Origin of the sequence: Serratia sp. J2 (assembly GCF_046269175.1) — a bacterium.
In the GTDB taxonomy this organism is placed as follows: Bacteria; Pseudomonadota; Gammaproteobacteria; order Enterobacterales; family Enterobacteriaceae; genus Chania; species Chania fonticola_C.
The window spans coordinates 1-115,343 of the sequence record NZ_JBKABN010000004.1; the positions used below are offsets into that span (position 1 = coordinate 1).

Consider the following 115,343-nt stretch of genomic DNA (forward strand, 5'->3'; position numbering starts at 1 on the left):
ACCCAACCCTCTCCCTCAAGGGAGAGGGAGCTGAAACGGAGCAGCTGTCAGATGCTGAGCGACTCTGGAATAAAAGGAGTGGGTACAGAGTAATAACCAGTTACAGAAGCTAATTAGTGGCGAGCGCAGGAGTTGGCTGGTGGCACGGTTCGATCCCCTCTCCCTGTGGGAGAGGGTTAGGGTGAGGGCTAGCAACAGCACCGGATCATCCGCATCCACAGGTATTTATAGCGTATTAACCGTTTTATTTTTAAGGAGTTACCATCATGACAGGTTATTTTTCTTACGATGCGGACTGGCTGGAGCAACATCATGCGCTGCATACCGCCCGTGAGATTTGGCAGCAGCCGGACCTTTGGGCTGCCTTGCACCAGCAGTTGGTCGCCCAACAGGAGCAATGTTCCGCTTTCCTGACGCCGCTGCTGCAAAACCCGCGCCTGCAGATTGTGCTGTGCGGTGCTGGCAGTTCAGCCTTTGCCGGTCGGGCCTTGGCCCCATGGCTAAGGGAAAAAACCGGCCGAGATGTTGCGGCCTATGGCACCACCGATATCGTCGCCAATCCGCAGCAGTTTCTCGATCCATCACGCCCGACGCTGCTGGTCTCTTTCGCCCGTTCCGGCAACAGCCCGGAAAGCGTCGCCTCGGTGGCGCTGGCAGATCAACTGCTTCCCCAGTGCTATCACCTGATGCTGGTGTGCAACCCGGACAGCCAGTTGGCCAACTACGCGCACGGCCGTAAGAACGTCTGTGCCCTGGTGATGCCACAGGGCTCAAACGACCAGAGCTTTGCCATGACCTCCAGCTTCAGCTGCATGATGCTCAGCACCGCGCTGCTGTTAGGCCCCTATTCCCTGGACGCCGCCAAGCAACCACTGGTGCAAATGATCGAGCGCTGTAGAGAACTGCGTGAAACGCTGCAATCCCAAGTAAAAACCCTGGCCAGCAGCGGCTTTAGCCGTTACATCGTGCTCGGCAGTAGCTGTTTCACCGGCCTGGCGGAGGAAGCCTCGCTGAAAATGCTGGAACTGACCGCCGGGCAGATCGTCACCCGCTACGACTCGCCACTGGGCCTGCGTCACGGCCCTAAATTTATGGTCGATCCACAGACGTTGGTGCTACTGATGCTCTCCAGCAACCGCTATACCGAGCGTTATGAGCAGGATCTGTGGGACGAACTCCAGCGCGACGGTTTGGCCAAGCAAATGGTTGGCCTTGGTAATTCACCAACAGAGAAAACGGACCAGTCCGATTTGCATCATGCCGACGACGATATCTGGCTGTTATTCCCCTACCTGCTGTTCGCCCAAATGCTGGCGTTTGAAACCTCGCTGGCGCGCGGCCTGACGCCGGATAACCCTTGTCCAACCGGAGAGGTCAACCGAGTGGTAAAAGGCGTGACCATTTATCCCTACTCTGCTACCGAGCTGTAAGGAGCCGTTATGTACCTGATATCCAACCGTGAAATGCTGTTGAAAGCACAAAGGCAGGGCTATGCCGTACCGGCGTTCAACGTCCACAATCTTGAAACGGTGCAGGTAGTGGCAGAAACCGCCGCCGAACTGCAATCCCCGGTGATCATGGCCGGGACACCAGGCACCTTCAGCTATGCGGGTACCGACTATCTGGTGGGAATTTGCCGTTCGGCAGCCCAGCGCCATGACCTGCCGCTGGCACTGCATCTGGACCATCACGAAGAGCTCGAGGATATCGCCACCAAGGTCAGAGCCGGGATCCGTTCGGTAATGATCGATGGCTCGCACCTGCCTTTTGAGCAGAACATCGCGTTGGTTGCGCAAGCCGTCGCGTTATGCCATCGCTACGGGGCTAGCGTAGAAGCGGAGCTGGGCCGCCTGGGTGGCCAGGAAGACGATCTGATTGTCGATGCAGCAGACGGCTTTTATACCGATCCAAAAGCCGCCCGCGAGTTTGTCGCGGCGACCGGGATCGACTCCCTCGCCGTCGCCATTGGTTCGGCTCATGGGCTGTACCACGGGGAGCCCAAGCTGGATTTTGACCGTCTGGCGCTGATCCGCGAACAGCTGGAGATCCCGTTGGTGCTGCACGGTGCCTCCGGTATCCCGGAAGCGATGGTCAAGCGAGCCATCTCGCTGGGGGTGTGTAAAGTGAACGTGGCGACCGAACTCAAAATCGCCTTTGCCGATGCGGTGAAGAGCTATTTCTCGCAGCATCCGGAGGCCAACGATCCGCGTAAATACATCGTCCCGGGTAAATTGGCGATGAAAGAAGTGGTAGCAGAAAAGATCCGTATCTGTGGCAGCGCAGGTATGCTGTAACTCTAAAGAGTAGGATTAAGGGCCGCAGAATAACCATGAATATGCGGCCTTAACATTAATATCGCCATTTAAAGTCACACCCGTTATTATAAGCAGTATCAAAAGTAATAATTCTCACATTAACCCCTAAATTCCCCCCACTATGATCTAAATCATGGTTTTACTGCCTGCCCATCTCTACTATTAAATTCAATTAACGAACGATTGCTGTTATTATTATTTACTCAATACATTATAGTAACGTTGGAAATTAAATCATCAGGCAATGGAAGTTTATTTTTTAGACAATAATCGACTTTTTTGTTAATGGATGGTTTTACTTTATGCTAATAGGAATAGCTTATGAAATCTATTATTACTGCTTTGGCCATACTGGCAGCTTTACCACTTTCTGCCCATTCAAAACAAGATGTTAGCCACAACGCCATCTCAGGGAGCATCCAGTTTTCCGGCAAAATCAGCGCCCCAACCTGCGAGATTTCGCGCAATAATGGTCAGTATATATCCAGTTGCTATCGTGAAACCGCCTTCAATACCAATGAATTTATCCAAATGCCATTGGATAATATGGGTTCGGAATTAATGGGGAAACCTATTCGTGAATCGGTGTTTAATGACCCTTCTCTACAACGAATTACGTTAATTTACAATTAATCCTAATCGACGTAATTATGTCATACAATTAGCCATCGAAAATGACTTTGTGATTTTATAAACATTTTGGCGTTTCATCTCAGGGGTATACCTATTTGGGTGTACCCTGTTTTTTCCTATAGCCCCGCCCCATCAGCATGTCCGAAATCCGCCATCACATCCGGCTCTTTCATGTAATAATCGCCCTATCAAACGCAAGGAGTGAACAACATGCTGACCTTTTTTATTGATCGTATGCCGACGCCGGTCGGTGAACTGGTGTTGATCGGAGATGAGCAAGGACGGATGCGCGCGCTGGACTGGACCGATCACGAGGCTCGCCTGATGAAGCTGCTCAACAGCCACTATCGAGCCTCACCCTTCGTGATACAGGAGCGAGTCAACCCGGGCGGCCTGACGGAAGTGATGCAGCGCTATTTTGCTGGCGAGTTGGCAGCCATCGACACTGTGCCAGTGATGACTGCGGGCACCGAGTTCCAGCGCACCGTCTGGCAGCAACTGCGGCAAATTCCCTGTGGGGAGATCATCACCTACGGTGAATTGGCCAAGCGCATTGGCAGGCCAACCGCATCACGCGCAGTTGGCATGGCAAACGGCACTAACCCAATCAGTATCGTGGTGCCCTGCCACCGAGTGATCGGTTCACAGGGAGCGCTGACCGGTTACGCCGGAGGGGTGCAGCGCAAGCAATGGCTGCTGAAACATGAAGGTTTCCTGCCCCAGGATCTGATTTAATCGGCCAGCAGCGCCAACGCGCTCTCCTCATCCGTCACCAGGCCGTTGATCCAGCGGCCCAGCAAGGCGGCACGAATGGCCTGATGCTTTTCCGCGCCACCGGCTAGCGCAATCACCGGCTTTTCCGGCCGCTGGCGCAGATTGACGCTGGTCAGCCGCCGATCGAGTTCGCTGGCCACCCGCTGGCCTTGCGGATCGATAAAATGACCCAGCATTTCTGCCACCGCGTTAGATTCGCACAGGCGATCGACATCTTCTGCGGTGATAAACCCATCCTTGTGCAGCGGGCAGTGATATTCGATGGTGCCAATACCGATAAAGGTCACATCGGCCTGGCTGGCCTTGTCGTTCACCGTGCGGTAAATGCGGTGGTTGCACCACAGGGCGCGATCCTGTTCGCTATCGGCAAACAGCGGTGCGGGCAGGATAAAGTAGCGTCCCTGGGTTTTCTCTGCCATCCATAGCGGTACGTCATAACGGGTACAGGAGCCATCAGCCGCGATCGCACCAATCAGCGAGACGCAGCTATGCTGTGGCCGCTCCAATTCCGGCAGCTCATCGATCGCCGCCTTCAGGCTGCGGCCTGAACCAACCCCAATGTTCAATGGCTGTTCACTGCGCAAAAACTGCGCCATCACTTCAGCCCCGGCCACCGCCACCGCACGGTTTATCCCGGCACTCTCCATTCCTTGGCTAGGCACCACCTGGCAAAGCGTTAAGCCATAGCGTGCGCTAAGACGGGCCGATAACTCCATGCAGCGCCCTACCGGGTGGGAAATATTGACGCTGATCAGACCGCTGTCGATCGCCAATGCCACCAGCCGCTGCGCAACCTGGCGCGATACGCCCAACGCCTCGGCAATTTCATTCTGAGTCTGTCCGGCCACGTAATACATCCAGGCGGCTCGTGCCGCCTGATCCAGCTTCTTATCGTGTTTGACCATGTTATTTCACCCGCTACCCCTGATGGCCCCATTTTACTGGCATTCCTGCTGCTCGCAGAGGTCGATTTGCACATTTGTGAGCTAAAGCCCATTTAAAGGGCAAAAGTTTATTTACTCTATCGCCATTAACGGAGCAAATGCCCTACTAAAGGGCTATTGCCCTACAATAACCTTTAGTGGAGAACCTTATGAGCAAACCCGTGAACTCTTCTCAGGCCATTTGGCTGCATATCGGCGCCGGATCTTTCCATCGAGCTCATCAGGCGTGGTATCTACACCGGCTGATTGCAGCGGGCGATAGCCGCTGGTCAATTGCGCTTGCCAACATTCGCGATGACGCCACGCCGTTACTGGATACGCTGGCTGAGCAACAAGGCCAATACGTGCTGGAGACCGTCACTCCACAGGGCGTACGCCAGTATGAAACCATTACCTCCATCAGTAAGGTCATTCCCTGGGATAACGAACTGGCCGCGTTGACCGAACAGGGGGCCAAACCAGAAACCCGCGTCATTTCCTTCACCGTCACCGAAGGTGGCTATTATCTGGATAACCAGTTCAACCTGGATCGTGCTAACGCTGATATTCAGGCCGATCTGCTGGGCGCCTGCCGCACCATTTACGGCACCATGGCACAGCTGTTGGCGCGCAGAAAGCAGCTCAATGGTGACACTGTCACGTTATTGAACTGCGATAACCTGCGCCATAACGGTGAACGCTTCCGTCACGGCCTGATGCAGTTCCTGCAACTGCGCAAAGAGCCAGAGCTGATCGCCTGGATCGATAGCCACACCCGCTGCCCCAATACCATGGTTGACCGCATCACGCCACGGCCAGCGCCGGAAGTTGCCGAGCGCGTTGCCGAAGCCACCGGCTTCCAGGATCGTGCGCCAGTGATGGGCGAAGCCTTTATCCAATGGGTGATCGAAGATGATTTCATCAACGGACGGCCAGCATTAGAGAACGTCGGCGTCGAAATGGTTGAATCAGTGCTGCCCTATGAAGAAGCCAAGATCCGCATCCTCAACGCCAGCCATAGCTGTATTGCCTGGGCTGGCACGCTGATTGGCCAAAGCTTTATTCATGAAAGCACCGGCACCCCGGCCATCCACCAGTTGGCTTATGACTATGTGACCCAGGACGTGATCCCGTCCCTGACGCCTAGCCCGCTCGACTTGGCCGCCTACCGTGACGTGGTTCTGGAACGCTTTAGCAACCCCTATATTCGCGATACCAACCAGCGCGTCGCCGCCGACGGTTTTTCCAAAATCCCCGGTTTCATTACCCCAACGCTGCAAGAGTGTTATCAGCGCGGTCAGGAGCCGAAAGCCACGGCCATGCTGCCTGCTCTGTTCTTTGTCTTTATGCAGCGCTGGCACCAAGACCAACTGCCTTATGAATATCAGGACGGCATTCTGGACGCCGCCGCAGTCCACCAGATGTTCGAAGCGGCCGATCCGGTGGCAGTATTTGCCTCAGATGAGAAATTGTTCAGCACCTTGGCTCACAGCAGTGCCTTTAGCCAACTGCTGCGCCAATCCATCGATCGGGTTAACCACTGTCTGGCGCAATAAAGGGAGCGAACCATGTATCTAGGACTCGATTTAGGCACCTCAGAAATCAAAGCCGTGGTGATTGATGACCACGGCACTCTGATCGCCAGCGCCGGTGAACCGCTGGAAGTACAACGCCCGCATCCTCACTGGGCAGAGCAGGATCCGGCCGATTGGTGGCGAGCAACGCAGGCAGTGGTGAGCCGTTTACGCGCCAAAATTCCACAACAATGGCCGCAGATCCGCTCGCTGGGGCTTTCCGGCCAGATGCACGGTGCGGTTCTGCTCAACCGTGATAATCAGGTTTTGCGCCCGGCGATTTTATGGAATGACACTCGCAGCGCCGAACAATGCAAACAGTTGACGCAGAACGCACCAGAGTTGCATGACGTTGCCGGTAACCTGGCGATGCCGGGTTTCACCGCACCCAAGCTGTTATGGGTTGCCAAGCATGAACCGGATATCTTCGCGCAAATCGCCACCGTGCTGCTGCCCAAGGACTTCCTGCGCTGGATGATGAGTGGCGACAAGGTTTCGGATATGTCGGACGCGGCAGGTACGCTGTGGCTCGACGTCGGCAAGCGGGACTGGTCAGATTCCTTGCTTGCCGCCTGTGGCCTCAACCGCGATCAAATGCCACGTCTGGTAGAAGGCAGCGAAATCTCCGGCCAGTTGAAAGGCGATATTGCCCGCTCCTGGGGCCTTGCTGACAATATTATTATCGCCGGTGGCGGTGGAGATAACGCAGCCAGCGCGGTGGGCATTGGCGCGGTTAATCCAGGCGACGCGTTTATCTCGCTGGGGACGTCCGGCGTGCTGTTCGCCGTTAACGATCGCTTCCGCCCCAATCCACAATCCGCCGTCCATGCGTTTTGCCATGCCCTGCCTGAACGTTGGCATCAGATGAGCGTGATGCTTACCGCCGCCAGTGCCCTGCGCTGGTTCTGTCAACTGGTGGGCAGCAATGAACCCACGCTGTTGGCCGAAATCGCCCAGATGAACCTGGCGGAACAGCGCCTGGCCCCGGTCTTTCTGCCCTACCTGTCCGGTGAACGGACGCCGCACAACGATCCGCTGGCGACCGGTGCGTTCCACGGCCTGACCCACAGCCATCAGCGTGCGGCAATGGGCTATGCGGTGCTGGAAGGCGTGGCATTCGGCATGGCGGACGGCCTGGACGTACTTTCGCAAGCCGGAACCCGGCTGGATCAATGCTCACTGATTGGCGGCGGCGCTCGTAGCGAGCATTGGGCGCAACTGATGGCTGACGTGCTCGATCTGCCGGTGGTCACCCATCTTGGCGGAGAAGCCGGTGGCGCTTTAGGCGCGGCGCGGTTGGGATGGCTGGCAGCGGGTGGAACGGTGGATCAGGTTTGCCACAAACCCGCCATCGATCGGCGCTACTTGCCCGACGGTGAACGCCAACCTCTGCTCGCGGAACGTCTTGCCACCTACCGTCAGCTCTATCAACAACAATTGAACCTGCGCCGGGCATGATCCCGGCGCGGTAAAAAAATAATAAGACTGTACCCTTACACCTATCCTGGAGTTTGTTATGCCACAAACACATAAACACTGGTTCGGCCTGCCGATGAACCTGTTCTGGGGCTACATCGCCATCGCCATTTTCATGAGCGGCGACGGCTTTGAGATGGCTTTTCTGTCTAAACACATCACCGATATGGGGTTCACTCCGGCACAGTCGGCGCTGGTGTTTACCGTGTATGGACTGGCAGCGGCGCTGGCGGCCTGGAGTTCCGGCGTGGTGGCCGAAATCATCACGCCACAAAAGGCAATGCGCATCGGTTTTATCCTGTGGCTGGTGATGCACGTGCTGTTTATGCTGTTTGGCCTGGGGATGCGTAACTACCCGCTGATGTTGCTGTTTTACGGCATTCGTGGCCTGGCCTATCCGCTGTTTATCTATTCGTTTGTGATGTTGGTGGTACAGAACGTCCCTAAGCAGCAACTCTCTTCCGCGATGGGCTGGTTCTGGGCAATGTATTCGATCGGCATCGGCTGTGTCGGCAGCTATCTGCCCAGCTTTACCATTCCGTTGATGGGCGAAACCGGCACCCTGTGGTTTGCCATTGCATGGGTGGCGGCCGGTGGCTTGATGGCGATGTTCCTGCTGCGCAACGTGGGTGAGGCCAGCCCCAAGGCCGATCTGTCACCGCAGGAGAAACTCAAAGAGCTTTCCCGCGCGGTGACGATCCTGTTCACCAACCGCAATATCTTCCTCTCCTGCCTGATCCGTATCATCAACACGCTGTCGCTGTTTGGCTTTGCGGTGATTATGCCGATGCTGTATGTAGGCCGGCTGGGCTTTAGCATGTCAGAGTGGCTGCAAATTTGGGCGGTGTTCTTCTTTGTCACCATCTTCACCAACATTATGTGGGGCATTCTGGGGGAGAAAATCGGTTGGCTGCGCCAGGTGCGCTGGTTTGGCTGCATCGGTTGCGCCATCTCCAGCCTGGCGTTTTACTACCTGCCGGTACATTTTGGCCATAACTTCTGGATCGCGCTGGTGCCAGCAGTCATGCTTGGGATCACCGTTGCGGCCTTCGTCCCCATGACCGCAGTATTCCCGGTGCTGGAACCCAACCATAAAGGCGCAGCCATCTCGATCTATAACCTTTCCGCTGGCCTGAGCAACTTCGCGGCCCCGGCCATCGCCTCTATAGTGCTACCCTTCTTTGATATCGAAGGCGTGGTGTGGGTATATACCGGTTTGTATCTGGTGGCGGCGGTGTTGACGCTGATCGTCAAAGTCGACCAGCCAGGACATAACAACGTCCCGCGCTATGTTCCGGCTAATGATGCTTTGGCTAAAAATAGTGCCTGACGTTTAAAGACGGGCGCTGCTGCGCCCGTTCGCCCTACGCAGAGTTTTACCTGGGAACATAATCAGGAGGCACGCTGCTGTCTGGTGCAGGAGAATAATCCGGCGGCGCCGAACGAAGGTCCGATTGCTGATAATCATAGCCCGCCGGTACTTGATCGCCTCGAGCATACATACACTGGGTATAGGCAATATCATATTGCTGTTGCAGATCGTCCGAACGGCGTTGTCCTGCACTACTTCCTACCGCGCTGCCCAGTAATAATCCGCTCCCCGCCCCGATCGCCGCTCCGGCTCCAGCATCACCCGTCGCGGCCCCAATCAGCGCCCCGGCCGCCGCACCCAGTACCGTTCCTGCCGCTGCCGACCCCACGGCGTTATTAGTGGCCGCTTGTGTCCCGCCGCTGATGCTGGTCTGCGCACTATTGCGGCACAAAGCATCATCACGGTTAAATTGCTGATAGCTCTTGCCACTGCCTGGCAATACTGTCACTTCCGGGCCCGTTGGCGGGGAAACGCATCCCACCAGCAAGACGCCGCCAGCGACCAGACTTACCGCCAGAGATAATTTCATTGCCATTTATCACCTGCTTTACCGTGGGGGAGCCGCATCGGGTACCACTTTCAGCCAGCCGGACGCGCAACGCGGAATCTGCGGATAGTACCCAGCCGGGCTACGGCAGTAATACGCATAATTCGGCGCTTTTTCGACATAGGTTTGACTTGGTGCCGGAGCTACGTAAACCGTTGGCGGGGCCTCGTAGTAGACCGGTGGCGGCCCCAGTGGCACATCCAGGATCACCGGTGGGCCGTAGTAATGCGGGCCATAATAACCATGTTCGTAATAACCATGGCCGTAATAGCCATAGGCAAAAGACGGGCTGCTGGCAGACATCAGCCCCCCGAGACACAGCAATAAAGCCATGACTTTTTTCATAATCAACTCCCTGCTAAGGCATTAATTGCTTCAATTGCTTCGTTACCCTAAGCATAGTGCGGTTCACAGAGGGATCGTGGGTTGAGATTAGGGGGAATGTGCTAAGCAATACGCCAAATTTGTGTTGAAATATTGATTTGTTAATAACCGTTACATTCGCGGACGAAAACTATCAAACCGTCGATGTCCATGTAAAAACCAAGACTAATCGCAAAAACCCGATGATACTGCGGGACTTATTCGTTTTTTATATGGCTTTAGTCAACTTCAGCTTGGCTTTTACGAAGTCGATAAATCACTACACATCAGTATGCTACAGAATGAGGAGTAACAGCTCAGTTTAAAAATCACACAAATTGTCGCTGCTCTTGTTCTTGCTGTACTTATCACCTGCCTCAAAAGATGTTAAAATTGACTCATATCAATTATTGCGTGAGCTTAATCTATGATCCCGGAAAAACGCGTGATTCGTCGTATCCAGTCTGGTGGTTGTGCGATCCATTGCCAAGACTGCAGCATCAGCCAGCTGTGTATTCCTTTTACGCTGAATACGCATGAGCTGGACCAACTCGACAACATCATCGAGAGGAAAAAGCCGATCCAGAAAGGCCAAACGCTGTTTAAAGCCGGTGACGAACTGAAATCACTGTATGCCATCCGCTCCGGGACCATCAAAAGCTACACCATCACCGAACAGGGTGACGAACAAATTACTGGCTTCCACCTGGCGGGCGATCTGGTAGGCTTTGACGCCATCGGTGGCCTGAAGCACCCAAGCTTCGCTCAGGCGCTGGAAACGTCCATGGTCTGTGAAATCCCGTTTGAAACGCTGGACGACCTTTCGGGCAAAATGCCTAATCTGCGCCAGCAAATCATGCGTTTGATGAGCGGTGAGATCAAAGGTGACCAGGATATGATCCTGCTGCTGTCGAAGAAGAACGCCGAAGAGCGCCTGGCCGCTTTCGTGTATAACCTGTCGCACCGCTTTGCCGAACGTGGCTTCTCACCGCGTGAGTTCCGTTTGACCATGACCCGAGGTGATATCGGCAACTATCTGGGCCTGACGGTGGAAACCATCAGCCGCCTGTTGGGGCGTTTCCAGAAAAGCGAAATCCTCAGCGTGAAAGGCAAATACATCACCATCGAAAACGCAGACGCCCTGTCACAACTGGCGGGTGCCGCACGCATCAACGTCTCCGTAAGCGCCTGACCCCTACTGGGCCAATAATTCGCTGAAATTGTTGGCCTAGCCCCCCTCTGCCGCTGTTCTGTTTTTCAATGTTGGGTTACTCTGTATGTGAACAGACTGTTGATCTACAGCTGTAAGGAGGCCCTATGGCGAAGTATCAGAATCTACTGGTGGCTATTGACCCCAATCAGGACGATCAACCGGCACTGCGCCGGGCAGTTTACCTGATCAAGCGGAACGGTGGGCGGATTAAGGCCTTCCTTCCTATCTATGATTTCTCTTACGAAATGACCACCCTGCTTTCCCCTGACGAAAGAACGGCAATGCGGCAAGGGGTGATCAGCCAACGGGCGGCGTGGATTAAAGAGCAATGCCGCTTCTATCTTGAAGACGGTGTCCCCATTGAAATCAAAGTGGTATGGCACAATCGGCCCTATGAGGCGATCATTCAGGAAGTGCTGAGCGGCAACCATGATTTACTGCTGAAAATGGCCCATCAGCACGACAGACTGGAATCGGTAATTTTCACCCCGACAGACTGGCATCTGCTGCGCAAATGTCCTTGCCCGGTGTGGATGGTCAAAGACCAACCTTGGCCAGAAGGAGGTAAAGCGTTGGTGGCGGTTAATCTATCCAGCGAAGAACCTTATCATGACCCACTCAATATCCGGCTGGTGAAGGAAACGCTCGAGCTGGCGCAAAACGTCAATCAAACCGAAGTGCACCTGGTGGGTGCCTACCCAGTCACCCCAATCAACATCGCCATCGAACTGCCCGATTTTGACCCCAGCATCTATAACGACGCGATCCGCGGGCAGCATCTGATCGCCATGAAGGCGTTAAGGCAGAAATTCCACATCAACGAAGAATTCACCCACGTGGAGAAAGGCCTGCCGGAGGAAGTGATCCCGGATTTGGCCGAGCATTTGCAAGCGGGCGTAGTGGTGTTAGGTAGCTTGGGGCGCACCGGTATTTCTGCCGCGTTTATCGGCAATACCGCGGAACAGGTGATCGACCATCTGAAATGTGACCTGCTGGTGCTCAAACCGGATGACTTCGACTGCCCGATCGTAATGGATGAAGACGACGAGCACGACGATGAGGATTGATTTCGGTACGTTATAAAAACAAACAGGGCCCAATCGGGCCCTGTTTTACATTCTAGGGGTAGAAATTAAAGCTCTACCACATCGAAACGCACGTCTGGATTAACGTCCGCGTCATAGTCCACTTCTTCCAGACCAAAACCGAACAGGCGCAGGAACTCCTGCTTGTAGCCGGTGTAGTCGGTCAGTTCACTCAGGTTTTCCGAAGTGATTGACGGCCACAGATCGCGGCAGGCCTGCTGCACATCATCACGCAGTTCCCAGTCATCCATACGGATACGGGCATGATCGTCCAGCGGCATCTCTTCGCCGTACAGACGGGTGTGCATCAAACGGGAAACCTGTTCCATGCAGCCTTCGTGGATGCCCTTCTCTTTCATGATCTTGAAAGCCATGGAGATATACAGCGGCATTACCGGAATGGCTGAAGAAGCCTGGGTGACCACGGATTTCAGCACGGCAACGTGTGCGGTGCCGCCCTTGGCAGCCAGGTCGCCACGGATAGCGGTTGCTGCACGATCCAAATCTTCTTTGGCGCGGCCCAAAGTACCGTGCCAGTAGATTGGCCAGGTCAGATCGGTACCGATATAAGAGTAGGCAACAGACTTGGCCCCTTCGGCCAGCACGCCCGCTTCTTCCAGCGCCGACATCCACAGTTCCCAATCCTGGCCGCCCATCACGGTGATGGTGTTCTGGATTTCTTCTTCACTGGCCGGTTCAACAGTGGCGGTGATGATTTGGTCTTTGTTGGTGTCGATAGCGGTGGTGGTGTAAACCTCACCGATTGGCTTCAGCGCGGAACGCACTACTTCGCCAGTATCTGGCATTTTACGCACCGGCGAAGCCAGCGAGTAAACCACCAAATCGATCTGGCCCAGGTCGGCTTTGATCAGCTCAATTACCTTGGCGCGGCATTCGTTGGAGAAAGCATCACCATTGACGCTTTTCGCGTACAGGCCAGCTTCTTTAGCGGCTTTGTCAAAAGCGGCCGAGTTGTACCAGCCAGCGGTGGCGGTTTTGCTTTCGCTGCCCGCTTTCTCGAAGAATACGCCGATGGTGGCGGCGTCGCTGCCAAAGGCGGTAGCAATACGGGAAGCCAGACCATAACCGGTAGATGCACCGATCACCAGCACACGTTTAGGGCCATTGGCAATCTTGCCCTGCGCCTTGGTGTAGGCAATCTGACGACGAACATTGGCTTCACAACCGACCGGATGAGTGGTGGTGCAGATAAAGCCGCGAACCTTAGGTTTGATAATCATATGGGTCTAGGATCCGTTAAAGGGATGAAATCGGGACATAAGATAACTCATTGTGTCCCTTTTTTGTGATCTGATGTGTTGGATTGCACAAATGTTGCGCAAATCTTGTTAAATTAAGCACAAATTCCGTCTGGGATCTGTCTTGTTAAGCATAATCACCCCTGCGTCACAAACCCCAACTCCTGAGAGATGCGCCGCGTTGTCTCCAGCAGCGGTTTCATCAACGACTGCACGCCAACCTGTTGCAGCTTGGCCGTAGGCAGCGAAACCGAAACGGAATAAGGCACCCGCTGCTGAATATCGAACACCGGGGCAGCAATACAGGACACGCCCAGCTCGTTTTCTTCGCGATCCATCGCCACGCCCTGCTTGCGGATATCCGCCAACTCCTCATACATCTTCGGCAATTCGGTAATGGTGTTACGCGTTAGCACCTGGATCTCCTGCTGGTGGGTTTGCCAATAGTGATCCGGGTAGTCGCTCTTGCCATAGGCCATGAAAATTTTACCCATCGCCGAACAATACAGCGGCATATGTTGGCCGATATAGGCGCGGGTACGCATCATGCCGGTGGTCGGTTCCAGCTTGTAGATCAAAATCACGTGATCGTCTTCCCGGCTGGAGAAGTTGACCGTTTCCCCCACTTCCAGGTTCAACTGCTCCAAATGCGGCGCAGCGACATGGATGATATTCAGTGAAGAAAGCGCCTTTTGACCAATAGAAATGAATTTGGTGGTCAGGCGGTAACTGCCTGGGGAAGGCGCCTGCGTAACATAACCGCTGGTATGCAGCCCTTGTAACAGGCGATGCACGGTGCTTTTGTTCATCTCTGCCAGCTCGGACAGGTGTGCCAGCGGGCAGCCATTAGGGAAATTGCTCAATATTTCAATCAGCTGCAAACCACGAAACAGGCTTTGGCTGCCAAGGGGTTTGTCTTTTTTGTCATCTTTTTCGTCAACAGCTTTCAGGCTCATAGCGAAGTCTCTCCATTGTTGAGCCGCCAGCCGTTGCCACGGCGTAAGAAGCGGACCTACTGAGGAGAATGTTACTCCATGGGTCGCATCAGGTGAAGTTGGAACGCCGTATCATTTTCAGTAACGGGGTTAAAACCCGCAACATTCCGGTAACCTTATAAGTGAGTTATGCGTCACAAATTGACAAAATTAAAAATAATCCATTGTTTATTAAAGAGAATTAAAACCGTCCCGGCTTTGCTTTAGCACGACGTTAGGCATATCATTTTTGAAATCTGATTTCGCATAATGAAATTTAGGGTTGTTTTAAACAGCAGCGGTTTACTTATTGGCATCGCGCTAATTGCGCGAACCGACACAGGGGCGCATCACAATGACTCAAGGCAATGCGGATCAACCCATTCTTACGCTCAGCCATATCGTCAAGCGTTTTGGCGGCAACATCGCAGTTAACGACGTCAGCCTGCAGGTGATGCCCGGCGAAGTGCTGGCGCTGCTAGGAGAAAACGGCGCAGGTAAATCTACGTTGATCAAAGTCCTGGCCGGAGTGTATCCGCGCGATGGCGGTGACATCCACTTTCAAGGTAACAGCATTGCCTCGGCCGCGGCGATTAAAAGTGATAGCCGCCAGCCGATTGCCTTTATCCATCAGGATCTGGGCCTGATTGAATGGATGACGGTAGCGGAGAACATGGCGCTGGTAATGGGATTTCCCCGCCGTTTCGGGCTGATCGACTGGCGTGCCATTCGCCGCCGTGCGCTGGAAGCCTTGCAGGACGTTGGGATTGCCCTGGACCCAGACGCACGCGTATTTGAGCTTTCCCGCACGGAGAAATCGTTGCTGGCCATTGCCAGAGCGGTGGCGGTGAATGCTGAACTGCTGGTGCTTGATGAGCCCACCGCTTCCCTACCCGCCAACGACGTACGCCACCTGTTTACGGTGATCAACCGTCTACGCGCCAAAAAGGTCGGCATGATTTACGTCACCCATCGCCTGGATGAAGTGATTGAAATTGCCGATCGGGTTTGCGTGATGCGTGATGGCCGCTACGTTGCCGGAGGCAACACCGCCGACTATTCCCTGCGCGATCTGGTACAGATGATCGTGGGTGAAGCGATGGCGGAAGATCAGCGCGAACCGCTGCCGCAGCACCAACCACCGGTTTTGCAACTGCATAACGTCAGCGTCGGGGATATCGGCCCGGTCAGCTTCGAATTGCAGCCGGGTGAAATGCTCGCTCTTGCCGGGCTGCGCGGTGCTGGTCAGGAAGAGATTGGCCGCCTGCTGTTCGGCCTGCGCCAGCGAGACAGCGGCGAAATCGAGTTCCGCGATAAACCTTACACCGCCAGCACCCCACAGCAGGCAATGGCATGTGGCGTGTCTCTGGTTGCAGGCGATCGCACCGGCGAAAGCCTGGTGATGTCGATGAGCGTACGGGAAAACCTGTTTATCAACCCCTGTGCCAGCGGCCATAAGCTGTTCTCGCGCTATAGCCGCCGCGCCGAAATCGGGGCCAGTTGGTGGAAGGTACAACTGTTCGACGTGCGGCCAAAGGACGTCAATATCGATATCAGCGCCCTGTCCGGCGGCAATCAGCAAAAAGTGGTGATGGCCCGCTGGATGCATCTTGCGGCACCGTTGCTGATCCTGGAAGACCCCACCGCCGGGGTCGACGTGGGCGCCCGCGCCGAAATCTATCATCTGTTAAATAAATCCCTGGCAGCCGGCGTGGCGGTATTGGTGATCTCCAACGATTTTGAAGAGATCGCGCATATCTGTAACCGCGCCCTGGTGTTTAACCGGGGGAAAGTGATGGGCGAGTTGAAGAACCAGCAGGTCTCGTTCGCCAATTTATTGGAGCTGGCCTCTGCCAGCGCCGGGGAAGCCGTTGTGGAGGAATACCATGTCGAATAAAACGTCCGTCAAATCAACGGCGCTGGAGCAGCGTGTCAGCCTGGGGCAGGACGGCCTTGGCCCATGGCTGATGCAAATCATCACCCGCTACGGCCTGCTGTTGCTGTGTATTGCGCTGGTGATCGTCTTCTCACTCACCACGCCGTCGTTCGCCTCGATGCTGACGGTACAGGCGATCCTCTCCAGCAAGGCCAAGATCGCCCTGCTGGCGCTGGCGGCTACCATTCCGATGATCGTCGGCAAGATCGACCTGAACGTCGGTTTCGGTATCGTGCTGTGGCACATCCTGGCGATCACCTTGCAGGTGGAATATGGCTTCTCCTGGCAGATGGCGGTGCTGACCGTGCTGGTCATTTCCGCGCTATACGGCCTGCTTAACGGCATCCTGGTGGCGCTGGCGGATATCGACAGCTTCGTGGCCACCCTGGGTTCAGGCACCGTGCTGTATGCGGTGGCGCTGTGGCACTCCGGCGGGCGGCAGATTGTCGGCGACTTGCCTGACGCCTTTATCGCCTTGCATCACACCGAAATTGCCGGGATCCCGATTGTGGCCTTTTACGTGCTGATCGTCGCCGTCATCCTGTGGCTGATCACCGAACACACCCCGCTGGGCCGCTGCATGTATGCGGTAGGCGGCAATCCGGCTGCGGCGCGGCTCAACGGGATTTCGGTCAATCGCTTTACCATTGGCGCCTTTATCGCCTCGAGCGTGCTCACCGGTTTTAGCGGCGTGCTGATCGCTGCCGAACAGGGCGTAGGCCAGGCCAGCGTCGGAATGGATTATCTGTTACCCGCCTTGGTGGGCGCATTCCTCGGTAGTACCACTATTCGCCCAGGGCGGGTGAACGTCTGGGGCACCGTGGTCGGCATTGCCATTCTGGCGATCGGCATCGCGGGGATCCAGCAGTTTGGTGGGGAGTTCTGGGTCGAACCGTTATTCAACGGCGCCACGCTGCTGCTGTCCATCACGCTGGCGGGCTATGCCCAACGCCGTCGGTTACTCAATCAGAAAGCAGTACAACACAGTCAGGCGGCATCTGCCGACAACAACAACCAAAAAGCGATCAATCCTTAATCAGGAGCACAGCCATGAAACATTGTTGGATTTTGCCCGGGATCACCACTCTGCTGTTGGCCACCTCACCGGCCTGGGCAGATGCCTATCTCGATGAGGCTACGGCCGCGGTAGCCAAAGCCACGGCCAGCAGTACCCAATGGGATGGCCCTACCAGCGGGCCGCAGCTGCAGGCGAACAAGAAAATCATCTTTATTGCCTCCGACATGAAGAACGGCGGAGTGCAGGGAGTGCAGCAAGGGCTGAGCGAAGCGGCCAAGGTGGCAGGCTGGCAGTTGGAAACGCTGGACGGTGGCGGCTCGGTTAAAGACCAACTGTCGTCGCTAAATCAGGCCATTGCCCAAAAGCCAGACGGGATCGTGATCGGCGGCTGGAACCCTAACGTGGCTAAAATCCCGCTGAAAAAGGCGGTGGCTCAGGGGATCGTTCTGACAGCCTGGCATGCTGTGCCAGAGCCTGGCCCCATCGCCAAATACGATGTGTTCTATAACGTCACTTCCGATTCCAACGAGGTAGCGCGCATCGCCGCACAATATGCGGTAGTGAAGTCCGATGGGCAGGCCAACGTGCTGATCTTTACCGATTCGCTGTACCAAATCGCTCTGGACAAAGCCAACGTGATGAAAGAGGAAGTGGCTAAATGCAGTGGCTGTAAACTGGTAGAGTTTATCGACACCCCGCTGGCAGACACCGCCAGCCGTATGCCAGCCATGACCTTCAGCCTGTTGCAGAAATACGGTGACAAGTTCCAGTACGCACTGGCGATCAACGATCTGTATTTCGATTTTATGGCCCCGGCGCTGAAAACAGCCGGTAAAGGCGGCAGCAATGCGCCGTTTAATATCTCGGCCGGTGACGGCTCCATTTCTGCCTACCAACGCATTCGTTCCGGTGACAGCCAGTCTGCCACCGTGCCCGAGCCGCTGAAGCTGCACGGCTGGCAGTTGCTGGATGAGTTTAACCGTGCCTTCGCCAAGCAGGCGCCTTCCGGTTACGTGACTCCGGCCCATCTGGTCACCCGCGAGAACATCGCCAATGACGGTGGCCCGAATAATATGTACGACCCTCAAAATGACTATCAGGGACATTACAAAACCATTTGGGGCGTGAAGTGATCGGGAGGTTGAGATGATCGAACAACAACTGGAACGTTTGTGTTCCCCCGCCGTCTGGGCTGAAGGCCCGGTATGGCTGCCGCAACAGGATGCAGTGGTATTCAGCGATGTAAAAGGCAACCGCATGTTCCGTTGGGAACGCAATGGCGAGCTCAGCGTATGGCGTGCTGCATCCAACTATGCCAACGGTAATGCCCGCGATGCCGAGGGGCGTGTCATCAGCTGTGAACATGGGCGGCGGGGTATCAGCCGCACCGAACACGACGGCAGTGTCCAACTGCTGGTCGACCGGGTGGACGGCAAGCGTTTCAACTCACCGAACGACATCGTGGTGCGTTCCGACGGAACATTATGGTTTACCGATCCGCCGTACGGCATCATCGGCGATGAAGAGGGCTACAAGTCTGAAAGCCAGGTGATCGGCTGTTATCTGTATTGCTACGATCCCCGTGATGGCTCGCTGAACATTGCCGCCAGCGATCTACAACGGCCCAACGGCCTGGCTTTCTCGCCGGATGAAAGCCTGCTGTATGTGGCGGATATGTCGATTATTGACTTCCCTACCCTTGGGCGTCGCGAGCTGCGGGTATATCAGGTTGAAGGGCGGAAGTTGAAGGCTGGCAGGCATTTTGCTCAGGTCGCGCCGGGGATCCCAGATGGCTTCTGCCTGGATAGCGCCGGTAATCTGTTTTGCAGCTGTGCCGACGGCGTGATTATCTTTAATCCGCGTGGGGAGCAAATTGGCAAAATTCCGGTGCCGGAGTGCGTTTCCAACTGCACCTTCGGCGGGCCAGAAGGCAATGAGCTCTACATTACTGCCACCACATCGTTGTACCGCATTGTCCTGAATACCCACGGGTAATCACGGGCTGATCATCACGCAGGGGGAGTTTACCTCTCCCTGCTTCGTCACGTCTGTAGCACGCCAACCCCCTCAAACTGTGTTGCCGATCACATAATCGTCAGGTTAATTTAACTATCTGTTTTTACGAGATAATTTCCCACACTCCAGCTTTGACTTCGTCCCAACAGGGGTATAGCATTTATTTGAAATGCAATTTCGTATATTGAAATTAAAAGAACGCAAAACATTCGATTCGCCATAGGGGAGCAGTAGTATGAGAGTGAGCTATACCGAGTTAAAACAGCAATTCAAACGCGTGTTGCTGGCACGGGGAGTGGCGGAACCGACGGCGGATGAGTGTGCCACTCTGTTTGCCGATACCACCGAAAGCGGCGTCTATTCCCACGGGGTCAACCGCTTCCCACGCTTTATTCAGCAGTTGGACGCAGGTGATATCGTGCCTGACGCCGAACCGAGCAAGCTGCTTTCGTTAGGCGCAATCGAACAGTGGGATGCCCATCAGGGCATTGGCAACCTGACCGCCCGCAAGATGATGGATCGCGCCATGCAGTTAGCGGATCAACACGGGATTGGCCTGGTAGCATTGCGTAATGCCAACCACTGGATGCGTGGCGGAGGTTACGGCTGGCAAGCGGCAGAGCAAGGCTATATCGGCATTTGCTGGACCAACTCGATCGCCGTCATGCCACCTTGGGGGGCTAAAGAGTGCCGTATCGGCACTAACCCGCTGATCGTCGCCGTGCCGAGTAACCCGATCACCATGGTAGATATGTCGATGTCGATGTTCTCCTACGGCGCGTTGGAAATGAATCGCCTTGCGGGCAAAAAACTGGCGGTAGACGGCGGTTTCGATAACGACGGTAACCTGACGCGCGATCCGGCTACCATCGAAGAAAATCGGCGTATCTTGCCGATGGGCTATTGGAAGGGGTCTGCGCTGTCGATAGTGCTGGATATGATCGCTACCCTGCTCTCTGGCGGTTCATCGGTCGCTGAAGTTACCGAAGATAACCACGATGAATACGGCATTTCGCAGGTGTTTATCGCCATTGAGATCGACCGCCTGATCGACGGCAAAACCCGTGATGAAAAGCTGCAGCGCATTATGGATTACGTGACCAGCGCCGAGCGTGATAACCCAGAGGTCGCCATTCGCTTGCCGGGCCACCGCTTCCCGCACGTCCGCGCCGAAAATCAACGCGATGGCATCCCGGTAGACGATCGCGTCTGGGCCCGCATTCAGGCACTTTAAGGAGCAATTTATGATCTTCGGCCATATTGCCCATACGGCAGCAGAACACTATCCCCCGGCGATTGCCAAAGCCGTGGCCTATTTGCAGAACACCGATTTTACCCCCCTGTCTGCCGGGCGTTATGAGGATCCGGCAACCGGTTATGTGGTGCAGGTACTGGATCTGCACACACAACATAAAGATGAGTTGCGCCCTGAAGTGCACCGTAAAAATATCGACGTGCAGTTCCTGGTAAGCGGCACTGAGTTAATAGGCGTTGCGGCGGACAGAGGAAATAACGTTATTCATCAGGAGTTATTAGCACAACGCGACATTATTTTCTATCAGGATGTGGAAGACGAATCCTGGTTAACCATGCAGCCCGGTAATTTTGCGGTATTTTATCCGCAGGATGTCCATCGCCCTGCCTGTATTAATCAAACGCCCTGCGACATCAGAAAGGTGGTGGTGAAAATACCGATAACATTACTTTCCAGCACGATGAAATAAAGACTGTCTCATAACGTGAATTTAGCCGTTTCATTGATTGCGATAATATCAGGTGAAAAATATGGAAAACACAACGCCGGGCTTTATTATTGGTGCTTATCCTTGCGCCCCTTCATTTCATCAACTCGAACGTGAAAAGGAAGTTCAATTCTGGGATCGGCTGGCTGAACTGCCGCTGATCCGTGGGCTGGAGCAACCTTGTCTGGACGACTTGCATCCTTATGGTGACGATTTCTTGCTTAAGCTGATCCCCAACCACTGGCAACTGGTGCTTACCGCGGTGATGGGGACTATGCAACGACGCGGTAGCGGGCGGGATTTTGGCCTCGCCGCCCGTAATGAAGAGGAGCGCCAGGCTGCGGTGGATTATATCCGTTCAATACATGACAAAGTTAAGCGCACCAACGATCGCGCCGGTCGCCAACAGGTGGTAGCCCTGGAGCTGCAATCCGCCCCCAACCGGCAGGAAAAAGACAGTGCGGCGGCGCGACAGGCCTTCATTGCCTCGTTGGAAGACATTGCCGGTTGGCACTGGGAATGCGATTTGGTGATTGAGCACTGCGATGCGCTGACCGGGCCCATGCCACGCAAGGGTTTCCTGACGCTGGAAGATGAGATCATCGCGGCACAGGCGATTAACCGCCACTTTGACGATACGCTGACCCTTGCCATCAACTGGGGCCGATCTGCTATTGAGGGGCATAATGATCATCTGCCTTTGCAGCAGGTGAAGCAGTGTCAACAGGCCGGGTTATTAAGCGCCCTGATGTTCTCCGGCACCGCCAGCCACGGTGCTTATGGCGAATGGGAGGATACACATGCGCCCTTCGCCCCATTTGATGGCAGCCATTATGTTTGTCATGAATCATTAATGACGCTGGACAGTGCGCGGCAATTATTTAATCAGGCTCCGCTGGCAGAATTAAACTATGCCGGTATCAAATTACTGTCCACCTCGGCACAAGAGAGCGTCGAGCAACGGATCGCTATTATCAAGGATGGTATCAATGCCCTGGCGTTAAGCATTGGCCTAATATCATGACGTCCAAAAGATAGAACATCAAATAATACCTATAAAACGGTAAACAATAATACGGATTTATTCCGAGCCCCCTATTTATGCGAAGGTATCAATAACATGAATACTGCTTCTGTTGCTGTTAGCCAAAGTCAGGCCATACCCAAATTACGCTGGCTGAGAATTGTGCCGCCAATTCTGATCACCTGCATTATTTCTTATATGGACCGCGTTAATATCGCCTTCGCCATGCCTGGCGGCATGGATGCCGAATTGGGGATCACCGCCTCAATGGCCGGATTGGCGGGCGGCATCTTCTTTATCGGTTATCTGTTCCTGCAAGTGCCCGGCGGTAAGCTGGCGGTTAACGGTAACGGCAAGAAGTTTATTGGCTGGTCGCTGCTGGCCTGGGCGGTGATCTCGGTGCTGACCGGTTTGGTGACCAATCAATACCAACTGCTGTTTCTGCGCTTTGCCCTCGGCGTTTCAGAAGGCGGTATGCTGCCGGTGGTGCTGACCATGATCAGCAACTGGTTCCCGGACAAGGAGCGTGGCCGTGCCAACGCCATCGTGATCATGTTCGTACCGATCGCCGGTATCCTCACCGCCCCGCTATCCGGCTGGATCATCACCGCCTGGGACTGGCGCATGCTGTTCCTGGTGGAAGGTGGCTTGTCACTGGTGGTGATGGCGTTGTGGTGCTTCACCATCAGCAACCGCCCGCAGGAAGCCAAGTGGATCTCGCAGGCCGAAAAAGACTACCTGATCAAAACCCTGCATGATGAACAACTGCTGATCAAAGGCAAAACGGTACGCAATGCTTCACTGCGGCGCGTGCTGGGCGACCGGATCATGTGGCAACTGATCCTGGTTAACTTCTTCTACCAAACCGGGATCTACGGCTACACGCTGTGGCTGCCCACCATTCTGAAAGGCCTGACCAACGGCAATATGGAACAGGTGGGCTGGCTTGCCGTACTGCCCTACATTGGTGCCATTTTCGGCATGCTGATCGTTTCCACGCTGTCCGACCGCACCGGTAAACGCAAAGTGTTCGTTGCCCTGCCGCTGGCCTGCTTTGCTATTTGCATGGCGCTTTCCGTCCTGCTGAAAGATCACATCTGGTGGTCTTATGCCGCGTTAGTCGGCTGCGGCGTATTTATTCAGGCGGCCGCAGGCGTGTTCTGGACTATTCCCCCCAAATTATTCAACGCCGAAGTGGCCGGTGGTGCACGTGGTGTGATCAATGCCTTAGGCAACCTCGGTGGCTTCTGCGGCCCCTATATGGTCGGCGTGCTGATCACGGTGTTCAACAAGGACGTTGGCGTCTATAGCCTGGCTGCCTCACTGGCGATCGCCGCACTGCTGGCGCTGATGTTGCCAAATAAATGCGACCAGGTCGCCGGGAGCGAGCAATGAAATACTGGCTAGGGCTCGATTGCGGCGGCACCTTTATCAAGGCAGGTTTGTATAACGCCGAGGGTAAAGAACTGGCCATCGCCCGCCGTAATCTGGCAATCGTTGCCCCGCAACCTGGCTGGGCGGAGCGGGATATGCCCACACTATGTCAAACTGCCGCCAGCGTGATCCGTGAGGTGTTGGAACACAACCGTATCGCCGCGTCTGCCATTCAGGGGCTGGGGATTTCGGCCCAGGGCAAAGGCGTGTTCCTGTTGGATAAACAGGGGCAACCGCTGGGTAACGCCATTCTGTCCTCCGATCAGCGGGCATTGACCCAGGTGATGGCCTGGCAACAAGCGGGCATGCCGCAAGCCCTGTACGAGCACACTCGCCAAACTCTATGGACCGGCCATCCGGTTTCACTGCTGCGCTGGATCAAGCAGCATCAACCCGAGCGCTATGCCCAGATCGGCAGCGTGCTGATGGCGCATGACTACCTGCGGTACTGCCTGACGGGCGAACTGGCCGGTGAAGAAACCAATATCTCCGAATCCAATCTGTATCAGATGGAGCGCGGCTGTTATGACCCGGCGCTGGCACAATTGCTTGGCATCGGCGAGATCGTGCCAGCCCTGCCGCCGATTGTCGGTTCTGCCGAGATCGCCGGGCGCGTTAGTGCGGAAGCTGCGGCGCTGACTGGCTTGCAAGTCGGCACCCCGGTGGTGGGCGGTTTGTTTGACGTGGTATCCACCGCACTCTGTGCCGGATTGCAGGATGAAACCCGACTCAACGCGGTAATGGGCACCTGGTCTGTCACCAGCGGGATCACCGCAACGATCGCTTCCGACTCCAGCTATCCATTCGTTTATGGCCGCCATGCCGAGCAAGGCAAATACATCGTCCACGAAGCCAGCCCCACCTCCGCTGCGAATCTGGAGTGGTTTTGCCAGCAATGGGGCCTGCACGATTACGCGCAGATCAACCGCTGGGTGGCTGACCTACCCAAAGCTGGCAGCCAGTTGCTGTTTGCCCCCTTCCTTTATGGTTCCAACGCCGGGCTGGGATTAAGTGCCAGCTTCTACGGTATGCAGGCCTTCCATCAGCGCGAACATCTGGTACAGGCGATTTTCGAGGGCGTGGTGTTCTGCCATATGACCCACCTGAACCGTATGCGGCAACGTTTCCCTCAGACCAAGGCACTGCGCGTCACCGGCGGACCGGCTAAATCGGCCCCCTGGATGCAAATGTTTGCCGACGTCAGCGGCTTACCGGTCGAACTGCCGCAGGTGGAGGAAACCGGCTGTTTGGGCGCTGCGATGGCTGCCATGGTGGGCACCGGCGCTTTCAGCGACTTTGCCGCCGCACAGCGGGCATTGGCTCCACGCATCGAAACCGTTCTGCCGGATCCCGCCGCTCAGGATGCTTACCACCGTAAATACCAACGTTATCAGGCACTGGTTGCCACGCTACAAACGCTGCAACACGGCAACTTTCAGGAGGCTTTATGACCATCAAACCGCGCCTGCAACTGGCGCTCGATCACACCCGGCTGGATGCCGCTCTGCAAACGGTCGACCGTCTGCATCCGTACGTCGACATCATCGAGGCGGGCACCATTTTATGCATCAGCGCCGGGATCCAGGCAGTGAAAGCCCTGCGTGAACGTTGCCCGCAACATACGCTGGTCGCCGATCTGAAGGTGGCCGATGCCGGAGCTACCCTGGCCGAACAGGCTTTTTCGCAGGGGGCCAACTGGATGACCGTGATATGCGCAGCCCCCCTGGCCACCATGGCTAGTGCGCTGGAGGTGGCCGAGCGCTACCGGGGTGAAATCCAGATTGAGCTGTTTGGCCGCTGGACGCTGGAAGATGCCAAAGCCTGGCGCGATCTGGGCATCAAACAGGCGATTTACCACCGTGGCCGCGATGCACAAGCCAGCGGACAAACCTGGGGCCAACCGGATCTGGATACCATGAAGGCGCTGTCAGATCTGGGGATTGAGCTTTCGGTGACCGGCGGGATCGTCCCGGCCGATTTGCCGCTGTTTAAAGACATTGCCGTGACGGCGTTTATCGCCGGGCGTGCGCTGGCCGAGGCTGCCAATCCGGTGGTGGCCGCACGTCAGTTCCGTACCGCCATTGATGACATTTGGAGATCTTGATATGCGCCAGCATCCGTTGGGAATTTACGAAAAAGCGCTGCCGAAACACCTGAGTTGGCCGGAGCGGCTGGCATTGGCCAAAGCCTGCGGTTTTGATTTTGTCGAGATGTCGGTCGATGAAAGTGATGAGCGTTTATCACGTCTGAGCTGGAGCAAAGAGCAGCGTCTTTCGCTGGTCAGCGCCATGTTGGAAACCGGCATCAGCATCCCCTCGATGTGCCTTTCCGGCCACCGCCGCTTCCCGTTCGGCAGCCATGACGAGGCTACGCGGCAACAGGCTTATCTGATCATGGAACAGGCGATCCAGTTGGCCAAAGACGTTGGCATCCGCACCATTCAGTTGGCGGGTTATGACGTGTATTACGAGCCGCAGGATGAAGGAACTCTCACCCGCTTTACCGAGGGGATGCAATGGGCGGTGGAACGTGCCGCTGCCGCGCAGGTGATGCTGGCGGTCGAAATTATGGATACCGAATTCATGAGTTCCATCAGCAAGTGGAAGATTTGGGACTCCCTGCTGGCTTCCCCATGGTTCACGGTATATCCAGACGTTGGCAACCTCAGCGCCTGGGGTAACGATGTAGCGCAAGAATTGCAGCTCGGTATTGACCGCATCGCGGCCATTCACCTCAAAGACACCTTCCCGGTCACTGAGACGTCACCCGGCCAGTTCCGCGATGTGCCATTCGGTGAAGGCTGTGTGGATTTTGTCGCCCTGTTTCACACGTTGAAGCAGCTCAACTATCGCGGCACTTTCCTGATTGAGATGTGGACCGAAAAGGCTGACGAACCGGTTGCCGAGATCGTGCAAGCCCGCCGTTGGATTGAACAGCAAATGCAGCAAGGAGGAATGACATGCTAACTCTGCCACAGCTAAAACAGCAGGTATTGGAGGCCAACCTCGACCTCCCACGCCACAAGTTGGTGACCTTTACCTGGGGTAACGTCAGCGCCGTTGACCGCGAACGCGGGTTGGTGGTGATCAAGCCTTCCGGCGTGGAATATGCGCATATGCAGGTGGAGGATATGGTGGTAGTCAACCTGGCCGATGGACAACGTGTTGAGGGCAGCAAGAAGCCCTCTTCGGATACCGCTACCCATCTGGCGCTGTACCGCGAGTTTGCCGATATCGGCGGCATCGTGCATACCCATTCACGCCATGCCACCATCTGGGCGCAGGCCGGGCTGGATATCCCTGCCTGGGGCACCACGCATGCCGACTATTTCTACGGTGCGATCCCTTGCACCCGGTTGATGACCGCAGATGAAATCGAGCATGATTATGAACTGGATACCGGCAAGGTGATTATTGAAACCTTCCGCCAGCGCGGCATCAGCCCAAGCGCCATCCCGGCGGTGCTGGTCAACGCCCACGGGCCGTTTGCCTGGGGCAAGGATGCGCATGACGCGGTTCACAATGCGGTCGTACTGGAAGAAATTGCTTATATGGGGATTTTTTCACGGCAGTTGACGCCGGGGATTGGCAACATGCAGCAGGTGCTGTTGGATAAGCATTACCTGCGTAAGCACGGCAAGAACGCCTATTACGGGCAATAGCCCCCTCATCCCAATCCTCTCCTACTGGGAGAGAGCTGTTAGCCTCTGCGCTTTTGGAAGTAAAGAGGTCATCTCAGCAAACTCGATCGGTCCTCGCTCTGAGAAAGGGTTCAATACAAAAAATGCCAGCCACTTCTCAGTGGCTGGCATTGTGCTTTTCCAACAGTGATATTACAGCGCGCGCAGGATCGCTTCCACGCTGGCCTTGGCATCGCCAAACAGCATCTGGGTGTTCTCTTTAAAGAACAGCGGGTTCTGCACCCCGGCATAGCCGGTATTCATCGAGCGTTTGAACGCGATAACGTTTTGCGCTTTCCACACTTCCAGCACCGGCATGCCGGCGATAGGGCTGCGTGGATCTTCCAACGCCGCCGGGTTCACCGTGTCGTTGGCGCCAATGACCAGGACGGTATCGGTGTCCGGGAAGTCATCGTTGATTTCGTCCATTTCCAGCACCACATCGTACGGCACACGGGCTTCCGCCAGCAGCACGTTCATGTGGCCCGGTAAACGACCCGCCACCGGGTGAATACCAAAGCGCACCTTGATGCCACGCGCACGCAGCTTCTCGGTGATTTCCGCTACCGGATACTGCGCCTGCGCCACCGCCATGCCGTAGCCTGGGGTGATGATCACCGAGGTGGAGTTACGCAGCTGTTCAGCCACTTCTTCCGCCGTGGTTTCGCGGTATTCGCCCATTTCTTCTGCGTCGCCGGTTGAGGAACCATCGGTACCAAAACCACCGGCAATCACGCTGATAAACGAACGGTTCATTGCCTTACACATGATGTACGACAGGATCGCACCGGAAGAACCGACCAGCGCACCGGTCACGATCAGCAGGTCGTTGCTCAGCATAAAGCCTGCCGCCGCCGCTGCCCACCCGGAGTAGGAGTTCAGCATTGATACCACCACCGGCATGTCTGCCCCACCGATTGACGCAACCAGATGCCAGCCGAAGCCAAGAGCAATCACGGTCATGATCAACAGTGCGAACACTTCCCAACCAACACTGTTGGTACGTACGAACAGCACCATCAGCAGGAAGGAAACCACCAGGGCAGCCAGGTTCAGCTTGTGACGGTTAGGCAACATCAGCGGCTTGGAAGAGATGATGCCGCGCAGTTTGCCAAAGGCCACGATAGAACCGGTAAAGGTCACCGCACCGATAAAGATGCCGAGGAACACTTCGGTAAGATGGATATTTTCCATCACCGGTTCCATGGCCACCGTACCGTGATCCAGGTAGCTGTTGAAGCCGACCAGCACCGCAGCCAAACCCACGAAGCTGTGCAGTACCGCCACCAGTTCCGGCATTTCGGTCATTTCGACCTTCTTGGCCAGATACACGCCGATGGAACCACCGATGATCATCGCGATAATGATCCAGCCCACGTTACCGGAGTCCGGCCCGAGGATGGTGGCGATCAGCGCGATCGCCATCCCGGCCACGCCGAACAGGTTGCCCTGCTTGGACGTCTCATGGCGCGAAAGGCCGGCCAGGCTGAAAATAAACAGAATAGCGGCAACAATGTATGCAGCTGTAACTAATCCACCAGACATTTTTGCTACCCCTTAGTTTTTGCGGAACATCTTCAGCATGCGCTGAGTGACGGTGAATCCACCAAAAATGTTGATGCTGGCGATCAGTACCGCGACAAAGGAGAGGAAACTCACCCAGCCGCCATGACCAATCTGCAACAACGCACCGACCACGATAATCCCTGAGATCGCGTTAGTGACCGACATCAACGGGGTATGCAATGCATGGCTGACGTTCCAGACCACGTAGTAACCCACCACGCAGGCCAGCGCAAACACGGTAAAGTGAGACAGGAACTCTTTCGGTGCCGAATTGGCAAACCAGCCGAACAGGATGATCGCCAGCGCGATCAGGCCGTATTTCACCATCGGTGAGGTTGGTTTCTTTTCAACTTTCTCGATTGGTGCAGCGGCAGCCTGCTTCGGCTGCGCGGATACCTGGATCGGCGGTGCTGGCCAGGTAACTTCGCCATCGCGCACCACGGTGACACCGCGGATCACGGTGTCTTCGAAATCGATATCGATTTCGCCGTTTTTCTCTTTCGACAACAGCTTCAGCAGGTTCACCAGGTTGGTGCCGTAAAGCTGTGAGGACTGGGTCGGCAAGCGGCTCGGTAAATCGGTATAGCCGATAATCTTCACGCCGTTTTCGGTGATGGTCACCTGGTCGGCCACGGTCAGCTCACAGTTACCACCGGTTTGCGCGGCCAGATCGACAATCACGCTGCCCGGCTTCATGGAAGCCACCATCTCTTTGGTAATAAGCTTTGGTGCCGGGCGGCCAGGGATCAGCGCCGTGGTCACGATGATGTCCACTTCCTCTGCCTGGGCGGCGAACAGCGCCATTTCCGCTTTGATAAAGGCTTCAGACATCACTTTGGCATAGCCATCACCGCTGCCTGCTTCTTCCTCAAAGTCCAGCTCGAGGAATTCTGCGCCCATACTCTGCACTTGCTCTTTCACTTCCGGGCGGGTGTCGAAGGCGCGAACGATCGCCCCCAGGCTACCAGCCGCACCGATAGCGGCCAAGCCAGCAACCCCAGCACCAATGATCATCACTTTGGCCGGGGGAACTTTACCGGCTGCGGTGATCTGGCCGGTGAAGAAACGCCCGAACTCATGCGCTGCCTCAACGATAGCGCGATAGCCAGCGATATTGGCCATTGAGCTCAGTGCATCCAGGGACTGCGCACGTGAAATACGTGGCACGGAATCCATGGCCATAGCGGTCACGTTACGGGCCGCCAGCTTCGCCATCAATTCTGGATTTTGTGCAGGCCAGATAAAGCTGACTAACGTACTGCCTTCACGCATTAACGCAATTTCTTCCTCAAGAGGTGCGTTAACCTTCAGGATCAGATCCGATTGCCACACATCGGCTGTATCGGTAATTGTCGCCCCTGCGGCTTGATAAGCTGCATCTTCAAAGCTTGCCAGTTTTCCCGCCGCGCTTTCGATCGCGACGGTAAAGCCCAGTTTCAGCAGTTGTTCTACCGTTTTCGGCGTTGCTGCAACTCGGGCTTCATTGGCCAACCGTTCTCTTGGTACACCAATACGCATAATGTTCCCTTCTCACCTGTTCTGATGATGTTTATTATCGTCTTACCCATAGCGATAGCACCGGCTGGCAAGTTTTTTATCAGCCTTGCCTGTCTGCAAATTAAGGTGCCACCTATAACCTACTGAAAATGTGATCGATGATCCATAATTGCTTACGTTTACCCGTCAGTTTTTACATAAAAATGCAGCTAAGGCCATGACAAATCTCAAATCTGGATGCAAAAACTGCCCTGAAGCCCCTTTTCAGCGCACTATTGTGCAGAACCTGGCCTAGGCCATTTCCTGTCAGCCGGGGACAGCGAGCATAAAAGTTATAAAATTGTGAATAATTAACATTAATGAGATTAAACGCTTTATTATTGAAACTTATAACCTGTTGGCCCAATGTGGTTCACCTAGTGCGGCTCAGCTTTGTCGCATCGCATCACATAAAATGCTGAGACACCTGCCAAGGTTACATGGCATAATCTGCGGCTGAATTACACCTAAACTGTTCAGCACGTTATAAACGTTACTGCGCTTGGCGAAAGGATTTTTTATGAAGCTGAAGACCACGATCATCGCATCAGCCTTGTTATCACTTACTGCGCTGTCTGTGCATGCCGCGCAAGAGTTAACTCCTGAGAAAGCAGCGGCCATCAAGCCGTTTGATCGCATCACCATTACCGGCCGTTTCAACGCTATCAACGAAGCTGCCGATGCCGTATCCCGCCGTGCAGATAAAATGGGGGCTGACGCCTTCTATATCCAGGATATCAACAACGGTAATAACGGCGGCAACTGGCGCGTCACCGCAGACGTTTATCATAAAGATGCGCCAGAAGTCAGCAAAGAGACCAAGTACCGCGTGATTAACGGCGTGAAAGAGCTGCCAAAAGACGAAGCCTTCCTGCTTGAACCTTACGATACCGTGACCGTCAGCGGCTTCTACCGCAGCCAGCCAGACATCAACGATGCCATCACCAAAGCCGCACAGAAAAAAGGCGCTGCCTCGTTCTTTATCGTGCGTCAGGTAGATGCCAACCAGGGCGGCAACCAGTTCATCACCGCTTTCATCTATAAAGCCGATGCGCCGAAACGTGTGGTGCAGAGCCCGGATGCCGTGCCTGCCGATTCTGAAGCCGGTAAAGCCATGCTGGCTGCTGGTGGTGCAGAAGCCGCCAAGGTCGAGATCCCAGGCGTCGCCTCTTCCGGCTCGCCAGCCCGCGACGTTGGCCGCTTCTTCGAAACTCAGACGTCTACCGGTCAGCGTTACACTGTAACCTTGCCTAACGGGACCAAGATCCAGGAAGTGAATAACGTCACCGCCGCGCAGATGGTGCCGTTTGATTCCGTGACCTTTACCGGCCACTTCAACAGCATGACCGACGTTTCCACCGAAGTGGCGAAGCGTGCCGCTGAGAAAGGCGCCAAGTATTACCATGTGACGCGCCAGTGGCAGAACAAGAGCGGCGGCAACCTGACCGTCAGCGCCGATCTGTTCAAATAATCCCTGCTGTCACCTCGATCGAAGGGCTGCCACTGTGCAGCCCTTTTTTTATACCGCTGCTGAATAAGTTTTTACCCATCGCGCATAACCAATCATTGCATCCGCAAGCATCTCCCCTTAGAATTTGCGCCAATTTTTAGCTCCATTGCCTGCCCTTGCGGTAATTGCCATGACGTTATGGCTGGCCTGCACGGAACGCATAGTTGTTTATTCTGTCTCGGGATCCATCATTGGAAAGAAAACTTGGTCTTACCGCGTTAACCGCCTTGGTGCTCAGCTCAATGCTGGGCGCAGGCGTCTTTAGCCTGCCGCAGAATATGGCCGAGGTTGCCAGCCCGGCGGCCTTGCTGATTGGTTGGGCCATCACCGGCGTCGGCATTCTGTTCCTGGCGTTTGCCATGTTGTTACTGACCCGCCTGCGCCCCGACCTGGATGGTGGCATCTTCACCTACGCCAAAGAAGGCTTTGGCGAACTGGTGGGCTTCTGCTCTGCGTGGGGTTACTGGCTGTGTGCGGTGATCGCCAACGTTTCTTATCTGGTGATCGTGTTTGCTGCACTGAGCCTGTTTACAGACCGCAGCGGCACGGTGATCCTGGGCGATGGCAATACCTGGCAAGCGCTGATCGCCGAATCCTTGTTGCTGTGGATCGTTCATGCCTTGGTATTGCGCGGCGTGCAAACGGCGGCCAGCATCAATCTGGTGGCCACCCTCGCCAAGTTGCTGCCGCTCGGCCTGTTTGCCGTGCTGGCCGCTATCGCGTTCCGCATGGATACCTTCACGTTGGACTTCCACGGCGTTGCCCTTGGTACGCCAGTCTGGCAGCAGGTTAAAGACACCATGCTGATCACCCTGTGGGTGTTTATCGGTGTTGAAGGTGCTGTGGTGGTTTCCGCCCGTGCCCGGCAGAAAAAGGACGTTGGCCGCGCCACCATGTTGGCCGTGATTTCCGCTTTGGCGGTGTATCTGGTGATCACCCTGCTGTCGCTCGGCGTGGTGCCGCGTAGTGAGCTGGCGGAAATGCGTAACCCGTCAATGGCGGTGCTGATGGTTGATCTGATCGGCCCTTGGGGTGATGTGATCATCGCCACCGGTCTGATCGTTTCGGTTTGCGGAGCTTACCTAAGCTGGACCATCATGGCGGCTGAAGTGCCTTTACTGGCCGCTCAACACGGCGCTTTCCCCAAAATTTTCCGCAAGCAAAACCGCAACCATGCCCCGTCCGCCTCTTTGTGGTTAACCAACGGTGCAGTGCAAATTGCGCTGGTGATTATCTGGCTGACCGGCAGCAACTACAACTCGCTGCTGACCATCGCTTCCGAGATGATCCTGGTGCCGTATTTCCTGGTGGGGGCCTTCCTGTTCAAGGTAGCCCGTCAGCGGCAGGACAAGCGTCTGATTTTCGCTGCCAGCGGTGCCTGCCTTTATGGGCTGTGGCTACTCTATGCTTCAGGCCTGATGCACCTGTTGATGTCGGTACTGCTGTATGCGCCTGGCTTGCTGGTGTTTATGTATGCCCGCAGTGGGCATCAGGACGTGAAATTGCTCAACCGGCTAGAGAAAAGCACCGTTATGCTACTGCTGGCCGCAACCCTCCCTGCCGGATGGTTTATGTTGCATTGATAGACCTAATTAACCGGGTGATTCACCCGGTTAATTTCCCCCCATCGGTTGGGCGTTAATGGTGATCCGCTCACCGACCTGCATCACCACTATCGATTCACCACACTCTTTCTCAATGGCAGCCAACTGCTCCGCCGCCAGCGGATACGGCAGTTGAATATCAAACACCACCAACTGCTGTTGCCGGGCCAGATCGATCAGGCGAATAATGTTGACCTCATCGCTGACCTGCGTCGAAACCACCTGTAACGCCAACTCTTTCAACTGATCCTGGCGCGAGCGTGAGTCTGTCACGCGCGATTTCACTACCATGCCAAAGATGGGCATCACCCCATAAATTGCATCGATAAAGCGCCACTGCTTCTTGCAGGAGGCCGATAAAAAATGGGTATAGTCAAAACAGACTCTCTCACTGCGCGCGACGAATGCAAGATGATCGTTGTTCATCTTCGTTACCCTTCTGGTGGCCAGTGCTGAAATGTCATCGATGGCAAGCGTTATCCGCTTTCTGACGTATAATGGCATAATTCCTTTAATGTTTGCCAGTTTGCTCAGGAGCTTTACTCGATGGTCTCTCACAACTCGGCCCCTGTGTTGATCACCGGCGGTGCCCGCAGAATTGGGCTGGCTCTGGCCAAGTCGTTCTTACAGCGTGGCGTTCCAGTCATTATTGCCTATCGCAGTGAATACCCTGCATTAGCCGAACTCCAAGACCTTGGCGCGATCTGCCTGCAGGGCGATTTCTCTGCCCATGAAGGGATCTATCGTTTTGCCGATCAGGTAAAACAGGTTGCCCCAAAGCTGCGCGCCGTGATCCATAATGCCAGCGCCTGGTTGGCAGAATCGACGGAAACGCCACCGGAACAGGTGATGGCTTCAATGCTCCAGATCCACGTCTACACTCCTTACCTGTTGAACCAACTGCTGGAACCCTGCCTGCTTGGCCAGGGGCAAGCCGGTGCCGATATCATCCATCTGACGGATTATGTAGTAGAAAAAGGCAGCGACAAGCACATTGCCTATGCCGCCAGCAAGGCCGCGCTGGATAATATGACCCGATCCTTTGCCCGCAAATTGGCCCCCGACGTCAAAGTGAATGCTATCGCACCAGCATTAATTATGTTCAACACCGGTGACGATGAAGCCTATCGCCAACAGGCATTGACCAAATCCCTGATGCAGATCGCCCCAGGGGAAAGTGAGGTAGTCAACCTGGTGGATTATCTGATGGGCAGCCGCTACGTTACCGGACGCACTCACGGAGTAGACGGTGGGCGACCACTGCGTTAAATAATGGGCATGGCGCAACACCGAGCAGCGCGCTATGCTGAATGCCGTTTTTCCTATAAAACCACCCTATTATGACTAAAATTGTGTTTGTAGAAGACGATCCTGAAGTAGGCAAACTGATTGCCGCCTATTTAGGTAAACATGACATCGACGTCATCATCGAACCCCGCGGCGATACGGCACAGGCCTGTATTGAGCGGGAACAGCCAGACCTGGTGCTGCTGGATATCATGCTACCCGGCAAGGACGGCATGACGCTATGCCGCGATCTGCGCCCGGTTTATCCCGGCCCGATCGTGTTGCTCACCTCACTGGACAGCGATATGAATCACATCCTGTCATTGGAAATGGGTGCGCATGACTACATCCTGAAAACTACACCACCTGCGGTGCTGCTGGCTCGCCTGCGTTTACACCTGCGCCAACACGGTGGCAACCAGCCAAAAGAAGAGCAAACACAGAACATCACCCAGCATAATGCCGTGCATTTTGGCTTGCTGTGCATCGACCCGGTCAACCGCCAGGTGACGCTGGGGGAAGAGATCGTCACCCTTTCCACCTCAGATTTCGATCTGCTATGGGAGCTGGCGACCCATGCCGGGCAAATCATGGCCCGCGAAGCGTTGCTGCAAAACCTGCGCGGCGTCAGCTACGACGGTATGGATCGCAGCATCGATGTGGCCATCTCACGCCTGCGCCGCAAGCTGTATGACAATGCTCTGGAACCGTTTCGCATCAAGACCGTGCGCAACAAGGGCTATCTTTTTGCTCCTAACGCCTGGGCATCGGTGCAACAATGAGAAAACTGTTCGTGCAGTTCTTTTTACTGCTGTTCGTCTGCTTTCTGGTGATGGCGATGCTGGTTGGCCTGGTATACAAAGTCACCGCCGAACGTGCCGGGCGCCAATCGATGGACGACCTGATGAAGAGTTCGTTGTATCTGATGCGCAGCGAGCTGCGGGAGATCCCGCTAAAGGACTGGAACAAAACCATCGCCACCCTGGATTTAAACCTGTCGTTCAAACTGCATATCGAGCCGCTCGGCAAGCAGAACCTGAGTGAGGACCTCACCAAGCGGCTGCGCCTTGGGGAGATCATCGCACTGGACGACCGCTATACCTTCATGCAGCGCATCCCACGCAGCCATTACGTGCTGGTCGTTGGCCCCATCCCTTATCTTTTTTATCTGCACCAGATGCGCATCCTGGATTTGGTGCTGCTGATTTTTATCGGCATGTCGCTGGCCCTACCGGTATTCCTGTGGATGCGCCCGCATTGGCAAGATTTGCTGAAACTGGAAAATGCCGCCCAACGTCTGGGGGCCGGGCATCTCGATGAACGTACACACTTTGTCCCCACCTCGAGCCTTTACCGGCTTGGCGTCGCCTTTAATCAGATGGCCGATAACGTCAACACGCTGATCGTCAGTAAAAAACAGCTGATTGACGGTATTGCCCATGAGCTGCGGACTCCGCTGGTACGTCTGCGCTACCGGTTGGCCATGAGCGATAACCTGACCGAAGGCGAACAGCAGGCGTTAAATCGGGATATCGGCCAGCTAGAATCCCTGATCGACGAGCTATTGACCTATGCGCGTCTGGATCGACCACAGGTAGCCTTGAATATTGAGCCAATCGATTTGCCCAGTTGGCTACAGGATAAGGTGGCCGATATCCAGTTGATCCACCCAGAGCGCGAGATTGAGCTGAATATCCCGCATGTCGGTGACTTTGGCGGTGTCGATCTGCGGCTGATGGAGCGCGTGTTAGACAACCTGGTCAACAATGGCCTGCGCTATTGCGAACGGCGTTTGCGCGTCGGCCTGTGGTTTGACGGCGATGCTGCATGCCTGCAGGTGGAAGACGACGGCCCAGGCATTCCTCCAGAAGAACGCGAACGGGTGTTCGAACCCTTCGTCCGCCTCGACCCCAGCCGCGATCGCGCTACCGGCGGCTGCGGGCTTGGATTGGCGATCGTGCATTCCATCGCCGTGGCCTATCAAGGCCAGGTCTTTGTGGAGGCCAGTTCGCTGGGCGGCGCCAGTTTCCGCTTCTGCTGGCCGATTAAACCCCTTTTTGATACCAAAATAGAGCCGGCATAACGATCCGGCCCCGTTGGCTCAACGGATCCACTATGGAGTTGAACAAATGACATCTGCATCATCCTCTACGGCCTACGGCCAACTTCGCGCCCTATTCACCCGCCTTTCACGTTTTGACCATCTATCGGCCATCAGCGGTTGGGATATGCAAACCATGATGCCACCGGGTGGCAATAAGGCGCGTTCCGAAGCCTTGGCGGAGTTGAGCGTGTTGAAGCATCAAATCCTGACGGCACAGAAAACGGGTGAACTGCTCGACCGCGCGCAACAAGAAGCGCTAGATGAATTTGACCGTGCCAACCTGCTCGAAATGCGCCGCCAGTACGATAATGCCGTGCTGGTGCCAGAAGCGCTGGTCGAAGCCAAATCCCTTGCAGGTGCGCGCTGCGAACATGCCTGGCGAGTACAACGCCCGGCCAACGACTGGGAAGGCTTTAGCGATAATCTGCGCCGGGTGGTTACACTGAGCCGTGAGGAAGCGCAGATCCGCGCACAGGCGGCGGGCGTCAGCCGTTATGATGCGTTGCTCAATCTGTATGAACCAGGAATGCGCAGCAGCGATCTCGACCGTATCTTTGGCGATTTGAAAACCTGGCTGCCCGATTTATTGCAAAAGGTGGTCGCCAAACAGCAGCAAGAACCTTGCCTGATCCCGCAAGGTCCGTTCGATGTCGACACCCAGCGTAAGCTGAGCCTGAGCGTGATGAAGCTGCTCGGCTTTGACTTTGATGGTGGCCGGGTTGACGTTAGTGCTCATCCGTTCTGCGGCGGCGTGCCGGAAGACGTGCGTATCACTACACGCTACAACGAGAAAGAGTTCCTTACCGCGCTGCTTGGCATCGTGCATGAAACCGGCCACGCCCGCTACGAACAGAACCTGCCACGTGAGTGGCTGGGCCAGCCCGTGGCACAAGCTCGGTCGACGGCGATCCACGAATCACAAAGCCTGTTCTTTGAAATGCAGCTGGCTCGCGGTAGTGACTTCCTGAAAGTCCTGCGGCCGCTGATCGTCAATCAGTTTGGAGAACAACCGGCCCTGGAAGAGAGCAACTTTATTCGCCTTAATCAGCGGGTGAAACCTGGCCTGATCCGCGTCGATGCCGACGAGGTCAGCTACCCTGCCCATGTGATATTGCGCTATGAAATCGAGCGTGCGTTGATTGAGGGCGAGATCGAGGTAGAAGATATTCCGGCACTGTGGAATGAGAAGATGCACAGCTACCTCGGCCTGGATACCGTGGGCGATTATCGCAACGGCTGTATGCAGGACATCCACTGGACGGACGGTGCCTTTGGTTACTTCCCAACTTACACCTTGGGTGCCATGTATGCGGCCCAACTGTTCGACAGTGCTCGCAGCGCAATGCCCAAGCTGAGCGAAGATATTGCTGCCGGTAATTTAACCGCGCTATTCCATTGGTTACAGCAAAATATCTGGCGTCACGCCAGCCGTTACCCTACCGATACGTTGATCACTAACGCCACGGGTAAAACGTTAGACCCAAGCTATTTCCGCCGGCATCTGGAAAGCCGTTACCTGTAATCTCCGAACCCTCCGTACGTTAAGGCGTTGCTGGTATAGCTTAACGTACGGTTTTGCAAAACAGAGTCCACATGGCCTTAACCATCAATGTGTTACTTGAAAACCGTCGAGCTGCCGGGGCGGATAAAGCGTTAATCGCCAAAGCCGGGTTGAGCCTGTTAGTTCAGGATGAATCAGACAGCGTGCTTTTTGATACCGGGCCGGACGGCAGTTTTTTACAGAATGCTGCCCAAATGGGGATTAACCTCGACAACCTGACCGCTACCGTGCTCTCTCATGGCCATTACGATCACAGCGGTGGCGTACCCTGGTTGCCCGATAACAGCAGAATAATTTGCCACCCCGGCGTGCAAGAGGTGCGCTATGCCGCCGTTAATCTTCTGGGCCGCGTAAAGAAAATCAAACGTTTATCGCCGAAAGTGGATTACTCGCGCCACGCCATGGAGCTGACCCGAACCCCGGTGCAAATCAGTGAGCGGTTCTTCTGGTCCGGTGAAATCGAGGTGCCTGCCCCCAAAGCCTACGGCATTATTGAAAATGCCCAACAGTCCCCTGATTACGTCGCTGATGAAGGAGTGCTGATTTATAAATCAGACCGCGGTCTGATTATCATCACTGGCTGCGGCCACCGGGGAATAATCAATATTGTGCGGCACTGCCAGAAGATCACCGGTATCGATAAGATCCACGCGCTGATTGGCGGCTTTCACCTGAGATATGCCTCTCCGCTACGCTTATTGCAGGTACAGCGTTTTCTCAAACAAATCAAACCCGAGAAAGTAATGGGCTGCCATTGCACCGGTTCTTGGGGGCAATTGTGGTTGCCTAATACGATTAGCCCGGCGACGGGGGATAGGATTACGTTAGCGTAAATCTTCCGGGGCATTGCGCCCCGGCATGCCTGCCGTAATAGTATCCTGCCCTATTTCTACCTACTAAGCCTGCGGATGTTGCATAGTGTACGTTCTCTCCTACAGCACTGGTGCCACAGGAGAGAAGTTTGCACAACTGTCAATGTATGTTGTAACTAATTTAGTTTATTTTGATACACGCACTGCGTGGCGGTGTTCAGCATCATCCGTGACAGCAGCACAAATATGCTAGCTATCACGGCCTGCAAAGCAGCAACGCTCCCTCCCCCAGGCACTCGTACATTAGGTTACACGCCGAAACCAATCACTCACGGAAAGTAATCCTCGGTTTGCATAAGATTATTTCAACGGCCCCGCAGTGGGGTTACAAACCAACAGACATTTGAGGATCTACCGATGAAAAAAGTATTAGCTCTGGTTGTTGCCGCTGCAATGGGCTTGTCATCTATCGCGTTCGCCGCTGAAGCTGCCGCTCCTGCTGCTGCACCAGCCGCCACTACTCAGACTGCGCCGGCCAAAACCACTCACGTGAAAAAACATCACGCGAAGAAAACCACCGAGCAAAAAGCTCAAGCAGCCAAAAAGCACCACAAAGCCAGCGGCAAAAAAGCCCCGGCCCAGAAAGCTCAGGCAGCTAAAAAGCATCACAAAAAATCCAGCAAGAAAGCAGCAACCCCAGCTGCCTGATAGTCAACCGGTGTGAGGCACCCCTCACCTGTTCTGGTAAGATTTGTCCGACACCCGGTTCGCCGGGTGTTTTTTCATGGGGGGGTTGTCTATGCTGCGTCGCTATCGGTTCGAAATCATCCTTGGCACCCTGATCGTTTGCGGGCTCATCGCCAGCTTTTTTTATCTGTAATCTCCGATTTTTCTCAGGAAATTATCGGAAAATCAATCGCCGACCATCTACACAGCGGCTAAATCAGTCTATAGTTAGCATTCAGTGTGACTATGGATGATCCGAATTTGTCAGGCAAACCTATGCGCATCCCTGTTTTAATGTTGTTGTGCTCATTTCCTTTGGTTTTATCCCATTCTGCGCATGCTGATAGCCCTTCCGAGGCGTCCGCGGCCGATCAAACCCGTCTGTTTTTTGGCAAAGACGACCGTATTAAAGTGACCGAAACCAGCGGTTGGCCGTGGCAGGCCATTGGTCAGGTAGAAACCGCCAGTGGTAATCTGTGTACCGCTACGCTGATCTCTCCCCATCTGGCGCTCACCGCAGGCCACTGCGTACTGGCCCCTCCCGGCAATCTTGATAAGGCCGTTGCGCTGCGCTTTGTTTCCGGCAGTAAAGGTTGGCAATACCAGACGGAAAATATCGAAACGCTGGTTGATAAGTCATTAGGCAAGAAGCTGAAGGCGGATGGCGACGGCTGGATCGTGCCACCGGCGGCGGCAGCGTATGATTTTGCGTTGATCAGGTTAAAAGATAACAAGCCGCTGGCGATTAAACCGTTGCCATTATGGCAAGGTGACGGAAAAGCGTTAACGCAAACCTTAAAGCTGGCAAAGCGCCTGGTCACCCAGGCCGGTTATCCGGAAGATCATCTGGACGATTTGTACAGCCATCAAAATTGTAAAGTCACCGGTTGGGCGCAACAGGGCGTGCTATCACACCAGTGCGATACCTTACCCGGTGACAGTGGTTCTCCATTGATATTGAAGACCGCCGAAGGTTGGCGACTTATCGCTATCCAGAGTTCTGCACCCGCCGCACAAGACCGCTACCGTGCCGATAACCGCGCGCTGTCAGTTACCGGCATTCGCGATGCTTTAGATCTGTTAGCCGCCGGTAAATAACCCCTCCGAACAGCGCAGGCCACCGTTATCCCACAGGAGGGTAATGGTGGCAGGCAAACTGTGCTGCAATACCCTATCAACGTTTGGCCCATCGGTTTGCTGGTAAAAAGTACTGGCCTGCTCCAGTGTTGAACCACCACGCATTTTACGCTCGATCAGCCGTGCCCGCAGTTGCTGTGCTGGTGCCTGAATAAATAACGTTAAGTCGCTGTGGCGTGCCAGATCGCGCCAACCTGGTTCATCAAGCAATAACCAGTTACCTTCTACGATCGTTACCGACGCAGTCACCTCAATAGCGTTGGGCACCGGATCGTGCAACACGCGATCGTAGTTAGGCCAGAATGGACGTGGTTGATCGAGTGCAGCCAACGCCAACTCGAGCTGCTGACGATCAAAGGTTTCTGGCATTCCCTTCTTGCTGCGCAACCCTTGCGCATCAAGCCAGGAGTTAGGACGGTGAAAGCCGTCCATCGGCAGAGTTTGCAATGCCGGTAATTCATCACACTGTGCCGATAAATGCTGCCAGAAGGCCGTCAGCGTCGATTTACCACTGCCGGGAGGTGCCGCCAGAAATACCACCAGGCGCGCCCCCTTTTGCTGCTGCTTTTGGGCCAACAGGCGCAGTAAAGGTAAATGTACCTGCTCGACCTCCTCATCGGTAAAAAAGGCATCGATCGTCAGCCCATTAACAGTTAGCGCTATTTTCATTGGTCAGTTCCTTTAACAGCGAAGTCACCGCCAGCGTTAATCCGGTTTTAATCATGTTGCCGTAGCGCTCGGTATTAAAAACCTCAAAGCTGGAAAACTTCATCTTTCTTATCGCACTGAAAAGCTGTTCGTTTTCCGTAATGGCATTAAGGTTGGCAATAAAATCAAAGGTCATTTCATCATGAAAGCTCAGTGAGCTATTTTCCGCCTGCACATGCTGGCTAAATTGTGAAAGACAGATGATATCGGCATAAACGGTTTTTTTGATTTTCCCCAACGCGTACAATAAGCGCAGGGAGACATCCATATTGTCCAAAGGGCCAGATTTTGCCAGCAATGGCTTTACCGCATATTCGAGTATATCGGGATCGTTATTGACAAACACCTGTGGCAAATAGGTTTTGACAGCAGAAAATAAAATCTCATTTGCCTTCTGTAACCAATTGAGCAACTGTTCCTGCTCGTCCAGTTGTTCAATTATTTCATCTTCTGTCAGCGTTTTCATTCGTCCTGCGATACCATCAATGCAAGTGTAATGTATGAATTTTATTACACGATCCGTCGGTACCATTAATCATAAGGGTTTCTGTGCTCAAGTACCCCTCTTTTTGTTTTATTCCGCCGATAATGTCACCTTTGGTTATCCCGGTTGCCGAAAAAATCACCTCATCGCTGGCGATCAGAGCATGGAGCGGCAAAATGGTGTTAATCTCAATTCCCATGTTGCTGCAACGCCGCCGTTCTTCTTGCGCCAGTATTCTGTGCTCTGGTGTATCACCTTTCGCCTGGCAGAAATCGATCAGCTCGGCTTGCATATCTCCCCCCAGCAGACGCACCGCACAGGCCGATATGACCCCTTCTGGCGCGCCCCCCAAGGTATACATGATGTCAGCTTCACCACCTGGTAGGCAGGTCATCAGGCTAGCGGCAACATCACCATCAGGAATGGCAAAAATCTTCACCCCCAGCGCCTGCGCCTGTTGGCGAATCAGTTCATGACGTGGTTTATCCAGCGTGATCATGCGCAGTTGATACAATGGCTTACCCAACGCCTGCGCTACTTGCCGCAGATTTTGCTCCAGAGGCAACCGTAAATCGATAGACCCTTTAGCGCCTGGCCCCACCACCATCTTGCGCATATACATGTCTGGGGCATGCAACAAGGCATTGTGTGGGGCAAAGGCGATCACGGCCAGCGCATTATATTGGCCCATGGCCACCATCCGCGTGCCTTCGATAGGATCAACAGCAATGTCCACAGCCGGACCATGCCCGCTCCCCAGCCGTTCACCGATATACAGCATGGGGGCCTGATCGATTTCACCTTCACCGATCACAATCTGCCCCTGCATGGCCATGCCGCTCAGTTGCTGACGCATGGCCGCGACGGCCACCCCATCAATTTGATTTTTATCACCACAGCCCAGTAGCGGCCAGGCAGCCAATGCAGCCTGTTGAGTGGTGCGTACAATGTCATAAGCCAGCGATTTCATCGGCAGTTATACCCCTGTTTCCACGCCAAAATGTTGCAGCAGGAAACGCTCGGCCTGTTCGTTCCACACGCCGTGGCTTTCAGCCACCAGTTCCGCCAGGCGGGCATAGAATGGGTCTGTTTTCCCGAGCTCAGGGAAGTCGGTAATTGCGGTTAACGGCATGGTAGCAAAGTTATAGATCAGCTTTTTCCCGCCGGGGATCGAAGGCAGGTTGATGATGGTTTCCGGCACGGCATCCAGCCCACCAATATGGGTGATCATCACCGAAGGATTAATGCGGCCTTCAGCGGTCAGTTGCAGCGCCTCCAACATATCCCCCGTCGATCCACCCGAAGTGCCCACAACATGTGTGGATGCGTAATGCACGTTGTAAAAGTTAAACGGCACTTTGAATTCACTGTCGGTTGGGCCCGCAAAGAAATTCAGGCAACCGTCTTCAGCCAGCAGGTCATCCCCCAACACCAGCACATCGGCCACCGCAGCATAAACGAAGACATCGTCAAAGCCGTGGCCCTGTGTCAGATCCCGTAAGGCAGCTACCGGGTCGGCAGCCTTGCTGCTGTTGAAATACACCAGTTCAACGCCTTTTTCACGCGCTACGCTTTCCGGCAATAGCAATCTGGCCCGCGCCAAACGTGCCTCGTCGATATCCACAACCACTACCCGCGCAGGGCGGATGTTGCCGTTGATGGCATAATCGATCGCACCAATGCCCATCGGCCCGGCACTGGCCAATAACGCCACGTTGCCGCCGGGTTTGATCCCCATGCGGTGCTCATAGACATATTGCGTCGTATGGTAATTGGCATGATAGGCACCTATGATGCAGCACATCGGTTCTGCCAAAGAGGCCGCCGCAAAATAGCTGCCTTCATACGGTAATACACAGCCTAGCTCCACAGCCTGCTGTGGAATAATCATATAGGTGGCATTGCCGCCGAAATACTCGTAGCTGTAACCCGCCGAATAACCACTCGGCAATCCCATCGCCGGTTGCAGCACAAAACGTTGCCCAGCCCGGTAGCGTTGCTGCAGATTATTGCCCACCTGCTCAATGATCCCGGCACATTCATGGCCGGTGATCGCCGGGTGTTCGGCAACATTATCAGGCACCCGCTTGTGGTTAGCCCCCAATTTGGCAGCCTTCCAGGTAGACAGGCACACACTGTCGGAAATGACCTTAACCAACAGTTCATCATCACCTAGCGGCGGTAATTCAAACTCACGCAGGCGAACGTCGTTTTGGCCATAAATAGCGGCGGCTTGGGTTTTCATACGGCTTCCTTTTCTGAGTGTGTGGCAACCAGTTGTTCCAACAAACGATCGAGATTGCTGTCACCGAGATAATTGCTGATCAATACTTTGGGCTTATCGCTCACCCGGTCGGCTCTCCCTTCCAGGCTAGAGTGCGTCACGATCAGGTCGGCTTCCGGCGGAATATTTTCAATGGCGTAGTGCTTCACACTGATCGGCACCCCGGCTTTCTCCAAACGTTTACGGAAGGTGGTTGCCCCCATCGCGCTAGAGCCCATACCTGCATCACAAACAAACGCGATGTGGCGGATCGGCTGTGACGGCCCCTTGCCCGCAGCTTTCAAGGCTTTCACCTGCCGCTGTGAGTCATCAAAACTGTCTTCGGTCACCTGCTTTTTCTCGGTTTTCAGGATCAGTGCGGCAATCAGGAACGAAACCAGTGTCCCGGCGGCGACGCCCGCCAATGTGCCAGCAAAACCACCCCGCGGCGTCAGAGCCAGATAGGCAAAGATTGAACCCGGGCTTGGCCCGGCAACCAAACCGGCACCCATCAGATCAAACACGTAGATCCCCGCCATCCCGCCGGCAATCATGGCAATGATCATCAGCGGCTTCATCAGCACATACGGGAAGTAGAGTTCATGAATCCCCCCGAGGAAATGGATAATCATCGCGCCTGGTGCCGATTTTTTGCTCATACCCTGGCCAAACAGCGAAAACGCCAGCAGGATACCAAGCCCTGGGCCAGGGTTAGAGGCCACCATAAAGAACACCGAGCGGCCGTTGACCGCCGTATCCTGCATGCCCAGCGGGTAATACACCCCCTGATCGATGGCGTTATTCAGGAAGAGCACCTTCGCCGGTTCGTTGATAATCGACAGCAGCGGCAGGTATCCAGTGGCTACCAGAGATTCAATGCCGGCACGAACCAAATGGTTAGCCTGTTGTACCGCTGGGCCGATCACCTCGTAGGCAAACAGGCACAAGAACATGCCGACAATCCCCAGTGAGAAGTTATTGACCACCATCTCAAAGCCAGCGGGGATACGCTTATCCAGCTTGGTGTCGATATATTTGATGATCACCCCGCCCAGCGGCCCCATCACCATCGCGCCGATAAACATGGGAATATCGGCCCCCACAATCACGCCGATGGTGCCAATCCCCCCCATCACCGCGCCACGTTTTTCCGCGATCAGGTAGCCACCGGTGGAACCGATCATCAGCGGTAGCAAATAGGTGATCATCGGCCCCACCAGTTGCCCAAAGTGGGCGTTAGGCATCCAACCAGTGGGAATAAACAGTGCCGTAATAAATCCCCACGCAATAAATGCGCCGATATTAGGGATTACCATAGCCGTCAGGAACCCGCCAAAAGCTTGCACTCTGGCTCGCATTGTTTTATTGGCCATTATATTGATCCTTGAGTGTGTAAAATCAGAAGCGCTGAATGATTTCTTTTATTTCTGATATCTTAGCTGCATGAGTAAGCTGTTTAATTGCCTGGTCATCACAGAACATTTCACTCAATAGCTGGATAGCATTGATATGGCTGTCGGCATCTTTCGCCGCCAGGCCAATTAACACTTTCACCTGTGGATTGTCATCATTGAAATAAACCCCCTTAGGCAATACCGTTAGGGTTAATGCCGTGCCCAAAGCCCCTTCTTCCGGACGTGCATGGGGCATAGCCACTTCCGGCGTAAGAATATAATATGCGCCATTATTTTGCGTGCTGTGTTTTATTGCCGCCACATAACGCGGCTCAACGATATTATTTTCCAGCAGACAGCGCATCGATAAATCAATAGCCTGCTGCCAGTCGCAATCTTGCTGGTGAACGGTAAATGCATTTTCCGGGAAGTAATCTATCAATCCATTCATGTTTTTTCCTATCGTTATTCCAAGAGGATTGGGAATTGCTTTGCAGCTTATGGAGTAATAACGGGAAACGCAATTCGATGCTATTTCGTGATTGAAATCACTTTTAATGTAAAATACATTGCAATTGAAGATCTGGCTCACAAAAAAATGATGATTATTTTAAAAATATGGTATTGTCAATAGAATAAATGTGATCGTTATTGCATTTAAATTATTTAATAATAATATATATTTCGTGATATAAATCACATTAGTGGCATTGCAAATCGCTGCTCATTTCACACCATACCGCATTCCCATCAGCCAGGCTTCGTGCCCAGCAACAGAGTTCACGCAAGTCCATTGTTATAAGCTCTCAAGATCGATCCCATCAACTTGCCACGATCTTGATATCTCGCAGGCGAGCCGCCTGCGATGAACTCAATCAAGACTAACGCGCTAAAATGCCGAGAGAGTTAAGTAATTGACTATCCAAGGTCTCGGATGCTGGAAGATGATAATCGATACGGTATGAACTCAAGGCGCTTCGCGTTGAAGGCCCCATAACACCGTCGATGACACCATCGTAGTAACCTTTATCAAATAAGGCGAACTGGACCCTCATGATCAATCTGCGCCTTTTTTCTTTATCCGCCGTTAATGCCCCCATTCCAGAATTTGAACCGGTCACCGTAGCAGACCTCGTTGTAGACGCTTCATTATTGGAACTGAATGAACGCACAGATGAACTTGTACCCGAACTCGTGCTTGGTGCGGGCGTGATCACCGCTTTCGGATAGTAAGGCGTACTGTAACCGCCACCAGAAGAAGAACGGTGCGAACTATGACTTCGATGCGAACTATGGCTACGATGGCCCGCGATATAAAACGGAACATCCGTATTCAATGGAGCCAGAATCAAATCATGCTCGTTGAGAGACATATTTGAAATATTCCCGATCTCAGTCGCTGAATCATTTGCCCATACAGAATTATTTAATGCCAAAAAACCTGGAAGCAATGCTGCAAAGTTGATTTTTTTCATTATATAGGTCTCGGTAATTGATGGAAACGCCCTTTTGACGAGCTAAAATAACCAGCACAAAGTGACTTTTTGCTGCATGACTCGCACTCTTGTGGATAAAAATTTTTCCAATCAGAAATTGACTGGACAGCGTAACACCATAACTCACTGGGTAAATGACATAAAGGATAGTTAAAAATCACTACATTGAGCCCTGATCGGGATGCCGTCTCAACAGACTCCTTCAGATAGCTTGAATAAACCTCAGGTGACGTAAACAATCCATTCCAATTACTTCTTGCCCATCCCACTGGCTCCAGCCCCATAATTGAGAACTGATTGACATTTGAAAATACACGTCCAACATATTCAACGAGATGAGGTAAATCACGATAATTCGCTTTGGTGGGTATAAATCGCAATTCGATATTTACACCCAAATTCCCAGCATTAATTAATCCGCGAACGGTTTCATCAAAGGCTCCGCTGCTACCAACCAGATGATCATGAACGCTTTGGCGAGATGAATATAAAGGGATACCAAAAGTGATATTTAAACTTTCACATCTTTGCTTAATCTGTTTGGCGAAGTGGCTATCGGAAAGCCTCCGACCGTTAGTTAACACATGCAATGACGTTTCAGGGACGTTCTCGATAAGAAAATCGAGGAAAGCCAAGAATTGATCACCATATAATAAAGGCTCCCCTCCACTGACCCCGATTACACCATCATGATTGAAAGCGGCAATAGCCAATGCAGATTGAGTCAGTAACCAGTCATCGTTTACCCGCTTAGGGGGCTGTGAACAAAATAAACACTGGTTATTGCAGCGCTCAGTAACCAAAACCGTATTGTGATTGGCTTTTCGCGATAAAATGACACGCAGCATATTGCCGTTGTTAACGATCGCAATATCACCGTTTTCAATTGATTGAAAAAGGTTTTTGCTGGTAATACAAGCTGAGTAAAAAGGCTCATGTTGGCCTGTCAGGCTCTCGGCAGTTACCAACAAGTTAGGTAGGTAAAATTGAGGGTTTTCTGGCTTGGCCTTGCATAATCGGTAGAAGCCTGGCGTCACCATCCCTTCACTTTGATAGCTAAAAATATCGTTCCTGATAACTTCAGGCATACACCCATCCCTTCAATACGTGTGCGATATCCCCATTTTCCGCTAGGGCATTCATCAAAAAACGGAACATGCCTTTATGATAATGACAAAACGTGGACCTGCTTCGATCCCCATTGGGTTCCCCCTGTACACTGATGTTCTGGCATGGGTCCGCACCACAAAAAGGTTGGTAGGCGCAGGTGTCACAACCGGGTTGTGCAAAGTTGAATGACGATGCTAATACCGCGCGGTAGTAATCACTTTTCGAAAATGACATGTCCGCGACTCGCCCTGCGCTGAAATCAACAGCCTGATTAACTTTCTGCAGCATGCGACTCTCATCGCTTCCATAGACACGGCCATCATAGTTAAACAGTATGCAATTCAGAACCACACCACAGGGTGACTTCAGATCGGCATAACCGCTGAATCCTGGATTAAAAATCCGTTTTAGATGTATTGCAGCTGAATGTTCAACAAGCGGAATGCCCTTTTTGTTATGCTCGACAATCTGATCGATGAGTGTCTTGTAGAACGTATAATATTCACTCATTGAAAACGAAAAGTTGTCATGATGTGCAAATCCATATGGACTCACTGGTCTTACAAAAATATCGGTCAAATCTAGTGACAAGTGAGCATCGATGATTGACGAAGGATTTTTGATCAACTCCTTTGTCACGGTAGTGACTGTAGATACTCGCTCCTTTCCTAACTCGGTTTTAATTCTGAGAATTCCATCTGACGCTTTTGTATATGAAACATTTCCGGCAAGAATGCGGCTTTTGTTATGAATACCTTCCTCACCATCGAGAGAAACCGAAAACGAGATATTGCGCTGCTTAGCCCATGAGATAATCGATGCATCCAGTAGAGACAAGCTCGTGGCAATGACTATTTCAAAAGCTTCGTCTCCCAAGGTCTGTTCACACTGCTCATAGATTAACTGTATGAGATCAAAACGAAGAAACGGCTCCCCACCCTGTATTTCAATTTTGTAAGGGGGTGAAGCCAGCCTTTTTATTTGTTTGACGATCAGCGGAATCAAGTTTGCGTCAAGATCATACCCTTTAGCCCCTACCGCAGTACGACTGACCTGACAATACTTGCAGGTGTGATCGCATCTTAATGTTGGAACAATCATAAAGATCGGGTTTACGGCCAGGTCGCTCATCAGCCGTTTAGCAAAGCCAGAACTCAGGGCGGAGGCCGTAAGGGAATGATTATCCTCTTCAGTGAGGAATAATTGGCTTTCTAAAACCTCATTAGCAAATTTATCGTCGGTAATAGAACTTTTTATCAACGCTGGAAAGTCTTTTTCAGCGATGAAATGGTGAAAACCAGCCAGGTTACTGATGAAAACATCGCCATTACTTAGCCTGTCAAAGTTAAACGGCATAAGCTTCATTCAGCAAGCCTCGCGTCAATGTTGATCAACACCCTATCGATGATAGAAGCTCTGACGTGGCCAGTTTGTTTATACAGTATTTCACGAAGTTGATAGTCGTTCAGCAGTCGTGCGAACTCAAATTGGCACTCATCAGTAAAGGTATCGAACGTGATAACCCAATCAAATTCTCCTTCATCGATTTTCCATCGTGAGTGGGTTGTTATCCAATACAAGGCATTTCTGATAACCCATTCAGAATGCTGCGTTTTCCTTATTCTCTTTTCCAATTTCACAACTCCATTGCCTTGAGAAAACCTTAAATTCATATTTTTGTGTTTTTTTGTTATCTACCTAGCCTGATATTACGTTCAATTGATTATAATAATCGTGAGTTATCTCATAAAAGTTCCTAAATCCATGCAATAAACTGTGATTTTGAAATAATTACTTTTGAAAATTATTATTTCTGCATGTTTTTCATTAGTGTTTAAATTTTCGTTTCTAAAACTGCGTGTCCAACCAACCTTAAATGCAGAGACGTATTTAAATACCTCGTTCCCCTCCCGCCATAAACCGCTTGGGCGTGGTGCCGGTATACTGGCGGAAAAAGGCGATAAACGCGCTGTCGCTAGAGAAGGCCAGCCGCTGCGCAACCGCGCTTACGGAAGGCAATTGCGCCAGTAACTCAATGGCGTGCATCAAACGCCATTGCTGGCACCACTGCTGATAGCTCAACCCGGTTTCCCGCAGGAAAATTCGCGTTAATGTTTTAGGATGGAGATTGATCGCCTTGGCCAATACCACCAGCCCGGGTAGCTGGTCAACGCCGTTTAAGCCGTCAATCCAAGCCGCTATACGAGGATCGCTCGGCAGCATCAAGCTGGTATTTTCCTGCTCCGCCACGCTCAATTCGTTGCGCAAGACTCGCAACAGATCTTCCGCCTGGGGGTGCCGCTGCGCGTAGTCAAACGGCCAATGTGCGATGCGTTCTATCACCGCTGCCAGTAACGGGTTGGCGGCCAACACCGCACTGTGCGGCATTGCCAACATCGTTATATCCGCAAAATAGAGCGAGCGGTAAGCCACCAGCCCGCGCAGTTGAACGCGATGCCTCACGCCGCTCGGTATCCAGATAATGCGCGTAGGCGGCAGGATCAGCCAGCTTTCGGCTAACGTCACCGTCATACAACCACGTGGAGCATAGAGGATCTGGGCTCGTTGATGCTGATGTTCGCCAGAATCATGATCCGCCAGTTCGGCACTAATCCCCACCACCGGAGCGGAGTAACTATCCGGATCAAAAAGCTGATTTTGTAAAATCAACGCCATGCCACAGTCCCATTTTCATTGTTTTTTGTCCTGATGATTGTAATCGAACAATCGCTATCTCCCTATACTGGCGACACTTATTTGGGAGAACGTTATGTCCGTCAAAAATCTGCCTCTGCCGCTGATCATCATGATGATCATGGCACCACAAATCCTGGAAACGCTCTATAGCCCGGCGTTAACCGCTATCCGCTTTGATTATCAGATCGATGCCACGCAGGCCAGCCACACGCTATCGGTCTATTTTTTAGCCTTCGCTTTTGGCGTGGCGTTTTGGGGAACGATCAGCGACAAATATGGCCGTAGAACCGCCATGCTCGCCGGATTGGTGTTGTATACGGCCGGGACCTTGCTGGCTTTGCTGAGCGCTTCTTTCCCGTTGCTCATCGTCTCGCGCGCCGTTATCGCCTTTGGTGCCGCCGTTGGTTCTGTGGTGACGCAGACCATGCTGCGCGATGTCTATCAGGGGCAAGCGTTAGGAAAGATGTTTGCGATAATTGGCATGGCATTGTCGATAAGCCCGGTGTTGGGTATGTTTAGCGGCGGAATACTGGTGTTTTGGGGCGGCCGTATGGCCATTTTCTCTGCGCAAGCAGGATTGGCGCTGTTGCTGCTGATCTGGTGTTGGCGAGCGCTGCCAGAAACCCGCCAACACACCAGCGGTATCGCTTTACTCCCCTGTTTGCAGGAGATGCTGCGCGATAAGCAAATCTGGTGCTCGGCGTTGCTGGTTGCGAGCTTTAACATCATGGCGTTCAGCTACTTCAGTCTGGCCCCGTTTATTTTTGAGAACTTGGGGCTGACCAGCGAGCAGTTTGGCTATTCGGGGATTGTTTTAGCCTTTGGCAGCCTGTGCGGCGCAGCGGCAAACCGTTACCTTCTGCAAAAAGGATTATGCGCTTACCGGCAGATCCAAATGGCCAGTCTGCTAGCCCTGTTGGCCGCTGTTGCTGCATGGTATTGGCAGGCAAGTCTAATGATCTTGCTGCCCTGTATGGCGGTGACCGTGGCCTTTGGCTTGGCCATTCCCAATATTCTCAGCCAGGCGCTGAAGTATTACCGCAACCGGCTGGGTGCTGCCGGAGCGGTATTGGGGTTACTCTATTATCTGCTGATCGCTGGCGGCCTGGCACTGGCCGCCATGGGCCAGCACCTGCCGTTAACGCTGCTGGGATGCAGCCTGTTAAGCCTCGCCTGTTCTGCAAGGCTTAAAGGTTACGCAGAAAGCTGATCGATGGTCTGCAAGATACGCTTCTCAGAAATCGGGTAAGGCGTGCCCAGTTGCTGAGCGAACAGGCTGACGCGCAGCTCCTCGATCATCCAGCGTACTGCCTTCACCTCTTCATCCTGCTGGCGTTTTGGCGGCAGCTTGTTCAGCCACTGCTGCCACGCTTGTTGAACCTGCTCCACCCGGATCATCTGAGCGCGATCGCGGTGCGGATCGATCGCCAGCTTCTCCAGACGGCGCTCAATCGCTTGCAGATAACGCAAGGTGTCCGGCAGGCGGCTCCAACCATTATTGGTGACAAAGCCACGGTAAACCAGGCTGTTAAGCTGGGCCTTGATATCGGACAGTGCCAGCGCCAACGAGATATCAACACGCCCTTTCAGGCGTTTGTTGATGTTGAAGACCGTCGTCAGGATCTGTTCCACCTGCTTGGCCACGCCCACCACGGTTTCGTTCAGCTCGGCCCGTACCAACTCTTGCAGCCGGGCAAAGTTCTCTTCCGCCCACACCGGCCCGCCATGCTCAGCAATCAGCTTGTCGATGCCGCAGGAGATACAGTCGTCGATCAGATCCAGTACCTTGCCATACGGGTTGAAATACAGCCCAAGCTTGGCCTTGTTCGGCAACTTCTCATGCAGATATTTGATCGGCGACGGAATGTTTAACAGCAACAAACGGCGCGTACCTTGCCACATGGCCTGTTGCTGCTCCTGCTCGCTGTCAAACAGGCGGATGGCTACGCTATCTTTTTCGTCCACCAATGCAGGGTAAGCCTTGACCGAGTAACCGCCACGCTTCTGCTCATAAAATTCGGGCAGTTTGCCAAAGCTCCAGATATGCAGATTGCTCTGTTCCAGGCCATCATCAGCCACGGCCGACAGCGTCTCTTGCACCTTGTCTTTGAGCTGGACCCTCAGCGCGGCCAGATCTTTACCTTCACGCAGGGTTTTGTGTTTCTCGCCCACCACGCGGAAGGTCATTTTCAGATGATCGGGCACCTGATCCCACTGCCAATCTTCACGTGACACCGTCACACCCGTCATGCGGCGTAGCTCACGCTCCAGCGAATCCAGCAGTGGCATTTCCAACGGCGTAGCCCGGGCAAGGAAAGCTTCAGCGTAGTTCGGTGCTGGCACAAAATTGCGGCGCATCGGCTTAGGTAACGATTTGATCAGCGCGATCACCAGTTCACGGCGGATACCGGGGATCTGCCACTCAAAACCGGCCTCTTCCACCTGGTTGAGGATCGGCAATGGGATGTGCACAGTCACGCCATCGGCGTCGGTACCCGGCTCAAACTGGTAGGTCAGGCGCAGCTTGAGGTTGCCCTGATACCAGTAGTTGGGATAATCCAGTGCGCTGACCTTGTTGGCCCCGTCCTTGATCAACATCTCTTTTTCGAAGTTGAGCAGCTCAGGATTCTGCTTACCGGCGATTTTCCACCATTGGTCAAAATGACGCCCGGACACCACGTCGCTGGGAATACGCTGATCGTAGAAACTGAACAGGGTCTCGTCATCCACCAGAATGTCGCGGCGGCGCGATTTGTGTTCCAGCTCTTCCACTTCGGCACGCAGCTTCAGGTTGGCAGCGAAGAACGGGTGCCGCGTTTGCCAGTCACCTTCTACCAGCGCATGGCGGATAAACAGTTCACGGCACAGCAGCGGATCGATAGTGCTGTAATTCACCGGGCGAGCTGCGACGATCGGCAACCCAAACAGCGTGACCTTTTCGCTGGCCATCACTGCCCCCTGGGATTTGGACCAGTGCGGTTCGCTGTAATGATGTTTGACCAGGTGCTGAGCCATCGGCTCGATCCATTCTGGTTCGATCCGTGCGGCTATACGGCCCCATAGGCGGCTGGTTTCCACCAGTTCTGCCACCATCGTCCATTTCGGCGGCTTCTTGAACAACCCGGAGCCCGGGAAGATGGAGAAACGGGCGTTGCGCGCACCGGTAAACTCTTGCTTATCCGCATCCTTCTGGCCAATGTGCGAAAGCAGGCCGCTCAGTAGCGCGGTGTGTACGCTGCGGTAGTCCGAAGGCACGCTGTTGACCGGCAGGCCCAACTCTTTCACCACCTGGCGCAGTTGAGTGTAGATATCCTGCCATTCACGCACCCGTAGATAGTTGAGGAAATCGTTGCGGCACAGGCGGCGGAACTGGCTGGAAGAGTTTTCCTTCTGCTGCTCTTTCAGGTAATCCCACAGGTTGACGAACGCCATAAAATCGGAGTCTTTGTCGGCGAAGCGGCGGTGTTTTTCATCGGAGGCCTGTTGCTTATCCATTGGCCGCTCACGCGGATCCTGGATCGACAACGCCGAGGTGATGATCATCATCTCGCGTACGCTACCACTCTTCTGGGCCTCCAGCACCATCCGTGCCAAACGTGGGTCGATTGGCAACTGCGCTAACTGACGGCCCTGCGGTGTCAGCTGATAGTGACCGTTTTCCGCGGTTTTGATCGCCCCCAACTCTTCCAACAGGCGCACGCCGTCTTGAATATTGCGATTATCCGGCGCTTCGACAAACGGGAACGCGGCAATATCGCCCAACCCCAGCGAGGTCATCTGCAAAATGACCGAGGCCAGATTGGTTCGCAGAATTTCCGGATCGGTAAACGCCGGGCGCGACAGGAAATCCTGCTCCGAGAACAGACGGATGCAGATACCGTCCGAAACACGCCCACAGCGGCCCTTACGCTGGTTGGCCGAAGCCTGCGAAATCGGCTCGATCGGCAAACGCTGCACTTTGGTACGGAAGCTGTAGCGGCTGATGCGCGCCGTACCTGGGTCGATAACGTATTTAATGCCCGGCACGGTCAGCGAGGTTTCCGCGACGTTGGTCGCCAACACGATGCGGCGGCCGTGGTGCGACTGGAACACCCGATTCTGTTCACTGTTGGACAGGCGGGCATACAGCGGCAGCACCTCGGTGTGAGGCAGATTGAGCTTGGTCAGCGCATCAGCGGTGTCACGGATTTCACGTTCACCGCTCATAAAGATCAGAATATCGCCTGGCCCTTCACGCCCAAGTTCATCCACCGCATCGAAGATGGCCTGAAGCTGATCGCGTTCGGTATCGTCGGCGTCGTCTACCACCGGCCGATAACGCACCTCCACTGGATAAGTCCGGCCAGAAACCTCAATGATCGGCGCATTGTTGAAGTGGCGAGAAAAGCGCTGCGGATCAATGGTGGCCGAGGTGATGATCACCTTCAGGTCCGGGCGTTTTGGCAACAGTTCGCGCAGGTAACCCAGGATGAAATCGATGTTCAGGCTGCGCTCGTGCGCCTCATCGATGATCAAGGTGTCGTACTGCATCAGCAGGCGATCCTGCTGGATTTCGGCCAGCAAGATCCCGTCGGTCATCAGTTTGACCAGGGTATTTTCACCCACCTGATCGTTGAAGCGCACCTTATAGCCTACGCTGCCACCCAGCGGGGTTTCCAGCTCATCGGCAATGCGGTCGGCAACGGTGCGTGCAGCCAGGCGGCGCGGTTGCGTGTGGCCAATCAGGCCTTTGACGCCGCGCCCTAACTCCAGGCAGATTTTCGGTAGCTGAGTGGTCTTGCCTGAGCCGGTTTCACCCGCCACGATCACCACTTGATGATCGCGGATGGCGGCCAGAATGTCCTGCTTCTTCTGGCTGACGGGCAGGCTTTCCGGGTAAGTGATTTTCGGGCATGAGGCCGCGCGAGAGCGCACCTTCTGCAAGGCTTGCTCAATATCACCCGCTATTTCTTCGGCAACCGCCTGTTGAGCTTCGGGGCTTTTGACTTTGCGCGCACCTTGCAACCGGCGTTGCAGGCGCTGCTGATCACGGGGCATCAAATCACCCAGTTGGGATGACAATGCCGCGAGCGTAGATTTCACGTTCGGTGTTCCTTGTTTCTTCGCGGCTACTAGTTAACGTCAGGGACTAGGGTTTGATGTTATAGCTGACGTGTAGGTGCCAATAACTGCGTTTTTTAAATTAGGTTTATCGATTTTTGACTTAGCGGCACAGGATACCACAATGGTATTTCTCCCCATAATCCATCCGCTTAGCCTGGGTTTTCTTGTTCAATAAAATCGAACGTAGATCTCGAAATATTCCGCTATCCCTGTTGGAACAATATGAATAGAGTGTACCTCATGCAACGGGCAACCAGCCCTGATGTCACAGTCAACACGAAAGGAATTATCGATGAGCAAAGTATTGGTTCTAAAATCCAGCATCCTGGCAACTTATTCTCAGTCTAACCAATTGGCTGATTTCTTCGTTGAGCAGTGGGCCAATGCTCACAGCAACGATACCATCACCGTGCGTGACCTGGCTGCACAGCCGATCCCGGTGCTGGATGGCGAGCTGGTTGGCGCAATGCGTCCTTCAGATGCCCCACTGACTCCACGCCAGAAAGAAGCACTGGCCCTGTCAGACGAACTGATTGCCGAGCTGCAAGCCAACGATACTATCGTTATCGCCGCTCCGATGTACAACTTCAACATCCCAACTCAGTTGAAGAATTATTTTGACCTGATTGCCCGTGCTGGCGTCACCTTCCGTTACACCGAGAACGGCCCGGAAGGCTTGGTAAAAAACAAACGCGCCATCATTCTGACCAGCCGTGGCGGCATCCATAAAGGCACCCCGACCGACCTGGTAGAACCTTACCTGCGTCTGTTCCTGGGCTTTATCGGCATTACCGACATTGAGTTTGTCTTTGCCGAAGGGATTGCCTACGGCCCAGACGTTGCGACCAAAGCCCAGGCCGATGCCAAAGCGTTACTGGCCGAAGTGATCGCCGCTTAAATAGCGATGCCAGGGCGTAGAGATTGCGCTCTGGTAAGTCACACACCTGCAAAATCCGTTTTACCCTCATGACAATAAGCCGTTTAAATTCCGTTGCGCGCCCTAGGGCGCGCTTTTTTTATTTCTGCAACCACTGGCCGTTAATCCCGCGGACATACTCCCCCGCAGGCGCTCGTGTCACCAGCTTCTGCCCGGCCATTCGCGCGACTTCATCGATAGCGATATGATTGCTTGCAGCCACCTGTTGGTATTTCTCGGCACGGCCGGCATTGATTTTTTTCACCAACGCCTGGGTCTCTGCGTCCTGCTTCACCGGAGCGATATATCCACTGAGCGTTTCGCCCACCCGCCCCTGCTGCTTGGCTTCATCCAGCGTCAACGCCTGAACCATCCCGCTGAATAACCAACCGGCGGCAATCAACCACAGATAATGTTTTTTCATGCGGGCTCCTAGAACAGACCACTTTGGTCTTTCAACAGGTTCTCAACGTCCTTATCTACTTTGATATGGATCTCATGCTCAATTTTGACGTTCATATTGATGGTAATGGGATCTTTAGGCGTCGCCACCTCAATGCGCGGTACGCAACCGCTCAGCAAGGATGCGCCCAACACGGCTACCAGCAATGGTATGGTCGCGTTCTTCATCGTTGTTCCTCGGGTTTAGAGAGCGCCTGCTCCAGCCACTCTTGTAAATTGTCGCCAAAGCGCAGGCTGCGCCACAGCTGAAACACGTTTTCCTGATGGCTATAGTTAAGGATAACCTCACGCTTGGCACTTTTCTGCGGATTTACGCCATCGATATGTGCCTTTAGCGTCAGCTCGCCGAGGTTATCAAGATCGACCCGCGCCTTTGAACGGTTGATTTCCATGTAGCGTAGCCAGTCGATAGCAGCACCGGTGGCTAAGTTATTGCTGCCAATGGCATCTGCCATATCTTTATCCAGCCGCAGCGTCATGACCCCCGCATTGGCGATCCAGCCGTTTTGTACCAGCCATTTTGGGTGGTTCAGGAAGAGCGGTAGCTCTCCGTTGATGCGGCCAGACATGGCGAACTGCTTCGGTTTGAGCGCGGTAAACAGTGCACTGAGGTCGATTTTCTCCAGTTTGAGCACCGCCGCATCATGCTGCGGCATACGTAATGCCGACAGGCTGATATGACCGTTCAGCATATCCACGCCGATATTGCTCAACGTCAACGGATACGCCTCGCTGTAGGGATAGGTACCTTGCAGATCGGCGGTAATATTCTGCATCTCAAACAGCGTCTTGATGGATTTGATGCGCAGCATGATCGGCCTTTTGGCCCCAAGCTGCCACAGGTGGTTGTTAAACCGATAGGGCAAGACAAAGTCCAGACCGCTCAATTCGCCATCTTGCAGCCACATGCCGCCATTGCGCACCACCCAGTGGCCACCAGCTTCAAATCCCTGCACTCGCGCCGCCGAGAATGCCGATTGTGCATAGAACTCACCTGCGCGCAGTTTGATGTTCAGATCGGGTGAAATCAGCGGTTGGAATACCGTTAATGACTGTTTTGGCCACCAGCCTTCACCACGCAGACGCTCACCATCCCAGCGGCCACGCAACTTGATTGGCCCAATCTGCTCGGCCTGCAACGCGCCTTGCCATTGAAAACTGTCTGGCCCCGTACCTTGCAACTGTAAATCCAGCACCGAAGGCGGCAAATAACTGCCTGCACCAAAACTGGTTTTGTCAGCCACCAGTTGCACGCCGCCGGTAAGGCTCGGTGCTTTGACATCCCGCTGCCACTGGATCGGCTGGCTGAGTGTCATGCGTGGCGTCGCAACCGTGACCATGCCGTATTTTAACCGATCAAAACCAGTGGAAAGACGATCCAGGGTGATGCTGGTGTCCTGCCAACGCCCACTGCCTGCAACATCCCAGGCGGCCTGCAGCGGTGGCAACTTGCCGTTCCCCCAAGAGCGCCATTGCCACTGACCATGGTCTGGCCAGAAATCTTGTGCCTGGCCGTCCAGATGCAGCTTGAAGCGCCCCCAGTAACTTTCGCTGGCGCTGATAATTGCCTGCAAACGGCCTGTGATCCCAAGCGCTGTGACTTTTACTCCAGCCAGCGGCAGCCGAGCCTCTTCCAGCTTCATGTCCGGTGCCGGGCTACCCCAGGCGCGCAGTAAAGATCCCGGCTGTAGCACCAGCGTTGGGTTAAGGATCGAGCCGCTGATAATGCCGGGGATTGACGCCGTAAACGAGAGATTGGCCAGGTTTGCCTGCCCGGTAAGCTGGAATCCCAGATCGCTGTTGGTCAGGCTCAGGCTACCTGGCCCCAACGTCAGCACCGCGTTGCCCTTGCCGTTGTGCCCTGCGGTGATCACGTTCAAACGCGCGGTAATTTGGGTTTCGTCAAACCCCTGGCTCCAATCATGCAACGCCACATTTAAACCACCTCTGAGCGGTTGCTCCAGGTAAGGCCAACGCCATTCCCCTTTTTCGATGCTGATCTGTTTTGGCGTTAGTGCCCAAGGGAGCGTAGCCAACGGTTGGTCGCTGCCCTTTTCCGTCAGGGTCAACACCCCCTGCTGCTGTTGCCAATGTAAATCCAGCAGCAAGGGTTTTTCCAGATAGGCGGTTTGTATCTCACCTTGCAACGCCCCCTGGGTTGGCAAACTGTCCATATCCAGCGGTACGGTGACTTTGCCCGTCAGTTGTACCGGAGCCGTGCTGTTGGGTGGCGTAATGCTGAGCTTGTTTATCGTCAGTTGTTGATGTTCATCCAGTTGCGCCTCAGCGATGACGTTCTTGCCTTGATAATGCAACCGTTGGCCAGTGGCCACAGATGACAGCTGCAATTTACCGGCATAAGCTTGCCATGGGGTGAGCGTGAGAAGATTGATGTTCAGATCAAATGGCGGCAGCATCGCTTGCAGTTGGTCTAGCGCTAACGGCGCGCTGTCCCCCTCGGAGGCGGGCAATTTTGACAGGCAGGCGGTATCTACGTCCGCTCGTTCACCCTTTAAATGCCAACTGCCCATTTGGTAGGCGAGTTGCAGTTCACTGACATTGGCGATGGCGCAGCCTTGGGCGCTGAACTTCAGCCCATCAAGATGCAACGCCCCCTGCTGCCAACGCAAGGGCCCTTGCAAGACCAACTGGCTACCCTGCGGTAACCAAGGGGCTATCACACGCGGCAACCAACGAGGCAGGGTTTGCCACAGCGCGATGATCAACAGGATGATGCCCGCCACGATCGCTACGAATACTTTTAATCTCTTTGTCATTAAGCGCAGGTTTAGTTCCTGATTAACATCGATTAGCCAGGTGCAATGATGACACGGATCCCCTGGCAGGTGAAGGTGAACCCATCTCATCATTTATAGAGCAGGTTTCTCATTTTTGATATTTATCCGGTGAATACGGTAAGCGGCTAATACACTGATTATCAGCATAAAACCCTAAATGAGCGCTGCCGCCATAGGACGCTAAACCATTGTCGTATTTGGCAAAATATGTTAATTTGATCACATAATCACGCGGGAGAAACCACGATGAAAATGGCGATTTACAGCACCAAACAGTATGACCGTAAGTATCTTGAATTGGTAAATCAGCAGTTTGGTTATGAGCTGGAGTTTTTCGACTTTCTGCTAAGCAAGAAAACCGCCAAAACGGCTATCGGCTGTAAGGCCGTATGCATCTTCGTCAATGACGACGGCAGCCGGGAAGTGCTGGAAGAGTTGGCAGCGCTTGGGGTTGAAATCCTCGCCCTGCGTTGTGCCGGGTTCAATAACGTCGATCTGGATGCGGCGAAAGAGCTGGGTATCAAGGTGGTGCGCGTTCCGGCTTATTCACCTGAAGCCGTAGCCGAACACGCCGTGGGTATGATGATGTGCCTGAACCGCCGCATTCATCGGGCCTATCAACGCACCCGTGATGCCAACTTCTCGCTGGAAGGGCTGATCGGCTTCAATATGCATAACCGCACTGCCGGGGTGATTGGCACCGGTAAGATCGGCGTAGCTACCATGCGTATTCTGAAAGGCTTTGGCATGAAGCTCTTGGCCTACGACCCCTACCCAAGCGCGCAAGCGTTAGAGCTGGGTGCCGAATATGTCGATCTTAAAACGCTGTATGCCCAGGCGGATGTGATCACCCTGCACTGCCCGTTAACGCCGGAAAACCATCACCTGCTGAATGCGGACGCGTTCTCCATGATGAAGGACGGCGTGATGGTGATTAACACCAGTCGCGGTGCCTTGATCGACTCTTCCGCCGCTATCGATGCCCTCAAACAGCAAAAGATTGGTGCGCTGGGGATGGACGTATACGAGAACGAACGCGACCTGTTCTTTGAAGACAAATCCAACGATGTGATCCAGGATGACGTTTTCCGCCGCCTGTCCGCCTGCCATAACGTGCTGTTTACCGGCCATCAGGCGTTCCTGACGGAAGAGGCGTTGACCAGTATTTCGCAAACTACGTTGAAAAATATTGAACAGCTTGCGCGGGGTGAAGCCTGCCCTAATCAGCTTAATGCCTGATACTTTGGGGCGCGCTTAGCGCCCCTAACTCTTCCGACAAAACCTAAACAGGTTCGTAATAATGAAAAAACTGATCCCTTTAGCCATGGCTTGTGCGCTATTGGCTGGCTGTGGTTCCGCTCAAACCAAACAACACACCGTAGTAGAAAGCGATCTGCTGCATCATAACTTTGTGTTGCAAAGCGTGGATGGTGTGGCGGTTGAGGCAAAACAAGGCAGCGGCCCGAGCATCGAGTTCGGCGAGAAAATGAATATTTCCGGATCGATGTGCAACCGTTTCTTCGGCCAGGGCCAGTTAGAGAACGGCGTGCTGACGGTGAAAAACCTCGCCACGACCCGCATGATGTGCGCAGATCCACAACGTAACCAATGGGATCAAACCATCGGCACGCTGTTGGCTAACGGTGCAAAAGTCTCGCTCAATGGCCAACAGCTGACCCTGAGCGGCAGCGATCACCAACTGGTGTATACCCTGAAAGACTGGGTCAATTAAGTTGGCATTACCGGGCTAGCCATTAGCCCGGTACAAACTCAACGTGCACAGGCTCCACGGCCCAGCGCTGACTCTTCGCACTGTTTGCCGTTCGGCATCTGGCACATTCTGAGCGTATCGCCGTTGAGCGAATGGGCAATGGTGGTTACTCCGCCCACGCTGGCACAGCTTTCGCTGGTAGGTATCGCACCAATATTGGCACTGGTGGCGATCTGCTGTGGTTCTTGGTTGTTATTGCTGCTGCAGGCAGCCAAAGAGAGTATGGCGCCGGCAAGCAGCCATTTTGCTGTGATCATTATTCGTACCCCTGAACCGAAACGATGCTGTGTAATTTTGCCATTGCTGATAACCCGAGCCACTGGAACGATGGGCCCGTTTGGTTATCTTTGATGTCCACCCGTTGAGCTTCAAGTTGCCGCCTATTCATTTCTTCAACAAGCGGCAACCGGAAAGACAACTTTAGTAATCTAGCTTGTTAGCTTAATAATAGAAATATGATTAGCCATTAATTTGGCTTTTTTTTGACCTGAAAGCATTTTGCTCCCGATCAGTGCCCTGCCGACTTGGACAGCAGATTAATTACCAACACCCCGGCAATAATCAGCCCCATGCCAACCACCGCAGGCAAGTCCAGCTTCTGCTGGTAAATAAACACCGCGGCAATCGACACCAGCACGATCCCCAATCCCGACCAGATGGCATAGACAATCCCCAGCGGCATGGTTTTTACCACCATCGAAAGCCCCCAAAATGCTACCGCGTAACCCAACACTACAAACACCGATGGCCACAAGCGGGTAAACCCTTCAGAGGCTTTCAACAAGGTGGTGGCTATCACTTCGGCGATAATCGCCATAGCTAAATAGATAAATGCGGTCATTTTCAACTTCTTCTTTCTGTTTCGCGTTACATCAATATGATACGCGGAGATTAAATTAGCGTTACATCGCCGCAACGCTTTACCATTACGCTGTAAATAGTAATTATTTTTTAACGAAATATCACCTTACATCCAGATTTTGTGCGCCACACAAATGCGATAAAGCACAAATAACCCCCTCTGTTAGACTTTGCTGATGATTATAAGAAGCTGACTTTTGCAGCTTTGTGAGCACAGAAAGGTACTGCAGATGATAACTACAGATGGTAATAACGCTGTCGCTTCCGTGGCTTATCGCACCAGTGAAGTGATTGCCATTTACCCAATCACCCCAAGTTCGACCATGGCGGAACAAACCGCTGCCTGGTCCAGTGACGGCAGGAAGAACATTTGGGGCGACGTGCCCCACGTGGTGGAGATGCAGTCCGAAGGCGGAGCCATTGCTACCGTGCACGGCGCGTTGCAAACCGGCGCGCTTTCCACCTCCTTCACCTCGTCCCAGGGATTGCTGTTGATGATCCCTTCGCTGTATAAGCTGGCCGGGGAACTGACGCCATTTGTCCTCCACGTTGCCGCTCGCACCGTCGCAACTCATGCATTATCCATCTTTGGCGATCACTCCGACGTGATGGCCGTACGCCAGACCGGTTGTGCCATGCTGTGCGCCAGCAACGTGCAGGAAGCGCAGGATTTTGCGCTGATCGCCCAGACGGCCACGCTAAACAGCCGCTTGCCGTTCATCCATTTCTTCGATGGATTCCGCACCTCGCATGAAATCAACAAGATCGCCCCGCTGAGCGACGAAACGCTACAGCAGATGATGCCGCAGGACGCCATCGACGCCCACCGTAGCCGGGCTCTCTCACCGGATCATCCCGTCATACGCGGTACGTCAGCCAACCCGGATACCTATTTCCAATCGCGGGAAGCGACCAATCCGTGGTACGACAATACCTACCAACATGTGCAGCAGGCGATGGACAAGTTTGCTGCCATCACCGGCCGCAGCTATCAGCCGTTTGAGTATTACGGCCACCCGCAGACCGAACGCGTGGTGATCCTGATGGGGTCCGCCATCGGCACCTGTGAAGAAGCTATCGACCACCTGCTGACGCGCGGTGAAAAAGTGGGCGTTCTTAAAGTCCGGCTTTATCGTCCCTTCTCCGCCAAACATCTGCTCGCCGTTCTGCCGGAAAGCGCACAAAAAATTGCGGTGCTTGACCGTACCAAAGAGCCGGGTGCTCTAGCCGAGCCTTTATACCTGGATGTGATGACTGCGCTGGCAGAAGCCTTTAGCCGTGGCGAACGCGCCAGCATGCCGAGGGTGATTGGCGGGCGCTATGGGTTGTCTTCCAAGGAGTTTGGCCCAGACTGTGCGTTGGCCATTTTCCGTGAGCTGATGCTGGATAAGCCTCGCCCACGCTTTACCGTGGGCATTTTCGACGATATTACCGGTCTTTCACTACCGCTCCAGGAAGAAACGCTCCCTCAGCGGGCCTCGCTGGAAGCCCTGTTCTACGGTTTGGGTAGCGATGGTTCGGTCTCTGCCACCAAGAACAACATCAAAATTATCGGCAACAGCACGCCGATGTTTGCCCAAGGCTACTTTGTCTACGACTCGAAAAAGGCCGGCGGCCTGACCGTGTCACACCTGCGGGTTAGCGATAAGCCGATCAATTCGGCGTACCTTATCGACCGCGCCGACTTTGTCGGTTGCCACCAGTGGCAGTTTATCGACAAGTATCAAATGGTGGAGCGGCTAAAACCTGGCGGCATTTTCCTGCTCAATACCCCTTATAGCGCGGATGAAGTCCGGTCGCGCCTGCCGCAAGAGGTCCAGGCGATCCTGCATCAGCGCCAGGCAAAACTGTATATCATCAACGCGGCCAAGCTGGCGCGCGAATGTCATTTGGGTGCCCGCATCAATACCGTGATGCAGATGGCCTTCTTCCATCTGACAAAGATCCTGCCGGGTGAAGTGGCGTTGCAGGAACTACAGGGAGCGATTGCCCGCAGCTACAGCAACAAGGGCCAAGAGGTGGTCGAACGTAACTGGCAAGCCTTGGGTGCCACGCTGAGTGAGCTGACGGAAATCCCGCTGCGCCCACTCGACAGCAACAGTCCAATACGTCCACCGGTGGTTTCCGACGCCGCACCGTATTTTGTCAAAACCGTTACCGCCGTGATGCTGGCCGGGCTGGGCGATACCCTGCCGGTTTCGGCTTTCCCCCCAGACGGCACCTGGCCTGTGGGCACCACGCAGTGGGAAAAACGCAATATCGCCGAAGAAGTGCCGATCTGGCAGCCGGACCTGTGTACCCAGTGCAACCACTGCGTCGCGGCCTGTCCGCATTCAGCCATTCGTGCCAAGGTGGTTCCGCCAGAAGCCATGGAGTACGCCCCTGCCACGCTGCAATCGCTGGATGTAAAATCCCGTGATATGCGCGGTCAGAAATATGTATTGCAGGTCGCCCCTGAAGATTGCACCGGCTGTAACCTGTGCGTAGAGGTTTGCCCGGCGAAAGATCGCCAGAATCCGGAAATCAAGGCGATCAATATGGCATCTCGCCTCGATCACCTGGCAGAGGAAAAGGCTCATTATGATTTCTTCCTGCAACTGCCAGAGATCGACGCATCGCAGTTGGAACGTATCGATATCCGCACCTCGCAGCTGATTTCTCCGCTGTTTGAATATTCGGGTGCCTGTTCCGGCTGTGGCGAAACGCCATATATCAAGCTGCTGACTCAGCTGTATGGCGACCGGTTGCTGATTGCCAACGCCACCGGTTGTTCTTCTATCTATGGCGGTAACCTGCCCACCACACCTTACACCACCAACGCCGACGGCCGTGGCCCAGCCTGGGCAAACTCGCTGTTTGAGGATAATGCCGAATTTGGTCTGGGCTTCCGCCTGACGGTGGATCAGCACCGCCGCCGCGTATTGCGCCTGCTCGACACGTTGGCACCGCAATTACCCGCTCAGTTGGTGGCCTCACTGCAAGCAGACGAGATCGCCACCGGCCCGCGCCGCCAGCAGATCGCCGAATTACGTAGCCTGTTGGCTAACGTGACAGGCAACGACGCTCGTCAACTAGCCACCGATGCCGATTATCTGGTGGATAAGTCTATCTGGCTGATTGGCGGTGACGGCTGGGCTTACGATATCGGCTTTGGCGGTCTGGATCATGTGCTGAGCCTGACGGAAAACGTCAACGTGCTGGTGCTGGATACGCAGTGCTACTCCAATACCGGCGGGCAGCAATCCAAGGCCACTCCGCTGGGGGCCGTGACCAAGTTTGGTGAGCACGGCAAGCGCAAGGCCCGAAAGGATCTTGGCGTCAGCATGATGATGTACGGCCATGTGTATGTTGCGCAGATCTCATTGGGTGCGCAGCTTAATCAGACGGTGAAAGCGATTCAGGAGGCAGAAGCCTACCCTGGCCCTTCCCTGATCATCGCCTACAGCCCTTGCGAGGAACACGGTTACGATCTGGCACTGAGCCACGACCAGATGCGGCAGCTAACCGCGACCGGCTTCTGGCCGCTGTATCGCTTCGATCCACGTCGTACTGCGGAAGGCAAAGCTGCGTTGGCGCTGGACTCCCGGCCACCGAACAGTGAGCTGACGGCGACCTTGAACAAGGAACAGCGTTTCCGCCGCCTCAATACGCAGCAGCCTGAGGTTGCCGCTGCGTTGTATGAAGCAGCAGAAAAAGAGCTGAAGGAGAAATACGATTTCCTTAGCCTGCTGGCAGGAAAGTCGGAGAAGGCAGGTTCGGAGTAACTCTGTTGAGGGCGCGGTTTCGCGCCCTTTTTTGCTCTGGTTCACTATGTTGAGGCGTTGTATGTGCTACGCCCATCCAAATGATCGTGGCCACCTGAACACTTACGAACTGTTTTTTAATATCAGCGAGCAAGTGTATTCGCACTCTAAGAGCCAGAAAAAGCGCTTTGCGGTTTCCCTTATGTAATCACACTGTTTTTGACGTGGAATGTCGAAGTGTCTTGGGAACATAACATGTAAATAACCATACTCCTCATCAAAGCAATCAACGAAATCGCTTCGGACTCCATTCCAATAGTTAACAACTCGACTTAACATTGGGCTGTCAAATTCATACCAGCGATCGAACGTGTCGATTAACGTGCCCCAAACGACGTTTTCATCCTCAGACCAGGCCAAAATCTTAAAGCATCGTCGAAAATAGTAGACCGTGGCCTCCAAACTATCCGGATAGGGCTTACCGATATCTTTAAGATATGCTGCAAAGTAAGTTTGCACCTCTTCCCTGACTAAATCTTTGTCTAGCCCTAGTGAAGCCAATATCAGCAGATTATCAGAGTATTCTCCAGCTAATACCCTCTGTTCAGCCCAGTCAGTGAAGTCACGTAAGTTTTGAATGGTAAAATCAGGACGCGTCTTTGCAAGGAGATCCTTTAAATCTGTTGAGTTGCCAACCACAATCTGTCCTTGAACGGCTATGAACCTTGAACTGACATTACCACAGCTCAAACGAATAATGACCAAATCCTCCCAGAGAATGCTAAACTTGCCCGCTAAAAGTGTCATACCGCCGTAGCGCCCCCAAATGAGAACGAGCACGATTTAAATGTCAGAAAATCAAACAATTAGCCAAAAAGCTCAGTACAACCTGAATGTAAAACAGACACCATCAAAACTCATTGATAATTAATAATTTATTTTTATCGTCGCATTACCTTCATGATTGAAATACACCAAGCAATAGTGAACTTGAGACTTAGTGTGATCATTACTCAGCCTTGTTTGTCAGTTCAATGACTCGATCGACCGACGCTATTGTGGTTTCACGGTGGGCAATGATCACCCGCGTAATGCTGAGCGCCTTTATTGCCTGATTTACCACCGCTTCACTGTCCTTGTCCAGAGCACTAGTGGCCTCATCCAGGAACAAAATTGCCGGTTTCTTGTAGATTGCACGGGCAATAAACAGCCGTTGCTTTTGCCCGCCGGACAATCCTTCACCCAGTTCCCCTATCAAGGTTTCGTATCCCATAGGCATGCGCATGATCACGTCATGTAGATAGCTGGCACGGGCACACTCCTGCATCCACGCATCATCCACCTCGTCCGCAAACCCACAGATATTTTCCCGGATCGAACCAGAGAACAACTTGTCGTCCTGCATCACGCAGGCGATCATCTTATGGTAGTTGTTGATACCAAGCTGCTGAATATCGATACCGTTCACCTCAACACGACCAGAATCAGAGGGGAACAGCCCGCACAGCACTTTCATCAACGTGGTTTTGCCTGATCCAGATGGGCCTACGATGGCCACACTCTCGCCCGGCGCAACAGTCATCTCTAGGGCATCAAAGATGACCGGTGACTGGCTGTCGTAGCGATAGCTCAGATCATGGGTTGTCAAGCTCACCGATTGTAGTCCCGGCTCGTAAGGGAGATCGGGTTTGCGATTTTCTCGCGGATGCAGAGCAATATCGGCAATGCGTTCGTTATGCAGGCTCATCATGCGCAACTGCAGTAAAAACTCCGTCAGCGATCCAATGCGGTCAGAGAACTGCCCCCGGAAGGCACCGAACGCTACGAACATCCCGATGGTCATCTGGTTATCGATCACAAGGCTGGTTCCCAACCACAGGACGGCAACCTGATCACAGGCGGCAACCAGAGTTTTGATGCCGCCAAACAGCATGTCCATTTTGGTAACCCGGATACCCGTATTGATAGTGTCGATTTCGAGGTTGAGCCAGTGGGCAATGCGGCGTTTCGCCATGCCCTGCATCTTGACGGTGGCGATGCCGTAGAGCGTCTCCATAAAATACGAACCGGCCCGGGCATTTCTCACCAGAACCTCCTCGGACAGTTGTCGGTAATACCCGTAGGTCAGCATGCGCATCAGTACGTAGAATGCGGTGAAAGCGATCACTACCCAAGTTAGCCAGCCGCCATACAGCACTATCATCACCAGAACGCCAATGACCATGATGGAATCCATGATGGCGCCGACAATACTGCTGGTGAAGGTGCTGCGCAGCTCATCCAGTGAGCCGAAGCGTGACTGAATATCACCCAACTTACGCCGCTCAAAGTAGCCCAGAGGCAAGTGCAATAGATGGGTAAACAGGCCAGACAGCCACTGCACATGGATGAGCGTCGCCATCACCAGTCCGGACCAGGCGCGTACCATACCGATGGCAGCCCGCAACAGAATGAATATCATCAGTCCGACGCAAATGAGTGCCAACAATCCGCGATCCCCGGCGGGAATGGCGTGATCCATAACCAGTTGTGTGCCGACCGGCATCACCAGATTGATAGTTTCGAACACTAGAGACAAACAAAAGATCTTGCCAAGCGTCCTATTGAGGCCATGCACGCTGCCAATCAGTGTGCGGAGGCGAATTCGGTGGCTGACACTGTCTGCGATGAATTCGCTGCCGGGCCACGCTTCGAGCGCCACGCCAGTGAAACTGTGCGACAGCTCCGTAAGACTGACGGTCCGGTGGCCGCGCGCTGGATCATGCAGCACCACATGGTTGCGTTTGACGCTAACCAGCACCACGAAGTGGTTGAATTCCCAATGCAATATGCAGGGTATTTTTAGGGCGCCAAGCTCGTTCAGATCCAGTGACAGGGGGCGGGTGGCCAGCCCCAACTGTTCGGCGATACTGGTCAGCCCGGCCAGCGTGGCGCCACGACTCGATAGGTTGAACTCCCGGCGCAGCGCTATCAGGTCGATGTTTTTGCCGTAATGGCCACAAATCATCGCCAGGCTGGCGAGTCCGCACTCCGAGGACTCTGTTTGGTGAACCATCGGAACCCGATGACGCCACCGCAGGTCCAACTGGCTGACTAGCTGTTTGAAAGCGAGCTTACTCATTGACCGGCCCCGTCGCGCTGTGTGTCATGTCGTAGAACGGTGACAACATCCATTGATAAATTTTCCTTTTCTCGAGAAATAGGGTGCTTTGTGCTTTCATGCCGTTTTCCAGGCTAAGATGCTTGCCGTCATAGTCAATGGCCTGTTTCTCCGGTCTGACGATAACCTTGTAATACGGCTCGGAGGCGGTCAACGCGGCTTTTGGAGCACCCTGGTAAGTCAGCATTTCCTGCGGCGAAGCCGGGGCTTTAGAGATGACGGACACAGTGCCTGCGAACTGGCCAAATTTCTCCGCAGGAAAGGCGTCATAGCGCAGATTGACCTGATCACCGGCGTCAATATAGGGAATGGCGTCGTTGGGCACCCAAAGCACCAGAACATAGTGATCGATTTCGTGCGGGACCACCTGCAGCAGACTGTCACCGACGTTAACCATTTGGCCGACCGTGACGCTTAGCGAGTCGATGCGACCTTCGGCCAAGGCACGGACGATGATTGCCCCGCCAGCATCGATGTTTAGCCGTTCCTTTTGCAGCTCGTAACGCTGCAGCTGCATCTGGTAAATCTTGTTGTCGAATTCGGCGGCCTGGGTGTAGATCTGACTTTCCAGCGCGGTGATCTGCAAGGCGTTTTGCTCGTTTTGGCCAGACAAGCCCAGCAGGTTGTTCTGATGCTGATAATACAGCGCCACCTGGTTGGTAAGTTGATCCTTGTTAATCAATCCTTTGGTCTGATAGTGCCGGTAGTTCTCCATGTTATCTTTCATGATGCGAATCCCTTCCTGAGCCAGTCGGAGTATCTCCGTAGAGCGCGCGAACGCGGTGATATACTGCGTCTTTTGTTTTTCCAGCATTGCGAGTGTGACCTGCTTGCTGCTTTCCAGTCGGCTGACAATTTGCGCAATACGCGCCAACTGGCCATCGATATCCCGGCGCTGGTTGTCGCTGACCACACCGCTGTGGGTACTCTTGCTGACATCGATCTGGTAAATGGGCGCACCAGCGGTGATCACCTGTCCCTCTGTGACGAATTGTTTGACCACCACTCCCTGGACGGTGGAATAGACGTTGGCGGCGCGCGGATAGGTGCTGATCTCGCCGGTCACATTGACCCGCCGGATATAGGTGCCGGCGATAATGAATGAGAGAAACGCAATGAGAAAAAATAGGCACATTCCCAACATGAGCCAAAAGGAAATACCGGGCAACAGCAATGCCCGGCCGCACCATTTTATTTTATGATTATCAATCGCTTCCTGGCGAAACACCGTTTTCTTCCTTAAAAAGATGGAGATAGCATCAGCAGCCATATATCGCGCATTCGATATCGCATATCAAATCCAGGTTATTTCAATGGTGAAAACACCAGCCGAACGCCGTATAGCACAGAAGTGAACCCTATTGAGATAACGGAGTCTTTGCAAAAGATAGACTTGCCGTGCAATATTCTCGCTGTCCCTAACGAACCCAATAACGGGCGCAGCATGCTGCGCCCTTGCATGGTGAATCGGTTAATATATTACCGCCAACTATTTTGGATAGTAGTGGTTTACTAGGCGAGATACCAATTTGATCACAACAAACGTACACGCGAGTGAAACCAAAATTTTTGAAATATCTGATGGAGCAGCATACCACCATGATGGCCATACTCCGGCCCCATTTAGTAATGCATTTGACAAAAACAGGGCTAGCAAAATAGAAAGAATATTTACAAGTTTCTTCATGAAATTGGCCTAAACGAGTATAACCGACATATTTTATTTAAAACGTAAATTTTGGCCGACTACCAAGAACATGAGCCGCCAGAGCCAGAACCGCAGTTGCTTCCACCTGTCCCCCCTCCGTTACCGTTGCCTCTATTTGGGGTATCGAGACACCCAGAGTTAATTCCGCCATTGAGCGCATTCGCTAGTGCAATGCCGGGGCCACCGATGGCACCTGTTATTGCACCACCAACTACACCAGTGAAACAGCCTGGATCAGCATATTTATCATAAAACCCACCAGAGCTATTCCCGTTCCCTTTGTTACTATTGCCATTGGTCCTACCACCGTTATCAACACGATCGCCGCCATTATTCCCCCGGCCACCAGAGATAGTACCTAATAATGATGGATCAATAATTTTCATAAACAACTCCTTTTGATTTAATGATGATACTGCCCTATGTAAAATTGCGTAAAGCGATTAATTAGTAACCTACATGTAAGTACTTTTCAATAACTTTGATTATAAAATTTAATACTTATTGAGTTAGCATTAACTTTTATAGATGTGAAATTTTATTTTATCATTCAAAATCAATGTATTATCTACCAACCGTATTATCATAATGACAATACTACTTTATGTTGTTAATGATTAGGGGCACAAAAGATAGATTTCTTTCGTGAATGATAAGGAAAGAAAGTATGGACGGGATCTCTGCCAGCCTTGAGGATTATTCCTTGGATCCTTCGTCCTGTTCCATATCACCCGCTGTGCGCCGGTTCCAATTTAGGTACTGGATCTTCTACCGCAGGCGTGCCAGCACGCAGATCGATGTAATCCGGTATGTGGTTACGTATAGCCGTAAGTGAAATATCAGAACTCCACGGAACAGGCTGAAGCCTTTGATAAATGGAGTTATTCGGCTTTATGGCATAGTTCCCTGGTAATGCCTGGTCAATTCGAAATCCGGCGTTTTCGCCTCCTTTTATGCCAAGAGCCAAAATATCAGTAAGAACACGAGTCTCGTTCGTCAGTATGCACTTAACATTTTCATCCCCAATAGCCCCCTACACTTAGGTACCGACTATGGGAAAATAGATAAGAAATAGACAGCTAAATCATAAGGAAGATTCACCTGGGTATTTGCCCTGCGCGCCCCAAAAAATTCCTCATCCAGCAGCCGCGCAATACACCAAGCGTTATAGCACTGCTCGTCTGTTAGCGGCTTAACATCGCAGTGAGCCTCAGCTAGCCCAAATCGATCACTTGTTTGGATGGTGTGCATCGGTGCCGCTACATCAATTCCATCTTTTTCATTGCCGAAATACTTCTGCAGGAAAGCTTGAACATCGCCTGTGTGCTGACTTCCAGACGTAACCATTGGAGCTGGTTCCGTGGTTTTCCTGACGTGCTTGTAACTGCCGTATAACTGTACCAAGTACGACATGAAAATCGCGTGATGATCGACTTGCGTAATAGTGTCCATCGGCTCATCTATGCCCAGGACTGCGCCAGTGTAGCTGCCTCCGTAATACTTCAGTTACAGTCCCGAGCGGAACCTCAACCTTATGGCCAGTGCTGTTGCATCCCAAAATGGAGGTTACCTTTCACCACCGTGAATATGGAAAAACTGAAAGGCAGCGGCTACATTTCGTTTTTAGGCCACGCCCGGCCAAAGAACAGCAAAAAACAGACTATTAGCTGTCGTCTATCGGTGCGCGCTGGAACGCCGCTGTAAAACGCGCTGGTATTCGGCGTCGTAATCCGTACCATACGCGACATACTTTCGCGTGCTGGCTGTTATCGGCCGGTGCCAACCCGTCCTTCATCGCGGATCAGATGGGACACGATAATGCACAAATGGTCTACGAGATATACGGAAAGTGGATCGGAGAGATGAACGGGGAGCAGGTGAACATGCTAAATGACAGGCTGGCTATCTAGAATATTTTGCCTCAATTTTGCCCCTTTTGATGTTTCACGGAAAATATAATGCAAGAAAATCAATCAATTAACCCTAAAGAGCAGTACAACCTGAACAAACTGCAAAAACGCCTGCGCCGCAACGTGGGTGAAGCTATCGCCGCCTACAACATGATTGAGGAAGGCGATCGCATCATGGTTTGCCTGTCCGGCGGGAAAGACAGCTACACCATGCTGGAGATCCTGCGCAATCTGCAAAAAAGCGCTCCGGTGAACTTCTCACTGGTCGCGGTGAATCTGGATCAGAAACAGCCCGGCTTCCCCGAGCACATCCTGCCAGCCTATCTGGAAAGCCTGGGTGTGGAATATAAGATCGTTGAAGAAAACACCTACAGCATCGTGAAGGATAAGATCCCGGAAGGCAAAACCACCTGCTCCCTGTGTTCACGTCTGCGCCGCGGCATCCTTTACCGTACTGCCACCGAGCTGGGTGCCACCAAAATTGCCCTTGGCCACCACCGTGACGATATCCTGCAAACGCTGTTCCTCAACATGTTCTACGGCGGCAAGCTGAAAGGTATGCCACCCAAGTTGATGAGCGACGATGGTAAACACGTGGTGATCCGCCCGCTGGCCTATTGCCGTGAGAAAGACATCGAGCGTTTCTCGGTAGCGAAAGAATTCCCGATAATCCCGTGCAACCTGTGTGGCTCACAGCCAAACCTGCAACGCCAGGTGATTGGCGATATGCTGCGCGACTGGGACAAACGCTACCCAGGCCGTATCGAAACCATGTTCAGCGCCATGCAGAACGTGGTGCCTTCGCATCTGTGCGATACCGAACTGTTTGACTTCAAAGGTATTCACCACGGCAGCGAAGTGGTTGATGGCGGTGATTTGGCATTTGACCGTGAAGATATTCCACTGCAACCGGTGGGTTGGCAGCCGGAAGACGCAGATGACAACGGCTCGCCCGCGTTTGAACGCCTGAACGTACTGGAAATCAAATAGTCCTTCTCTCCGCCTGTGCCCGCAGGCGGAGGTTTTTCCCCCGCTTAATGTTAGATCCTGTTCACAATTCACGCATAAAGTGCCTGACAGTGCGGTTTTTACCTTATACTGTTTATTTATACAGTCAAAGGAGACCAACGATGAATATCACCCCCTGCCTTTCCCACGTCTCGCTGGGAACCAACAATTTCGATGCCGCCGCACAGTTTTATGACCGGGTTCTCGGTGCGCTAGGCTGCCGACGTGTGCTGGAACACCCTGGCGCTATCGGCTATGGCCGAGACTATCCTGAATTTTGGTTGCAACTGCCGATAGACGGTAAGCCCGCAGGCACCGCGAACGGCGTGCATATCGGCTTCTTCGCCACCAGCAAGCAGCAGGTTGATGCGTTTTATCAGCAGGCGGTAGCCGCTGGGGCACAAGAAGACGGTGCTCCGGGCTCACGGCCACATTACGGTGCCGCCTATTACGGCTGTTTCGTCCGGGATCTGGATGGCCACAAGATAGAAGCCAGCTTCTGGGATGAAAGCGCGGCTTAACGCCGCCTCACAGAAGCCGGAGGCAGGTGGGGATCTTGCAGGTTAGCCGGCCGTTGAGCGCATGGACACGCGATACGAGCCCCCAGGGACGGATTCACGGCGTGTCAGCGTTCTGCACGATCCCCGCCTGTAAGCACTATCTGGTGAAGCGACTTAGTCCGAACGTGAATAACAATAGTGGAAATCTTCACTCAAGCGTTTGAATGCAGGAAGGATTAGCCGAAGGGAAAAAGCATAAAAAAATGCCGGTGGTTAAACCGGCATCGTATTGAATTAAATGTGCTATGCAATAATTCTAAAAATAAGTAAATAAAACAATTATGGAGCGCAACGCCCATCGCTTGACGTTGCATTCACCTGCAAGAGCAAGAATGCCGTAGTTCGCGCGAGCAAATGTTGATACTGCTCAACTTTACTCGCGTTTTCGCCACTATTTGTCGTTATAGCCAGCGGCTCCGCCTCAACCACCAGGCAACGCCCCCAACCAAAGCCAACAGCATGAAGCAGAAAGAGGCAAATGCCAGTGGGCTACCGCTGCCAGGGATCCCTCCAAGGTTGACCCCGAACAGCCCGGTCAGGAAAGTGGTAGGCAGGAAGACCATCGCCATCAGCGACATAGTGTAAGTACGGCGGTTCATGGCGTCGGCCATCACGGTAGTGATCTCATCGGACAGGATCGCCGTACGGGCAATGCTGCCATCAAGATCATCTAATCCGCGCCCCAGGCGATCGGCAATGTCCTGCATGCGGCGACGTTCGTCATCATTCATCCACGGCAGGCGGTCACTCGCTAAACGTGAGAAAACATCGCGCTGTGGTGCCATGTAACGGCGTAGCACAATCAACTGTTTGCGGATCAGCGCCAATTGCCCACGTTCAGGGATTTGCTGCTCTAACAGCGCATCTTCCAGATCGATGATCTTGTCGTGTAGATCTTCGATGAATTCACTGGTGTGGTCGGTGAGCGCATCAGCGATTTCTACCAGCCAGTTACCGCTATTAATCGGCCCCTGGCCATTGCGCAATTCATTGACCACCTCATCGATCGAGTAAACCTTGCGATGGCGGGTGGATATAATCATCTTATCGGTGATGTACACGCGGAACGTCACCAGTTGGTCTGGCCGTGAGTCCGTGTTGAAATTGATGCCGCGCAGCGTGATCAGCGTCCCGTCGCCCAATCGGGTGACGCGTGGCCGCGTGCTTTCCCCCGCCAGCGCTTCTCTGACCAGATCGGGCAGCAACGGTGTATTTGCCAGCCACTCGGCGCTGGCCGGATGGGCATAGTCCAGATGCAGCCAGCATGGTTCCTCGCTGGTGATCTTATCGTCATCCTCAATTGGCGTGGTGCCACCCTTGCCGTCGAGTTGATAGGCATAGACCGCGTCGGGCACCTGCAGTTCGCGCCCCTCAATGACATCCATTAAAAACCCTCATTATTTTGCCGTTGATACAGAGTCTAGCGTTATTGTCTTAGGGATAAAAGTGGCACCGCCATAACGGGATTTTAAAGTAAAAAGCCCCCGCGTTGGCGAGGGCTTGGGCAGGCGTCAGGACTCTGAACATCAATGTTTCAGAATGTACATTTCCTGGCTGTAGGCGACATCTTCAGGGTTAGTGATTGGGTAACCCTTCACCCAAGGCTTGATCAGTCGCCCGTTGGTATATTGATAGATCGGGGCGATCGGAGCCTCGGCCGCAATCATCTGCTCGGCCTTGTTATAATCGGCGGTTAACGCCGTTGGATTAGTCTCGCGACTGGCGTCGGCCAACAGACGGTCGTATTGCGGGCTGTTAAATTTGGCGATATTCCCGGTGTGTGAAGAGGTCAGCAGCGACAGGAAGGTCGAGGCCTCGTTGTAATCCCCCACCCAGGAGGCACGAACCACGTCGAAATTGCCGGTGTTACGGCTGTCGATATAGGTTTTCCACTCCTGATTTTGCAGTTTAACGTCAACGCCCAAGGTTTGCTTCCACATTGACGCCACCGCAATGGCAATCTTTTGGTGACTCTCTGAGGTGTTATACAGCAGGGTCAATTTCAGAGGATGGTTCGGACCATAACCCGCCGCCTGCATCAGCGCCTTGGCTTGCTCGTTCAACTCTTCCTGGGACTGTTGCTGCAGCAGGCTGGTTTCCGGCTTAAAGCCCGCAGTGACATCCGGCGTGAAATGGTAGGCCGGCTTCTCGCCGGTACCCAGCACTTTCTCGGCAATGATCTTGCGATCGATAGCGTAAGACAAGGCTTTGCGCACTCTTACGTCATTGGTTGGCGCACGTTGGGTATTGAAAGCGTAGTAATAGGTGCCGAGTTGATCAGGCGTGTAAACCTGGTCTGGGATATCCTTCAACAGCTTTTGGTACATGTTTTTCGGGAAGGATTCGGTAATATCGATGTCACCAGCCTGATAACGCTTGGTGGCGTTGGATTCCTGGTTAATGGGTACAAAGGTCACCTTGGTCAACACGGTGTGTTTATGGTCCCAATAATGGTCGTTCGGCACCAATACCAGCTTTTCGTTAACCACTCGCTCTTGCAGTTTGAATGCGCCATTACCTACCAGATTGCCCACTTTGGTCCAATCGTTGCCGTATTGCTCAACCACGGCTTTTGGTACCGGGAACAGGCTGAAATTGGCCGTCAGGCTGACAAAATAGGGCACAGGCTTGTTCAGCTGCACTTTTAGCGTATGGTCATCCACTGCCACCACGCCAAGCTTATCGATGGGCAGCTTACCGGCGATAATCTCTTCGGCATTCTGGATCCCGGCTAGCTGAGCAAACCAGGCAAACGGCGACAGGCTTTTCGGATCGACCAGCCGTTGCCAGCTATAAACGAAGTCTTTCGCCGTGACAGGGTCACCGTTGGACCAGCGGGCATCTTTGCGCAGCGTGAAGATATAGGTCTGGTTATCCGCGGTCTGCCAGCGCGTAGCGACACCGGGGATCACTTTACCATGCGCGTCCTGATTCACCAGCCCTTCAAACAGATCGCGTGCCACCTGCGCTTCTGGCAGGCCCACGGCTTTAATCGGATCGAGTGACGCCGGCTCATCTTTGATGTGCCGGACGATCTCCTGTTTCTCCGCCAGAGCGGTACCTGGGGGAACCTGAGCTGCCATAGCACCACTAATACCCACGCTGATGGTGACCGCGCAAAGCGTTAAACGAAAACTCGCCAGAATTTTTCTTCTCGTCATGTTAGATATGCCCCAGTTAACCCCATGAATTTTTTATCATATAGCACAAAGATGCCCGCCACCTATAGCCTGGCGTAACAAGAATGTAAAAAGTGGATGTTTGATCCAAAAAAAAAGCCCGCAGCCATTATCGGCACTGCGGGCTGTTTGCTTAGGCAGGATCAGTCGTAAAGATGAATACTGGCGATCTTATAGCTGAACTCTTCCCCTTCTTCTTCATCGAAGATGGTGAAATAGCCTTTCTCTACCAGCGGGTTGAGCTGGATGTCGGTCTTTTGCAACTGGCGTGATTCGGCGTCGTCAAAACCATAGTCGAGGAAGAACTCCCCTTTCTGATGATCCACGTGCAAGGTGAACGGATAGTTGGATTCGTCCCCACGCCCATCGTCATTTTTCACTACGCCAAACCACTCACCCTGACGGATCTGGTTTTCTGCATCCACGCCGCACAGTAGGGTGATGGTGTCTTTTTCGTTTTCGCTGTAACACGCGACTATTCTGGCAACTGGCATGATAAATCCTCTTTGTCGTTAGCACTCTGCCGATAGTATAACAATAGACATCACTTTATTCGCTTAACAGACTGGGAAAGATGAGCGAAAGCGTAATACACTCAATAACATCACAATTATTTCTGACTTTGGCTTAAAGGGAAACCCCATGACCCAACACAGACCGCGCAGTGAGCGTGGCCAGCTGGCAGTTGCAGGTGAAACTTACGGTAAATCGATGTTAGGCGCCCCGCTGCTGTATTTCCCAGCGGCCAAAAGCGGCCCGGATACCGGGTTGGTGATTGCAGGCACCCATGGGGATGAAACTGCCGCGGTAGTGACGTTATCCTGCGCATTACGCAGTATCGCCCCCGCCCAACTGCGCCATCATGTGATCCTGGCGGTCAATCCGGATGGTTGCCAGCTTGGGTTACGCTCCAATGCCAACGGCGTCGATCTGAACCGCAATTTCCCGGCGGCCAACTGGCGCTCTGGCGATACGGTCTACCGTTGGAACAGTGCGGCAGAGGCTCGTGACGTGCGGCTCTCCACCGGCGGCAGGCCCGGCTCAGAACCGGAAACTCAGGGATTGTGCCATTTGATCCATCGCCTGAAGCCACGCTGGGTGGTGTCCTTCCATGAGCCATTGGCCTGTATAGAAGATCCGGAAAGCTCCGCTTTGGGCGTTTGGCTGGCACATAAGTTTGCCCTGCCGCTGGTGACCAGCGTCGGCTATGAAACGCCAGGGTCCTTCGGCAGTTGGTGTGCCGACTTGTCCTTACCCTGCATCACCGCCGAGTTCCCGCCGATCTCAGCCGACGCCGCCAGTGAAAACTACCTGGCCGCCATGGTCGAGTTGCTGACCTACGCTGACTAGCGTGAAAGCTCAATAGCGCCGCACTCAAAGGCCAAACCTGGCACGACGTCTTTTGCCAGCCAGGTTGGGCCATCGAGATCCACAAAACGGGCGCCGGGCACCAACGGCAGCGCCGAAGTAATGGCTCTTGAGGTACAGAGCATACAGCCGAGCATGATCTCGAAGCCCTGCGCCCGCGCCTGTGCGGCAAGCTGTAACCCTTCGGTCAGCCCACCGGCTTTATCCAGCTTGATATTGACCATCTGATAGCGCCCCGCCAAACGAGGCAAATCGCCGCTGGTGTGGCAACTCTCGTCGGCGCAAATCGGTAATGGATGGATGAAGTTTTCCAGGGCGCGGTCGTCGCTGGCCGGTAAGGGTTGCTCCAGCATCGCCACGCCTAAATCCGCCAGCAGTTGGCAACGCGATGCCAACCCTTCCGCTTGCCAGGACTCATTGGCATCAACGATCAACGTCATCTGCGGCACCGCCGTGCGGATCGCCACCAGCCTTTCGCTGATCAGGTGATCGTCTAGCTTGATTTTCAGCAACGTCGCGCCCTGTTGTTCCAGCTCTTTAGCGGCAAACGCCATCGCTTCGGGCGAGCCGATGCTGAGCGTTTGCGCCATCACTACGCGTTCCGGTGCGGTAATGCCGCTCAATTGCCACAGATCTTTGCCAGCCAGGCGGCATTCCAAATCCCACAATGCCGAATCGACCGCGTTACGAGCCGCCCCTGCGGGCATCAGGCGTTGCAACTCCTGCCGGGTCACCCCTTGTGCGATGGCCGCAGACACGTCGGCCAACTGCTCCATCACTGAGGTTTCGCTCTCGCCATAGCGCGGATAAGGGGTGCATTCACCGACACCGCGCATACCCTGCTGTTCAATCTCGACCACCACGACTTTGGCTTCGGTCCGGCTACCGCGTGCGATCACAAAGGCGGTATGCAATGGCCAGGCTTCAGAGTAAAAACGCATGCTTCTCATAACGGCTCCCGAGCGAAAAAAGCGCATAAAGTCAGTCCACTATACCTGCAGTTTATAAACTTTATCTATCCAAGGTGCGATTGTTGCCTTAAACTGCTTCGAGATTGTGAACCCGGTGTTAATCGGCTTCACATCTTTGTATAAACATCGTTGAAAGGAACCGAGCAATGACTCAGACCGTACATTTTCAAGGCAACCCTGTCACTGTAGCAGGCAAACTGCCACAGCAGGGCGAGCAGGCAAAAAGCTTTACCCTGGTTGCCAAAGACCTGTCAGACGTTGCCCTGAGCAGCTTCGTGGGTAAACGCAAAGTCCTGAACATCTTCCCAAGCATTGATACCGGCGTCTGTGCCGCATCGGTGCGTAAATTCAACCAGTTGGCGAGTGGCCTGGATAACACCATGGTCCTGTGTATCTCTTCCGACCTGCCGTTCGCCCAGTCACGCTTCTGCGGTGCAGAAGGCCTGAACAACGTGGTTACCCTGTCTACCCTGCGCGGCGGTGATTTCAAGCAGGCGTATGGTGTAGAGATTGTCGAAGGCCCATTGGCCGGTCTGACCGCGCGCGCCGTGGTGGTGCTGGATGGCCAAGACAACGTGCTGTATAGCGAGCTGGTAAATGAAATTACCACCGAGCCAGATTACGATGCCGCGCTTGCCGCGCTGAAATAAGCCTGTAGAGACCAAAAAGCCCGGTTTTTTAAGCCGGGCTTTTTTATGCCTGAAATAAAGTGGCGCTATTCTTCGCTGTCGTCGGTAAGCTTGCGATTGCTCAGCCCGTATTCCCGCAGCTTATTGGCAATTGCCGTATGCGAGACGCCCAAGCGCTTGGCCAGTTTGCGGGTGCTGGGATAAGTGCGATAAAGACGAGTCAGCACCGAGCGTTCAAAACGCTTGCTGATATCATCCAGCGAGCCTTCCATCACTTCATCCCCTAGCGCTATCTCCACCTCAAAATCTGGCAGAATGATATCTTGCGGGCGCAGCTCGTAGCCGTCCGTTTGGGTCAGGGCACGATAGATGGCGTTCTTCAGTTGGCGCACGTTGCCCGGCCAACCGTACTTGCAGAGGAAGCTACTGAGATCGTTGGCCAGTTTCGGCCTGGCGACCCCTTGTTCATCGGCAAAGCGCGCCACAAACAGCTCGGTGAGCGGCATGATATCCTGCGGGCGTTCGCGCAGCGGCGGGATGGTGATGGTCAGCACGTTCAAACGGTAATAGAGATCTTCACGGAATTCACCGCGCTGCACTAGCTCGGTCAGGTTTTTCTGCGTGGCGCAGATCACCCGGACGTCCACATGCACCTCATGCTCTTCCCCTACCCGGCGGAACGTACCGTCGTTGAGGAAACGCAGCAGTTTGGTTTGCATGCGCGGCGACATCTCGCCAATCTCATCCAGCAACACCGAGCCACCGTTGGCCTGCTCAAAGAAGCCCTTCTTACCTTCCAACGCATTTGGATAAGCACCCGGCGCATGGCCAAACAGTTCGCTCTCCACCACATCGTCCGGCAAGGCGGCACAGTTCAGCGCCAGGAACGGCTGTTTGCCACGTGGGCTGCGCAGATGGCAGGCCCGCGCTAAAATATCTTTCCCCGTGCCGGTATCGCCCACAATCAGCAATGGGGCATCCAGCATGGCCAACTTGCGCGCCTGCTCCAGCACGTGGCGCATTTTCGGGCTGACGGCGACAATATGGTCAAACTCGGTATCATCATTCACCGACAGGTTCTGCAGCTGGCGGCCCATGCGGGCGGTGGATTTGAGCATGACCACGGCGCCCACGGGAGCATTCTGCTGTTGCTCATCTTCCAGATAGATCGGGGTGATATCCATCAGGAAATCCTGGCTGCGGATCACCACCCGTTCGGAATGCGGCTTAGTGTCTTCACTCTCCAGCCAGCGGCCAAAGTTATAGCCACCAATCAGCTGGCTCGCCGTTTGATTGCGGATCTTGTCTTCGCTGAAGTTGAACAGCGTCTGAGCCGCCGGGTTTGTCAGTTCCACCTTGCCTTTCATATCGATGGAAAATACCGGTTCCGGCATCGACTCCAGCAGCGCACGTAACGCACGGTGTTCACGTTCGGAAGGCATAAAGTTAACGGTGCGCACATCGGTCACACCGCTGATGCGCCGGATCTCCGCCATCAGCGCGCGGAAGGTATCAAAATCCAGCTGGGAAAAATTGAGGTAAATACGGCCGATAGGATCAATTTCGATGCCGCGCAGGTCGATACCGCGCGATACCAAAAGATCGAGTAATTCTCGAGTGAGACCGAGACGGTCTTCGCAAAATACTTCCAAACGCATCAGTATTGGCCTTATCTCTGCAGGTGCGGGGATGTCTGGTGATGATGATAACCTCTCCCCCCGGAAGGTAGAAGCGATCTGTCAGCAAAAGTTGACAGAGCTCCAGTTTATCACTGCTATTAGCGGTTTTAAACGCCACCCAATAACACCATCGGCGTAATTTTAGCTTATTTCTAGAGAGTTATCACATTCAGCATTATTTTGGCAGCGGATTATCATGCGCTCACAGGGGGATGTTCTTTCGTCAATCTGCGGTTACAAACTGAGAAAATGGCCCTTACCGGTTACAAATGATAGTAATTCTCGTCTGACTATTTTATAGTTGCGTGGCGTAACTATTAAAGAGAGATTGACCATGCCTAGAAAGCATACACTGGCGGCATTCTGCTGCGCCACGCTGTTGTTGAGCGCCCCAACCCTGGCGCTGGACCTATCCTACAAGGCGCCGGAACCCAGCATCAAAGCCGCCCCCGCCCCCAAAGCCGCGCCTGGGCCCGCGGAAAAAACCGCCAAGGCGCCAGTGATCTGGTCAGAATCAGAAGATAAAACCGGCTTCAGTGCCAATCTAGAATGCGATCATCCCAGCTGCAGCCGCCCGCGCGACAAATCGTATTCGACGCTAAATCGCCCAGTGAAAAAAACCGATCGCCTTCGCCAATCCGATCCCTACTCCACCAATCAGGATCCTGACTACAGCGTGAACATGGGCTATAAGTGGTAATGGCGCTTTAACCGTCTCTGATAGAAGACGTGTTCAGCCGCAAGATCGTGGGTGATGAAGTGACCTGGATTACCCAAAAGAGCAGCCCCTCTCACTAAATGAGAGGGTTGCACCGGAAGGTCATTAATTGAGCGGAGCCTGGCTGGTTTCCTTGATATACAGGAAGGCGAACAGCGATAAAACACAGCCGGCAATCACGTAAAACGCCGGAGCCGTGGTATTACCGGTTAACTTGATCAGATAGGAAGCCACCGATAATGAGAAGCCGCCAAAAATCCCCACGGCAACGCTATAAACCAGCGACAACCCGGTAGTTCTTACCCGCCTTGGGAATATTTCTGGCAAAATGGTGATGGAAGGCGAAGCACCGATAATATTGATAATGCTCAGTACAATCATCACCGCAAACAGCATTTCAACACTGGGGTAGGTGCTGAGTAAATAAAACGCCGGATAAATCAGCACAACAATCGCTATTCTCGCCCAGGCAATCAATCGGACCCTGCCAACGTTATCTGACCACATCCCCGCCAGCGGCCCGCCAATCAACGTAATCAAACCGGCGATGGCACCGATTAACATGCTATAGCTGGTATCCAGTTTTAATATGCTGATGGCATAGTTGGGAATATAAAACATGATGATCATATGTGGAATGGTTCCCCCCATCGTCAGCAAAATTCCCGCCAAGGTTTCTTTATAGTAGGTAGTTATCACTTCCAGCAGGGGTATTTTGCTGACGCTTTCGGTAGCCGTTGGTAAGGTGTGAGTGGCGGTTTCTTCCAGCTTAAAGCGAATATACAGCCCCACCGGAACAATCACGATGCCAAACAGGAACGGGATGCGCCAGCCCCAGGCTTCCACACTCGCCTCTGGCATACAATTAACCAGGATCACCAACGTCATGGCGGCAAATACGTTGCCCGCACCTTGGCTCGCTACCTGCCATCCCCCGTAAAACCCACGATTATGGGGTTTGGCATACTCCACCAGCAGTGTAGTGGATGCGCCTAACTCACCGCCTGCGGAGAAGCCTTGCATCAGCCTGGCCAGGGTAATAATGATCGGGGCCGCAGTCCCGATGCTTTCATATGACGGGGTGATACCAATCGTCAGGGTACTGAGCCCCATCAGCAGGAACGTCAACGTCATGGCAGGCTTGCGCCCTTTTTTATCGGCATAATGGCCGATGACCAGCGCCCCCAGCGGCCTGGCAAGATAACCCATCCCAAAGATCAGGAAGGTCATCGTCATGCTCACCAAAGGGTCTGTCGCGGGGAAATAAGCTTTTGCTATATAGGTCGCAAAAAATGCGTAAAGCACCAGATCAAAAAACTCTAAGCCATTGCCTAACGTGGTAGCCACAATGGCCCTTGCCGGGGATTTTCTTTCCTTGACGCTATCCATGGCCGGTCCTTAATTTAATTTGTCGGGGCGCCGCATGCTGCACCCGTCCAGATAATCGATGTTATGCAGGGATCGAACATTTTCGACCCCAACAAATTCAGGAGCATCACCAGCTTATTAAAGACCGAGGTTTATTCCTTCAGGAATTCCTGCGTCAATGCAGACCAATATGCGATCCCTTTGAGTATGATTGCATCATTAAAATCATAGCCGGGGTTGTGTACCATGCAGCTATTTTCCCCCTGGCCGTTACCTAATAATAAATAACTGCCCGGGCACTGGTTCAGCATAAAGGCAAAATCTTCGCTGCCCATCAGCGGTTCCGGAATATCAATCACCTGCTGCGGATGACTTTCACCCATTAAATTTTGCGCCACCTGTTTGGCAAAGCGGGTCATCTCCGGTTGGTTGACCAACACGGGATAGGTGTGATCATAGTCAATATCGATCCTGGCACCATATGACGCCGCCTGGGCCGCCACTAACGTCTTGATTCGCTCTTCCAGCCATTCCCTGACCTGCGGATCCAACGCACGCACGCTTAACTTTAATACCGCTGAGTCCGCGATGACATTACTGGCCATGCCTGACTGGAATGAACCTACGGTGATCACGCCCGGTTCTTGCGCCCCCAGATTACGCGCGACGATCGTCTGCAATGCCATCACAATGCTGGCCCCGACGACCACGGCATCAACGGTGCCCTTCGGCATCGCGCCATGTCCCCCTTTGCCGTGGATGGTGAGGGTGACCGTATCACTGGAAGCCATAAACGCCCCCTCACCAAAGACAAATTGCCCCTGCGGGAAGCCTGGCATGTTGTGCATGGCAAAAACGGCGTCACAAGGGAAGCGTTTAAACAGGCCGTCGTCGATCATCTTCTGGGCACCGGCCAACCCCTCTTCTGCGGGTTGAAAAATGAGGTGCAAGGTGCCATCGAAACAGGCGTGATCGGCCAGATAATGTGCCGCGCCAAGCAGCATCGCGGTGTGGCCGTCATGCCCACAGGCATGCATGATACCTTCGTGCTGGCTGCTGTAAGGGAGTTGCGTATTTTCCAGGATCGGCAAAGCATCCATATCTGCCCGAATACCTAACGTGCGGGGGCTGTTGCCCCTTTTCAACGTCCCAACCAGGCCGGTGATACCGAGCCCACGTGTCACCTGATACCCCCACTCCTCAAGCTTTCTCGCTACCAGATCGGCGGTTTGTCGTTCTTCGAATCCCAGTTCAGGGTACTGATGAATATGTCGACGGAGGGTTTGGCTTTCATCGGCATAGGGTTGGAAGGCCTCTAAGTTCGGCTCACGGTGCGGCATGTTCATTACCTCCTGTCCTTGGGATTGATGTCTTGGTGCCGAAGCGGCGAGTGAATACTGCACGATTCTCCGCTGGCGCAGTCAGATATTCAGATTAATTGTTGATCAAATATACCGTCTTCTTTGCCGCTGTCCGTGGGATTTTTCGTGACCAAGACCGCAAAACAAACACTTGATTAACTTATCATTAACAATTAATGGGTATTGCAGAGACGTTCGAAAGGAAGGCGTTTTTGGCGGGGCGGCCATAAGGCTGCGTCTGATTGACGCAGCCTGGCGGAGTCAGACTTTGCTTTGACCTTTTTTCATCGTGTCTTTCAGCTGGTTTATCAATTGACCACGGAAATCACCCAGTTTTGGCTTATCGCCTTCTAACCAGGGTAACGGGCGGCACAGTTCCATGGCCTTGATGCCCAACCGCGCCGTCAACAAACCGGCCCCTATCCCCTGCGCGGCGCGCGCAGACAAGCGCGCCGCAATATCCTGCGACATCCAGTCCATGCCCACTTCCCGCACCAGTTCAGATGCGCCAGCAAAGGCGATATTCAGCAACACCAGGCGGAATAGACGGATGCGGCTGAAATAGCCCAGTTCGATGCCATACAAGGCCGCAATGCGGTTAATCAGGCGGATATTGCGCCAGGCGATAAAGGCCATGTCCACCAAGGCCAGCGGGCTGACAGCAATCATCAGCGTCGACTCTGCCGCCGAGCGGCTGATTTCGCGCCGCGCCTGATTATCCAGCACCGGCTGCACCAGCTTGGCATACAGCGCAACCACTTCGCGGTCGTTCTGGGTTTCATGTAATGAAGCTTGCCAGCGTTGCAATGCAGGGTGCCCTTGATCCAACCCGGCCTGACGCGCCAGCTTTTCACAAAACTCGCGCCCTCTCCCCAGGCCGTGGCTGTGCAGCAGTTCCCGAGCTTCGTCACGCTCTTCAGCACGTTGGCGTAGGCGGTATAGCCTCCGCCATTCCCCCACCACCGAACCGATACCAGCGAAGACGATCAGCCCACCAGCGATCCCACCACCCAGCGCGATCCAATCCTGCTGCACCCAGGAGGTATGCACCCACTGGACACCTTGAGCCACCACGCTGACGCCAAACAGCATCAATCCGGCGTTAACCATTTTGCGCCACAGGCTGCGCTTGGGTTTCAACGCGGCGTTAACAATGCCTTCAGCGCGCCCTTCCTCTTCTTCCTGCTCCATCTCTGGCGCTGCCGGATAGAATTTCTCGGCCTGCTGTTCGTCAAACTCCAAGCCTGCGCGCAACACCGGTTCCTGTGGTGGCTGCAACGGCTCGGCAAAATCGATACGCGGTTTTAACGGCTCGCTCATCGCAATTTATCTCCCAATAAAAACTCCATCACCGCGTCCAGACGGATATGCGGTAACGGACTATCAACGCTCATCATACGTGGGCGGAACTGGTCAAAATGGAAACCTTGCTGCTGCCAGAATGCTGGACCAGGCAGGCGCGCAGGCACTTCGCCAGGGAAGACCGTCAGCGGCGCGCCATCGTCCAGACGGTGACCTTTCAATGCTGGGATCGGCTGCCCATGATGATCGACAATGCCGCTTTCGGTCGCCTGTACCGAAGCCAGGCCGACACAGTCCATGCTGATGCCTTCAAATGCGGCATTCTGCCAGGCCTCCTGCACCAGTTGCTGTAACAGCGAAACCAGATTGGCGTGCTGATCGGCGGTGATATGGTCCGCCTTGGTTGCCGCGAACATCAGTTTGTCGATGGTCGGCGAAAACAGGCGGCGAAACAGCGTACGCTTACCGTAGTGGAAACTTTGCATCAACTGGGTCAGCGCCAGACGCATATCATTAAACGCCTGCGGCCCGCTGTTGAGCGGTTGCAGGCAGTCCACCAGCACAATTTGGCGATCGAAACGCACAAAGTGCTCTTTATAAAATGCCTTGACGATCGACTGGCAATAATAGTTAAAACGGGCGCGCAGCATGCCCGCATTGGTATGTTTGTCCGCCTGCGCCAGGCGAGATTCCCCTGCCGCATCGACGTTTGGCCACGGGAAGAACTGCAACGCGGGCGCGCCAGCCATATCGCCAGGCAGCACAAAGCGCCCAGGCTGAATAAAGTGCAACCCTTCGGCCTTACAGCGCAGCAGGTAGTCGGTATAAGCCTGAGCGATCGCCGCCAGCTTGTTTTCATCCGCCGGGGCCAACGGATCGAGATCTTTGCACAATGCCAGCCAAGGCTCAGCCCAGCGCGCGCGGTCGCCCTGCAACAACCCAGCCATCTGACGTGACCAGGCCAGGTAGTCCTGTTCCAGCATCGGCAAATCCAGCAGCCATTCGCCAGGATAGTCGACGATTTCCAGATACAGCGTGGAGGTTTCTTTAAAATGGCGCAGCAGTGAATCATTAGAACGGTAGCGCAGCGCCAGACGGATTTCGCTGACGCCACGGGTTGGTGTTGGCCAACTTGGCGGATTGCCATACAGCTGCGCCAGGCCTTCGTCGTAGGTGAAACGTTGGATACCGAGGTCGCGTTGAGGAATGCGTTTTACACCCAACAACCTTTCTTCCCGCACAGGGGAAAACAGCGGCATACGCGCGCCGCTGTGAACATGGAGTAATTGATTGACCAATCCGGTGATAAACGCCGTCTTACCGCTGCGGCTCAAGCCGGTTACTGCCAGACGCAGATGGCGATCCATTCCGCGATTGACCAGCGAAGTTAACTCATTTTGCAGTCGTTTCATTGTTCTCCTTGGCATAGCGCCCGAACGCCTTGTTCAGCCCTTTGCGAAACAACGGTTCCAGCAACAGGGCCAACACGTAACGCAGCGGTTTGCGGCTGACGGTTTTCAGCAACCACGCGGTTGCCCCCGCCGGGCCATAACTCATTAGCGCTATGATGATGACTTTAGACAAGGTCTTCAACAATGCACTTACTCCCCATTTTGGTGAAGCGGTTTTTGGGGCATTAATCGCATAGGTTTTGCTCATGGTTTCTGCCCTCCGGCAAATATTGGGGAAAATGTAGGTGCAATGCCTGACCTGCGGCGTACGCAGGCCCGTGCATCGTTAAAAGAGATTACAGGTGGCGAAAGCGGCTCTGCACACCAAAGGTGTCAGACGTGACGTAACGTTCGACCTTGCGCAACTGCTCCTCTCCACTGCTCAATTCATATTCCAGCTTATCAAGCAACTGGCGCGGTGTGGCCTGATGTTCATCCTGATAACGGCTGGCTGGAGCCTCCTCAAGCACGAAGACCAAGGCGATATAGGCGACCACCGTAATGAAAAACAGCCCGAAGAACAGCGACAGCACGGCAATCACTCGGATCAAACGCACGGGCACGTCAAAATAGTGGGCAAGACCAGCGCAAACGCCCTTCAGCATGCCTTCTTCAGGCACACGGTACAGTTTTTTACTGCCTAAGGTGTTGCCCTTGTATGAACCGCTGTCGTCGTTGTAGTAAGAACGATCGCGACGATCGCCATACTTTCCTCTGTCCTGGTCTCTACGCATTACGACTGCCTCCAATTCGGGTGTTCCGCATCAAGAATGTCTTCCAACGCCTGAATACGATCGCGCATGCGTGAGGCCTGCTCCCCCAGTTGCGTCAGACGTTGCATCTCCTGATGACTCAGTTGAACGCCGCTCTGTTGCCGGTTGCTGTAATGCAACCAAAGCCAAATCGGTGCGACAAACAACACAAAGATTGTCAACGGGATGGCAAGTAATAGAGCACTCATCTCAATTCCTTCTTATTGGCCTTAGTGTGGCGGCCACGCTGGGTGGCCGCTTAAGCATTATTCCGGGCGGTTCATCTTGGCTTTCATTGCCGCCAGTTGCTCACTGATGGCATCGTCTGCCTGCAGTTCGGCAAACTCCTGATGCAGGCTTTTCTTTTTGCCAATGCTGACGCTTTCCGCTTCGGCTTCCATATGGTCGATACGGCGCTCAAACTGTTCAAAACGCGCCATTGCCTCATCCAGTTTACCGCTGTCCAGCTGGCGACGCACATCCCGTGAAGAAGAAGCCGCCTGATGGCGCAGCGTTAATGCCTGCTGGCGTGCCCGGGTTTCGGTCAGCTTGTTTTCCAGCTCGCCAATTTCACTCTTCATGCGGGCCAGCGTCTCTTCTACGGTAGCCACTTCCTGGCTCAGCGTAGCAAGCAGATCGGCCACTTTCTGTTTTTCGATCAACGCCGCACGGGCCAGATCTTCTTTATCTTTACGCAGCGCCAGTTCGGCTTTGTCCTGCCAGTCATTGATCTGGTTTTCACCCTGTTCAATGCGGCGCAGCAGCTGCTTTTTCTCTGCCAGGGCACGCGCTGAAGTGGAGCGTACTTCAACCAGCGTGTCTTCCATTTCCTGGATCATCAAACGCACCAGCTTTTGCGGGTCTTCTGCTTTATCGAGCAGAGTATTGATGTTGGCGTTCACGATGTCGGCAAAACGAGAAAAGATACCCATAATTTACTTCCTCTTGGTTCTGAAGGCGTCTGAAGCGCCGAGTTAAGTTATACAACTTGCCCAAAGAGTTAATCAAGAAGCGTGCCAACTTTTATTTCATTGAAATACAAAGGTTATTTATTTTTGACTCTCGCGACGCTTGCTGTAGAGTGAGTGTTTTCACCAAACATTGGCGAATTTCATCATGAGCGAACCGTTAGAGAACCTGTTGGGCGAGGCCAACGCCTTTGTGGAAGTGCTGGAGCAAGTTTCACAGTTGGCCAAGCTCAACAAACCGGTGCTGGTGATCGGTGAGCGCGGCACGGGTAAGGAGCTGATCGCTCACCGTTTGCACTACCTTTCCAATCGTTGGCAAGGGCCGTTTATCTCCCTCAACTGTGCGGCGCTGAATGAAAACCTGCTGGACTCGGAGCTGTTTGGCCATGAGGCTGGCGCGTTTACCGGCGCACAAAAACGCCACCTTGGCCGTTTTGAACGTGCCGATGGCGGCACCCTGTTTCTGGATGAATTGGCAACCGCGCCAATGCTGGTGCAAGAAAAGCTGCTGCGGGTGATTGAATACGGCCATCTGGAGCGCGTAGGGGGCAGCCAACCGCTGCGGGTGGATGTCCGGCTGGTGTGTGCCACCAATGACGATCTGCCCGCGCTGGCCGCCGCCGGTAAATTCCGTGCCGATCTGCTGGACCGCCTGGCGTTCGACGTGGTGCAACTGCCGCCGCTGCGCCAACGCCAGCAAGACATCATGCTGTTGGCCGAGCATTTCGCCATTCAGATGTGCCGCGAGCTGTCACTGCCGTTGTTCCCCGGCTTCAGTGAACATGCGCGTTCGACGTTGCTTGACTACTCCTGGCCGGGTAACGTACGTGAGCTGAAAAACGTGGTGGAGCGTTCCGTTTACCGCCATGGTTCAGACCAGGATGAACTTGATGAGATCATCATTAACCCCTTTGCCAAGCGTTCGGAGCCGCTTGATGATGAGGTCATCGCGCCGACCGGTGATTTACCAGCATTGCCGCTGGATTTTAAAAGCTGGCAGCACCAGCAGGAGAAAACCCTGTTGGAAATGGCCTTGAAACAAGGTCGTTTCAATCAGCGCAAAGCTGCCGATTTGCTGGGGCTGACCTATCATCAGCTACGCGGCATGTTGAAAAAGCATGCGCTGCTGCAAGGTAGCGAACCAGAGGGAAGTTAAACCGACTGGGCGATCAATTCGCGTAACCATTGATGGGCGGGATCGCGATGCGAACGCTCATCCCACAGCATTGCCAGCTCATAGCCTGGGATCTCCACTGGCGGCTCGGCAATCTGTACTTCAGGGCTGTCACGTACCAGGCGTTCAGGCAGCATAGCAACCAGATCCGTCTTGCCGATCACCGATTTCACAAACAGAAAATGCGGGACGGAAAGTACCACCCGCCGCGAAAGCCCAACCTGCTCCAGCGTGTGATCGGTGATGCCACTAAATCCCCCGCCGTTTGGCGAAACCACCACGTGCTCCAGTTGGCTAAATTGCGCCAGCGTTGGGCGAGCCGTCAACGCAGGATGACCGATGCGGCCCACCAACACATACTTTTCCTTGAATAACACGCGTTGACGCATCCCCGGTGGTGCGCAGTCCTGAGTGTGAAAGGCCAGATCGATCTCCCCCATCTCCGCCTGTCGGGCAATCTTGGTCGGTGTCAGTTCCAACACCGCCAACCGGCTGTTGGGGGCGGCCTGACGAAGCCGTGCCAATGCGGGCAACAGCACCGTGGATTCGCCATAATCGGATGCGGCAACACGCCAGGTGATATTCGCGCTAGCCGCCTCAAAAGGGCTGACAGGTGAAACGGTGTGTTCCAGCACTTCCAACGCCTGCCGCAAAGGTTCACGTAAAGCCTCGGCCCTGGCCGTTGGCCGCATTCCTCTTGGGCCCGGTAGCAGCAGAGGATCGTCGAAAAACGCTCTCAGCTTGGCCAGATGGGCGCTTACCGAAGGTTGCGACAGCGATAACCGCTCCGCCGCGCGCGTAACGTTCAATTCCATCAGTAACACATCCAACGTCACCAGGAGATTGAGATCCAGCCTGCCGAAATTACTCATGCAAATACCTGTAATCATCTAAATCAATTTTAACTATACCTGGCGCTAACCTACTCTGTTGATCTCTTTTCAGCAATGGAACTCAATGATGAATATTCTGCTGGTCTACGCTCACCCAGAAGCCCAATCGCTTAATGGCTCACTAAAAAACTTTGCGGTCAAACATCTGCAGGACGCTGGGCATCAGGTACAGGTTTCCGATCTGTACGCCATGAAATGGAAAGCCTCTTTGGATGGCGAAGACCGAACGGATAGGGATAGCACTGCCCGGTTTAATCCGGCGATGGATTCCCGGATCGCTCTGGAACGAGGAACGCAAAGTGAAGATATTGCGCTGGAACAAGAGAAGTTACTCTGGGCGGATACCGTTATCCTACAGTTTCCGCTGTGGTGGTTCTCCATGCCAGCCATCCTCAAAGGTTGGGTAGAACGCGTGTATGCCTATGGCTTTGCGTACGGGGTTGGCGAGCATTCCGATACACATTGGGGAGATCGTTATGGCGAAGGTACGCTGGCAGGGAAACGGGCTATGTTGCTGGTTACCGCTGGCGGTTGGGAGTCTCATTACAGCCCGCGCGGTATCAACGGCCCGATAGAGGATATTCTGTTCCCTATTCACCATGGCATTCTGTATTACCCCGGTTTTGATGTGCTACCACCGTTTGTGGCGTACCGCACCGATCGCTTCGACGAGGCAAAATTCCCCGATCTATGCTCGGCGCTGGGGAAACGGCTGGACGCGCTGGCCAGTACCGAGCCTTTGCCATTCCGTAAGCAAAATTTTGGCGATTATGCTATTCCACAGTTAACGCTGCGAGAAGACATTGCCCCAGGCCGCTCCGGCTTTGCGGTTCACCTGAAATAGAGGCAAAAAAAAGCCAGCACCCGAGCTGGCTAAGTAAACACTGGAAGCAATGTGAGCAATGTCGTGCCTTCCACAAAGGGCCACAAGGTGTGGCCTTCCGTGAACTGCCAAGTGATGATAATGGTTCTCAGTATCATCTGTAAAGCAATTTGTTGAGAATTTTTCTCATTACCACACTAAGCTTGGGTAATTATCCACCAGCACTGATTGCAGGGTTAGGCCGGCCCGCCAGAAAACAGCAGCAAGCTTAACCAAACCGCCGAAATTTCAGCCATTTTGCTCAAGGAATTGGGCTGTTGGTCAGAGTGCGATACACTATCGTTATTGCTTAATAACCCATGAAGCGTCTATGCGTGGTTTACCTCTTTGGATAATGTCGCTCGGCTGCCTGGCAACGTCTGCCCTGGCCGCGACACCGGCTGTGCCCAGCGCAGCACCACCGCCAGCAGACATCCGCCAGAGCGGCTTTGTCTATTGCGTGAGCGGCATTCTGAACACCTTCAATCCGCAGATGGCCAGTAGCGGCCTGACGGTCGATACCCTGGCCGCCCAGCTTTACGATCGGCTGCTGGATGTCGACCCCTACACTTACCGCCTGATCCCAGAACTGGCGGAAAGTTGGGAAGTGCTGGACAACGGTGCTACCTACCGCTTCCACCTGCGCCGGGACGTGCCTTTCCAGACCACTGCCTGGTTCCAACCCACCCGCAAAATGAACGCCGACGATGTGGTGTTCAGCTTCCAGCGGGTGTTTGACCAGAAGCATCCGTTCCACAATGTCAACGGCGGTGAATACCCGTACTTCGACAGTTTGCAGTTTGCCGACTCCGTGCAAAGCGTAAAAAAACTGGACCAATACACCGTCGAGTTCCGCTTGCAGGCGCCGGATGCGTCCTTTTTGTGGCATCTGGCGACCCATTATGCGCCGGTGCTATCGGCAGAATATGCCGACAACCTGACGCTGGATGGCACCCAGGAAATGATCGATCGTGAACCGGTCGGCACCGGCCCATTCTTGTTGAACGAATACCGTTCCGGGCAATATATCCGCCTGGCACGTAATGACGTTTACTGGAAAGGGAAACCGCGCATGCCGCAGGTGGTGATCGATATGGGGGCCGGAGGGACAGGCCGCTTATCCAAATTGCTGACCGGCGAGTGCGATGTTCTGGCCTACCCCGCCGCCAGCCAGCTTTCGATCCTGCGCGACGATCCGCGTTTACGCCTGACGCTGCGCCCAGGGATGAATATCGCCTATCTGGCCTTCAACACCCGCAAGCCGCCGCTGGATAACCTAAAAGTGCGCCAGGCTATTGCGTTAGCCATTAACAACCAGCGCCTGATGCAATCGATCTATTACGGCACGGCAGAGACCGCCGCGTCGATCCTGCCGCGCGCCTCCTGGGCCTATGATAATGATGCTCACGTTACTGAATACGATCCGGCCAAGGCGAGAGAAATGCTGCGCGAAGCTGGCGTGGGGCCGCTGGACCTGAAGCTGTGGGTGCCTACCGCATCGCAATCCTATAACCCCAGCCCGTTGAAAACGGCGGAGTTGCTACAGGCGGATTTGGCTCAGGTCGGCATTAATCTCACCATTGTTCCGGTAGAAGGCCGCTTCCAGGAAGCCCGGCTGATGGAGATGAACCACGATCTGACGCTCACCGGCTGGTCAACCGACAGTAACGATCCGGACAGCTTCTTCCGCCCGCTGCTGAGCTGTGCGGCAATCCGTTCGCAAACCAACTATGCTCACTGGTGTGATCCCGCTTTTGATGAACAGTTGCAGGACGCCTTGTTGTCACAGCAGTTATCACAGCGTATCGAGCATTATCAGCAGGCGCAGAAAATCCTCGAACAGCAGTTGCCGGTATTGCCGCTGGCCTCCTCTTTGCGTTTGCAGGCCTACCGTTATGATATTAAAGGACTGGTGTTGAGCCCGTTCGGCAACTCATCATTTGCCGGGGTGTACCGTGAACCGGCGGAGGCCGCGAAAAAGTGATTATCTTTACCTTACGCCGCATCCTGTTGCTGCTGATCACGCTGTTTTTCCTGACGCTGGTCAGCTTCAGCCTGAGCTACTTCACCCCGCGCGCGCCGCTAAACGGTGCCGCCTTGTTGGACGCCTACCAGTTCTATTTCGTCAGCCTGCTGCACTGGGACTTTGGTGTCTCCAGCATCAATGGCCAGGCGATCAGCGAACAGCTGCGCGAAGTGTTCCCGGCCACCATGGAACTGTGCATTTTAGCCTTCACGCTGGCCCTGTTTATCGGTATTCCGCTGGGTATTATTGCCGGTGTGATGCGCGGCAAGTGGCAGGATACCGCCATCAGTACCTTCGCCCTGCTGGGCTTTTCCATCCCGGTGTTCTGGCTGGCACTGCTGTTGATGCTCTATTTTTCACTGCATCTTGGCTGGCTGCCGGTGTCGGGCCGTTTCGATCTGCTGTATCAGGTCAAGCAGGTCACCGGTCTGGCGCTGGTTGACGCCTGGCTGTCTGACTCGCCTTATCGCAACGAGATGATTGCCAGTGCGCTGCGCCATATGGTGCTACCGATTGCCGCTCTGGCAGTGGCTCCAATCACCGAGGTGATCCGCTTGATGCGCATCAGCACCGACGATGTTCTCAGCCAGAACTACATCAAGGCTGCAGCAACCCGTGGCCTGTCGCGCTTTACCATTATCCGCCGTCACGTGCTGCACAACGCGTTACCGCCGATCATCCCGAAGCTCGGTCTACAATTTTCTACCATGCTCACGCTGGCCATGATCACCGAGGTGGTGTTCAGTTGGCCAGGGCTGGGGCGCTGGCTGATCAATGCCATCCGCCAACAGGACTATGCGGCCATCTCCGCAGGCGTGATGGTGATCGGCACGCTGGTGATCACCATTAACGTGCTGGCCGACATTCTGGGCGCGGCGACCAACCCGCTGAAACATAAGGAATGGTATGCCCTTCGATAACGTATACCGCGAAAAGAAAATGCCTAGCCCGCTGCTCTATACCTGGCGGATTTTCTATGGCGACACTTTGGCGATGATTGGTTTTTATGGGATGATCGGCCTGCTGCTGCTTTCCCTGTTCGGCAGCCTGCTGGCACCTTACGCCCTCGATCAGCAATTCTTGGGATATCAGTTGCTACCGCCCTCCTGGTCACGCTACGGCAACGTGTCGTTCTTCCTGGGCACCGACGATCTGGGCCGCGATATCCTCAGCCGCTTGCTGACCGGCACCGCCGCCACCTATGGTTCGGCACTGATTGTGACCATCGCCGCCGCCCTTTGTGGCGTGATCCTCGGTGTGTTTGCCGGGGTCACCCATGGCCTGCTGTCTGCGATGCTCAACCATATTCTCGATACCCTGCTCTCCATCCCTTCACTGCTGCTGGCGATTATCGTGGTGGCATTCCTCGGGCCGAAGCTGGAACACGCCATGCTGGCCGTTTGGCTGGCGCTGTTGCCACGGATGGTGCGTACCATCTACAGCGCAGTGCACGATGAGCTGGAAAAAGAGTACGTAGTCGCAGCCCGTCTGGATGGCGCTTCGACAATGCAGATCCTGTGGTACGCCGTGGTGCCGAACATTGCCGCCGTACTGATCACCGAATTCACCCGCGCGTTGTCGATGGCCATTCTCGACATCGCGGCGTTGGGCTTCCTCGATCTGGGGGCGCAGTTGCCTTCCCCGGAATGGGGAGCCATGTTAGGCGATTCGTTGGAGTTGGTGTATGTCGCACCTTGGACCGTGATGCTGCCCGGTGCCGCTATTCTGATCAGCGTGTTGCTGGTTAACCTGTTGGGCGACGGAATACGCCGTGCGATCAATGCGGGAGTGGAATAATGCCGTTACTCGATATCCGCAATCTGACGATTGAATTTATGACCGCCGAAGGGCCGGTGAAGGCCGTCGATCGCGTCAGCATGACGCTGACCGAAGGTGAAGTGCGCGGCCTGGTAGGCGAATCCGGCTCAGGAAAAAGCCTGATCGCCAAAGCCATATGCGGCGTGACCAAAGATAACTGGCGCGTCACCGCCGACCGCTTCCGCTTTGACGATATCGATCTGTTGCAGCTCAGCCCGCGTGAACGGCGCAAACTGGTTGGCCACAACGTTTCGATGATCTTCCAGGAGCCTCAATCCTGTCTTGATCCTTCCGAAAGCATTGGCCGCCAGTTGGCACAGGCCATTCCCGGCTGGACTTACAAGGGCCGTTGGTGGCAGCGCTTTAACTGGCGCAAACGGCGGGCGATTGAGCTGTTGCACCGCGTCGGTATCAAGGATCACCTCGATATCATGGGCAGCTTCCCTTACGAGCTCACCGAAGGGGAATGCCAGAAAGTGATGATCGCCATAGCGTTGGCCAATCAGCCAAGATTGCTGATTGCCGATGAGCCAACCAACGCCATGGAACCCACCACGCAGGCACAGATCTTCCGCCTGCTGGCGCGCCTGAACCAAAACAACAACACGACCATCCTACTGATCAGCCATGATTTGCAGATGATGAGCAAATGGGCTGACAGGGTTAACGTGCTGTACTGCGGCCAGACGGTGGAAAGTGCGCAATGTGAAGATCTGCTTGCCGCCCCTCATCATCCTTATACTCAGGCGCTGATCCGCGCCATGCCGGACTTTGGCCGCTCACTGCCACATAAGAGCCGCCTGAATACGCTGCCGGGAGCGATCCCCTCACTGGAACATCTGCCGATCGGCTGCCGCCTGGGGCCACGCTGCCCGTATGCGCAAAAGCAATGCATTGAAACCCCGCGCCTGCGCCCGGTGAAGAATCACCTGTTCGCCTGCCACTTCCCGCTGAACATGGAGGAGCAATAACATGGAAACGCTATTGGAAGTGCGCAACCTGACCAAAACCTACCGCTATCGCACCGGGCTGTTCCGCCGCCAGCATGTGGAGGCGGTCAAGTCTGTCAGCTTTACCCTGCGTGAGGGCCAGACGCTGGCGATCATCGGTGAAAACGGCTCGGGTAAGTCAACTCTGGCGAAGATGCTTTCCGGCATGGTGGAACCCTCTTCGGGTGAAGTGCTGATCGACGACCATGCATTGGCCTATGGCGATTATCGCTACCGCAGCCAGCGTATCCGCATGATTTTCCAGGATCCGAGCACCTCACTCAACCCACGTCAGCGCATCGGTCAGTTGCTTGATGCACCGCTACGTTTGAATACCGAGTTGGAAGCCGCAGAGCGCGAGGTACGCATCAACCAGACCCTGCGCCAGGTGGGGATGCTGCCAGACCACGCTTATTATTATCCGCACATGCTGGCCTCCGGGCAGAAACAGCGCGTGGCATTGGCACGGGCGTTGATCCTGCAGCCAAAGGTGATTGTTGCCGATGAAGCGCTGGCTTCGCTGGATATGTCGATGCGTTCGCAGATCATCAACCTGATGCTGGAGCTCCAGGAAAAACACGGGATTGCCTATATTTATGTGACGCAGCATCTGGGCATGATGAAGCATATCAGCGACCAGGTGATGGTGATGCATGAAGGGGAAATCGTGGAACGTGGCAGCACCGCCGAAGTGCTGGCTGCACCGCTACACGATCTCACCAAGCGGCTGATTGCCAGCCACTTTGGCGAAGCGCTCACTGCCGATGCCTGGCGACGTGACGGCGGCAGATTTTAATTTCGCTGACTTCCTCCGGGCGCACTACTGCGCCCGTTTCTCCACCTACCTGCGCATTAGCATCGGTTGTTGGCGTTAATCTGGACCTGCTTAACGAATAATAAGTAACGCTCAGGCAGAAAAACCAATCACTCATCAAGCAGCTAAAATAAAAAATTATTTCATTCATTTTAAGTGAAGATTAATCAGGACCCAAAACATATTGTCGGCCTATCCTTATTTTATACCGAGAATCATCCAATTGATTATAAATCCAGTCTGTTATTATAATGGCACCGTTCAATAGATTGATTAAATATCAGTAAGTACGGATTTACTCTCATTAATTGCCATAAGGAAATGCTGTGAAAAAGCTCAATACCTCGGAAGCCTCAAAGATTATTGGTGGCCATCGATACATTTGCACTACTCACTATGAACAACGGGGCCCTGGGAACTGTTTCCGCGTAGAGCATTGTAAAGACAAGTTCGGTTATGGTGAGGATATTGCTCATAGCCGTGTCAGTTGCGATAACCTGCAATAATTGTTACTGCTGGGCACGGATCTCGTGTAATCACTATCCTCCTGTTATTATAATAATTTACTTTTAAGTATTTGATTAGTTATCATCAACTGCCATTAAGGATATGTTGTGAAAAAACTCAACACCTCAAAAGCGTCAAAGATTATTGGTGGTGCCAATTATATTTGCGTAACCCGTGATGTCGCCTAGACATCAAAAATTTGTTATCGCGAAAAGACTTGTAAAGACAAGAACGGTAACACTAGAGATCTTACTCGTATCGCTATTACTTGCCAGAATCCGTGATAATTGCCCGTAACTGGCACTAAGTTAGCGTCATCACTACCATGGCACGGCGTAGTTATGCCGTGCCATGGTAGTGTTTCGTCAAGGTCATACAATCTCAGTAAACGCTTAATTTCCAGCCATGTTGTGGGCTGCAACAGTTGAAGCGGTATGGCATTTTGGCACCCATCTACCCTACCGCAATATATTTTATTCCTTTACGCTATTAATTAGCACTTAACATTATTTTATCTCGCCAATCGAATCGGTGAAGATATCCCCTACGTTGAGCCTTACAAACAACAGGATATCGCGCTGATGAACCACACCCGCCACCAACGCTTCTCGCAACTGATGCTTATCCTTGCCGCTGGCTTCGCTATTTATGGCCATGGTCTATGCAGCCATGACTGATGCCTGCCCCGTGGTTTTTTACCCTGCCACCGTTGCCAACTGTAACGGTGGCTTGTTGTATTGATGAAGGATTTTATCCGATGGAACATCGCCTAACCCCTTTCCAGTGGTACCACGAAACCCAGCGAAGCTCAGGCGACAGTTCGCCACTTGAGCCTGCCGCAGCAAGCTTGCGGGAGCGTTTTTTGTTAGGCCTGGGCTCATTTACCGACGAGGGATTGAAGGCCGCCCTCAGCGATCGTATTGACGTTTTTACCGCGTCTTCGGCCTGCTATCCAGTACTGTTCCCCGATCGGGTCAGCGTTTCGCGCGAAGTGACGTTGTCACCTTACGATCGTCTGTCGACGGCCTTGACGGTGGCGCAGGTCACCGGCGTGCAATCGCTTTGTAGCCATTACGCTGCTCGCCTCGCCCCTCTGGACAGCCCGGATGCTACGCGGGAAAGCAATGTCCGCCTGGCACAAATCACCCAATACGCCCGCCAACTCGCCAGCCAACCGACCCTAATTTGCCGCAAGGCTTTACAACAGCTCGGCGAAGTTGGCCTGAGCACGCAAGATATTGTGACCTTTTCGCAAATCATCGGTTTCGTTAGCTATCAGGCACGGGTGGTCGCCGGTATTGCAGCGCTGGCAGGCAGACCCGCCGTGGTGTTACCAGGTTTCCCTCAAATCGAAGATGCCAACGCGGCAGGATTTTCCTGTGCGACACGCTTATGGCAAACTCGCCTGCCGGAGATCGTTGTCGAGCAGGCCCAGGCTCGGCAGCTCGACATTCTGGACCAAAGCCACCCGGACGCCCGCAGCGAGTCTTATTACTTGCTGTTAGCCCACGACGCGCCTGCCCTGCATGAGCGCAATGCGGTATTTAACAGTATTACCCACCACGCTGACGGGCTATCCCCACGCCTGAAGGCTTTGGTTGCTCTGGTGACATCACGTATTAATGGCAGCCATTATTGTGCCGCCACGCTAGCCAATAACATTGCCGATCGGGAGTTGGCACTGGCATTAGTGGCTGGGATTGATAACGCGCTTGAGGTTGCCGACGATCCGGTGACCGCAGCCGTAATAGGCGTGACGGCCGAGCTGACGCGAACGCCTGAGAAATTCACGGCACAAAGCGTGCAGCCGCTGCTCAACAGCGGGCTGGATCGGTCGCAGGCATTGGACGTGATTTTAACCAGCGCGCTGTACGCCTGGGAAAACCGGCTGCGTTACAGTCTTGGCGATACGGTGGCAGCCGATCTAGTTCAGTAACCAAGCCTGAGCCGCATCAAAAAAGTGTTGCGCCAGCGGCGTGGCCCTTGCTGGCTCGGCGATCACCAAGGCGGCATGACGAGACATCGGCGCAATGGCAACGCTGCGCCGTTGCAGCTGTGGCATCATTTCCATCTGCAAGTTACCGCCGGGGAATAACCCGCATCCCAAACCGACAAAAATCCCTTGTAACAGTTGAAAGATTGAGGTGGTTTCCATCCGGGTATGTAACGTCAAGCCCGCCTCACGAAACTGCTGATCCAGGTAACGACGGAAGTAACGCGTCGGCTCAGCCAGACATAATGGTAGATCTGCCACGGCTGACAGCGTGAGTGGACTTTCCCCCACCAGCTCAGGGAAATGCTGGGGATGAAACACCAGGTCGATGCCGCTGTCGGCCAAAGACTGCGACTGGAAATGCAACTCCTTGAGCGTTGGTAGCTCAAAGAAACCGATGCCGATATCCACCGTGTGCGCTGTCAACGCTTCCAGCAGTTGATCGGCGCTCAATACCGCTACGCGATAGTCCAACTGCGGGTAACGCTCACTGACCGCCTTCAACATCTGTGCTAACGAAATACTGCACTGCGGCACGGTGCCGATACGCAACGTCCCGTTCAACCCGTGTTTCAGCGACTCCACTTCCAGCTTCAGCCCCTGATAAACGGAAACAATTTCCCGTGCCCAGGCCAAGACCCGCTCACCTTCGGCGGTGAAGCCCTCAAAATTGTTGCCACGGTTGATCAGCGAGACACCCAGTTCTTTTTCCAGGTTTTTCAGCCGCATGGATAAGGTCGGCTGGCTGACAAAGCTGGCCTCTGCGGCGCGACCAAAGTGGCGTTCCCGCTCAAGATTACACAGGTAGATCAGTTGCTTAATATCCATGTATTGGCCCGGAAAATGGTTTCTGCGTGAAGTATATCATTTGCTACAGCCTTGCTGGCAGCGGCGATAAGTGTCGTCTATCCCATCATTGCTCTATTCGATTAGACGCCAGGCCTTTCCCCCCCTAGACTTGCCACATAAATACTCAAAATGCTTAAAAAAGCATTTACCTTTTAGCTACATTAATCACCTGCGAAGAAAATCATGAAATTTAAACCGTCAATCAAGCCTTATCGCGGCGCGGCGGGCGGCTGGGGCTCATTAGAAGCCACCACCCGCTATGTGTTCGACAGTAAACAGGCGCTGAAAAATCTGCGCAACCTGATGCGCATTAACAAGGCGCGTGGTTTCGACTGCCCCGGCTGTGCCTGGGGTGATGACAACCACAGCACTTTCAGCTTCTGCGAGAACGGAGCCAAAGCCGTCAGTTGGGAAGCCACTCGCAATGCGGTTGAACCGGCCTTCTTTGCGGCCCACAGCGTCAGTACCCTGCGTGAGCAAAGCGACTACTTTCTGGAGTATCAAGGCCGGTTGACACACCCGATGCGCTACGACGCCAAAACCGATCGCTATCAGCCCATCACCTGGCCGGATGCCTTAAAACTTATCGCCAGCCATATCCAGGCAATGGATAACCCTAACCAGATTGAGCTGTACACCTCAGGCCGCGCCAGCAATGAAGCCTCCTACCTTTATCAGCTGTTTGGCCGGATGCTGGGCACCAGCAACTTCCCGGACTGTTCCAATATGTGCCACGAAGCCAGTGGCGTTGGCCTCAAGCAGAGCATCGGCGTCGGCAAAGGCACCATCCGCATGGATGACTTCGAGCATGCCGACGCGATTTTTGTGTTTGGCCAGAACCCCGGTACCAACCATCCACGCATGCTGCACAGCTTAAAACACGCGGCCAGCCGCGGCGCGCGCATCGTCAGTTTCAATACCCTACGCGAACGCGGGTTGGAAAGGTTTGCCGACCCGCAAAACCCGATCCAGATGCTGACGCCCAAGTCCTCGCCCATCAGTTCGGCCTACTTCCAGCCCAACCTGGGTGGCGATATGGCGGCGGTGCGCGGCATGGTGAAGGCGCTACTGGAAACCCACCGCCAGCGGATAGCCGCCAATGAGCCAGGTCTGTTCGACCAGCCGTTTATCGATCGGCATTGTGTGGGCATCGAAGAGTATCTGGCTCAGGTGGATGCCACCTCATGGCAACAAATCACCACGCAATCCGGGTTGAGTGAAACCCAACTGCGCCATGCGGCTGCGATTTACCAAGGTGCAAAGCGTGTTATCTGCACCTGGGCGATGGGCGTCACGCAGCATAAGCACTCTGTACCAACGGTGCGCGAGATCACCAACCTGCTGTTGTTGTTCGGCCAGTTGGGCAAGCCAGGCGCGGGCCTGTGCCCGGTACGCGGCCACAGCAACGTGCAAGGCAACCGCACCATGGGCATCGATGAGAAAGCGCCCAAGGCGCTGCTGGATAGTTTGGAGCAGCATTTTGGCTTTAGCCCCCGCCGCGAGATGGGCCACAATACGGTCGAAGCCATTGAAGCGATGCTGCGGGGTGAGGTCAAGGTGCTGATTGCGCTTGGAGGCAACCTTGCAGCAGCGGCACCGGATACCGAGCGTACCGCTCAAGCCTTGCGCCGTTGTGATTTGACGGTGCATATCAGCACCAAGCTGAACCGCAGCCACCTGATCACCGGTAAAGATGCTTTGATCTTGCCGACGCTGGGGCGTACCGAGTTGGATATGCAGGCCAGCGGCCCGCAATACATCACGGTGGAAGATTCCTTCAGCATGGTGCACGCCTCCGAAGGCATCGGCAAACCGCTGGCAGACACCCAGCGTTCTGAAACCGCGATTGTCTGCGGCATTGCCGACGCGGTGCTGGGCAACCAAAAGTTGGATTGGCTGGAGCTGGCCGACGATTATTCACTGATCCGCCAGCATATCCAGGCCACCATTCCCGGCTTTGATGATTTTAACCAGCGCTGTGAGCAGCCAGGAGGGTTCTATCTGGGCAACGCCGCTGCCGAATTGCGCTTTGCAACTCAAAGCGGCAAAGCCGAGTTCAGTGCTGCTGCGTTACCCGATACCCTTTTCCCACAAATCGGGGCGGAAAAAGCACCGTTCGTGCTGCAAACCCTGCGTTCACACGATCAGTACAACACCACCATCTATGGACTGGACGATCGCTATCGCGGCGTTTACGGCCAGCGCGAGGTGCTGTTTATTCACTCTGAAGATTTGGCCGATCTTGGCCTACAGGATGGAGAGTTGGTGGAAATAGAAACCTTATGGAACGATGGCATAACCAGAAAGGTCAGCGGTTTCAAGCTGGTCAGCTACGATATCCCACGCGGTAATCTGGCAGCCTACTATCCTGAAACCAACCCGCTGGTGCCGCTGGCCAGTTTTGGTGATGGCACCGGCACGCCGACCTCCAAATCGATTCCCGTCGCCATCCGCCGCTGCGCTCAGACACCTACATTGCGTATTGTTTAGTCTATTAAGAAAAGTTCTAGATACTCAGTCTCAACCCTACTTCATCAGATGGTTGAGACTGAAAATGTTCATTTTTAAATGACACAACAGCTAACGCTCAGGGAATGCATTCACGCCGGTAAGCTTGGCCGTTAAGGACCATAATTTTAATGCCTCTGCAGGATCAATCGCATATTCGCAAACGCCCACAAATGGCTCATCATAATCAGATGCCAGACCGGCTACATCACAATCCTCACAGTAAAGTCCTCCGAGACCGTCCAGCAAAGGACTTGTAGCAGCCCATACCTCAGTGGCAGCCCCTTGTGCTGGGGACTTAAAACTGGGATCGATGGGGTTACCCCCCAAATCCAGCCAACCTTCTCCGATCATTTCCTCATTTGTCAGGTGACGCTGCAGTGGTGTGAATATTTTACCTGGGTGCAGTGAGAAAGCATGAATATCCCGACTTTTACCATAATTATCCAGTTGAAGCGCAAATAGAATATTGGCCGTTTTTGACTGACCATATGCGAGCCATTTGTCGTAACCTTTAGTAAACTGAATATCGTCCCATCGGATGGGTGAATTATGATGGCCAGCGGATGAAACGCAAACCACCCTGCCGCCGGGACGTATGTTATTCCAAATGAGATTTACCAGAACATAGTGTCCAACGTGGTTGGTTGCAAACTGGCATTCCCACCCCGGGCCGACTCGACGTTCTGGACAGGCCATAATACCTGCATTGCAAATGACATAGTCAAAGGCATAGCCGTTAGCAGCAATGATAGAGGCCAGATTTCTAACCGATAAAAGGTCTGAAAGCTCGAGTGGCAATAGTGTAATATTGGCAAGCTCATTGAGCGCTTTTGCTGCGTTATCGACGTTGCGAGCAGCCACAAAAACGTGCACACCTGCGGAAGAAAGCGCTTTTGTCGCTTCCAAACCCAAGCCTGAGTGCCCGCCTGTAATTAGCGCCGTCTTACCCTTGAGATTAAGACCGGAAAGAACATCAACAGCGGTAGTTAACTTACCGAACCCTGATTGGATTGATTCTTGTACTCTCATGCTCCCTCCTTACCCTTAATAGTCTGATGAAGGTAACACCCACGGCCTTTGCACTACGGCTTTTTCTTGCGGACTGCATAATTATCGCGAGCCATCGTCGGAAAAGCGTGACGTTTGGCTTGCCCGCAAGGAGTGATTCGCGTAAAACTGTCAGCCGCAAATCTTGCCACTCACAACCCATTCACTGGACGATATGTTTCAAGATAACCCGCTGCTGGCGCAGCTTAAACAGCAACTTCACTCTCAAACCCCGCGTGTTGAAGGCGTAGTAAAAGGGACTGAGAAAGGTTTTGGCTTTTTAGAAGTCGACGGGCAGAAAAGTTACTTTATTCCGCCGCCGTACATGAAAAAAGTCATGCATGGGGATCGTATCGTCGCCACCCTGCATACCGAAAAAGAGCGCGAAATCGCTGAACCGGAAAACCTGGTTGAGCCTTTCCTGTCGCGTTTTGTTGGCCGGGTGCAGAAAAAAGACGATCGCCTGTCGATTATCCCCGATCATCCGTTGCTGAAAGACGCGATCCCATGCCGTCCGGCGCGTGATGTGACTCATAACTTCCAGGCCGGTGACTGGGCCGTCGCAGAAATGCGCCGTCATCCGCTGAAAGGCGACCGCACTTTCAATGCCGATCTGACTCAGTTCATCACCGACGGTGAAGATCACTTCGCGCCGTGGTGGGTCACGCTGGCTCGCCATAATCTTGAAAAAGAAGCACCAGACATGGTCACGATCTCCGAACAAGAGACTTCGCTGGTCCGTGAGGACCTGACCGCGCTGGACTTCGTCACCATTGATAGCGCCAGCACCGAAGATATGGACGATGCGCTGCACGTGCAAGACAACGGTGACGGCTCGCTGCTGTTGACCATCGCCATTGCCGATCCTACCGCCTATGTCGAGCAAGGCAGCAAACTGGATGATATCGCCCGCAAGCGCGCGTTCACCAACTACCTGCCGGGCTTCAATATTCCGATGTTGCCACGCGATCTATCCGACAACCTGTGCTCGCTGCGTCCAAATGAGCGCCGCTCGGTGCTGGCTTGCCGCGTGACTATCGCCGCAGACGGTGCACTGGGCAACGATATCCATTTCTTCGCCGCCGAAATCGAGTCCAAAGCCAAACTGGTTTATGACGAGGTTTCTGACTGGCTGGACGGCGTCGCTGGCTGGCAGCCACCGAGCGAGAGCATCGCACAGCAGATCACTTTGCTTAAACAGGTTTGCGATGCACGCAGCGCCTGGCGCCATCAGCATGCGCTGGTGTTCAAGGATCGCCCTGACTACCGCTTTGTCCTCGGCGAGAAAGGCGAAGTGCTGGACATTGTTACCGAACAGCGTCGTACCGCCAACCGTATCGTTGAAGAGTGCATGATCGCCGCCAACGTCTGTGCCGCGCTGGTACTGCGCGATCGTCTGGGCTTTGGCATCTATAACGTGCATAACGGCTTTGATCCCGCTCTGGTTGAGCAGGCGGTCACCGTGTTGCAGGCCAACGGCGTTGAAGCCGATGCCGAGAAGCTGCTGACCCTGGAAGGATTCTGTGAACTGCGCCGTCACCTCGACTCGCAGCCAACCCAGTTCCTGGACAGCCGCATCCGCCGCTTCCAGACCTTTGCCGAGATCAGCACCACGCCTGGCCCGCACTTCGGTCTGGGGCTGGAGGCGTACGCCACCTGGACCTCTCCGATCCGTAAGTATGGCGATATGGTCAACCATCGTCTGCTGAAAGCCATTATCAGCGAGCAGGCGGCGGAAAAACCGCAGGACGATGTCACCGTGCAACTGACCGAGCGCCGCCGTTTGAACCGCATGGCAGAGCGAGACGTTGGTGACTGGTTGTATGCCCGTTTCCTCAAGGATAAAGCTGGAACCGATGAGCGCTTCAACGCCGAGATCATCGACGTAACCCGCGGTGGCCTGCGCGTACGCCTGCTGGACAACGGCGCGATGGCCTTTATCCCTGCCCCGTTCATCCACGCGGTTCGCGACGAGATGGTGTGTAGCCAAGAGACCGGCACCGTGCAGGTGAAGGGCGAAGTCATCTATCGCCAAAGCGATAGTTTGCAAGTGAACATTGCCGAAGTGCGTATGGAAACCCGTAGCGTAATCGCCAGACCGGTGGCCTAACGTTATCCTTGTTCGATCAAGGCGATACTTCGGTATCGCCTTTTTTATGCCTGCAATAACCTATTCTGCCCCCGTATGGCACGCTTCTTTCAGCAAACTCCAACTGAGTTCACATTTCTGATCCGACCAGCCACCGCCCGCGTTTAAACCTCCTACGTTTAATGAGTCGTTAACTTTTTGACGTACTCACAAACTAAAAAAATCACCTTTCTACCTCTGCACAACAAGGAGTTGCGGAACATGAAAAACGTCAAGTCGGCCATCATCTGGCTCGCGGTGGCGCTGGTCGGTGCCTTCGCTTTTGGCATGCTGGCTTTGAGCCGCGGGGAGCACGTCAACGCTGTCTGGCTGGTGGTGGCCTCCGTCGCCTGCTACAGCATTGCCTACCGCTTCTATAGCCGGTTTATTGCCAAGAACGTCTTTGAACTCGATGACCGTCGGTTAACGCCAGCGGAGCGCCATAACGATGGCCTGGACTATGTCCCCACCAACAAATGGGTGCTGTTTGGTCACCACTTTGCCGCCATTGCCGGTGCTGGCCCGCTGGTAGGGCCTATCCTGGCAGCGCAGATGGGCTTCCTGCCTGGCACCATCTGGATATTGGTTGGGGTGATGCTGGCTGGTGCGGTGCAAGATTTCCTGATCCTCTTTATTTCCACCCGCCGCGACGGACGCTCGCTGGGGGAAATGGCCAAGCAGGAGTTAGGCGCCTTTGCCGGTGTGGTAACCATGCTGGGCGCACTTGGGGTGATGATCATCATCCTCTCGGCGCTGGCGTTGGTGGTCGTTAAAGCGCTGGCAGACAGCCCTTGGGGTCTGTTCACCATTGCTGCCACCATCCCGATTGCGCTGTTTATGGGCGTTTACATGCGCTTTATCCGCCCAGGCAAGATTGCAGAGGTTTCGCTGATCGGCTTTGTGCTGATGATGATGGCGATCATCTACGGGGGTAATATCGCCATGCACCCATACTGGGGGCCGTTCTTTACCCTGCACGGCACCACCCTGACCTGGGTGCTGGTGATTTATGGTTTTGTCGCCTCGGTGCTGCCGGTGTGGTTGCTGCTGGCTCCGCGTGACTATCTTTCTACCTTCCTGAAAATCGGTGTGATCGTGGGGCTGGCGGTAGGCATCGTGTTCGCGATGCCGGAAATGAGAATGCCGGCGGTGTCACGCTTTATCGATGGCAGCGGCCCGGTGTTTGCCGGTTCACTGTTCCCGTTCCTGTTTATCACCATTGCCTGTGGCGCGATTTCCGGGTTCCACGCCCTGGTCTCCAGTGGCACCACACCGAAGCTGGTTGAGCGTGAGAGCCATATCCGCTTTATTGGCTACGGCGGCATGCTGATGGAGTCCTTCGTGGCCATCATGGCGCTGATTTGCGCTTCAGTGATCGACCCAGGCGTCTACTTTGCCATGAACTCACCGGCGGCGCTGATCGGCACCACGGTGGAGAGCGCATCGCAGATGATCAACAGTTGGGGCTTTATGGTCACTCCGGAAACGCTGACGCAGATTGCCCATGATGTGGGCGAGAAGTCGGTGCTGTCCAGGGCGGGTGGCGCACCAACCTTTGCCGTCGGCATGGCCCATATCATTAGCGAGGTGTTTAACAGCCGGGCGATGATGGCCTTCTGGTATCACTTTGCCATCCTGTTTGAAGCTCTGTTTATCCTCACAGCGGTGGATGCGGGCACCCGTGCCTGTCGCTTTATGGTGCAGGATCTGGTTGGCGTCGCCGTTCCGCGCTTGGCGAACAACCGTTCCTGGTTCGGCAACCTGGCCGGTACCACCGTGGCCGTCGCCGGTTGGGGCTTCTTCGTTTATCAGGGCGTCGTTGACCCGTTAGGTGGAATCAATACGCTGTGGCCGCTGTTCGGCATTGGTAACCAAATGTTGGCTTCAATGGCGCTAATCCTGGGCACCGTGGTGCTGTTCAAAATGAAGAAACAGCGTTACGCCTGGGTGACCATACTGCCCACGATCTGGCTGTTTATCACCTCAATGACGGCGGGCTGGCAGAAGATTTTCCACGAGAAACCCAGCATCGGCTTCCTGGCGCAGGCGAAGAAATTCTCTGCCGGGATTGAATCGAACACGGTTATCGCCCCGGCCAAATCCATTGCGGATATGCAGACCATCGTGTTTGCCAATCAGATTAACGCCGCGTTGTGCGCCTTCTTTATGCTGGTTGCGGTGACGATGCTGGTTTCGGCCTTCTTCGTGGTGCGCCGCGCGTTGAGTTCCAAAACGCCTACGGTTCGTGAAAGCACGATCGTGTTGCGTGAGGAAACCGGGCGTATCTAACTGAGCGGGTGTCCTACAGGATGAGCCGGTTGAAACTGGCTCATCGAATATCTACAAGGGCGGCCAAGTGCCGCCCTTTTCAATGCACTTTAGCTTATCAGCGTCGTGCCGAAAGCCCCCAGCCAATCCTGTTCAAACTTCTCAACCGCCGCCTGAACCGCCGGGGTGGAAATAAACTGTTCTGCCACATCCACCGGTAAAGTGATCGACTGACAGCCTGCCAACAGACACTCCAACGCCTGACGTGGCGTTTTGAAGCTGGCCGCCAGCACCTTGGCATGAGGAGCATGCAGCGATAACAGCTGTTGCAACTCGTGCACCATTTCAACGCCGTCGCCACCCTGTGCGTCCAGACGGTTAACGTAAGGTGCTACATACTCTGCCCCGGCCAACGCCGCCAGCAGCCCCTGACCAGCGCCGTAAACGGCGGTACCCAAGGTAGGGATCGACATGGATTTCAGCTTCTTGATTGCCGCCAGCCCCTCTGCAGTGGTGGGGATCTTCACGACCAGGCCCGGCACGCGTTGACTCAGCAGGACGGCTTCGGCAACCATACGTTCCGCGTCGTTGGCCATCACCTGGGCAAACAGCTTGCCGGTACCGCCTAACGCATCACGCAAGGCCGGGAGAACCTCCCAGATCGGCTTGCCTTCTTTGGCAACAATGCTTGGGTTGGTGGTCACACCGTGCAGCGGCAAGACGCGCGCCAAACGTTTCACTGCGCTGACGTCGGCAGTATCGAGATACAGTTCCATAACCTTCTCCTGATTCTTTTGTGGGCAGATTCAAACTCTGAACATAATAAGCGAAAAAAGCCCTTATCATTTGATTAAAATCAAATCAACTTTCATTCGAAACCTATTTAATTTACGTAAGAAGATTTTAGACTTCACAGGTGACGAATGCTTTTCAATCTACAGCGCTACTCAACACATGACGGCCCAGGCATCCGCAGCGTGGTATTCCTTAAGGGCTGCTCACTTGGCTGCCGCTGGTGCCAGAACCCGGAAAGCCGTTCGCGCCAGCAGGAGCTGCTGTTTGACGAGCGCCTGTGCCTGGCGGCCTGTACCCTGTGCAGTGAGAGTTGCCCGCACGCGATCACCCGCGTCGACGACAAGACTCTGAGCCTGCAACGTTCATTACTCACTGCCGCCGATTATGACGCATTAAACGGCTGTTGCCCAACCGGGGCGCTGAGCGTCTGCGGTACGGCGCTCGACCTTGATGCGGTAATGGCCGAAGTAATGCGCGATAAGCCTTACTATCTGCGCACCGGCGGTGGCCTGACGCTGTCCGGCGGTGAGCCGTTTATGCAGCCAGAGGTTGCGGCTGAACTGCTGAAACGCGGGCGAGAGGCCGGTATCCATACCGCTGTAGAATCTTGCCTGCATACGCCTTGGTCCTATATCGAGCCATCTCTGCCCTGGCTAGACCTGATGCTGGCAGATCTGAAGCACGTCGACCAGGTTCGCTTCAAGCAATGGACCGAAGGCTCCGCCAAACGGGTGATGGATAACTTCCGCCGCTTGGCCGCCGCTGGCACTCAGATCACCGTACGGGTGCCATTAATCCCCGAATTCAACGCCGATCGCGACTCGATCCGCGCCATTACCGACTTTGCCGCCGATGAAATCGGCGTCAAAGAGATCCATTTTTTACCGTACCACACGCTGGGGATGAATAAATACCATCTGCTCGGCGCGCCTTACTACGCTTCCCGTACCCCACTAGACGACCCCGAACTGCTGGCCTATGCCGAAGATTACGCCAGCGCCAAAGGTCTGACCGCCATTTTGCGAGGATAACACCATGACAACGCTGGATCTGACTACCCTGACCGAACGCACGCTAGCGCATAAAAACGCGCTGATCCATATCGTCAAGCCACCGGTCTGCACCGAACGCGCCCAGCACTATACCGAAACATACCGGCAGCATCAGGATAAGCCGCTGCCGGTAAGGCGTGCCATGGCGTTGGCTAACCACTTGGCCAAACGGAGCATCTGGATCAAGAATGATGAGCTGATTATCGGTAACCAGGCTAGCCAGCTACGCGCCGCGCCGATCTTCCCGGAATACACCGTCAGTTGGATCGAAAGCGAAATTGACGAGTTGGCCGATCGCCCCGGCGCTGGTTTCTCCGTCAGCGAACAGGATAAAAAGATATTGCACACCCTGTGTCCATGGTGGCGTGGTCAGACCGTGCAGGATCGCTGCTACGGTATGTTCACCGATGAGCAGAAAGCCCTGTTGGCTACTGGGATCATCAAGGCCGAAGGCAACATGACGTCCGGCGATGCGCACCTGGCGGTTAACTTCCCGCTGTTGCTGGAAAAAGGTCTGGATGGCCTGCGTGAGAAAGTGGCTGAGCGCCGTGAACGCCTGCACCTGACGGACTGGGACGACCTGCATAAGGAACAGTTCCTCAAGGCCATCGACATCTCGCTAGACGCTCTCAGCGAGCATATCCTGCGCTTTGCTCAGTTGGCCCGTGAAATGGCCCAGGAAGAGCAACGCATCTGGCGGCGTGAAGAGCTGTTAACCATGGCAGCCAACTGCGAACTGATCGCCCATCAACCGCCACAGACCTTCTGGCAGGCGCTGCAACTGTGTTACTTCATTCAGCTGTTCCTGCAGATCGAATCCAACGGTCACTCCGTATCCTTTGGCCGCCTCGACCAATATCTGTATCCTTGGTATCGCCGTGACGTGGAGTTGGAGCAAAGCCTGCCGCGCGAAAAAGCCATCGAGATGCTGCACAGCTGCTGGCTGAAACTGCTGGAAGTGAACAAGATCCGCTCCGGCTCGCACTCCAAAGCTTCCGCCGGTAGCCCGCTGTACCAGAACGTCACCATCGGCGGCCAGAAGTTGGTCAATGGCCAGCCTTGTGACGCGGTCAACCCACTCTCTTACACCATTCTGGAATCCTGTGGCCGTCTGCGGTCAACGCAGCCTAACCTCAGCGTGCGCTATCACGCCGGGATCAGTAATGATTTCCTCGACGCCTGCGTGCAGGTGATCCGCTGCGGCTTCGGCATGCCGGCGTTTAACAACGATGAGATCGTGATCCCAGAGTTTATCAAGCTGGGCGTCGAACCACAGGATGCCTACGATTATGCCGCTATCGGTTGTATCGAAACCGCCGTTGGCGGCAAGTGGGGCTATCGCTGTACCGGGATGAGCTTTATCAACTTTGCCCGCGTGATGTTGGCAGCACTGGAGCAAGGGCGCGACGCCACCTCCGGCAAGATTTTCCTACCGCAGGAGCTGGGACTGTCTCAGGGCAACTTTAGCCAGTTTGACCAGGTGCTGGAGGCCTGGGATACGCAGATCCGCTATTACACCCGCAAATCGATTGAGATTGAGTGCGTAGTCGATACCGTACTGGAAGAAAATGCCCACGACATCGTGTGCTCGGCCTTGGTGGATGATTGCATCGAGCGCGGCAAGAGCGTCAAACAAGGCGGTGCGAAATATGACTGGGTGTCCGGCCTGCAGGTTGGGATCGCCAACCTGGGTAACAGCCTGGAAGCGGTACGCAAGCTGGTGTTCGATCAGGGAATGATTGGTCAGCAACAGCTGGCTCAGGCTCTTGCTAACGATTTTGCTGGCCTGGACGGCGAACAACTGCGCCAACGCTTGATCAACGCGGCGCCAAAATACGGCAACGATGTGGATGATGTCGATCAACTGCTGGTACGTGCCTATCAGACCTATATCGACGAACTGAAGCAGTATCACAACACCCGCTTTGGCCGTGGCCCGATCGGTGGTACCTACTATGCGGGCACCTCCTCCATTTCGGCCAACGTTCCGTTTGGTGCTGCCACCATGGCTACTCCAGACGGCCGTAAAGCGCATACGCCATTGGCAGAAGGGGCTAGTCCGGCCTCCGGCACCGACCATCTTGGCCCAACGGCGGTGTTCAACTCGTTGAGCAAACTGCCCACCGAATCGATTCTGGGTGGCGTGTTGCTGAACCAGAAGCTGAACCCGTCAACGCTCGAGAACCCGCGTGACCGCGAAAAACTGATGCTGATGCTGCGCACTTTCTTCGAGGCTTACCATGGCTGGCACGTGCAGTATAATATCGTGTCACGGGAAACGCTGTTGGCCGCCAAGCAACATCCTGACCAATATCGCGATTTAGTGGTACGCGTAGCTGGATATTCTGCCTTCTTTACCGCATTATCCCCAGATGCGCAGGATGACATTATCGCGCGTACCGAACATACTCTTTAATCAGTGAATCGTTGCGGTCACCCTTTGGTGGCCGCCTATCAGGCCGCTATGAATTCAAGACAACAAACCATTTTGCAGTTGGTGAATGACCGCAGACGCATCA

At 54.1% G+C, this 115,343-nt stretch carries 102 protein-coding genes and 1 pseudogene (1 of these 103 running past the window's edge); 55 read left to right on the forward strand and 48 right to left on the reverse strand.

The genetic code is table 11. The features are described 5' to 3' along the window. The first annotated feature begins 266 nt into the window (after positions 1-266). The 4 genes from ACKWMY_RS05290 to ogt all read left to right on the forward strand — a co-directional run bounded on the left by ACKWMY_RS05290 (position 267) and on the right by ogt (position 3,683). Positions 267-1,430, forward strand: coding sequence for an SIS domain-containing protein (locus tag ACKWMY_RS05290; protein WP_211135769.1), 1,164 nt, complete (start codon positions 267-269; stop codon positions 1,428-1,430). Between the two features lie 9 nt (positions 1,431-1,439). Continuing rightward, positions 1,440-2,294 carry a tagatose bisphosphate family class II aldolase gene (locus ACKWMY_RS05295; protein ID WP_024486999.1) on the forward strand — a complete coding sequence of 285 codons (855 nt, stop codon included), beginning with the start codon at positions 1,440-1,442 and terminating at the stop codon, positions 2,292-2,294. 342 nt (positions 2,295-2,636) lie between these two features. Further along, positions 2,637-2,948, forward strand: coding sequence for a hypothetical protein (locus ACKWMY_RS05300; protein WP_024530139.1), 312 nt, complete (start codon positions 2,637-2,639; stop codon positions 2,946-2,948). 210 nt (positions 2,949-3,158) lie between these two features. After that, positions 3,159-3,683 carry a methylated-DNA--[protein]-cysteine S-methyltransferase gene (ogt, locus tag ACKWMY_RS05305; RefSeq protein ID WP_024530140.1) on the forward strand — a complete coding sequence of 175 codons (525 nt, stop codon included), beginning with the start codon at positions 3,159-3,161 and terminating at the stop codon, positions 3,681-3,683. Here the strand turns inward: ogt and ACKWMY_RS05310 are convergent. Beyond that, a complete protein-coding gene (locus ACKWMY_RS05310) occupies positions 3,680-4,627 on the reverse strand; it encodes a sugar-binding transcriptional regulator (protein WP_024530141.1) in 948 nt (315 codons plus the stop codon). The genes ogt and ACKWMY_RS05310 overlap by 4 nt on opposite strands. A 188-nt stretch (positions 4,628-4,815) precedes the next feature. Here ACKWMY_RS05310 and dalD point away from each other — a divergent pair, with 188 nt between their 5' ends. From dalD to ACKWMY_RS05325, 3 genes are read left to right on the forward strand one after another with little or no spacing between them, the layout of a single operon-like run. Continuing rightward, positions 4,816-6,201: a D-arabinitol 4-dehydrogenase gene (dalD, locus tag ACKWMY_RS05315; protein WP_074029122.1), complete on the forward strand. Its 1,386-nt coding sequence runs from the start codon at positions 4,816-4,818 to the stop codon at positions 6,199-6,201. Between the two features lie 12 nt (positions 6,202-6,213). Further along, positions 6,214-7,677, forward strand: a complete 1,464-nt coding sequence (gene xylB, locus ACKWMY_RS05320; protein ID WP_074029124.1) for a xylulokinase — start codon at positions 6,214-6,216, stop codon at positions 7,675-7,677. Positions 7,678-7,735: 58 nt separating this feature from the next. Next, a complete protein-coding gene (locus ACKWMY_RS05325; RefSeq protein ID WP_024486037.1) occupies positions 7,736-9,025 on the forward strand; it encodes an MFS transporter in 1,290 nt (429 codons plus the stop codon). A 46-nt stretch (positions 9,026-9,071) separates the two neighbouring features. Here the strand turns inward: ACKWMY_RS05325 and ACKWMY_RS05330 are convergent, their stop codons facing one another. Both ACKWMY_RS05330 and ACKWMY_RS05335 read right to left on the reverse strand, forming a co-directional pair. Continuing rightward, positions 9,072-9,602 (reverse strand): glycine zipper family protein, encoded by a 531-nt coding sequence (locus tag ACKWMY_RS05330; RefSeq protein ID WP_256714175.1) that lies wholly within the window; start codon positions 9,600-9,602, stop codon positions 9,072-9,074. A 12-nt stretch (positions 9,603-9,614) separates the two neighbouring features. Next, a complete protein-coding gene (locus ACKWMY_RS05335) occupies positions 9,615-9,959 on the reverse strand; it encodes a hypothetical protein (protein ID WP_074029126.1) in 345 nt (114 codons plus the stop codon). A gap of 445 nt (positions 9,960-10,404) precedes the next feature. Between ACKWMY_RS05335 and ACKWMY_RS05340 the strand changes: the two genes are divergently transcribed. Beyond that, positions 10,405-11,169 carry an FNR family transcription factor gene (locus tag ACKWMY_RS05340; protein WP_021177882.1) on the forward strand — a complete coding sequence of 255 codons (765 nt, stop codon included), beginning with the start codon at positions 10,405-10,407 and terminating at the stop codon, positions 11,167-11,169. A gap of 125 nt (positions 11,170-11,294) precedes the next feature. After that, the gene (gene uspE / locus ACKWMY_RS05345; RefSeq protein ID WP_024530144.1) at positions 11,295-12,257 is read left to right on the forward strand and encodes a universal stress protein UspE; all 963 of its coding nucleotides are present in this window, start codon (positions 11,295-11,297) and stop codon (positions 12,255-12,257) included. 65 nt (positions 12,258-12,322) lie between these two features. On the opposite strand, the gene fabV is transcribed toward uspE, so the two are convergent. Both fabV and ACKWMY_RS05355 read right to left on the reverse strand, forming a co-directional pair. After that, complete coding sequence (gene fabV, locus ACKWMY_RS05350; protein ID WP_021177880.1) at positions 12,323-13,516, reverse strand: enoyl-ACP reductase FabV; 1,194 nt, start codon at positions 13,514-13,516, stop codon at positions 12,323-12,325. Between the two features lie 155 nt (positions 13,517-13,671). Next, positions 13,672-14,490, reverse strand: a complete 819-nt coding sequence (locus tag ACKWMY_RS05355) for an IclR family transcriptional regulator (RefSeq protein WP_024530145.1) — start codon at positions 14,488-14,490, stop codon at positions 13,672-13,674. Positions 14,491-14,863: 373 nt separating this feature from the next. Between ACKWMY_RS05355 and ACKWMY_RS05360 the strand changes: the two genes are divergently transcribed. From ACKWMY_RS05360 to araD, 12 genes are all read left to right on the forward strand, one after another. Then, positions 14,864-16,405 carry a sugar ABC transporter ATP-binding protein gene (locus tag ACKWMY_RS05360; RefSeq protein ID WP_309046567.1) on the forward strand — a complete coding sequence of 514 codons (1,542 nt, stop codon included), beginning with the start codon at positions 14,864-14,866 and terminating at the stop codon, positions 16,403-16,405. Beyond that, positions 16,395-17,480 (forward strand): ABC transporter permease, encoded by a 1,086-nt coding sequence (locus ACKWMY_RS05365; protein ID WP_309046568.1) that lies wholly within the window; start codon positions 16,395-16,397, stop codon positions 17,478-17,480. Before ACKWMY_RS05360 ends, ACKWMY_RS05365 begins: the two co-directional genes overlap by 11 nt. A 14-nt stretch (positions 17,481-17,494) precedes the next feature. Further along, a complete protein-coding gene (locus ACKWMY_RS05370) occupies positions 17,495-18,595 on the forward strand; it encodes a substrate-binding domain-containing protein (protein WP_309046569.1) in 1,101 nt (366 codons plus the stop codon). A gap of 13 nt (positions 18,596-18,608) precedes the next feature. Next, positions 18,609-19,457 carry an SMP-30/gluconolactonase/LRE family protein gene (locus ACKWMY_RS05375; RefSeq protein WP_161712337.1) on the forward strand — a complete coding sequence of 283 codons (849 nt, stop codon included), beginning with the start codon at positions 18,609-18,611 and terminating at the stop codon, positions 19,455-19,457. Positions 19,458-19,713: 256 nt separating this feature from the next. Beyond that, positions 19,714-20,712, forward strand: a complete 999-nt coding sequence (gene yiaK, locus ACKWMY_RS05380) for a 3-dehydro-L-gulonate 2-dehydrogenase (protein WP_024530149.1) — start codon at positions 19,714-19,716, stop codon at positions 20,710-20,712. Between the two features lie 10 nt (positions 20,713-20,722). Then, a complete protein-coding gene (locus ACKWMY_RS05385; protein WP_024530150.1) occupies positions 20,723-21,202 on the forward strand; it encodes a YhcH/YjgK/YiaL family protein in 480 nt (159 codons plus the stop codon). 61 nt (positions 21,203-21,263) lie between these two features. Next, complete coding sequence (locus ACKWMY_RS05390) at positions 21,264-22,244, forward strand: DUF4862 family protein (protein ID WP_409486002.1); 981 nt, start codon at positions 21,264-21,266, stop codon at positions 22,242-22,244. 96 nt (positions 22,245-22,340) lie between these two features. Further along, complete coding sequence (locus ACKWMY_RS05395; protein ID WP_024530152.1) at positions 22,341-23,639, forward strand: MFS transporter; 1,299 nt, start codon at positions 22,341-22,343, stop codon at positions 23,637-23,639. Further along, positions 23,636-25,129: an FGGY-family carbohydrate kinase gene (locus ACKWMY_RS05400; RefSeq protein WP_409486003.1), complete on the forward strand. Its 1,494-nt coding sequence runs from the start codon at positions 23,636-23,638 to the stop codon at positions 25,127-25,129. The genes ACKWMY_RS05395 and ACKWMY_RS05400 overlap by 4 nt, the downstream gene beginning before the upstream one ends. After that, positions 25,126-25,782 carry a 3-keto-L-gulonate-6-phosphate decarboxylase UlaD gene (gene ulaD / locus ACKWMY_RS05405; RefSeq protein WP_409486004.1) on the forward strand — a complete coding sequence of 219 codons (657 nt, stop codon included), beginning with the start codon at positions 25,126-25,128 and terminating at the stop codon, positions 25,780-25,782. The genes ACKWMY_RS05400 and ulaD overlap by 4 nt, the downstream gene beginning before the upstream one ends. 1 nt (position 25,783) lies before the next feature. After that, a complete protein-coding gene (locus ACKWMY_RS05410; protein WP_409486005.1) occupies positions 25,784-26,644 on the forward strand; it encodes an L-ribulose-5-phosphate 3-epimerase in 861 nt (286 codons plus the stop codon). Further along, positions 26,638-27,339, forward strand: a complete 702-nt coding sequence (gene araD, locus ACKWMY_RS05415; RefSeq protein WP_024530156.1) for an L-ribulose-5-phosphate 4-epimerase — start codon at positions 26,638-26,640, stop codon at positions 27,337-27,339. Before ACKWMY_RS05410 ends, araD begins: the two co-directional genes overlap by 7 nt. Positions 27,340-27,510: 171 nt before the next feature. Here araD and pntB read toward each other — a convergent pair whose 3' ends face one another. Continuing rightward, a complete protein-coding gene (gene pntB, locus ACKWMY_RS05420; RefSeq protein ID WP_021177867.1) occupies positions 27,511-28,902 on the reverse strand; it encodes a Re/Si-specific NAD(P)(+) transhydrogenase subunit beta in 1,392 nt (463 codons plus the stop codon). Between the two features lie 12 nt (positions 28,903-28,914). After that, positions 28,915-30,441, reverse strand: a complete 1,527-nt coding sequence (pntA, locus tag ACKWMY_RS05425) for a Re/Si-specific NAD(P)(+) transhydrogenase subunit alpha (RefSeq protein WP_024486776.1) — start codon at positions 30,439-30,441, stop codon at positions 28,915-28,917. Between the two features lie 538 nt (positions 30,442-30,979). Between pntA and ydgH the strand changes: the two genes are divergently transcribed. Both ydgH and ACKWMY_RS05435 read left to right on the forward strand, forming a co-directional pair. Further along, on the forward strand, positions 30,980-31,930 hold the full coding sequence (gene ydgH, locus ACKWMY_RS05430; RefSeq protein ID WP_024530157.1) for a DUF1471 family protein YdgH: 951 nt from the start codon (positions 30,980-30,982) through the stop codon (positions 31,928-31,930). A gap of 230 nt (positions 31,931-32,160) precedes the next feature. Beyond that, on the forward strand, positions 32,161-33,552 hold the full coding sequence (locus ACKWMY_RS05435) for an amino acid permease (protein WP_024530158.1): 1,392 nt from the start codon (positions 32,161-32,163) through the stop codon (positions 33,550-33,552). Positions 33,553-33,582: 30 nt separating this feature from the next. On the opposite strand, the gene ACKWMY_RS05440 is transcribed toward ACKWMY_RS05435, so the two are convergent. Next, positions 33,583-33,999, reverse strand: coding sequence for a hypothetical protein (locus ACKWMY_RS05440; RefSeq protein ID WP_024530159.1), 417 nt, complete (start codon positions 33,997-33,999; stop codon positions 33,583-33,585). A gap of 120 nt (positions 34,000-34,119) precedes the next feature. Here ACKWMY_RS05440 and folM point away from each other — a divergent pair, with 120 nt between their 5' ends. The 7 genes from folM to ACKWMY_RS05475 all read left to right on the forward strand — a co-directional run bounded on the left by folM (position 34,120) and on the right by ACKWMY_RS05475 (position 41,161). Then, complete coding sequence (folM, locus tag ACKWMY_RS05445; protein WP_024530160.1) at positions 34,120-34,842, forward strand: dihydromonapterin reductase; 723 nt, start codon at positions 34,120-34,122, stop codon at positions 34,840-34,842. Positions 34,843-34,913: 71 nt separating this feature from the next. Beyond that, entirely contained in the window at positions 34,914-35,642 is a 729-nt protein-coding gene (rstA, locus tag ACKWMY_RS05450; protein ID WP_021806502.1) for a two-component system response regulator RstA, read from the forward strand. Then, a complete protein-coding gene (gene rstB, locus ACKWMY_RS05455; protein WP_024530161.1) occupies positions 35,639-36,943 on the forward strand; it encodes a two-component system sensor histidine kinase RstB in 1,305 nt (434 codons plus the stop codon). Before rstA ends, rstB begins: the two co-directional genes overlap by 4 nt. 46 nt (positions 36,944-36,989) lie before the next feature. Continuing rightward, a complete protein-coding gene (locus tag ACKWMY_RS05460) occupies positions 36,990-38,486 on the forward strand; it encodes a carboxypeptidase M32 (protein WP_199062587.1) in 1,497 nt (498 codons plus the stop codon). A 71-nt stretch (positions 38,487-38,557) separates the two neighbouring features. After that, on the forward strand, positions 38,558-39,358 hold the full coding sequence (locus ACKWMY_RS05465; RefSeq protein ID WP_199062589.1) for an MBL fold metallo-hydrolase: 801 nt from the start codon (positions 38,558-38,560) through the stop codon (positions 39,356-39,358). Between the two features lie 396 nt (positions 39,359-39,754). Beyond that, entirely contained in the window at positions 39,755-40,045 is a 291-nt protein-coding gene (gene asr, locus ACKWMY_RS05470; protein WP_024530164.1) for an acid resistance repetitive basic protein Asr, read from the forward strand. Between the two features lie 294 nt (positions 40,046-40,339). Further along, positions 40,340-41,161 carry a trypsin-like serine peptidase gene (locus ACKWMY_RS05475; protein WP_199062592.1) on the forward strand — a complete coding sequence of 274 codons (822 nt, stop codon included), beginning with the start codon at positions 40,340-40,342 and terminating at the stop codon, positions 41,159-41,161. Here the strand turns inward: ACKWMY_RS05475 and ACKWMY_RS05480 are convergent. From ACKWMY_RS05480 to ACKWMY_RS05530, 11 genes are all read right to left on the reverse strand, one after another. Next, positions 41,144-41,869 carry a nucleoside/nucleotide kinase family protein gene (locus ACKWMY_RS05480; protein WP_024530166.1) on the reverse strand — a complete coding sequence of 242 codons (726 nt, stop codon included), beginning with the start codon at positions 41,867-41,869 and terminating at the stop codon, positions 41,144-41,146. The genes ACKWMY_RS05475 and ACKWMY_RS05480 overlap by 18 nt on opposite strands. Beyond that, the gene (locus ACKWMY_RS05485; RefSeq protein WP_306110033.1) at positions 41,847-42,440 is read right to left on the reverse strand and encodes an MltR family transcriptional regulator; all 594 of its coding nucleotides are present in this window, start codon (positions 42,438-42,440) and stop codon (positions 41,847-41,849) included. Before ACKWMY_RS05485 ends, ACKWMY_RS05480 begins: the two co-directional genes overlap by 23 nt. Beyond that, the gene (gene glpX, locus ACKWMY_RS05490) at positions 42,391-43,362 is read right to left on the reverse strand and encodes a class II fructose-bisphosphatase (protein WP_409486006.1); all 972 of its coding nucleotides are present in this window, start codon (positions 43,360-43,362) and stop codon (positions 42,391-42,393) included. Before glpX ends, ACKWMY_RS05485 begins: the two co-directional genes overlap by 50 nt. 6 nt (positions 43,363-43,368) lie before the next feature. Then, entirely contained in the window at positions 43,369-44,637 is a 1,269-nt protein-coding gene (locus ACKWMY_RS05495) for a zinc-binding dehydrogenase (RefSeq protein ID WP_024530169.1), read from the reverse strand. Further along, positions 44,634-46,028: a PTS mannitol transporter subunit IICB gene (locus tag ACKWMY_RS05500; protein ID WP_309046579.1), complete on the reverse strand. Its 1,395-nt coding sequence runs from the start codon at positions 46,026-46,028 to the stop codon at positions 44,634-44,636. Before ACKWMY_RS05500 ends, ACKWMY_RS05495 begins: the two co-directional genes overlap by 4 nt. Positions 46,029-46,053: 25 nt before the next feature. Beyond that, positions 46,054-46,500 (reverse strand): PTS sugar transporter subunit IIA, encoded by a 447-nt coding sequence (locus ACKWMY_RS05505; protein ID WP_024530171.1) that lies wholly within the window; start codon positions 46,498-46,500, stop codon positions 46,054-46,056. A gap of 430 nt (positions 46,501-46,930) precedes the next feature. Next, positions 46,931-47,524, reverse strand: coding sequence for a His-Xaa-Ser repeat protein HxsA (gene hxsA / locus ACKWMY_RS05510; protein ID WP_409486007.1), 594 nt, complete (start codon positions 47,522-47,524; stop codon positions 46,931-46,933). Beyond that, complete coding sequence (hxsC, locus tag ACKWMY_RS05515; protein WP_409486008.1) at positions 47,524-48,633, reverse strand: His-Xaa-Ser system radical SAM maturase HxsC; 1,110 nt, start codon at positions 48,631-48,633, stop codon at positions 47,524-47,526. Before hxsC ends, hxsA begins: the two co-directional genes overlap by 1 nt. Beyond that, positions 48,626-50,020: a His-Xaa-Ser system radical SAM maturase HxsB gene (hxsB, locus tag ACKWMY_RS05520; RefSeq protein WP_409486009.1), complete on the reverse strand. Its 1,395-nt coding sequence runs from the start codon at positions 50,018-50,020 to the stop codon at positions 48,626-48,628. The genes hxsC and hxsB overlap by 8 nt, the downstream gene beginning before the upstream one ends. Then, positions 50,017-50,328 carry a His-Xaa-Ser system protein HxsD gene (hxsD, locus tag ACKWMY_RS05525; RefSeq protein WP_409486010.1) on the reverse strand — a complete coding sequence of 104 codons (312 nt, stop codon included), beginning with the start codon at positions 50,326-50,328 and terminating at the stop codon, positions 50,017-50,019. The genes hxsB and hxsD overlap by 4 nt, the downstream gene beginning before the upstream one ends. 217 nt (positions 50,329-50,545) lie before the next feature. Continuing rightward, positions 50,546-51,331, reverse strand: a complete 786-nt coding sequence (locus ACKWMY_RS05530; protein WP_409486011.1) for an AraC family transcriptional regulator — start codon at positions 51,329-51,331, stop codon at positions 50,546-50,548. A gap of 94 nt (positions 51,332-51,425) precedes the next feature. On the opposite strand from ACKWMY_RS05530, the gene ACKWMY_RS05535 reads away from it, so the two are divergent. Further along, on the forward strand, positions 51,426-52,562 hold the full coding sequence (locus ACKWMY_RS05535) for an MFS transporter (RefSeq protein ID WP_409486012.1): 1,137 nt from the start codon (positions 51,426-51,428) through the stop codon (positions 52,560-52,562). Here ACKWMY_RS05535 and hrpA read toward each other — a convergent pair. Then, on the reverse strand, positions 52,547-56,434 hold the full coding sequence (gene hrpA / locus ACKWMY_RS05540) for an ATP-dependent RNA helicase HrpA (RefSeq protein ID WP_409486013.1): 3,888 nt from the start codon (positions 56,432-56,434) through the stop codon (positions 52,547-52,549). The two genes, ACKWMY_RS05535 and hrpA, sit on opposite strands and share 16 nt — an antisense overlap. Positions 56,435-56,747: 313 nt before the next feature. Between hrpA and azoR the strand changes: the two genes are divergently transcribed. Then, entirely contained in the window at positions 56,748-57,353 is a 606-nt protein-coding gene (gene azoR, locus ACKWMY_RS05545) for an FMN-dependent NADH-azoreductase (RefSeq protein ID WP_024530177.1), read from the forward strand. A 118-nt stretch (positions 57,354-57,471) separates the two neighbouring features. Here the strand turns inward: azoR and ACKWMY_RS05550 are convergent, their stop codons facing one another. The 3 genes from ACKWMY_RS05550 to ACKWMY_RS05560 are packed head-to-tail and all read right to left on the reverse strand — an operon-like array spanning position 57,472 to position 60,610. Beyond that, the gene (locus ACKWMY_RS05550) at positions 57,472-57,795 is read right to left on the reverse strand and encodes a YdbL family protein (RefSeq protein WP_074029164.1); all 324 of its coding nucleotides are present in this window, start codon (positions 57,793-57,795) and stop codon (positions 57,472-57,474) included. 8 nt (positions 57,796-57,803) lie between these two features. Continuing rightward, on the reverse strand, positions 57,804-58,001 hold the full coding sequence (locus ACKWMY_RS05555) for a YnbE family lipoprotein (protein ID WP_024531400.1): 198 nt from the start codon (positions 57,999-58,001) through the stop codon (positions 57,804-57,806). Next, positions 57,998-60,610 carry a YdbH family protein gene (locus ACKWMY_RS05560; protein ID WP_409486014.1) on the reverse strand — a complete coding sequence of 871 codons (2,613 nt, stop codon included), beginning with the start codon at positions 60,608-60,610 and terminating at the stop codon, positions 57,998-58,000. The genes ACKWMY_RS05555 and ACKWMY_RS05560 overlap by 4 nt, the downstream gene beginning before the upstream one ends. Positions 60,611-60,877: 267 nt before the next feature. On the opposite strand from ACKWMY_RS05560, the gene ACKWMY_RS05565 reads away from it, so the two are divergent. Next, a complete protein-coding gene (locus ACKWMY_RS05565; RefSeq protein WP_024486550.1) occupies positions 60,878-61,870 on the forward strand; it encodes a 2-hydroxyacid dehydrogenase in 993 nt (330 codons plus the stop codon). 61 nt (positions 61,871-61,931) lie between these two features. Continuing rightward, a complete protein-coding gene (gene hslJ, locus ACKWMY_RS05570) occupies positions 61,932-62,363 on the forward strand; it encodes a heat shock protein HslJ (protein WP_074029168.1) in 432 nt (143 codons plus the stop codon). A gap of 38 nt (positions 62,364-62,401) precedes the next feature. Here hslJ and ACKWMY_RS05575 read toward each other — a convergent pair whose 3' ends face one another. Next, positions 62,402-62,659, reverse strand: coding sequence for a DUF333 domain-containing protein (locus tag ACKWMY_RS05575; RefSeq protein ID WP_074029170.1), 258 nt, complete (start codon positions 62,657-62,659; stop codon positions 62,402-62,404). Between the two features lie 251 nt (positions 62,660-62,910). After that, complete coding sequence (locus ACKWMY_RS05580) at positions 62,911-63,243, reverse strand: SMR family transporter (RefSeq protein ID WP_021806525.1); 333 nt, start codon at positions 63,241-63,243, stop codon at positions 62,911-62,913. Between the two features lie 250 nt (positions 63,244-63,493). Between ACKWMY_RS05580 and nifJ the strand changes: the two genes are divergently transcribed. Next, entirely contained in the window at positions 63,494-67,027 is a 3,534-nt protein-coding gene (gene nifJ, locus ACKWMY_RS05585; RefSeq protein WP_409486015.1) for a pyruvate:ferredoxin (flavodoxin) oxidoreductase, read from the forward strand. A gap of 102 nt (positions 67,028-67,129) precedes the next feature. Here the strand turns inward: nifJ and ACKWMY_RS05590 are convergent, their stop codons facing one another. The 5 genes from ACKWMY_RS05590 to ACKWMY_RS05610 form a co-directional block, all read right to left on the reverse strand. Continuing rightward, the gene (locus tag ACKWMY_RS05590) at positions 67,130-67,813 is read right to left on the reverse strand and encodes a hypothetical protein (RefSeq protein ID WP_409486016.1); all 684 of its coding nucleotides are present in this window, start codon (positions 67,811-67,813) and stop codon (positions 67,130-67,132) included. Between the two features lie 202 nt (positions 67,814-68,015). Further along, positions 68,016-70,127 carry a peptidase domain-containing ABC transporter gene (locus tag ACKWMY_RS05595; RefSeq protein ID WP_211136690.1) on the reverse strand — a complete coding sequence of 704 codons (2,112 nt, stop codon included), beginning with the start codon at positions 70,125-70,127 and terminating at the stop codon, positions 68,016-68,018. Beyond that, the gene (locus tag ACKWMY_RS05600; RefSeq protein WP_074029383.1) at positions 70,120-71,394 is read right to left on the reverse strand and encodes an HlyD family secretion protein; all 1,275 of its coding nucleotides are present in this window, start codon (positions 71,392-71,394) and stop codon (positions 70,120-70,122) included. The genes ACKWMY_RS05595 and ACKWMY_RS05600 overlap by 8 nt, the downstream gene beginning before the upstream one ends. Positions 71,395-71,912: 518 nt before the next feature. Then, positions 71,913-72,260 carry a hypothetical protein gene (locus tag ACKWMY_RS05605; RefSeq protein ID WP_074029178.1) on the reverse strand — a complete coding sequence of 116 codons (348 nt, stop codon included), beginning with the start codon at positions 72,258-72,260 and terminating at the stop codon, positions 71,913-71,915. A 664-nt stretch (positions 72,261-72,924) separates the two neighbouring features. Then, entirely contained in the window at positions 72,925-73,326 is a 402-nt protein-coding gene (locus ACKWMY_RS05610; protein ID WP_409486017.1) for a hypothetical protein, read from the reverse strand. 98 nt (positions 73,327-73,424) lie between these two features. Between ACKWMY_RS05610 and ACKWMY_RS05615 the strand changes: the two are divergent. From ACKWMY_RS05615 to ACKWMY_RS05625, 3 genes and pseudogenes are all read left to right on the forward strand, one after another. Further along, positions 73,425-73,784: pseudogene (locus tag ACKWMY_RS05615) on the forward strand (tyrosine-type recombinase/integrase); the annotation flags it as partial. A gap of 48 nt (positions 73,785-73,832) precedes the next feature. Further along, a complete protein-coding gene (gene ttcA / locus ACKWMY_RS05620) occupies positions 73,833-74,774 on the forward strand; it encodes a tRNA 2-thiocytidine(32) synthetase TtcA (protein WP_074029181.1) in 942 nt (313 codons plus the stop codon). A gap of 140 nt (positions 74,775-74,914) precedes the next feature. Beyond that, entirely contained in the window at positions 74,915-75,313 is a 399-nt protein-coding gene (locus ACKWMY_RS05625; RefSeq protein ID WP_024531194.1) for a VOC family protein, read from the forward strand. Between the two features lie 440 nt (positions 75,314-75,753). On the opposite strand, the gene zntB is transcribed toward ACKWMY_RS05625, so the two are convergent. The 3 genes from zntB to ACKWMY_RS05640 all read right to left on the reverse strand — a co-directional run bounded on the left by zntB (position 75,754) and on the right by ACKWMY_RS05640 (position 79,025). Then, on the reverse strand, positions 75,754-76,737 hold the full coding sequence (gene zntB / locus ACKWMY_RS05630; RefSeq protein WP_024531193.1) for a zinc transporter ZntB: 984 nt from the start codon (positions 76,735-76,737) through the stop codon (positions 75,754-75,756). Between the two features lie 141 nt (positions 76,738-76,878). Continuing rightward, positions 76,879-78,513, reverse strand: a complete 1,635-nt coding sequence (locus tag ACKWMY_RS05635; protein WP_409486018.1) for an ABC transporter substrate-binding protein — start codon at positions 78,511-78,513, stop codon at positions 76,879-76,881. A 161-nt stretch (positions 78,514-78,674) separates the two neighbouring features. After that, on the reverse strand, positions 78,675-79,025 hold the full coding sequence (locus ACKWMY_RS05640) for a hypothetical protein (RefSeq protein ID WP_024531191.1): 351 nt from the start codon (positions 79,023-79,025) through the stop codon (positions 78,675-78,677). 148 nt (positions 79,026-79,173) lie between these two features. On the opposite strand from ACKWMY_RS05640, the gene mpaA reads away from it, so the two are divergent. Further along, positions 79,174-79,881, forward strand: coding sequence for a murein tripeptide amidase MpaA (gene mpaA, locus ACKWMY_RS05645; RefSeq protein ID WP_024531190.1), 708 nt, complete (start codon positions 79,174-79,176; stop codon positions 79,879-79,881). Here mpaA and ycjG read toward each other — a convergent pair. After that, positions 79,878-80,849 carry an L-Ala-D/L-Glu epimerase gene (gene ycjG, locus ACKWMY_RS05650; RefSeq protein ID WP_409486019.1) on the reverse strand — a complete coding sequence of 324 codons (972 nt, stop codon included), beginning with the start codon at positions 80,847-80,849 and terminating at the stop codon, positions 79,878-79,880. The genes mpaA and ycjG overlap by 4 nt on opposite strands. Positions 80,850-81,016: 167 nt before the next feature. Between ycjG and tpx the strand changes: the two genes are divergently transcribed. Continuing rightward, entirely contained in the window at positions 81,017-81,520 is a 504-nt protein-coding gene (tpx, locus tag ACKWMY_RS05655) for a thiol peroxidase (RefSeq protein ID WP_409486020.1), read from the forward strand. A 65-nt stretch (positions 81,521-81,585) separates the two neighbouring features. Here tpx and tyrR read toward each other — a convergent pair whose 3' ends face one another. Further along, a complete protein-coding gene (tyrR, locus tag ACKWMY_RS05660; protein WP_024531188.1) occupies positions 81,586-83,157 on the reverse strand; it encodes a transcriptional regulator TyrR in 1,572 nt (523 codons plus the stop codon). A gap of 355 nt (positions 83,158-83,512) precedes the next feature. On the opposite strand from tyrR, the gene ACKWMY_RS05665 reads away from it, so the two are divergent. Continuing rightward, on the forward strand, positions 83,513-83,878 hold the full coding sequence (locus tag ACKWMY_RS05665; protein ID WP_024531187.1) for a hypothetical protein: 366 nt from the start codon (positions 83,513-83,515) through the stop codon (positions 83,876-83,878). Between the two features lie 123 nt (positions 83,879-84,001). On the opposite strand, the gene ACKWMY_RS05670 is transcribed toward ACKWMY_RS05665, so the two are convergent. The 8 genes from ACKWMY_RS05670 to pspA form a co-directional block, all read right to left on the reverse strand. Next, the gene (locus ACKWMY_RS05670; protein WP_065685731.1) at positions 84,002-85,285 is read right to left on the reverse strand and encodes an MFS transporter; all 1,284 of its coding nucleotides are present in this window, start codon (positions 85,283-85,285) and stop codon (positions 84,002-84,004) included. Positions 85,286-85,416: 131 nt separating this feature from the next. Then, complete coding sequence (locus ACKWMY_RS05675; protein WP_409486021.1) at positions 85,417-86,610, reverse strand: M20 aminoacylase family protein; 1,194 nt, start codon at positions 86,608-86,610, stop codon at positions 85,417-85,419. A 276-nt stretch (positions 86,611-86,886) separates the two neighbouring features. Continuing rightward, complete coding sequence (locus ACKWMY_RS05680) at positions 86,887-87,945, reverse strand: YcjF family protein (protein ID WP_024529301.1); 1,059 nt, start codon at positions 87,943-87,945, stop codon at positions 86,887-86,889. After that, the gene (locus ACKWMY_RS05685; protein WP_021806545.1) at positions 87,942-89,339 is read right to left on the reverse strand and encodes a YcjX family protein; all 1,398 of its coding nucleotides are present in this window, start codon (positions 89,337-89,339) and stop codon (positions 87,942-87,944) included. The genes ACKWMY_RS05680 and ACKWMY_RS05685 overlap by 4 nt, the downstream gene beginning before the upstream one ends. Beyond that, the gene (gene pspD / locus ACKWMY_RS05690; RefSeq protein WP_024529300.1) at positions 89,320-89,586 is read right to left on the reverse strand and encodes a phage shock protein PspD; all 267 of its coding nucleotides are present in this window, start codon (positions 89,584-89,586) and stop codon (positions 89,320-89,322) included. The genes ACKWMY_RS05685 and pspD overlap by 20 nt, the downstream gene beginning before the upstream one ends. A gap of 88 nt (positions 89,587-89,674) precedes the next feature. Then, positions 89,675-90,112 carry an envelope stress response membrane protein PspC gene (gene pspC / locus ACKWMY_RS05695; RefSeq protein ID WP_024529299.1) on the reverse strand — a complete coding sequence of 146 codons (438 nt, stop codon included), beginning with the start codon at positions 90,110-90,112 and terminating at the stop codon, positions 89,675-89,677. After that, positions 90,112-90,339: an envelope stress response membrane protein PspB gene (gene pspB, locus ACKWMY_RS05700; RefSeq protein WP_024529298.1), complete on the reverse strand. Its 228-nt coding sequence runs from the start codon at positions 90,337-90,339 to the stop codon at positions 90,112-90,114. The genes pspC and pspB overlap by 1 nt, the downstream gene beginning before the upstream one ends. A gap of 57 nt (positions 90,340-90,396) precedes the next feature. Then, entirely contained in the window at positions 90,397-91,062 is a 666-nt protein-coding gene (pspA, locus tag ACKWMY_RS05705) for a phage shock protein PspA (RefSeq protein ID WP_021182065.1), read from the reverse strand. A gap of 184 nt (positions 91,063-91,246) precedes the next feature. On the opposite strand from pspA, the gene pspF reads away from it, so the two are divergent. After that, on the forward strand, positions 91,247-92,254 hold the full coding sequence (gene pspF / locus ACKWMY_RS05710) for a phage shock protein operon transcriptional activator (protein ID WP_024529297.1): 1,008 nt from the start codon (positions 91,247-91,249) through the stop codon (positions 92,252-92,254). On the opposite strand, the gene ACKWMY_RS05715 is transcribed toward pspF, so the two are convergent. After that, the gene (locus tag ACKWMY_RS05715; protein ID WP_409486022.1) at positions 92,251-93,144 is read right to left on the reverse strand and encodes a LysR family transcriptional regulator; all 894 of its coding nucleotides are present in this window, start codon (positions 93,142-93,144) and stop codon (positions 92,251-92,253) included. The genes pspF and ACKWMY_RS05715 overlap by 4 nt on opposite strands. A gap of 88 nt (positions 93,145-93,232) precedes the next feature. Between ACKWMY_RS05715 and ACKWMY_RS05720 the strand changes: the two genes are divergently transcribed. From ACKWMY_RS05720 to sapF, 6 genes are all read left to right on the forward strand, one after another. Then, entirely contained in the window at positions 93,233-94,009 is a 777-nt protein-coding gene (locus ACKWMY_RS05720) for an NAD(P)H-dependent oxidoreductase (RefSeq protein WP_211134683.1), read from the forward strand. Positions 94,010-94,358: 349 nt separating this feature from the next. Next, a complete protein-coding gene (sapA, locus tag ACKWMY_RS05725; RefSeq protein ID WP_211134680.1) occupies positions 94,359-96,011 on the forward strand; it encodes an ABC transporter substrate-binding protein SapA in 1,653 nt (550 codons plus the stop codon). Further along, positions 96,008-96,973, forward strand: coding sequence for a putrescine export ABC transporter permease SapB (gene sapB / locus ACKWMY_RS05730; protein WP_021806550.1), 966 nt, complete (start codon positions 96,008-96,010; stop codon positions 96,971-96,973). The genes sapA and sapB overlap by 4 nt, the downstream gene beginning before the upstream one ends. After that, positions 96,960-97,850 carry a putrescine export ABC transporter permease SapC gene (gene sapC / locus ACKWMY_RS05735; protein ID WP_409486023.1) on the forward strand — a complete coding sequence of 297 codons (891 nt, stop codon included), beginning with the start codon at positions 96,960-96,962 and terminating at the stop codon, positions 97,848-97,850. The genes sapB and sapC overlap by 14 nt, the downstream gene beginning before the upstream one ends. Then, the gene (gene sapD, locus ACKWMY_RS05740; RefSeq protein WP_021806551.1) at positions 97,850-98,842 is read left to right on the forward strand and encodes a putrescine export ABC transporter ATP-binding protein SapD; all 993 of its coding nucleotides are present in this window, start codon (positions 97,850-97,852) and stop codon (positions 98,840-98,842) included. Before sapC ends, sapD begins: the two co-directional genes overlap by 1 nt. Before the next feature lies 1 nt (position 98,843). Continuing rightward, complete coding sequence (gene sapF / locus ACKWMY_RS05745) at positions 98,844-99,656, forward strand: putrescine export ABC transporter ATP-binding protein SapF (RefSeq protein ID WP_024529292.1); 813 nt, start codon at positions 98,844-98,846, stop codon at positions 99,654-99,656. A 1,031-nt stretch (positions 99,657-100,687) separates the two neighbouring features. Here the strand turns inward: sapF and ACKWMY_RS05750 are convergent. Beyond that, positions 100,688-100,837, reverse strand: coding sequence for a hypothetical protein (locus ACKWMY_RS05750; RefSeq protein WP_161629489.1), 150 nt, complete (start codon positions 100,835-100,837; stop codon positions 100,688-100,690). A gap of 101 nt (positions 100,838-100,938) precedes the next feature. Between ACKWMY_RS05750 and ACKWMY_RS05755 the strand changes: the two genes are divergently transcribed. Continuing rightward, positions 100,939-102,117, forward strand: coding sequence for a CMD domain-containing protein (locus ACKWMY_RS05755; RefSeq protein WP_409486024.1), 1,179 nt, complete (start codon positions 100,939-100,941; stop codon positions 102,115-102,117). Here ACKWMY_RS05755 and ACKWMY_RS05760 read toward each other — a convergent pair. After that, on the reverse strand, positions 102,106-103,002 hold the full coding sequence (locus ACKWMY_RS05760; protein WP_199061732.1) for a LysR family transcriptional regulator: 897 nt from the start codon (positions 103,000-103,002) through the stop codon (positions 102,106-102,108). The genes ACKWMY_RS05755 and ACKWMY_RS05760 overlap by 12 nt on opposite strands. A gap of 204 nt (positions 103,003-103,206) precedes the next feature. Here ACKWMY_RS05760 and ACKWMY_RS05765 point away from each other — a divergent pair, with 204 nt between their 5' ends. Further along, positions 103,207-105,513 (forward strand): FdhF/YdeP family oxidoreductase, encoded by a 2,307-nt coding sequence (locus ACKWMY_RS05765; protein WP_409486025.1) that lies wholly within the window; start codon positions 103,207-103,209, stop codon positions 105,511-105,513. A 90-nt stretch (positions 105,514-105,603) separates the two neighbouring features. Here the strand turns inward: ACKWMY_RS05765 and ACKWMY_RS05770 are convergent, their stop codons facing one another. Then, positions 105,604-106,563, reverse strand: coding sequence for an oxidoreductase (locus ACKWMY_RS05770; RefSeq protein WP_409486026.1), 960 nt, complete (start codon positions 106,561-106,563; stop codon positions 105,604-105,606). A 193-nt stretch (positions 106,564-106,756) separates the two neighbouring features. On the opposite strand from ACKWMY_RS05770, the gene ACKWMY_RS05775 reads away from it, so the two are divergent. Then, positions 106,757-108,691, forward strand: a complete 1,935-nt coding sequence (locus ACKWMY_RS05775; protein WP_211136051.1) for an exoribonuclease II — start codon at positions 106,757-106,759, stop codon at positions 108,689-108,691. A 240-nt stretch (positions 108,692-108,931) separates the two neighbouring features. Then, positions 108,932-110,998 (forward strand): carbon starvation CstA family protein, encoded by a 2,067-nt coding sequence (locus ACKWMY_RS05780; protein WP_074029201.1) that lies wholly within the window; start codon positions 108,932-108,934, stop codon positions 110,996-110,998. 89 nt (positions 110,999-111,087) lie between these two features. Here the strand turns inward: ACKWMY_RS05780 and fsa are convergent, their stop codons facing one another. After that, complete coding sequence (gene fsa, locus ACKWMY_RS05785; RefSeq protein ID WP_024529285.1) at positions 111,088-111,753, reverse strand: fructose-6-phosphate aldolase; 666 nt, start codon at positions 111,751-111,753, stop codon at positions 111,088-111,090. A gap of 147 nt (positions 111,754-111,900) precedes the next feature. On the opposite strand from fsa, the gene ACKWMY_RS05790 reads away from it, so the two are divergent. The 3 genes in view from ACKWMY_RS05790 to ACKWMY_RS05800 are tightly spaced (at most 48 nt apart) and all read left to right on the forward strand, a layout consistent with a single transcriptional unit that may run on beyond the window. Further along, positions 111,901-112,803 carry a glycyl-radical enzyme activating protein gene (locus ACKWMY_RS05790; RefSeq protein WP_024529284.1) on the forward strand — a complete coding sequence of 301 codons (903 nt, stop codon included), beginning with the start codon at positions 111,901-111,903 and terminating at the stop codon, positions 112,801-112,803. Positions 112,804-112,807: 4 nt separating this feature from the next. Further along, positions 112,808-115,240, forward strand: a complete 2,433-nt coding sequence (locus ACKWMY_RS05795) for a formate C-acetyltransferase/glycerol dehydratase family glycyl radical enzyme (RefSeq protein WP_409486027.1) — start codon at positions 112,808-112,810, stop codon at positions 115,238-115,240. Positions 115,241-115,288: 48 nt separating this feature from the next. Then, on the forward strand, positions 115,289-115,343 hold the beginning of the coding sequence (locus ACKWMY_RS05800) for a DNA-binding transcriptional regulator YciT (protein WP_024529282.1). Its footprint extends 692 nt past the window's final position; 55 of the gene's 747 nt are visible here — the first part of the coding sequence; it begins with the start codon at positions 115,289-115,291; its stop codon lies beyond the right edge, outside the window.

Coding starts and splice junctions, on each gene's coding strand:
- hxsD (WP_409486010.1), bottom strand. CDS start 50,328: ATGAATTTAAGGTTTTCTCAAGGCAATGGAGTTGTGAAATTGGAAAAG.
- ttcA (WP_074029181.1), top strand. CDS start 73,833: ATGCAAGAAAATCAATCAATTAACCCTAAAGAGCAGTACAACCTGAAC.
- ACKWMY_RS05485 (WP_306110033.1), bottom strand. CDS start 42,440: ATGGTACCGACGGATCGTGTAATAAAATTCATACATTACACTTGCATT.
- ACKWMY_RS05465 (WP_199062589.1), top strand. CDS start 38,558: ATGGCCTTAACCATCAATGTGTTACTTGAAAACCGTCGAGCTGCCGGG.
- ACKWMY_RS05460 (WP_199062587.1), top strand. CDS start 36,990: ATGACATCTGCATCATCCTCTACGGCCTACGGCCAACTTCGCGCCCTA.
- pspC (WP_024529299.1), bottom strand. CDS start 90,112: ATGCGTAGAGACCAGGACAGAGGAAAGTATGGCGATCGTCGCGATCGT.
- ACKWMY_RS05560 (WP_409486014.1), bottom strand. CDS start 60,610: ATGACAAAGAGATTAAAAGTATTCGTAGCGATCGTGGCGGGCATCATC.
- xylB (WP_074029124.1), top strand. CDS start 6,214: ATGTATCTAGGACTCGATTTAGGCACCTCAGAAATCAAAGCCGTGGTG.
- ACKWMY_RS05480 (WP_024530166.1), bottom strand. CDS start 41,869: ATGAAAATAGCGCTAACTGTTAATGGGCTGACGATCGATGCCTTTTTT.
- dalD (WP_074029122.1), top strand. CDS start 4,816: ATGAGCAAACCCGTGAACTCTTCTCAGGCCATTTGGCTGCATATCGGC.
- rstA (WP_021806502.1), top strand. CDS start 34,914: ATGACTAAAATTGTGTTTGTAGAAGACGATCCTGAAGTAGGCAAACTG.
- ACKWMY_RS05780 (WP_074029201.1), top strand. CDS start 108,932: ATGAAAAACGTCAAGTCGGCCATCATCTGGCTCGCGGTGGCGCTGGTC.
- ACKWMY_RS05495 (WP_024530169.1), bottom strand. CDS start 44,637: ATGAAAACCCAAGCCGCCGCTATTTATGGCCAAAACGACGTTCGCCTG.
- ACKWMY_RS05680 (WP_024529301.1), bottom strand. CDS start 87,945: ATGAGCGAGCCGTTAAAACCGCGTATCGATTTTGCCGAGCCGTTGCAG.
- ACKWMY_RS05355 (WP_024530145.1), bottom strand. CDS start 14,490: ATGAGCCTGAAAGCTGTTGACGAAAAAGATGACAAAAAAGACAAACCC.
- ACKWMY_RS05500 (WP_309046579.1), bottom strand. CDS start 46,028: ATGGCCAATAAAACAATGCGAGCCAGAGTGCAAGCTTTTGGCGGGTTC.
- pspA (WP_021182065.1), bottom strand. CDS start 91,062: ATGGGTATCTTTTCTCGTTTTGCCGACATCGTGAACGCCAACATCAAT.
- mpaA (WP_024531190.1), top strand. CDS start 79,174: ATGACCCAACACAGACCGCGCAGTGAGCGTGGCCAGCTGGCAGTTGCA.
- ACKWMY_RS05365 (WP_309046568.1), top strand. CDS start 16,395: ATGTCGAATAAAACGTCCGTCAAATCAACGGCGCTGGAGCAGCGTGTC.
- ycjG (WP_409486019.1), bottom strand. CDS start 80,849: ATGAGAAGCATGCGTTTTTACTCTGAAGCCTGGCCATTGCATACCGCC.
- pspD (WP_024529300.1), bottom strand. CDS start 89,586: ATGAGCAAAACCTATGCGATTAATGCCCCAAAAACCGCTTCACCAAAA.
- ACKWMY_RS05790 (WP_024529284.1), top strand. CDS start 111,901: ATGCTTTTCAATCTACAGCGCTACTCAACACATGACGGCCCAGGCATC.
- ACKWMY_RS05530 (WP_409486011.1), bottom strand. CDS start 51,331: ATGGCGTTGATTTTACAAAATCAGCTTTTTGATCCGGATAGTTACTCC.
- ACKWMY_RS05685 (WP_021806545.1), bottom strand. CDS start 89,339: ATGAAACGACTGCAAAATGAGTTAACTTCGCTGGTCAATCGCGGAATG.
- ACKWMY_RS05410 (WP_409486005.1), top strand. CDS start 25,784: ATGCGCCAGCATCCGTTGGGAATTTACGAAAAAGCGCTGCCGAAACAC.
- ACKWMY_RS05575 (WP_074029170.1), bottom strand. CDS start 62,659: ATGATCACAGCAAAATGGCTGCTTGCCGGCGCCATACTCTCTTTGGCT.
- uspE (WP_024530144.1), top strand. CDS start 11,295: ATGGCGAAGTATCAGAATCTACTGGTGGCTATTGACCCCAATCAGGAC.
- ulaD (WP_409486004.1), top strand. CDS start 25,126: ATGACCATCAAACCGCGCCTGCAACTGGCGCTCGATCACACCCGGCTG.
- hxsA (WP_409486007.1), bottom strand. CDS start 47,524: ATGAAAAAAATCAACTTTGCAGCATTGCTTCCAGGTTTTTTGGCATTA.
- ACKWMY_RS05760 (WP_199061732.1), bottom strand. CDS start 103,002: ATGGATATTAAGCAACTGATCTACCTGTGTAATCTTGAGCGGGAACGC.
- ACKWMY_RS05750 (WP_161629489.1), bottom strand. CDS start 100,837: ATGGCCATAAATAGCGAAGCCAGCGGCAAGGATAAGCATCAGTTGCGA.
- rstB (WP_024530161.1), top strand. CDS start 35,639: ATGAGAAAACTGTTCGTGCAGTTCTTTTTACTGCTGTTCGTCTGCTTT.
- ACKWMY_RS05395 (WP_024530152.1), top strand. CDS start 22,341: ATGAATACTGCTTCTGTTGCTGTTAGCCAAAGTCAGGCCATACCCAAA.
- ydgH (WP_024530157.1), top strand. CDS start 30,980: ATGAAGCTGAAGACCACGATCATCGCATCAGCCTTGTTATCACTTACT.
- sapD (WP_021806551.1), top strand. CDS start 97,850: ATGCCGTTACTCGATATCCGCAATCTGACGATTGAATTTATGACCGCC.
- ACKWMY_RS05330 (WP_256714175.1), bottom strand. CDS start 9,602: ATGGCAATGAAATTATCTCTGGCGGTAAGTCTGGTCGCTGGCGGCGTC.
- fabV (WP_021177880.1), bottom strand. CDS start 13,516: ATGATTATCAAACCTAAGGTTCGCGGCTTTATCTGCACCACCACTCAT.
- yiaK (WP_024530149.1), top strand. CDS start 19,714: ATGAGAGTGAGCTATACCGAGTTAAAACAGCAATTCAAACGCGTGTTG.
- ACKWMY_RS05390 (WP_409486002.1), top strand. CDS start 21,264: ATGGAAAACACAACGCCGGGCTTTATTATTGGTGCTTATCCTTGCGCC.
- ACKWMY_RS05440 (WP_024530159.1), bottom strand. CDS start 33,999: ATGAACAACGATCATCTTGCATTCGTCGCGCGCAGTGAGAGAGTCTGT.
- sapC (WP_409486023.1), top strand. CDS start 96,960: ATGCCCTTCGATAACGTATACCGCGAAAAGAAAATGCCTAGCCCGCTG.
- tpx (WP_409486020.1), top strand. CDS start 81,017: ATGACTCAGACCGTACATTTTCAAGGCAACCCTGTCACTGTAGCAGGC.
- araD (WP_024530156.1), top strand. CDS start 26,638: ATGCTAACTCTGCCACAGCTAAAACAGCAGGTATTGGAGGCCAACCTC.
- tyrR (WP_024531188.1), bottom strand. CDS start 83,157: ATGCGTTTGGAAGTATTTTGCGAAGACCGTCTCGGTCTCACTCGAGAA.
- fsa (WP_024529285.1), bottom strand. CDS start 111,753: ATGGAACTGTATCTCGATACTGCCGACGTCAGCGCAGTGAAACGTTTG.
- ACKWMY_RS05595 (WP_211136690.1), bottom strand. CDS start 70,127: ATGAGTAAGCTCGCTTTCAAACAGCTAGTCAGCCAGTTGGACCTGCGG.
- folM (WP_024530160.1), top strand. CDS start 34,120: ATGGTCTCTCACAACTCGGCCCCTGTGTTGATCACCGGCGGTGCCCGC.
- ACKWMY_RS05375 (WP_161712337.1), top strand. CDS start 18,609: ATGATCGAACAACAACTGGAACGTTTGTGTTCCCCCGCCGTCTGGGCT.
- asr (WP_024530164.1), top strand. CDS start 39,755: ATGAAAAAAGTATTAGCTCTGGTTGTTGCCGCTGCAATGGGCTTGTCA.
- ACKWMY_RS05335 (WP_074029126.1), bottom strand. CDS start 9,959: ATGAAAAAAGTCATGGCTTTATTGCTGTGTCTCGGGGGGCTGATGTCT.
- ACKWMY_RS05715 (WP_409486022.1), bottom strand. CDS start 93,144: ATGAGTAATTTCGGCAGGCTGGATCTCAATCTCCTGGTGACGTTGGAT.
- ACKWMY_RS05385 (WP_024530150.1), top strand. CDS start 20,723: ATGATCTTCGGCCATATTGCCCATACGGCAGCAGAACACTATCCCCCG.
- ACKWMY_RS05765 (WP_409486025.1), top strand. CDS start 103,207: ATGAAATTTAAACCGTCAATCAAGCCTTATCGCGGCGCGGCGGGCGGC.
- ACKWMY_RS05625 (WP_024531194.1), top strand. CDS start 74,915: ATGAATATCACCCCCTGCCTTTCCCACGTCTCGCTGGGAACCAACAAT.
- ACKWMY_RS05640 (WP_024531191.1), bottom strand. CDS start 79,025: ATGCCAGTTGCCAGAATAGTCGCGTGTTACAGCGAAAACGAAAAAGAC.
- ACKWMY_RS05535 (WP_409486012.1), top strand. CDS start 51,426: ATGTCCGTCAAAAATCTGCCTCTGCCGCTGATCATCATGATGATCATG.
- pntA (WP_024486776.1), bottom strand. CDS start 30,441: ATGCGTATTGGTGTACCAAGAGAACGGTTGGCCAATGAAGCCCGAGTT.
- ACKWMY_RS05755 (WP_409486024.1), top strand. CDS start 100,939: ATGGAACATCGCCTAACCCCTTTCCAGTGGTACCACGAAACCCAGCGA.
- ACKWMY_RS05290 (WP_211135769.1), top strand. CDS start 267: ATGACAGGTTATTTTTCTTACGATGCGGACTGGCTGGAGCAACATCAT.
- ACKWMY_RS05550 (WP_074029164.1), bottom strand. CDS start 57,795: ATGAAAAAACATTATCTGTGGTTGATTGCCGCCGGTTGGTTATTCAGC.
- ACKWMY_RS05590 (WP_409486016.1), bottom strand. CDS start 67,813: ATGACACTTTTAGCGGGCAAGTTTAGCATTCTCTGGGAGGATTTGGTC.
- ACKWMY_RS05555 (WP_024531400.1), bottom strand. CDS start 58,001: ATGAAGAACGCGACCATACCATTGCTGGTAGCCGTGTTGGGCGCATCC.
- ogt (WP_024530140.1), top strand. CDS start 3,159: ATGCTGACCTTTTTTATTGATCGTATGCCGACGCCGGTCGGTGAACTG.
- azoR (WP_024530177.1), top strand. CDS start 56,748: ATGAGCAAAGTATTGGTTCTAAAATCCAGCATCCTGGCAACTTATTCT.
- pspB (WP_024529298.1), bottom strand. CDS start 90,339: ATGAGTGCTCTATTACTTGCCATCCCGTTGACAATCTTTGTGTTGTTT.
- ACKWMY_RS05795 (WP_409486027.1), top strand. CDS start 112,808: ATGACAACGCTGGATCTGACTACCCTGACCGAACGCACGCTAGCGCAT.
- ACKWMY_RS05770 (WP_409486026.1), bottom strand. CDS start 106,563: ATGAGAGTACAAGAATCAATCCAATCAGGGTTCGGTAAGTTAACTACC.
- sapF (WP_024529292.1), top strand. CDS start 98,844: ATGGAAACGCTATTGGAAGTGCGCAACCTGACCAAAACCTACCGCTAT.
- hxsB (WP_409486009.1), bottom strand. CDS start 50,020: ATGAAGCTTATGCCGTTTAACTTTGACAGGCTAAGTAATGGCGATGTT.
- ACKWMY_RS05665 (WP_024531187.1), top strand. CDS start 83,513: ATGCCTAGAAAGCATACACTGGCGGCATTCTGCTGCGCCACGCTGTTG.
- ACKWMY_RS05610 (WP_409486017.1), bottom strand. CDS start 73,326: ATGGACACTATTACGCAAGTCGATCATCACGCGATTTTCATGTCGTAC.
- ACKWMY_RS05370 (WP_309046569.1), top strand. CDS start 17,495: ATGAAACATTGTTGGATTTTGCCCGGGATCACCACTCTGCTGTTGGCC.
- ACKWMY_RS05565 (WP_024486550.1), top strand. CDS start 60,878: ATGAAAATGGCGATTTACAGCACCAAACAGTATGACCGTAAGTATCTT.
- pntB (WP_021177867.1), bottom strand. CDS start 28,902: ATGTCTGGTGGATTAGTTACAGCTGCATACATTGTTGCCGCTATTCTG.
- ACKWMY_RS05505 (WP_024530171.1), bottom strand. CDS start 46,500: ATGAATGGATTGATAGATTACTTCCCGGAAAATGCATTTACCGTTCAC.
- ACKWMY_RS05475 (WP_199062592.1), top strand. CDS start 40,340: ATGCGCATCCCTGTTTTAATGTTGTTGTGCTCATTTCCTTTGGTTTTA.
- nifJ (WP_409486015.1), top strand. CDS start 63,494: ATGATAACTACAGATGGTAATAACGCTGTCGCTTCCGTGGCTTATCGC.
- glpX (WP_409486006.1), bottom strand. CDS start 43,362: ATGAAATCGCTGGCTTATGACATTGTACGCACCACTCAACAGGCTGCA.
- ACKWMY_RS05310 (WP_024530141.1), bottom strand. CDS start 4,627: ATGGTCAAACACGATAAGAAGCTGGATCAGGCGGCACGAGCCGCCTGG.
- ACKWMY_RS05325 (WP_024486037.1), top strand. CDS start 7,736: ATGCCACAAACACATAAACACTGGTTCGGCCTGCCGATGAACCTGTTC.
- ACKWMY_RS05775 (WP_211136051.1), top strand. CDS start 106,757: ATGTTTCAAGATAACCCGCTGCTGGCGCAGCTTAAACAGCAACTTCAC.
- ACKWMY_RS05635 (WP_409486018.1), bottom strand. CDS start 78,513: ATGACGAGAAGAAAAATTCTGGCGAGTTTTCGTTTAACGCTTTGCGCG.
- ACKWMY_RS05360 (WP_309046567.1), top strand. CDS start 14,864: ATGACTCAAGGCAATGCGGATCAACCCATTCTTACGCTCAGCCATATC.
- ACKWMY_RS05605 (WP_074029178.1), bottom strand. CDS start 72,260: ATGAAAATTATTGATCCATCATTATTAGGTACTATCTCTGGTGGCCGG.
- ACKWMY_RS05670 (WP_065685731.1), bottom strand. CDS start 85,285: ATGGATAGCGTCAAGGAAAGAAAATCCCCGGCAAGGGCCATTGTGGCT.
- sapA (WP_211134680.1), top strand. CDS start 94,359: ATGCGTGGTTTACCTCTTTGGATAATGTCGCTCGGCTGCCTGGCAACG.
- ACKWMY_RS05300 (WP_024530139.1), top strand. CDS start 2,637: ATGAAATCTATTATTACTGCTTTGGCCATACTGGCAGCTTTACCACTT.
- ACKWMY_RS05580 (WP_021806525.1), bottom strand. CDS start 63,243: ATGACCGCATTTATCTATTTAGCTATGGCGATTATCGCCGAAGTGATA.
- ACKWMY_RS05720 (WP_211134683.1), top strand. CDS start 93,233: ATGAATATTCTGCTGGTCTACGCTCACCCAGAAGCCCAATCGCTTAAT.
- pspF (WP_024529297.1), top strand. CDS start 91,247: ATGAGCGAACCGTTAGAGAACCTGTTGGGCGAGGCCAACGCCTTTGTG.
- ACKWMY_RS05295 (WP_024486999.1), top strand. CDS start 1,440: ATGTACCTGATATCCAACCGTGAAATGCTGTTGAAAGCACAAAGGCAG.
- ACKWMY_RS05340 (WP_021177882.1), top strand. CDS start 10,405: ATGATCCCGGAAAAACGCGTGATTCGTCGTATCCAGTCTGGTGGTTGT.
- ACKWMY_RS05675 (WP_409486021.1), bottom strand. CDS start 86,610: ATGAACATGCCGCACCGTGAGCCGAACTTAGAGGCCTTCCAACCCTAT.
- zntB (WP_024531193.1), bottom strand. CDS start 76,737: ATGGATGTCATTGAGGGGCGCGAACTGCAGGTGCCCGACGCGGTCTAT.
- hslJ (WP_074029168.1), top strand. CDS start 61,932: ATGAAAAAACTGATCCCTTTAGCCATGGCTTGTGCGCTATTGGCTGGC.
- ACKWMY_RS05400 (WP_409486003.1), top strand. CDS start 23,636: ATGAAATACTGGCTAGGGCTCGATTGCGGCGGCACCTTTATCAAGGCA.
- hxsC (WP_409486008.1), bottom strand. CDS start 48,633: ATGCCTGAAGTTATCAGGAACGATATTTTTAGCTATCAAAGTGAAGGG.